The following is a 113669-nucleotide window of genomic DNA, read 5'->3' as shown; positions in this document are numbered from 1 at the left end:
AGCGCGGCAAGGTCCGCCTGTCGATGAAGGTCGTCGACCAGGCCACCGGCAAGGAAATCGCTCGCGACAAAAAGAGCGAAGGCGAAGAAAACGCCGCCTAAGCTGATCTAACTATGCAATCGAAGCGGGCGCGCCGGAAGGTCGCGCCCGTTTGCATTCAACAACAGCCTTGCAGTTCAAGAGTGGTGAATGTCCGCCGAGCCGCTGAAGACGCTTTTCCATCCATTCGAGGCGGGGGCTGTGTCCCTGCCACGAAAGGATGAATGCATTCTCTTTCTCGGTGCCGAGCCCGGCTTTCGCTTACCCGAAGGCTTTGATGCCAAGCTTCATCTCGTCCAAGGCTTCAGGCCGCATTTTCGTGCCTTGCAGGCATCCGGCTTCACTGTCACGCCGCAGGTCGAAGGCGAGGCTTTCGACGCGGCATTTGTGCTCGCCGGCCGCCATCGCGGCCAAAACGAGTTGCGCGTCGCCGAAGCGGTCGAACGCGTGGCACCAGGGGGGTTGATCGTCGTCGCCGGCGGCAAGGACGATGGCGTCGCCAGCCTGCGCAAGCATGTCGGCGCCCTTGTGCCGCTCGAAGGCCACCTGCCGAAGCATCACGGCATTGCCTTCTGGTTTCGCCGGCCGGCCGATACCGTTGCCGCGGCAACGCTTCGAGCCGCCAATCCGGATTTGGTGGTCGAGGACCGCTTCCGCACGGCCCCAGGCATGTTTTCCTTCGACAAGATCGATGCGGGATCGAAGCTGCTGGTCGAAAATCTGCCCAACGATCTGCGTGGCAGTGTTGCGGATTTCTGTGCCGGTTGGGGCTATGTCGCTGCCGAGGTCGCCGCCCGCTCACCCGGCATATCGGCGCTTGACCTTTACGAAGCGGATTTCGAGGCGCTGGAGGCGGCCAAAACCAATGTCGGCAGCACAGGCGTGGAACCACGTTTCTTCTGGACAGATCTTTTGAGCGAACCGGTCGAGCGCCGCTACGATGTGGTCGTCATGAACCCGCCCTTTCACCGCAGCCGGGCGACTGAGCCGGAAATCGGTGCCGGTATGATCCGCGCGGCAGGCAAAGCGCTGAAGCCGGGCGGCCGGTTGTTCATGGTGGCAAACCGTCAGCTTCCCTACGAACCGGTGCTGGCGGCCGCCTTCTCCAGCCATGGGGAGCTCGCCCGCGACGGCATGTTCACGGTCTTCTCGGCGCGACGCTGAAACGCTGCGGGGCAAGCCGGCGACGTGTCGCTCGCGCTATTCCCGTCCGGCGTCGGTCTGCTTCAACTCGTCAAGCGTCGGCATGGACACGATGTGATAGCCGGAATCGACATAGTGGATTTCGCCGGTGACGCCGGACGACAGGTCGGACAGCAAATAGAGCGCGGAGCGGCCGACTTCGTCGATCGTCACCGTACGGCGTAGCGGCGAGTTGCGCTGCTGGTAGGAGAACATGTGGCGTGCGTCGGAAATCCCGGCGCCCGCAAGCGTCCGTACCGGTCCCGCCGATATGCCGTTCACCCTGATGCCTCGCGGGCCGTAGTCGTTGGCTAGATAGCGGACGCTGGCCTCCAGCCCGGCCTTGGCAACACCCATGACGTTGTAGTTCGGCATGACGCGAACCGAACCCGCATAAGTCAGCGTGATCATCGAGCCGCCGTCCTTCATCAACGTGGCGGCGTGGCGGGCAACCTCGGTGAAGGAATAGCAGGAGATCACCATGGTGCGGATGAAATTGTCGCGGCTGGTATCGGCGTAGAGGCCTTTCAGCTCGTTCTTGTCGGAAAAACCGATGGCGTGGACAATGAAGTCCAGCCCACCCCATGCCTTGCCCAAGGTCTCGAAAGTTGCGGCGACCGATGCGCTGTCCTCGACGTCGCAAGGCACCACCAGCGATGCGCCCAGCTTCTCGGCGAGCGGCTTGACCCGGCGTCCGAAGGCCTCGCCCTGATAGGTGAAGGCGAGTTCCGCGCCATGTTCGGACAGTTTGCGGGCGATACCCCAGGCAATGGAATGATCGTTGGCGACACCCATGACAAGCCCGCGCTTGCCCTTCATCAATCCGTCCATGGTCGGCAAATCCTTATGCGGAATAGCGCTGGAAAATCAGCGTAGCGTTGGTGCCACCGAAACCGAACGAATTGGACAAAACAGTGTCGATCCTTGCGTCGTCGATGCGCTTGCGCACGATCGGCATGCCTTCGAATTCCGGATCGAGGTTCTCGATGTGGGCGCTCTCGCCGATGAAGCCGCCTTGCATCATCAGGATCGAGTAGATCGATTCCTGCACGCCGGCCGCACCTAGCGAATGGCCGGTCAGCGATTTCGTCGATGTGATGAAAGGCATGTTGTCGCCGAACACCTCGCGGATGGCGCCCATTTCCTTGGAGTCGCCGACCGGCGTCGAGGTGCCGTGCGTATTGATGTAGTCGACTGGTGAAGTGACGGTCGCCATTGCCTGTCGCATGCAGCGTGCCGCGCCTTCGCCCGATGGCGCCACCATGTCGTAGCCGTCCGAGGTGGCGCCATAGCCGACGATCTCGGCATAGATCTTGGCGCCGCGCGCTTTTGCGTGCTCGAGCTCTTCAAGAATCAGCACGCCGGCGCCGCCGGCAATGACGAATCCGTCGCGATCGACGTCGTAGGCGCGGGAGGCGACCGATGCCCTGTCGTTGAACTTGGACGACATGGCGCCCATGGCATCGAAGAGATCCGACATCGTCCAGTCGAGATCCTCATGGCCGCCGGCGAAGACGATGTCCTGCTTGCCCCACTGGATCAGCTCGTAGCCATTGCCGATGCAATGCGCAGACGTCGAGCAGGCCGATGAGATGGAATAGTTGACGCCGTGGATCTTGAACCAGGTGGCAAGCGTCGCCGACGCGGTCGACGACATCGCTTTTGGCACCGCGAACGGGCCGATCCGCTTGGGGCTGCCGTTTTTGATCGTGGTCTCGGCCGCCTCGACGATTGCACGGGTCGACGGTCCGCCGGAGCCCATCACGATGCCGGTGCGCTCGTTGGTGATGTCGGTCTCGTCGAGGCCGGCATCTGCGATCGCCTGGTCCATTGCGACGTGGTTCCAGGCAGCACCCTGCGACAGGAAGCGCATGGCGCGACGGTCGATCATGCCCGACGGATCCAGTGTCGGCGCACCCCACACCCGGCAACGGAAGCCATGCTCGGCGAAAGAGTCGGAGAAGCTGATGCCGGATCTGGCATCGTGCAGCGAGGTCTGCACCTCGTTGGCATTATTGCCTATCGACGACACGATGCCGAGACCTGTGACTACGACCCGTCTCATTCGCAACTCCTTCCAGCGCGGACCTCCGAAACCTGAAATCGATTTGCGGAACGGAACCATGCGCAAAATTAAAGTGCTACAGCGTCCTTTGGACGTCCAAGACGTGGCACTGTAGGGTCTTCGTTCAGACGGCGGCCGATTGCTTGGAAAGACCGACCTTCAGATCCGTTGCCGCATATATGGGCTCGCCATCTGCCTTCAGCCAGCCATCGGCGATACCAAGCACAAGCCGACCGCGCATCACCCGCTTGAAGTCGACGCCATACTCCACCTTCTTGACCGTTGGCGTGACCATGCCTTTGAACCTCACCTCCCCGGTCGACAGCGCCATTCCCTTGCCGGGTTCACCGAGCCATCCGAGATAGAACCCCGTCAACTGCCACATGGCGTCCAAGCCCAGGCATCCCGGCATGATCGGATTGCCAATGAAATGGCAGGCGAAAAACCACAAATCCGGCTTGATATCGAATTCCGCGCGGATGAAACCCTTGTCGAACGCACCGCCAGTTTCGCTGATCTCGGTGATGCGGTCGAACATCAGCATCGGCGGATAGGGCAGCTGCGCATTTCCCGGTCCGAACAGCTCGCCGCGGGCGCAGGCAAGCAATTCCTCGTAACCGTAGCTGGATTTCGAACCCGCCATCAATCTCGTCCCCGTGATCGTCCCGGGCGATAGGCGCCCTTGTCGGTGGTTTCCTAACACAATCTGTTTCAGGCCGGAAACCGGCGTTTGCGCTTAACCTGCCCGTCTGCCCGGGTCAATGCGCGCTATTGATCGCATTCGGTCGACAGAATATATGTCACGACACGTTCAGTTTCGGCAGATGCTCTATTTCTGCCATTTTGGGCGTGTCTGAGGCGGAACTGTGAGCGCGACGGGTAGATGGATCTGGGTTGCCGGAAGGATAATGTCGCTGTGGACAAGCGGGTTCGCGAGGCCGGTCTGAGGCCGACACGCCAGCGCATCGCGCTGGCCGATCTGCTTTTCGCCAAGGGCGACCGCCATCTTTCGGCCGAGGAACTGCACGAGGAGGCGCTTGCCGCCGGCGTGCCGGTGTCCCTGGCCACCGTCTACAATGCTCTGCACCAGTTTACCCAGGCAGGTCTTCTGCGCATCCTTGCCGTCGAGGGATCGAAGACTTATTTCGACACCAACACATCCGATCACCATCATTTCTATATCGAGGGCGAAAACAGGATCTTCGATATCGACAGCGGCCCGGTGACGGTTTCCAACCTGCCGGAACCGCCGGAAGGCATGGAGATCGCCAATGTCGATATCGTGGTGAGACTGCGTCCGAAACGCTGCGACTGACCGGCGCCTTATGAATTCCTGGATTTGACGCTCCGGCTTTGAATGGGTCGCCGTCGCGGTGGCGGCTTTTGTCTTCTATGCGATCGCTGGTGTTCCTGGTGGTTGTTTGGGATATGGCTTGAAGCTGTCGAGCAGTTTCCAGGATACCCATCTCGGCCGCATCGGCCGCTAAACCATCCCCGAACCGAAGATCAGCGAAACAAGTGCCGGATCCGGTGCTTGCCGTGCTGGCCCGACCTGCGGTCCAGAAACGTCAGTTCTTGACCTTTTCGCCGGGATAGGCACCCCAGACGAGCGACTGCGCGAGCCAGCCGGTATGACCGTCGAAGGTCATTTCGCACCACTGGCCATCGCAGGACTTGATCGTGCCCATCACCCCCGGTTCGAGGATCGCGATGACGCCAGCATCTTTTGCCGGGTCGTCTAGGAGGTTGACGCGAGCGTCCTTGCCGCGCTGCCAGGGGGCGACGATCGCCGTGCGGCGGCCCGAAAGCAGCGACTGATTGATCCAGCCTTCCGAGCCGTCGGCATCGCGCACACGGCGCCACGTATCGAACTCCTGGATGATCTCCATCGGCAGGCCTGGCTTCATATACATCCAGTCGACGGAATAATTGACGCCCGGCCCAACGCGCGAGTTGACGCGGCCGGATTTCAGGCTGACGAAGCGCGGCAGCGGCAAGCCGCTTGGTCCGAGCGTGACGCTCTGGGCGGGTGCCGCGGCACTTTGCGCCATCACCAGTGGGCTATGGATGAGAGCGCCGAGGAATGCTGCACTGAGGGTCAGGCGGAGCGACGCGAAACCAGACACTTTCGTTCCTTTCGGCGCCGGCCCATCGGCCTTCGCCCCTTTTTCTTTGTCTTCGGCGGAACCGCTTGTTACATGAATGACCGGTACCGCGATCGGCTCTCAGTTTCGCCGTTCTTGGTTAAAGAGGTCTCAACGAGATCGGGTTCGAGGAAACAATGGCAGGCAAAAAGAAGCCCCTCGTCATCATCACGCGCAAATTGCCCGACCCGGTCGAGACCCGCATGCGCGAGTTGTTCGACGCCCGCTTGAATGTCGAGGACAGGCCGATGACGCAGCCGGAATTGGTGGCGGCGGTCAAGGAGGCCGACGTGCTGGTGCCGACCGTCACCGACAATATCGATGCGGCGCTGATTGCCCAGGCTGGCGACAACCTCAAGCTGATCGCCAATTTTGGCAATGGCGTTGACAAGATCGATGTTGCGGCAGCGGCCAAGAAAGGCATCACCGTCACCAACACGCCGAACGTGTTGACCGAAGATACGGCCGACATGACCATGGCGCTAATGCTGGCCGTGCCGCGGCGGCTGGCCGAAGGCGCCAACGTGCTGACCGGCGACAAGAAATGGGCGGGCTGGTCGCCGACTTGGATGCTCGGCCGGCGCATCTGGGGCAAACGGCTCGGCATTGTCGGCATGGGTCGCATCGGCACCGCCGTCGCCAGGCGCGCCAAGGCCTTTGGCCTCTCGATCCACTACCACAACCGCCACCGCGTGCTTCCGGCAATCGAGGACGAGTTGGAAGCGACATATTGGGAAAGCCTCGACCAGATGCTCGCCCGAATGGACATTATCTCGGTCAATTGCCCATCGACACCGGCAACCTTCCACCTGCTTTCGGCGCGGCGGCTGGCGCTTCTGCAACCGTCAGCTTACATAGTCAACACCGCGCGCGGCGATATCATCGATGAGGAATCGCTGGTCAAGCTCATCCATGACGGCAAGATCGCCGGCGCCGGCCTCGACGTCTACGAGCACGAGCCGGCGCTGAACAGCAAGCTGCTGAAACTTGCCCACAAAGGCAAGGTCGTGCTGTTGCCGCATATGGGCTCGGCGACCCTCGAAGGCCGTATCGACATGGGCGAGAAGGTAATCATCAACATCCGCGCCTTCTTCGACGGTCATCGTCCGCCCGACCGTGTGCTGCCGCTGAGGGCGTGACCTGCCATCGCGCCGGCATGGTCTTGCCGCGGCAACCGCGCGTTCGTCTTTGGATAGCGTTTGCCTACGGGAAGCATCTTGCGCATGGTGATCGAGGTCGGCCGGTCGTAGCCCTTGTGCGCTGTCCGTTCGGTTTCACGAAAACCGAGGCGGGCAAAGGCTGCGTGATTTCCGGTCAGCTCGATCCGGGTCTGGAGCTCGATGGCGGTCCTGTTGTGGCTGCGGGCAAGATCTTCGACGGCCTGCATCAGCTGTTTTCCGACGCCTTGTCCCTGAAGCGTCGGCTCGACCGCGAGCTTTCCAATATAGAGGTCGTTTGCGCGCTTAAGGACGAAGACGCAACCGACGATCTCGTTTTCCTTCAGGGCCAGGAATGCTGTCTCCTCCAGCGCTCTAGCCCTGAGATTTTCAACGGTAAGGCGATGCGCCGAGGACGGCGGGTCAATGACGCCGTCCATGAAGGCGAAGGCGCGCATGATCAGAGCCAGGACCTCGTCCCACCGGTCGAAATCGGCCGCAAGCTGCACAATGGAGACCTCGGCAGACTGGCTCACGGGCTGGTTCGCTTGTAGCGGATCGTGTCGAAGCGTGCCGCCAGCGCATCGTAGAGCAACAGTCGCCCGACCAGCGGCTCGCCAATCCCGGTGATCAGCTTGATCGCTTCCATTGCTTGCAGCGTGCCGATGACCCCGGTCAGCGCGCCGACAATGCCGGCCACCGCGCAGGACGGCACCAGTCCCGGCGGCGGTGCTTCGGGAAAAAGATCGCGGTAGCTTGGGTTCAACTTGCCGTCCGGGCCGGTCTCGAAAGGCTTCAGTACGGTGACCGAGCCGTCGAAGCGGCCAACGGCGGCGTGCACGAGCGGCCGGCTTTCGGCGGCGCAGGCGTCGGCCACTGCGTAGCGTGCCTCGAAATTGTCGGAGCCGTCAACGACGATGTCATAACGGGCGATGAGGGCAGGGGCGGTGTCTGCGGTCAGCCTGAAATTGTGCTCTTCCACGACTACGTTTGGATTGATGCGGGTGATCGCAGCCTTGGCACTGTCGGTTTTTGCCATGCCGACCATGTCCGTGCCGTGAATCACTTGTCGTTGCAGGTTGGAAAGGGAGACGCTGTCGTCGTCGACGATACCGAGCGTGCCAACGCCCGCAGCGGCGAGATATTCGAGCACCGGCGCACCCAATCCGCCGGCGCCAATGACCAGCACCCGCGCCCGCTTTAGCCGCTGCTGGCCGGCGCCGCCGATTTCGGGCAGCACTATGTGGCGGGCGTAGCGTTCGAGCTCTTCGTCGGTAAGGGCGGCTGTGATCATCCCCGGGACCATATAACGGAGGAAAAAACTTGTCAGGCATCAATGCGTGCCGCTCAGAAGTGCGCGCCATGGCCGAAGGTCAAATGGTCGGCCTGACCTTACCGTGATCTACGGTCAGGAACTGCGCTCGTCCCTTGAGGCTGTCAAACAACGCGGCATCGGTCCCGGTCATGAAGGCCTGGCAGTTCAGTTCCTCCAGGATCGAGAACAAGGCCGCCCGTCGACCGCCGTCGAGATGGGCGGCAATCTCGTCGAGCAGCAGGATCGGCGTCATGCCCGATATTTCGCCGGTTAGCCGCGCATGCGATAAGACGATGCCGACCAGCAGCGCCTTCTGCTCGCCGGTCGAACAGAGCTCGGCTGGCATCGCTTTGGGCCGGTGGCGCACCACGAGGTCGGTACGGTGCGGGCCGTCGAGCGTGCGCCCGGCGGTGCGGTCGCGGTCGCGCCCCTGGGCAAGGGCGCGACGGAACCGTTCCTCTACGTCGACGGCCGGTAAAACACCGATTTCGCCTTCCAGTTCGCCCGAGATGCCGATGTCGGCTTGCGGAAACGGTCCGTCGCCGGGCAGCCGGTCGATCATGGCGGCGAGCAGGCGCACCAGTTCGGCACGCGCCGCGGCAATTGCCACGCCGGTCTCAGCCATTTGCATCTCGATCGCATCGAACCACGCACTGTCGCGCGAACCGTCGGCGAGCAGCCTGTTGCGGCCGCGCATTGCCTTTTCGTAGTCAAGCGCGCGCTGGCCGTGGCCGGGATCGATCGCAAGCACCAGCCGGTCGAGGAAGCGCCGACGATCGGCCGCCGGCCCGGGGAACAGGCCGTCCATAGCCGGTGTCAACCAGACCACGCGCAGCCATTCCAGCATGTCTTCGGCTGAGCGTGCCGCCGCGCCGTTGATCCGCACTCGCCGGCCGCCTTCGCCGTCGCTGCCCGCTATTCCGGTACCGATCTCGACCTGGCCTTCCGGCCCGTCAAGCCGGGCATGCAGCGCAAAGCCACCATCACCGCCTTCGCGCGCCACCTCGGCATAGGGTGCGCGGCGCAAGCCGCGGCCAGGCGTGAGCAGCGAGATCGCCTCAAGCAGATTGGTTTTTCCGGCGCCATTGTCGCCGGAAAAAACCACGGCGCCGGGATCAAGGTCGATTGCTAACGCCGCATAGTTGCGGAAATTCGTAAGTGTGAGCTTACTTATGTAGGTCTGCTGCGGTTTTGCAGATTTGGTCACGGCAGCAAGATGGCCCCGTTCGGGCCCTACACCCGCATCGGCATCAGCACGTAGAGCGCGGTCTCGTCGGCCATATCGTGGATCAGCGTCGGGGAACCGGCATCCGCCAGCATGAACTTCGCCTCCGTGCCGGTCAGTTGCGCGGCAACGTCGAGCAGGTATTTGGCGTTGAAGCCGATCTCGATCGGATCAGACGAATAGTCGGCCGCCAGTTCCTCGGTGGCACTGCCCGAATCCGGGTTGTTGACCGCAAGCGTGACCTGTCCTTCGGCGATCGAAAGCTTCACCGCCCGGCCGCGTTCGGACGAAATGGTCGAAACGCGATCGACGGCAGCGGCGAAACTCTGGCGATCGATAATCAGCTTCTTGTCGTTGCCGGTCGGAATGACGCGCTGGTAGTCCGGGAAAGTGCCGTCGATCAGCTTGGAGGTCAAGATAACGCTGCCGATGGTGAAACGAATCTTGGTGTCGGACAACTCGGTGGTGACTGCAACATCGGGATCGTCGACCAGCTTTTGCAACTCGCTGACCGTCTTTCGCGGGATGATGACGCCAGGCATGCCCTCAGAGCCTGCCGGCGCATCGATCTCGGCCCGCGCCAGCCGGTGGCCGTCGGTCGCGACAGAGCGCAGTTTCAGCTTGCCGCCGGCCTCGTGCGTGTGCAGATAAATGCCGTTCAGATAATAGCGCGTCTCCTCGGTCGAGATGGCGAACTGGGTCTTTTCGATGAGGCCCTTTAGTCCGACGGAATCGAGCCGGAAAATATGCGAGAACGACCCGGCTGAAAGTTCGGGAAAGTCGGACTGCGGCAGGCACTGCAGGCGGAAGCTCGAGCGCCCCGACGTCACCGTCATGGCGTTGCCGTCTTCGTCGGTCTTCAGCGCCACCTCCGCGCCGTCGGCAAGCTTGCGCACGATGTCGTAGAGCAGATGCGCCGGGACCGTTGTCGCCCCGCCGCGCTCGACCTTTGCCGGCGTCGCTTCGGTCACCTCCAGGTCGAGGTCGGTCGCCTTCATTTCAAGGCTGGCCCCCTCGGCGCTGAGCAGCACGTTCGACAGGATCGGAATGGTGTTGCGCCGCTCGACCACGCGGTGAACATGGTTGAGAGACTTCAGGAGATTTGACCGTTCCAGGATAACACGCATGACGAAACAGGCTCGCTTGAATGAATGAACGGGTCTCCGGCAAGCGGTGCCCCGCGAAAGGTCTGAACAGGCTCAGAATCTGCGTAAACTGACAGGAAAAACCCGGCAAACGCAAGCCCGCGCCACCGGTTCGGACCGGCTGCGCGGGCTTTCTAGGCATAAAAAGGCCGAAGTTCGCGAGCCGGCGTTTCTCGGGCCATCAGGCCTGGTCGTTGATCAGCCTTCTCAGCAATTCGAGCTCCTGCGCCAGTGTGTTGTCGGCACCGGAAAGATCCTCGATCTTGCGCACCGCATGCAGCACGGTCGTATGGTCGCGGCCGCCGAACCGCCGCCCGATCTCCGGCAGCGAGCGCGGCGTCAAAACCTTCGACAGATACATAGCGACCTGCCGCGGCTTGACGATGGTGCGTGTGCGCCGGTTGGACAGCAGTTCGGTCTTCGACACGTTGTAGTGGCGCGCGACGATGCGCTGGATGTCCTCGATACGCACCCGCTTCGGTTCACCCGAACGATAGATGTGGCCGAGGATCTCATCGATGCGGTCGATGGTGATCTGCGGTTCGAAGGATTGGCGAAACAAAAGCTGGTTGAAGGCACCTTCGAGCTCGCGCCCGCTGCCGGTCACCGTGCGGGCGACGTGGTTGAGGATCTCTTCGGAAATATCCAGCGACGCATCGTCGAGCTTGGCGGTGGCAAGCCTGAGCTTGAGCATACCGATACGCATGGCGAAATCCGGGGCCGACATTTCCAGCGCGACGCCGCCGTTGAGGCGCGAGCGGACGCGTGGCTCCAGCGACTCCAATTCGGACGGCGGCCGGTCGGCAGCGACCACCACCTGCTTGGCGCTGTCGAGCAGCATGTTGATCAAATGGCAGAATTCGTGCTGGATCGACTTGCCCTGCAGGAACTGCATGTCGTCGATGATGAGGAGGTCGATATCGCGCAGCTGTTCTTTCAACGTCAGTGCGTTGTTGTCGCGGATCGCGGTGGCGAACCGCCACATGAAATACTCAGCCGTCAGATAGACGACCCGCGATTTCGGATTCTGCTTCAGCGATTCTGCGGCGATCGCCTGCAACAGATGCGTCTTGCCCAGTCCGACCGTTGCGTGAAGAAAGAGCGGATTGAAACGCACCGCGCTCGACTGCGATTCCGCGACCGCCTTGGCGGCGGCAAAAGCCACTCGGTTCGATGGTCCTTCGATGAAGGAGGTGAAAGTGTAGCGTGGATCGAGTGGCGAACCGAGAACATTGTGCCGGAACTCGGTTTCTGCCGGCATCCCCGGGCGGGGTGCCGGGACCCGTTCGACCCTGCTGGGGCTCGCCGTGCCCGCAGAGAGCGCGGTTTGCGTCTGCCTGGTCATCTTGCGCGCCGGCGCCACTTCTGGCTCGACGCTGTTGCGGCCCTGCCGTGTGGCGGTGCGAACCACGATCTCGATCTTGAGGATCTCCGGATCTTCGTGCTTCCACAACTCGGTGATGAGATCGAGATAATGGCCGTTGATCCATGAACGCAGGAATGCGGTTGGCACTGAGATGCGAACAATGCCCTTAGAGCATTCAGCGACCTTCATGCGCCCGAACCAGCTCGAATAGACCTCGGTTCCCAGACGCGCCTTCAACTGGGCCTTGACCCGATCGAACTTCTGTTCAGCTTCATTGGAAGCCGCCATGTCGTTCCTTCCGACTAACGTTCCAGGAAATGGGAGGTCGCCTGTAAGCTCCCTTTCGATGCCGCCGCTCTGCATGATCGAGTTCCTTGTCTCTTGTACCTGTTTTCCGCCGGGGATGCGCCTCCTGCATCCATGTTTCCGGCGACCGTGTCTTCGCTGCGACACCATCGCCGTCGCCGGCTGATGAATCGCCTCGTTGTCGGTCCGGCGCCGAAGAGCCGATCCGCTTTGGTCATGTCAGGGCAACAAAATGCCGTCCGGCGAAAAACCGCCGGCGCACCATCGACCTGCCATGTACAATTACGCCAGTCCCCTACCGTATCGAAAAGACAAACCAACCCCGTCCGCGGAGTTGAAGCCGCGCTGTAAACTCTGCCAATTTGAGCTGGCCGGTTTCAGGCTGGTCAAGGGCCAAGGGCCCATCCCTTCGATGGACAGACATTACCGAAATCGCTGTGGATAGGGCAAGGCCACCCCTAACGGATTTTTAAGGAATCTGACTAGCAAGGGACGTTTCGAACGCCATGCTGCAATAGTTGATTTTGACAAAGCCATTGTGATTCAAACCCTTTTCCGGCGAATATGAAAAAGGCCACACAACGCGAAATTTTCTGAAATAATTCACTTGACAGCCAATTGTCGCCTATCAGCCGCAGCTGATGTGAACAAGCTGTGGATCACCATCGGTAAGCTTCTGAAAGGAAACGGTAATCCGTGACGCTCGGAAATTTTCGTATTGGCGGTTTCGGAGGCTCCGAATATGAGCGGGCATGTATATGCCGGCAAAGCATTTCGAACTTTGAAATGCTCGCGGAGCGCCATTTTGCGGGCTTTCTTTTAAGTACTTGCCGGCAAACGAAAAAACCCGGCGCGATTGGCCGGGTTTGAAGTAGCGCAGTTCAAGAATGGATATATCAGGCTGACAGCACCTTGACCCGTTGGGCCAACCGCGACACCTTGCGCGATGCCGTGTTCTTGTGCACCACGCCCTTGGTCGCGGCGCGCATCAGTTCCGGCTCGGCCACCTTGAAGGCAGCCTGTGCGGCCGCCTTGTCGCCAGCCGCGAGCGCCTCTTCGACCTGGCGGATGTAGGTTCGGACGCGGGAGCGGCGGTTCTTGTTGATCGCTGCGCGACGGGCGATCTTGCGCGTTGCCTTTTTGGCCGAGGAGGTATTGGCCATGGTGCCTCTCTTCTGATCTGGTGGGCGCTTGCGGGATACCGCGGGGCGCAAAAAACAAACGGGCAGCCACAGGGCCGCCTCGGTTGTTGCGGCTTATAGTTCAGCTTTTCCGGCACGTCAACGCTGCAGTGTTTTCTTTTTGACCGGTGCCTCGTCATCTCATCGGTTCGTGAAATTCGGCTTCCGCTTGCCGGTGAAGGCCGCCATGCCTTCCTTCTGGTCATCCAGCGCAAACAGCGAATGAAACAGCCGGCGCTCGAACCGTAGACCCTCGGTGAGCGTCGTCTCATAGGCGCGGTTGACGGCCTCCTTCGCCATCATCACCGACGGCAAGGAAAAATCGGCGATCTTCGCTGCTGCCTTAAGCGCTTCCTCGATCAACTCGCCGGCTGGCACGACGCGCGAGACAAGGCCGGAACGCTCGGCCTCGGCTGCGTCCATCATTCGTCCCGTCAGGCACATATCCATTGCCTTCGACTTGCCGACAAAGCGGGTCAGGCGCTGCGATCCGCCCATGCCGGGCATGACGCCCAGCGTGATCTCGGGTTGGCCAAACTTGGCGGTGTCGGCGGCGATGATGAAGTCGCACATCATCGCCAGTTCGCAGCCGCCCCCCAGCGCATAGCCCGCCACCGCCGCGATGATCGGCTTTCGTGCCCGCGTAAATTCTTCCCAGCCGACGAAGAAATCCTGCACATAGGCATCCACATAGGAGATCGACTGCATTTCCTTGATATCGGCACCTGCCGCGAAAGCCTTCTCCGAACCAGTGATGACCATGGCGCCAATGTCGGCATTGGCGCCCATGCTTTTCACCGACGCGACCAGTTCCGCCAGCACTTGTGAATTCAGTGCGTTGAGCGCCTGCGGCCGGTTCAGCGTAATCAGCCCGACCTTGCCGCGGGTTTCGACGATGATGGTTTCATAGCCCATGCTTTGCTCCTCCTCGCTTCTGGTTTAAGCCTGACAGGCCCGGCAGTGGAAAGTCGAACGACCGCTTTGCACGATACGCTCGATGTGGCCGCCACAACCAGGCTTGGAGCAGGCTTCGCCCTCGCGATCGTAAACCGCGAAGGAATGCTGGAAGTAGCCCAGCGATCCATCGGTCTGCATATAGTCGCGCAACGACGAGCCGCCGGCGGCGATCGCATCGGTGACGACCGAGCGGATAGCTTCGGCCAGGCGTTCGCTCTGCTCTTTGGCTTTCTTGCCGGCTCTCGCGAGGGTGCCCGCTTCGCGCAGCGGCGACAGGCCGGCCCGCCAAAGCGCTTCCGAGACGTAGATATTGCCTAGCCCGGCAATTAGCCTCTGGTCCAGAAGTGCCGCTTTCAGCGGTGACTTGCGACCTTTCAGCAACGAAGCGAGCAGCGTGCCGTCCAGTGCGTTGCCTGTAGGCTCGACGCCTAATCCGGCCAGCATCGGATGCATGTCGGGCTCGCCTTCCGAAAACAGCATGAACCCGAAGCGGCGCGGGTCGTTGAAGATCACGCGAGAGCGGACGCCGGCAGGGGATGCGATGTCGAAGACGACGTGATCGTGAGCAGTGTTTTTCGAACGTTCGTGGTGGAACGCGCCGGGCGTTGCGCTCTCGTCGGCCGTTTCGATGCGAAACGAACCCGACATGCCGAGATGGCAGATCAGAACCGGGCCGTTGTCCATGTGCATTGTCAGATATTTGGCACGGCGGCCGAGCGCCGCAATCGTCTTGCCGGTCAGCCGCTCCGAAAATTTCGCGGGGAACGGAAACCGCAAATCCGGCCGGCGTGCCTCGACACCGACAATGCGGGCACCTTCAAGGGCCGGCTGCAGACCGCGCCTGACCGTCTCCACCTCCGGCAGCTCAGGCATGGCCGCCTATCATCGCATGGAAGGAGGTGCCGTAAGGGCCGCGCGCCAGCCCGAGATGTTCGGCCACGGTTTCGCCGATGTCGGCAAATGTCATCCTCAGTCCGATGTCTGCGCCTTTGAAACCCGGCTGTGTCCCGATAACCGGAATCCGCTCGCGCGTGTGGTCGGTGCCGCGCCACGTCGGATCGTTGCCGTGATCGGCGGTCAAAATGAGCAGATCGCCTGACCTCAGCCGTGCGAATGCCTCGGGCAGGCGCCGGTCGAAAGCTTCGAGTGCGGCGGCATACCCCGCAACGTCGCGCCGATGCCCGAACTCGGTGTCGAAATCGACAAAGTTCGCGAAGACGAGGTCGCCGTCGCGGGCGTCTTCCATGGCGCCAAGCGCTTTGTCGAACATCGCCATGTTGCCGGCAGCCTTGCGGACTTCCGAGATGCCCCGGTGGGCGAAAATGTCGCCGATCTTGCCGACCGCGATAACCCGGCTGCCGCGCGCCGTCAGACGGTCGAGCAGCGTCGGTTCCGCGGGCGGTACGGCATAGTCGCGACGATTATGCGTTCGCTCGAACGTGGCGGCGGTTTCACCGATGAACGGCCGTGCTATGACGCGGCCGATATTCAGCGGATCGACGAGCCTGCGCACCACCTTGCAGAACTCGTAAAGCCGTTCCAGGCCGAAATGAACCTCATGCGCGGCGATCTGCAGGACGGAGTCGATCGAGGTGTAGCAGATCGGCTTGCCGGTGCGGATATGGTCATCGCCGAACCGTTCGATAATCTCGGTGCCCGGAGCATGGCAATTGCCGAGGATGCCGGGCACCTTCCCTTCACGCACCATTGCTTCGGTCAACTCGGCCGGAAAGGCGGGAATCGCGTCCGGGAAGTAACCCCAGTCGAAACGGACCGGCAGGCCGGCTATTTCCCAATGGCCCGATGGCGTGTCCTTGCCGCTCGAAACCTCTTGGGCCGCGCCGTGAAAGGCGGCGGCAAGCGGCGCACTGCCGGCATTCTCGAACCTGAAACCCGTCGCCGTTGCCGCCGCATGGCCGAGGCCGAGCGCAAACATGTTTGGTACAAGAAGGGGCCCGTCACGCAGGCCTTCGCGATCGGCGCGGCCTTCTGCGCAGGCCCGCGCGATGTGTGCGAACGTGTTGGAGCCGGTGTCGCCATAGCGTTCGGCATCGGCCGCGCCGCCGATGCCGAAGGAGTCGAGGACAAAAAGGAAGGCGCGTGCCATCGAAAGGTTCATCATTGCCTGTGTTGGCTCAGACATAGGGTTCCGCGTCGCCATTGGCAATTCGGAAACCCAAACAGCACGGTTGGCATGCTGGTCCCGGAGAGACGAATCGCGGCATGGTCGATCTGCGGATGGAAATGCGCGGCGCGGAGCTCGCATGAGGCTTGCCCTGACAGCATTCGCCGCCGTACTGGCTTTGCTGCTAGATGCGTCTTGCGCAAACCTGGCGCGCGCCGATTGGCGCTATGTTATCGGAACGTTCCGTATCGGTATCGTCGCCGAACCGTTGCCGGTCCGAGGGACTATGTGCTGGCTGCAGCCATCGTGCGTCTAGTCTCGGCCCGCGGTTGCAACCAATAGCAAAAGACCGGTTAGCGGGCTTCAGGCGTCAGCAATCACTGCACGGAATGGTCGGGCTCCTGCGCGGCCGCAGATAATAAGTTTCCGCCATCGATATCGAATTGAAGACCGAGCTCAACCCGAACCGGCTTTGGCCGTCCGCCGACCAGGTGATGATTGGCTTGTAGGCGAGATCGCTCTCGACCCGAATGAGGAAAGTGCCTTTGATCTTGAGCGCGCTCGGGACCGTTGTGGTGGAATCCTTGACCGCGTCGAGGCTAGAGACGCCATCCACCAGTTTGCGCGACCACACGACCAGGACTTTCGGCGTCGTCTCGTTCGTCACCTGTATCGCCGTGATAATGATCTTCGGTTTCGAGCGGTTGTAGGGCTGGAGCGTGGAACTGCCGATCGCCATGATGGCATCGACATCGGCCGCCTTGATGGTCTGCTGCTGTGTGACGAGGTCCGCTACCATGCTGCCGATGCGGCTGACCTTCTTGCTGGTCTCGATGGCTTGCGAGGCCTCCATTGTCATAAAGTACATGATCAACAGGACAGGCACGATGAGGGCAAACTCGACGGCCGCAATACCGCGGCGGTCCGAGCAAAGCCGGACTGCTCTTGTACAAATCCCTGCGATGCCCAACTGTGCCCCCGCACGAATCATGGCTTTGCCCTTTTCAAGCGACTAGGTGGCTCAGTTGTCGAACGGCTCGTTCTGCCAAGTGATCGAGGCAAAATGCAGCGTTTTGCCGTCCTTCAGGTTGGCCATCGATTTGGCCATAAAGTCGGTCATCACCGGCCATTTGTAAAAAACCCGCAGCATGTTTCTCGACTCCGCCAGGCCAGGTGCGACGGTGAAGGTCTGTGTGCTCGTGCCCTTGGTCAGCACGACGTCGCCATCCTGGATCTTGAAACCGGCCAGCGCCGCATCGGCGAAGGTCGGATACTCGCGCAAATCCACCAGCAGTCCGGGACAGGTCTTGGCGACCATGATCTCCAGCTTGGCGCAGATCTTGTCCCGCAGCTTGGTCCCGGACACATCGGCCGGTCTTAGCTGGCCGGTACGCAACTGACGCGCGATGTCGTCTGTGGCGTTTGCCATCACTTCCTGTGCGGCAAAAGAAATGCAGCTCTCCAGTATGGCGAATACAAGAAGTGCGAAAGGAATTGCAAGCATGGCGAATTCGATCGCCGTGCTTCCGCGGCGGTCGCCTAAAAACCGTCTTGGAGAACCTGCTCGTCCAGCCTTGCTCATGTCCTCTGCCCGCCGATGCCGCTTCTGTATCGGTCCCACCCTTAGTCGGAACCGATTGAAGTCCGGTTGGAATGACCGTTAAATTCAACGGGAAGGCCTTAACCCGGCCATAACCGAAGCACGTTCTCGCCAAAGACGGAGACGTCGGCTAGCTAATGCCCGGCGCTCATCTCGGCTTCAGAGGCCTTTTCGGCATCGCTCTTATACGAGCTTTCGCAATATGGCGCGCAGGACATCGTCTGCACTTCGGCGCGTCGATAGATGCGGACCGACGCCGCCGCCTGCCGCACGACGGTTATTTGCTCATCGACGATCGGGTTGCCCTCCTGATCGAGGACGACAAGATTGGTGACGCCAAATCCCTTGCCGGTCAGTACGATCGTCGATGCGTCCTGCACGGAGGCGTCGGCGATCGCCGGATTGCCGACGACAATCGTATCGGCGGCGCGCGACAATTTGATGATCTTTGCCTGGTTCATCGTCACCTCGATGCCGACGCCGGCCTTGGCTGGAAAGGCGAAAGCCGCTGCGGCACAAAGCACGGCAACTGGAAATGATGATCTCGGCCCGGCCATTGAGGCGCCCCCTGGCAAACTGTTCAACGGAACATGAACGAGATTGGTGAACCAACCGTTAAGCGGCTGGAGTTCACAGGAACCGGCATTGGGCCTAGCCGGCACGGCTGGAACGTCTTTGCCGAATTGCGCCTTTTGCGCCTTTTGTCGGCCCGGGGTCCTAGCGGCGGGGATTTTAGTTCTGGGTTAACCACGCAATGCCATCGAAGCGGGAAAGGAATCGGTAAGCCTGTTTATTAAGCCGATTGAAACAGCTTCTCCTTAGATTCGCAGTATCCGATCAGCCACCAAGAGAAGTTGACGGAAGTGCTGTAACAATTGGAGTAGGAGCTCAAATGTCTAACCTCATCGCACGTTTTGTGAAGGACGAATCCGGCGCGACCGCTATCGAATACGGTCTGATCGCCGCTCTCATCGCGCTCGCCATCATGGTCGGCGCCACCTCGCTCGGCACCGCGCTGAACGCCAAGTTTGACAAGATTGCCACCAAGGTCAACGCTTCGTAAGCAACAACATTCCGTTGCTTCCCAATAAGGGCCGCCGCACTGGCGGCCCTTATTTAGTCCTACGCATGATTTTGAACTTTAGACCTCATCAATCGTTAATCGAACATACCTAGGCTGGGACCGGGTACAGTTTGACCACAGGCGCCACGCCCATGCTTGAAGCCGTGATCTTCGTCGTCTTTCCATTCTGCATGCTTTTTGCCGCGATCTCCGACATGCTGTCGATGACGATCGCCAATCGCGTGCCTGTGCTGCTCGTCGTTGTCTTTGCCTTGGTTGCGCCCTTGACCGGCATGGACTGGGCCACTTATGGCGGGCACTTCGCCGCCGGCGGCCTGGTTCTTGTAGTGACATTCGGCCTGTTCGCGCTTGGCGGCATGGGCGGCGGTGACGCCAAGCTCTTGGCCGCCACTGCCGTATGGATGGGACTGAACATCCATCTCGTCGAGTATCTCGTCACCTCGACGTTCATCGGCGGTCTGCTGACCCTTGCCATCATCGCCTATCGAAAATCGCTGCTTGCCGCCGTCACAAGCCACAATCGGTTCCTGCGCCATTTCGCCGATGAGGCGACCGGCGTTCCGTACGGCATTGCGCTTGGCATTGGCGGTCTGCTCACCTATTCCGACTCACCGTTGATGGCCTGGGCGCTTACCAGGCTGGCGGGCTGAATTTCGCTTTCCGCCGTTGGCGCCGAGCAGGCGAATTGGCCCCGTTTTCCTTCGGGCCAGAGTTGTCGCTCTAATTTATGTAAACCTTAAATTAATCACGATCGTAAGTATAACATTAACCTTGTTTTGACGATTGCCGCTGCAAAGTCCGGCTTGGCTAGTGGTTTGCCAAGGCGAGGTTCGGACAGATGCCAGCATCCCGATTAATTATTCTAGGCGTGGCGATAGCCGCGGCCGGTGGTGCAGGCTATGTCGCGAAGAACATGGTTGTGGCTCCGCCGCCTCCGGTTGTCGATTCCGGTCCTCAGGCGCCGGCGATCGCGCTGCAGGATGTGCTTGTTCTTTCCGGCGACGTTCCGATGGGCAGTCCGCTTGAAAACAACATTTCCTGGGAGTCATGGCCGTCCGCCGGCATCAACGCAAATTTCATCACCCGCGCTGCCGAGCCTGAAGCGCTGGACAAGCTGAAGGGCGCCGTCGCCCGCGTGGCGCTCTATGCCGGCGAGCCGCTGCGCCGCTCGAAGCTGATCGGTGAAGGGCAAAGCTTCATGTCGTCGATCCTGCCCTCCGGCATGCGGGCTGTCGCCACAAGCATTTCGGCCGACACCTCGGCCGGTGGCTTCATTCTTCCAAACGATTTCGTCGACGTCATCATGACCCGTAGAACCGATGCCGCCAATGGCGGTGGTCCGGGCTTCACGACCGAAACTATCCTCAAAAACATTCGTGTCCTGGCGATCGACCAGACCATCCAGGAGGATGAGGAAGGCAAGAAGACCAGAGTCGGCCAGACCGCCACCCTGGAGCTGACGCCGCAGCAGTCCGAGATCATCACCGTCGCACAGCAGATGGCGGATCGCCTGACACTGGCGCTGCGCTCGATCAAGGACAGCCAGGACAAGAATGTGGGCGAGGCCGACTACCTGGTTTCCGGCAATGGCCGGCGCGGCACCGTGCGGTTGATCAAGTCGGGCGAAGTTTCCGAGGTGGGGGCAAGGAAATGAGGCTAAAAACCAAACTGCCGCTCACCCTGGCTGCGGCGATCGGCCTGTTTCTCGTTGGAACGAATGCATATGGCATCCTCGATGCCAGTGCGGCGGGCAATGCTAGGGTCACGGCTTCGACCGCCACCCAGCGGGTCAAACTCGGACTCAATAAATCGGTGGTCATCGACCTGCCGAGCGATGCCTATGATATTCTCGTCGCCAACCCCGCTGTAGCCGACGCAGTGACCCGCACTGCCCGCCGCATCTATCTGTTCGGAAAGGCGGTCGGCGAGACCAACATCTTCGTCTTTGGCCCGAATGGCGAGCAGATCGTCAGCCTTGACCTAGCGGTCGAACGCGATGTTGCCGGGCTGGAGGACTATATCAAGCGCTTCATCCCGTCATCGGAGGTCAAGGTCGAGTTGCTGAACGACAACGTCGTTCTGACCGGAACCGTCGACACTCCTCTTGACGCCAAGCGCGCGGCTGATCTGGCAAACATCTTCGTGTCCGGCGGCGAGGCTACCACGGGTCAATATTCGCAGACCGCTGCCGGCGGTTCGGCCGAAGCCGGCGTCGCCATCGACAACCCGGATGCCGAGCGCCGCGTCAGCCAGATCATCAACCTGCTGCAGATTATCGGCGACGACCAGGTGACGCTGAAGGTGACGGTTGCCGAGGTCAGCCGCACGGTGATGAAGCAGCTCGGCGTCAACATGGTCGGCAACGGCAGCAGCAACGGCATCAGTTGGAGCGCTCTCACCACGCCTGCATACGGATTGGGAAAGCCACTGTCGCAATATTCGGGGGCGGCGATCGGCAGCTCAACTCTTCAAGCGTACATAAACGCCATGGAGCAAAGCGGTGTCATGAAGACGCTGGCCGAGCCGACTCTCACCGCCGTTTCCGGCGAGAAGGCGACCTTCAAGGTCGGCGGCGAATTCAATATCATCACCGGCCGAACAAGCAACGTTTCAAACGACAATCAAACTGGCCAGATTACCTACGAGCACGAACGCCTTGAATATGGAATTGGGCTCGAATTCCAGCCGGTCGTGCTCTCGGCGGGCCGCATCAGCCTTAAAGTGAGGACGTCGGTTTCGGAACCTACGACCGAAGGCGCCGCAGTCCTGGAAGGAGCCGGCGACTTACCCGGCACCACTTTGCTGTCGATCCGCAAACGCCTGGCCGACACCACGGTGGAATTGCCCTCCGGCGGTTCCATGATGATCGCGGGCCTTGTCCGCGACGACATCAGGCAGGCGGTTGCCGGGCTGCCCGGCCTGACCAAAATACCGGTGCTAGGCACGCTGTTCCGCAGCAGGGATTTCGTCCGCAACGAGACCGAACTCGTCATCATCATCACGCCCTATCTGGTGAAGCCGGTGGCGCGCAACGATCTTGCCAAGCCGGATGACAATTTCAACGCAGCCAGCGATGGCGCCGGCATGTTCCTTGGCCGCGTCAACCGCGTCTACGGCACCATGCAGACCGACAAGCCCAACGGCCGCTATCACGGCGTTGTCGGCTTTATCTACAAGTAAGCGGGGAAGTCGACATGTCTCAGGCAGTATCGAAGGCAAGGGCGGTCACCGCGATACAGTCCGTTCATTCGCGGATCTGGCGGCCGGCCGTTCCGATCATAGCGATCGCGGTAGCGGCATCACTGGCCGGCTGCGCCAATCGCGACAGCGTCACGGTCGGTGCCATACCGGACGACTATCGCACCACCCATCCTATCGTCATCGCCGAGAAGGTCCAGAAGATCGACCTTCCGGTCGGCGCCGGCGACCGTGGCATGACCAGATCCCAGCGTGACACGCTCCTGGGCTTTCTCAACGGATACGACAGGAGCGCGGCTCCGGTGCTGACGATCGAGATTCCGAGCGGCTCAGCTAACGAAATCGCAGCGGCCGCGGCCGGCCGCGATTTCGCCAGGCTCGCCATAGCCAGCGGCATCAGCCGGAAGCGGATCGCCATGCGGTCCTATCAGTCTGTTTCAGCCGAAGCGTCCGCACCGGTCCGCGTTGCCTATGTCTCGGTGAAGGCTCAGACGGATAAATGCGGGCGCTGGCCCGAAGACCTGCTGCAGACTTCGGAAAACAAGCACTATGCCGATTTCGGCTGTTCGTATCAGAACAACCTGGCTGCCCAGATGGCCAATCCGTCCGATCTGATCGGGCCACGCAAACCGTCGCCGATCGACGCGGAAAATCGCGGCGCGGTGATCGACGTCTATCGTGACAGGGGTATTTCGGACGAATTCCTCGGCAATTCGGAAGTCGATTATTAACGAGTGTTGAGGCTCAACAAACTCTAAGCCGCGCAAGTCACGGAAAGTGATGACAATGAGCAATCTTGCCTATGACACAGAGGTACCGGGCGGCGAAACCTCGGAGCAGGATATTGCCGCGATGCAGGCGTTGCGGCCGATCCCGCGCATTTCGATCCAGGCATTTTGCGAGACCGAAGGCGTAGCCAATCCGGTCGAGCGCGCCGGCGAGGATCGCCGCATGGCCAAGGCCCATCTGAAGGTGCATATGGGGGGCATCCCCACCGCTATCGAATTCTATCAGTCGGCGCCGACACCGAACCTGATCCTGCTTGAATCCCGCAGCGAGCCGAAGCTGTTGCTTGAACAACTCGCCCAGCTCTCCGAGCATTGTGACCCGACCTCCAAGGTGGTGGTTGTCGGCCACTACAACGATGTCGGCCTGTATCGCGAACTCATTCGTTCGGGCATCTCCGAATATGTCATCGCGCCCGTATCGATGGCCGACATCGTCAGCGTGGTGTCTTCGATCTTCGTTGATCCGGAAGCTGAGCCGATCGGCCGCTCGATTGCGTTCATCGGCGCCAAGGGCGGCGTCGGCTCCTCGACCATAGCCCATAATGTGGCCTGGGCCATGTCGTCCCTTTTCAAATCCGAAGTGGTTGTCGCCGATCTCGACCTCGCCTTCGGAACGGCCAATATCAACTTCGACCAGGACCCGGCCCAAGGCATTGCCGAGGCGGTCTTCTCGCCGGAACGCGTCGACGAGGTCTATCTCGACCGACTGCTCGCCCAATGCGCCGAGCACCTGTCGCTGCTTGCGGCCCCTTCGACCCTGGAGCGGGTCTACGATTTCGATCCCGACGCTTTCACCCAGCTTATCGACATAGCCCAGCGTAGCGCGCCGCTCCTCGTGCTCGATGTTCCCCACTTGTGGGCGGGCTGGACCAAGAACACGCTGGTCAAGGCCGATGAGATCGTCATCACGGCGACGCCCGAACTGGCCAATCTGCGCAACACGAAGAACCTGGTCGACATGCTGAAGCGGCTTCGTCCGAACGATCCTGCGCCAAAGCTTGTGATCAACCAGGCCGGTGTGCCGAAGCGTCCCGAGATTACGCCGTCCGACTTCTCCGAATCCCTCGGCCTTTCGACGATGTCAGTCATCCCGTTCGAGCCGCTTTTGTTCGGAAATGCTGCCAATAACGGACGTATGCTTGGTGAAATGGATGCCAAGAGTCCGGTCGTCGCCACGATCAACGAGATCGCCCATGTGCTGACAGGGCGCAGCGAAATCAAGGTGAAGAAAAAGGCTGGCCTCGGCAACCTGATAGGCAAGCTTTCGCGCAACAAGAAGTGATGCCTCAGCGGTGGAATTGGTAAGCGATCATGTTTGGTAAAAGAGGCAGCGATGACGGCAACCGGACCATCCCGGAATTCCGTCAGCCCGCACCCGCAGCTGCTGCGCCGGCTGCCGCGAACCCCATGGAAGCGGCTATAGCTGCCAGACCCGCGACGCTGCCGCCGTCCGGCGCGCCTGCAGCGCAGGTTCGCCGTGCAGTCGAGCCGCCGCCATTGGCGCCGGAGCCGAAAACTATCCAGCGCCAAAAGAGCGAAACCTACTACGACACCAAAAGCCAGGTCTTCGCCGCACTGATCGACACGATCGACCTGTCGCAGCTGGCCAAGCTCGATCCCGAAAGCGCGCGCGAGGAAATCCGCGACATCGTCAACGACATCATCGCGATCAAGAATTTCGCGATGTCCATCGCCGAGCAGGAAGAGCTTCTCGAGGACATCTGCAACGACGTTTTGGGCTACGGGCCGCTGGAGCCACTGCTTGCGCGCGACGATATTGCCGACATCATGGTCAACGGCTCCAAGAACGTCTACATCGAAGTCAACGGCAAGGTCGAGCAGACCGGCATCCGGTTCCGTGATAACCAGCAGCTCCTCAACATCTGCCAGCGTATCGTCAGCCAGGTCGGCCGCCGCGTCGATGAATCAAGCCCGATCTGCGATGCGCGTCTTCCTGATGGCTCGCGTGTCAACGTCATCGCACCGCCCTTGGCTATTGACGGCACCGCACTTACCATCCGCAAGTTCAAGAAGGACAAGCTGACGCTCGATCAGTTGGTCAAGTTCGGCTCGATTTCGCCGCAAGGGGCCGAGATTCTCAAGATCATCGGCCGTGTCCGTTGCAACATCGTCATCTCGGGCGGTACCGGCTCGGGCAAGACGACGCTGCTCAATTGCCTGACCAACTATATCGACCGCGAGGAACGCGTCATCACCTGCGAGGACTCGGCTGAGCTGCAATTGCAGCAGCCGCATGTGGTGCGTCTCGAAACCCGCCCGCCCAACCTCGAAGGCGAGGGCGAAGTGACCATGCGCGACCTGGTCAAGAACTGTCTGCGCATGCGGCCCGAACGCATTATCGTCGGCGAAGTGCGCGGACCCGAAGTGTTCGACCTGCTGCAGGCGATGAACACTGGCCATGACGGCTCGATGGGCACGATCCATTCGAACAGCCCGCGCGAATGCCTCAACCGTATAGAGTCGATGATCGCCATGGGCGGCTACACGCTGCCGCAAAAAACCGTGCGCGAAATCATCGTCGGCTCCGTCGACGTGATCATACAGGCTGCACGCCTGCGCGACGGATCGCGGCGCATCACCCACATCACCGAGGTGATCGGCATGGAGGGCGACGTCATCATCACCCAGGACATCGTTCTCTATAACATCAAGGGCGAGGACGCGAACGGCAGGTTGCTGGGCGAGCACGTGTCGACCGGCATCGGCCGTCCGCATTTCTGGGAGCGTGCCCGCTATTACGGCGAGGAGCAGCGCCTCGCCGTTGCGCTCGAGGCAATGGAGAAGCGCGCTGACTGATCCGTCCGGAACCGTGGGGGCCAGGATCGATGTTCGGAATTGACGGCACCGTATTGGCATTCGTCGTGCTCGCCGGCTTCAGCGCCGGCGCTGTGGCCTATGCTTTCCTGTTCAACCGGATCAGCACCGAGAAGCAGGTCGGTAAGCGGCTTGAATCGATCAAGACCGCCGAGACGGATCGTTCCGTCGTCAAGGCTTCGCGCGATCGCGTCGCGGAAGCGGCCAAGCGTCGCAAGTCCGTCCAGGATTCGCTGAAGGATCTCGATCAAAAGCAAAAGTCCAATCAGAGCCTGGTCAAAAAACCACCGCTGAAGATCCAAATCCGTCAGGCCGGCATGAAGATCTCGCTTGAGCGCTTTTATGTCTACTCGGCGGCCTGCGGCGTCGTCTTGACGGCTCTTATATATTTCATCGGCGCACCGCTGCTGGTCTTGCCGGCTGCGCTGCTGGTCGGCGTCTTGGGTCTGCCACGCTGGTTCGTCTCGTTTCGCCGCGGGCGGCGCGTCAAGGCGTTCCTCAACGAATTTCCGAACGCGCTCGATATCATTGTGCGTGCGGTAAAATCCGGCCTGCCGCTGAACGATGCCGTGCGCCTGATCGCCAACGAATCCCCGGAGCCGGTCAAGACCGAGTTCCGCCGCATCGTCGATTCGCAGCAAATGGGTTTGTCGATCCCCGACGCGGCCATGCGCATGCCAGAAACGATGCCGTGCACCGAGGCGAGCTTCTTCGGCATCGTCATCCAGATCCAGTCTCAGGCCGGGGGCAATCTTTCCGAAGCGCTGGGCAATCTTTCGCGCGTGCTTCGCGATCGCAAGAAAATGAAAGCCAAGGTCCAGGCGTTGTCCATGGAAGCCAAGGCATCCGCCGTGATTATCGGCGCGTTGCCTTTCGTCGTCGCCTGTCTCGTCTATTTGACGAGCCCGAACTACATCATGCCCCTATTCACCACCAGCACCGGCAATCTGATCCTCGGTTGTTCCGGCGTGTGGATGTCGATAGGCGTCCTGGTAATGCGCAAGATGATGAATTTCGAAGTCTAGGACTCGCGTATGACCGATCACGTCGTCAGAACTCTCACCGATCCGTCCCTGCTGATCGCACTGCTGGTCGGAATAGCGGTGTTTGCGACCGTCTTCACGCTGCTGCCCGCCTTTGGCGGGAACCAGCTCAAGGCGCGCATGAAATCCGTGGCGCTGGAGCGCGATGAGCTGCGCGCCAAGCAGCGGGCGCGGCTGGCAATCGAAGCCGACCGCCGCCGCAAGGGCCTGCGCGAAGAACAGTCGGTCGGCATGCGCAATATTGTCGATCGCCTGGATCTCAGGCGTGCGCTGGCGGATGAAGGTACCTTGCAGAAATTGAAAGTGGCGGGTTTTCGCGGGCAAAATCCGCTGACGCGCTTCCTTTTCTTCCGTCTCGTCCTGCCCTTCATCGGCTTTGCATTGGCGGCGATGTATCTGTTCGTGCTCGGCGGATTGCCCGAGCAGCCGTTTTTCGTGAAGCTGTTCGTGTGCATCGTGGTTGCCTATGCGGGGTTCTACGCGCCGGTGCTCTACGTCAACAACCGCGCTACCAAGCGCAAGCAGTCGATTCAGATGGCGTGGCCGGACGCGCTCGACCTGATGCTGATATGCGTCGAGTCCGGCATGTCGGTGGAAGCGGCGCTTCGCAAGGTCGCCGATGAGATCGGCGCGCAATCTGTGGCATTGGCGGAAGAATTCATCCTGACCAACGCCGAGCTTTCCTATCTGCAGGAGCGCAAGCAAGCCTACGAGAACCTTGCAAGCCGAACTGGCCTGGAATCCGTCAGGTCGGTGTCCCAGGCGCTGGTTCAGGCCGAGCGCTACGGCACGCCCGTGGCGCATGCGTTGCGGGTGCTTGCCAGTGAGAGCCGCGACATGCGCATGAATGCCGCCGAGAAGAAGGCGGCCGCGCTGCCGCCGAAGCTCACCGTGCCGATGATCCTGTTCTTCCTGCCGGTACTGTTCGCCATCATTCTTGGTCCCGCCGGCATCCAGGTGAGCCAGCGCGGCATCTTCGGCGACCAGCCGAAATCCAGCAGCGAGTAGCACCAGCGGCGTTGCCAGAAACGCTGATACGATTCAGCCACGCTGCCGGTGCAGCGCGGCTCTTTGCGTTAGACATGTTGCGGAATTCGCGCGCCGGTTCGGCGGTCGAAGCGGTCAGTTGGTGGCAGGCTTTGCCTTGTCCTGGTCCTTGAGCTGGCTCCAGGCATTCTGCTGCGCCAGCATCTGGCGAAGGTAAGCGACGTTAGCCTGCGCCTGATCCGGCGACAGCTCTTGCGAGGCGATCTTCTCGGCCTCGTCGAAACGGCCTTGCAGACCGACGACCAGCGCCAGGTTCTGGCGAACGCGGCTATCTGCATTCGGCTGCTGGGCGGCCGAGCGCATATAGGTTTCGGCCGTGCGCAAATCGCCTTCCAGCACGTACGACATGCCGAGATTGGAAAGGATCGACGGTTCGTTCGGCCTGAGGTCAAGCGCCTTGCGATAGCCTTGGCGCGCCTCATCCTTCTGGCCCAGCTGGTCGAGAATAGCAGCTTCCGCCGACACCAGTTTCCAATCAGGATATTCAGGGGTCTGCGCGCGGCGCACGGCATCGAGAGCCGGTTCGAACTGTCCGTTGGCGGCAAGTGCCTTGCCATAGGCGGCGAGCACGTCGCGGTCCTTCGGCAAGGCGATCGCCAGCTTGCGCATCACCGCAAGCGATTGGTCTGCGTCGCCGTCCATCTGCAGCGCCGCGGCATAATTTGTGGCGATGCGCTTGTCGCTGGGGTTTTTCGCATAGGACTGGCCGAGCGCCATCGTAGCGTTGTGCAGTTCGCCCGCCGACATTGTTTCCAGCGGCCTGCCGCTTGGACGAGAAATCGAACCAGTCGTCAATTTGCTGGTTCCGCAGCCAGCGACGCCTGCGGCAAGCGCCATCATCAACGCCGTGCTGATCAGCCTGTTTGCGCTGGCGTTCATCCTGCGGTTGGTCAGCATCGGCACCAAGGCTCCGTTCATCGCGTGACCATTTGCGTGGTCATCTTCCCTCCCGCAGAAATATTCTGTTAACCCTAACGGAGAGTTAAGAAACGCCGACTCGGAAAACCCGGAGACCAGCGAATGCCTGTCGAACTCGTCGAGAAAGAATTGAGCAATGCGCTGCCGGTCCATCTGGTGGCGAAGGATGCTCTGGCGGCAGCGGGCCTTGCGCCATCCTCGGTCGCCTGGGCCAAGGCCAACGGCTTCTCCGGCGAAGCTGGCAGGACGCTGATCGTGCCTGGCGACAACGGCGCGATTGCCGGAGCCCTGTTCGGCACCGGTGATGACGAGGGCGCACTGGCCGTCGGCGCACTGGCGAGAGCCTTGCCCGCGGGCGACTGGCGTTTTGCGTCGGCACCCGCCAAGCCGGAGCTTACGGCACTCGCCGTGGCGCTCGGCGGCTATGTCTTCACCCGCTACGGCAAGAAGCCAGGCAAGAGCCTTCGCTTCGCGCTGCCGGCAGGCACCGACGCTGCCCGCATCCGCCGCATCGCCAATGGCATTTTCCTGGCGCGCGATCTGGTCAACACGCCGACCAGCGATATGGGCCCCGGCCAGCTGGAAAAAGCCGCCCGGACCTTGGCCGCGACGCACAAGGCCGAAATATCGGTGACCAAAGGCGACGATCTTCTTACCGCCAACTTTCCGATGATCCACGCCGTCGGTCGGGCATCTGCCGACGCGCCGCGCCTGATCGACATGATTTGGGGGCCGAACAATGCCCCCAGGATAACGCTGGTCGGCAAGGGCGTCTGCTTCGATACAGGCGGTCTCGACATCAAGCCGTCCTCGGGCATGCTTTTGATGAAGAAGGACATGGGCGGCGCTGCCAACGTGCTGGGCCTCGCTTCCATGATTATGGCCACCGGGCTGAAGGTCCGGCTACGCGTGCTCATCCCGGCTGTCGAGAATTCGATAGCCGGCAACGCCTTCCGGCCAGGCGACGTGCTGGTGAGCCGCAAGGGCATCACCGTCGAAATCGGCAACACCGACGCCGAAGGACGGCTGGTACTCGCCGATGCCTTGGCCTTGGCCGATGACGAAGAGCCGCAGATGCTGGTCGATATGGCGACGCTGACAGGCGCTGCCCGTGTTGCGCTCGGTCCCGACCTGCCGCCGTTCTACACCGGTGACGAGGCGCTTGCATCCGAGCTGGCGGACGCCTCCGTTGCGGTCGAGGATCCGTTATGGCGCATGCCGTTGTGGAAGCCCTATGACGCCAAGCTGGCGTCGAAGGTGGCCGACATCAACAATGTCACGTCAGACGGTTTCGCCGGCTCGATCACCGCGGCGCTTTTCCTGAAGCGCTTCGTGGAAAAGACCGCCGGCTGGGCGCATGTCGACATCTACGCCTGGAACCCGTCCGACCGCCCGCACGGTCTTGCCGGTGGCGAAGCGCAAGGCATCCGGGCGCTGGAGCAGGCCATTTCGAACCGCTACGGTTGATTCTCGGGCATAGCCGACGAAGGTATTGACTGAAACGGAACCGAAACAATTTTCAGTCATGCTGGACGGATGTCGATTATCATGCGTCCAAGCCAGGCCTTGCGACTATGGCAACAGGTGGTGTTATCCGAGGTGCGTGACGACGCGCCCGATCTCACCATGCGCCAGACGGCGATCCTGTTCACCATCTATCTCGATCCACCGCCACACACGGTGCGGGGGTTAGCCGCCCGCCTCAACGTCACCAAGCCGGTGATCACCCGTGCGCTCGATACGATGGGGGCGCTGAAACTGGTGTCGCGCCACCGCGACGAGCTCGACAAGCGCAACGTGCTGGTCAGGCGCACAGTAGAAGGCGCGCTCTTTGTCGAGCGCTTTGGCGATGTTATCATTGCCAGAGCCCAAGAGTTGCCCATTTGAACGAGTTGCCGATTTGACCGCCAGGGATGCCCGCCTCCATGCCTTCCGCTCCGATCTCGCCGACGCCAGGCTGAAAGGCGAGGTTTCCGCCGACCGTTTCGTCGCCGGCCGGCCGGCTCGCATATCAGCCTCCGTCGCTGACATCCGCAGGGCGCCGCGGCCGGACGCCGGCGTCGATACCCAGCTTCTGTTCGGCGAAGACGTCCTCGTCTTCGAGGACGTTGGGGGCTGGGCCTGGATACAGGCCGAGCGCGACGGCTACGTCGGCTATGTCGCCGACACTGTGCTGGGCGGTCGGGATCATGCGGCCACGCATGTTGTCTCGGTGCCGCGCACTTTCCTGTATCCGGGACCGGATTTGCGGTTCCCGGTGAGCGGGGAGCTCTCGATGGGGTCATTGGTGGCGGTGACGGGCTCAGCGGAAACGCGCGGCACGCATTATGCTCTGCTGCCGTCCGGCCAGGCGGTCATCTCGGGTCATCTCAGGCCTGTCGCCGAGTTTGCCCCCGACTACGTCGCGGTCGCCGAGTCGTTTCTCGGCACGCCCTACCTGTGGGGTGGCGTCTCCGGATTCGGCATCGATTGTTCCGGTCTCGTGCAACTTGCAATGCACATGGCTGGCAGGCAAGTGCTGCGCGACACCGACATGCAGGCGGCGACCGTCGGCGAACCGCTCGATCCCGGGCCGGATTTTGCCGGGTTGCGGCGCGGCGACCTGGTCTTCTGGAAAGGCCACGTCGCGATCATGACGGATCCGGAGACCATGATCCACGCCAACGGCCACACCATGCTGGTGTCGCGCGAAGGAATGAGGGAGGCGGTCGCCCGTATCGGTTATCTCTATGGCGGCCCGACCGGGTTTCGCCGGCCATAACGCGAATCGATCACCTTTTGTTCTGATTCTGCTTGGCGATTGCGCGTCGCCGCGCTACCTCTGGCACGTGACAGAGCAGCCGCGCCTTGCCCAACAGAATGCCGCCGTCGTCCTGCCCGAGCCATTCGTCAAATGGTTTGCGGAAAAGGGCTGGTCGCCGCGCGCTCACCAGATCGATTTGCTGGCCAAAGCCCAGGACGGGCAGTCGGTATTGCTGATCGCCCCGACCGGCGCCGGCAAGACGCTGGCCGGGTTCTTGCCATCGCTGACCGAACTGGCCGGCCGACCGAGGATAAGGCCGGGGCAGGCGCATCGAGGCATCCATACACTCTACATCTCGCCGCTGAAGGCGCTGGCCGTCGACATCGAGCGCAATCTCGGCAAACCCGTCGCAGAAATCGGGCTGCCGGTCACCGTCGAGACGCGCACCGGTGACACGCCCGCACACAAGCGCCAGCGGCAGAAGCTGGCGCCGCCCGACATTCTCCTGACCACGCCCGAGCAATTGGCCCTGCTGATTGCCGCGCCCGATGCCAGGCGCTTCTTCGAGGACCTGCGCTATGTCGTGCTCGACGAATTGCATTCGCTGGTGACCTCGAAGCGCGGGCATCTCCTGTCGCTCGGGCTGGCCCGGCTGCGCTCGTTTGTGCCGGCCCTCCAGACGATAGGCCTGTCGGCGACGGTCGCCGAGCCCGACGAATTGCGGCGGTGGCTGGTCAGCCAGAATCCACCAGGGCCGATGGCCGACCTGATCGTCGTCACCGGCGGCGCCAAGCCCGACATCTCCATTCTCGATTCGGAGGAGCGCGTGCCGTGGGCGGGACATTCGGCCCGCTATGCAACGCCGGAGATCTACAACGAGATCAAGCGCCACAAGACAACCCTGCTGTTCGTCAACACACGCAGCCAGGCGGAGCTGCTGTTCCAGGAGTTGTGGCGGGTCAACGAGGACACCTTGCCGATCGCGCTGCATCACGGTTCGCTCGATGTCGCCCAGCGCCGGCGCGTCGAAAAGGCGATGGGCGAGAATGCCTTGCGTGCGATCGTCGCCACCTCGACGCTCGACCTCGGCATCGACTGGGGCGATGTCGACCTGGTCGTCCATGTCGGCGCGCCGAAAGGTGCCAGCCGGCTGGCGCAGCGCATCGGCCGCGCCAACCACCGTATGGACGAGCCGTCCAAGGCGATCCTGATTCCGGCCAACCGCTTCGAGGTGCTGGAATGCAGGGCGGCGCTCGATGCCAATTATCTCGGTGCCCAGGATACGCCGCCGCTGGTCAATGGCGGGCTCGACGTGCTGGCGCAGCACGTGCTGGGCTGTGCCTGCGGTGCGCCGTTCCATGCCGATGCGCTGTTTGGGGAAGTGCGGACGGCAGCACCCTACGCCAATCTCGATCGGCCGACATTCGATCGCGTCATCGATTTCGTCGCCACTGGCGGCTATGCGCTGAAGAACTACGAGCGCTATGCCCGCATCCGGTTGAACAAGGACGGGCTGTGGCGGGTCTCAAATCCTCGCGTCGCCCAGCAATACCGGCTCAATGTCGGCACCATCATCGAAGTGCCGGCGCTCAACGTCCGCTACGTCCAGGCCGGCAGCAGAGGCGCGGCTTCGCGTGGCGGCCGGGTTCTGGGCAAGATCGAGGAGGCGTTCCTCGAAACGCTGACGCATGGCGACACCTTCATGTTCGCCGGCAAGGTGCTGCGCTTCGAAGGTATCCGCGAGAATGAGTGCTTTGTCTCGAATGCACCCGGCAGCGACGCCAAGGTCCCGTATTACGGCGGTGGCAAATTCCCGCTTTCGACGTACCTGGCCGAACAGGTCCGCGCCATGCTGGACGATCCGCAGCGCTGGAAGAAGCTGCCGGAGCAGGTCGCCGACTGGCTTCGTTTCCAGGCCGACAAGTCGGTGCTGCCGAAACGCGACGATCTGCTGATCGAGACTTTTCCGCGCGGCAACCGCTACTATCTGGTGGCCTATCCGTTCGAGGGCAGGCTGGCGCACCAGACGCTCGGCATGCTGCTCACCCGCCGCCTCGACAGGGCGGGAGCCAAGCCGCTCGGCTTCGTCGCCACAGACTATGCGCTTGCCATATGGTCGCTTGCCGATATGGGCCGGATGTTCAGGGCGAAGAAACCGTCGCTGGCAGCGCTCTTCGATGAGGACATGCTGGGCGACGACCTCGAAGCTTGGCTCGCCGGCAGTTGGTTGTTGAAGCGCACCTTTCGCAATTGCGCGCTGATCTCGGGATTAATCGAGAAACGCCACCCGGGCCAAGAGAAGAGCGGCCGCCAGGTGACCGTGTCGACGGATCTCATCTACGACGTGCTGCGCAGCCATGAGCCTGACCATATCCTGCTGCAGGCGACGCGTGCCGACGCCGCGACCGGTCTGCTGGATGTCAGCAGACTTGCCGAGATGCTCTCGCGCGTCCAGGGCCGAATCATGCATAAGAACCTCGAGCAGATATCGCCGCTCGCCGTGCCGATCATGCTCGAGATCGGCAAAATGCCTGTGCACGGCGAGGCCGATGACACGCTGCTGATGGATGCAGCCACGCTGGTCGAGGAGGCCATGGGGACGAAATGACTGTCGCGCTGGCCATGGCTGCACCTCTGGCGGAGGTGGGCTCTGTCGATATCGCCGGCGAACGCGCGGTCTGCGACCGCCGCGGCGTGCTCTACTTTCCCGAATTTCGGCTTCTGGCCGTGTCCGACCTGCATCTGGAAAAAGGCTCCTCGCTGGCCAGGCGCGGCATGCTGGTTCCCCCTTACGACACCGGAGCCACGTTACTCCGCTTGCAAGCGGTAATCGCCGACTACCAGCCTTCGATCGTCATCAGCCTGGGGGACAGTTTTCACGATGGCGGCGGCGCTGCGCGCATGCACGCAAGCTTTCGCGAAAGGCTGGAAGGCCTGATGGTTGGGCGCGACTGGTTCTGGGCCACCGGCAATCATGATCCTGAAGCACCGGCCGACTTGCCCGGCGAGACCGTGCGCGAATTGGCCATCGGCTCTCTGCTCTTCCGGCACGAGCCTTCGGCGGTAAGGGTGGAGGGCGAGATATCAGGCCATCTGCATCCTTGCGCCCGCATCGTGCAGCAAGGTCGCTCGGTGCGGCGGCGCTGCTTTGCCGGCGATGGCGGCCGCATGATCATGCCGGCCTTCGGCGCCTATACCGGCTCGCTCAATCTGCTTGATCGCGCCTATGCCGGGCTGTTCCGCCGCGAAACGCTGATGGCCTACATGCTTGGCACCGAACGCATCTTCGCGATTTCCCACGCGATGCTCAGGCCGGGCTGAACCTACCTGCCGTAGTACAAAGTGACGGTGTGCTTGGCCTCGGCGAAGAACAGCCAGCGCTCGACCAGCATGCCGGCGAGTTGGGCGATTGCGGCGAGCATCGACGAAACCGCCGCATAGGGCCACGGCAGGGCGAACGCCGCCACCAACAGCAACGCAGGCAAAGCAAAGGCCAGCACCTGCGTGATCTGGCGTAGCCGCACGCTGTGCTTGCGCGCGATGCGGAAACCCATCTCCTTGAGCAAGTAGTTTTCTTCGGTATGCGGCCATTCCATCGACCGCACCGCGCCGCCGGCCAGACCCGTCGCCGTGTTGGCGGTGGTCGGGATTTCCAGCCGGTCGTTGTACCGCAAGGTCGCCAGCTTCCAGCCCCAGCCGAGCACGGTCAGCAATAGGGCAGCCGCGAGAAGCGTATTCGAGCCGACGGCAAAACCCTGCAGCAGCGCATTGAGCAGCACGCAGCCGGTCATTGCCGAAAAGATCAGATAGCCGGGCAGGGTGAAGCGGCTGTGCCATTGGGCGATAGGCTTCAACGACGCGTAGATCATGCCGGTGGTGCAGACGGTTGCGACCGCGCCGATGGCAGCGAGCAGCCCGGCGACAGCCACCCAGCCGCTCGTACGGCCGAGGACCACCCAGCCAATACCGAACAGTCCCGCCGGGATGAAGGTCGCAACCGACGCAACGCCTTCGCGTGACAGCCAGGAGCTTCGCCATTGCGAGAAGGCACGCCAGGCGCGTTCGGGCCGGCCGAGATGGCCGGCCGACGACAGCAGGCCTGCCGAGATCAGGCCAAGCGCCAGCCCCATGCCGGTGAGGCCAAGCCAGAAATCGGGCGGGATAAAGCCCTGTCCGGCGAGCACGCCAAGTAGTGAGAGCAGGCCGTAACCGGCGCCCGTGGCGGTGGTAAAAAAGACGACGGAAAATGCTGGATGCATGAGACGCGGGTTAGTTCGAAAGCATGCGGTCGACCCAGCCGAGGAAGCCGCCTTCGGCCCGCACCGCTTCAAGCGCCGGCGCCGGCACCGATGCGGCGCGGGTGGTGTGGGCACGTGGCGGCAGATATTTGTTGGTCGGCTTATAGCCCATTTCCGGCATCAGATCGACACCGCCGCGCTCGGCCACCAGTTGCGAGATAGCCGATGCCGGATCGCCCAGATCGCCGAAATGCCGCGCGCTGGTCGGGCAAGCAGCGACGCAGGCCGGCACGCGATCTTCTTCCGCCAGATTGTCGTTGTAGATACGGTCGACGCACAGCGTGCATTTCTTCATCACGCCGACATCGGTGTCGAACTCGCGCGCGCCATAGGGGCAGGCCCAGCTGCACAATTTGCAGCCGATGCACTTGTCCTCGTCGACCAGCACAATGCCGTCCGAGGCCCGTTTGTAGGAGGCGCCGGTCGGACATACGGTGACACAGGCCGGTGTCTCGCAATGCAGACAGGAGCGCGGGAAATTGACCGTGCGCCCACCCATCTCAGTCATGTGCTCATAGCTGTGCACGCGGTTGAACCAGACCCCGTCGGCGTCGCCGCCATAAGGATCGATGTCGGTCAGCGGCGCCATGTGGCCGCCGGTGTTCCATTCCTTGCAGGCGGTGACGCAAGCCTGACAGCCGACACAGGTGTCGAGATCGATGACCAGGCCGAGCTTCTTGTCGGTTTGGGCGGGAAGGCAGGTCATGGTCTGGCAGCTTCTCTTTCCCGGCGGAACTCTGCGCCGAAAGTGAGCTTATCGGGCGAGGGTTCGAAATGCGGTGGCTGCCGGAACCGCTCGAACTGCGGCTCGGTGAAGCCGGCTTCCTCGACCGCGCATTTGACGATGCGCACGCGCAGGTCGAACCACGCCGCCTGGCCGGTCACCGGATCGGAATTCGAATAGCGTTTGCCGCTGGCATCGGCGGAGGTCTGGTCGCCGATGATGTGGTTGAGCAGGAAGCCGCGATTGGATTCGGCCGCGTCATCCTTGAGCCCCCAGCTGCCGCGACGCTTGCCGATCGCATTCCACGTCCACACCGTATCGGCGTTGACGCCGTCGACCAGCTTGACCTGTCCTTTGACCTTGCCGTTGATGCTCTCGATCCACACCCAGTCGTTATCGACAAGCCCGAGGCTGGCGGCGGTCCGGTGATGCACGAACAGCCGGTTCTGGCTGGTGATCTGCCTTAGCCAGGCATTCTGCGAGCCCCAGGAATGATACATGTGCATTGGCCGCTGCGTCAGCGCGTGCAGCGGATAGGCTTGGCTGTCGACCGCAGTCTCTTCGAAGGGCGCATACCAGAACGGCAGCGGATCCATATAGGTCTCGATGCGGCTACGCTCGGCTTCCGGCGGCAGCACCCGGCCATGGCCGCGTGCCGCCAGGCGGAAGCGCTGCATCGGCTCGGAATAGAGTTGGAACACGATCGGCTCGGCTTTCGGGATGAAGCCCATGCTCTCCGCGAAGTCGAGATAGGAGCGGTTGGCCATCTTGTAGTAGCGCTGATCGGCCGCGAAATCCTGGTGCCAGAAGCCGCCGTTGTCGATGTAGCGCTGCAACTGGTCGGGATTGACGTCGCCCTTACCGACCAAGGTCCCGTCCTTGCCGCGCCAGCCGGCGAGTGGACCGACACCTGGCGTACGCTCGTGATTGACGATGTAGTCGGCATAGTCGCGGTATTTGGCGGAGCCGTCGTCATCGACGAAACCGGGCAGACCGAGCCGCGCGCCGAGTTCGATCAGCACCGTCTGGAACGGCCTGACGTCGCGGTCCGGCTCGACGACGGGATGGCGGATGGCGTCGCCCGGACCGTCGGCGTGGCTGATCGGCCGGTCGAGCAGACTGATACAGTCATGACGCTCGAGATAGGTCGTGTCCGGCAGCACCAGATCGGCAAAGGGCACGGTCTCGGAATAATAAGCGTCGGAATAGATGATGAACGGGATCTTGTACTCGCCCGCCGCATCGATATCGGTCAGCATCGCCATCGTCTCGACCGTATTCATCGACGAGTTCCAGGCCATGTTGGACATGTACATGAACAGAGTGTCGATCTTGTAGGGATCGCCTGCCCAGGCGTTACGGATGACCGTGTGCATGAGCCCATGGGCGGCCAGCGGCGCGTCCCAGGAGTATGCCTTGTCGATACGAACAGGCCTGCTGCCTTCATCGATCAGCAGGTCCTCAGGTCCGCAGACGAAGCCGAGCGGCATGCCTTCGAGCGGTGTCATCGGCTTCACATTCTTGCCGGCGGGCTTTGGACCCGGCGGCGCGGACCGCGGATAAGGCGGTTTGAAGCGGAAGCCGCCCGGCACGTCCACCGTGCCGAGAAGCACCTGAAGCAGATGAATGGCGCGGCAAGTGTGAAACCCGTTCGAATGGGCCGAGATGCCGCGCATCGCATGCATCGACACCGGCCGACCCTTGATGGTCTTATGCCGGCGGCCGGCCCAGTCCGTCCAGGCCACCGGCAGTTCGATTTGCTGTTCGAAGGCGACATGAGCGAGTTCTGCAGCAGTGCGTCGGATCGTGTCGGCGGAGATGCCGCACCGGTCAGCGACGGCGTCGGGTGAATAGCACTCGTCCAGATAGCGGTCGGCGACGAGTTGGAAGACCGGCACGCAGCGGCGGCCGTCGACGAGAACGCTGCCGGTCAGTGCGGGCTTTGCGTCGGTATCGCCGGCGTCGACAGGCGTCTTCGCCACCCTGTCCCAAGCCAGCGGATTGCCGTCGCCGTCGCGCATGAACAGCCCGTCATCGGCGGCTCCAGGCTCCTGAATGACCAGGATGTGGGCGTTGGTGTAGCGCAGGAGGTAGTCGAGATCGACGCGCCCTGCCTTCAGCAATTCGTGGATGAGGGCGAACACAAACAGGCCGTCGGTGCCGGGCCGGATGCCGATCCAGTCGTCGGCAATCGCGTTGTAGCCGGTGCGGCAGGGATTGATTGAAACCACCTTGGCGCCGCGCGCCTTGAGCTTGCCGAGGCCGATCTTGATCGGATTGGAATCATGGTCTTCGGCAACCCCGAACAGCATGAAATATTTGGTGTTGTCCCAGTCGGGCTCGCCGAATTCCCAGAACGAGCCGCCAATCGTGTAGAGGCCGCCGGCTGCCATGTTCACCGAGCAGAAACCGCCATGGGCCGCGAAGTTCGGCGTGCCGAACTGGCTCGCCCACCAACCGGTCAGCGATTGCGACTGGTCGCGGCCGGTGAAGAAGGCGAGTTTCTTCGGATCGGTCTGGCGGATGCTCGAAAGCCGTTCTGTCGCGAGCGACAAAGCTTCCTCCCACTCGATCTCGCGGAACTCGCCCGAGCCGCGCAGTCCGGTGCGCAGCAATGGTTTCGTCAGCCGGGCCGGGCTGTAATGCTGCATGATGCCGGCGCTGCCTTTGCCGCACAGCACGCCGCGATTGACTGGATGATCCTTGTTGCCGTTGATGTAGCGGACCTTGCCATCTTTGATATGGACGTCGATGCCGCAGCGGCAGGCGCACATATAGCAGGTGGTCTTGGCGATGCTGTCGGAGACATCAGGCGAAGTATCGACGCCGTCGCGTTCAGCGGGCGCTCGCGTATCGGCAAGCGGCCGTTGTGATGGTGCCGAATTGGCTCCGCGCAGCAGGTTGTTGGTCATGGTTCGGTGATGCTCTTGCGCTCGGCGAACTTGGCTCTCGTCTTCGGGCCTGGGCCGCGCATGTAATGCTCTTCCGGCCGATAGCGTTCACCCAAGAGCCGCCGCCGCAGGCTGCGGGTCCAGTGCGCAAACGCGGATTTGAACCGCCCCACCAATTCTACCCTCGACTGCTCTGGCGCGACTTTTTTCCAATTTCGGGCCAAAATTTAGAACAAAGCGACCGATCCGTCTAACAACTTGCTCTTGTAATTCCAATCGGATTTGCTTCTTAGTGTCGGAATGACCCTGGACCAGTTGCGGATCTTCGTCGCCGTCGCCGAACGGGCGCACATGACCAAAGCGGCCGAGTTGCTGGGCATCTCACAGTCGGCCGCATCCGCCGCGATTCGCTCGCTCGAACAGCAGCATGGCGTCCAGTTGTTCAACCGCGTCGGCCGCAACATCGAGCTCGCCGAAACCGGACGCCGATTCTTGCCCGAGGCCAAGGCGGTCCTCGAGCGGGCTGCGGCCGCCCACAACGTGCTGGAGCATGTCTCGCAAACGATCACCGGCAGTCTCTCGATCGCTGCCAGCCAGACCATTGCCAGCTATTGGCTGCCGCGCCGGCTCGCCTCTTTCCACGAAGCCTATCCTGCCGTCAGGCTGAGCGTGAGCATTGGCAACACCAGGCAGGTCGAGACCAATGTACTTGATGGCGCAGCCGATTTTGGCCTGGTCGAGGGACGCACCGAATCCGACATTTTGCGGCGTGCCAAGGTCGATATCGATCGCATGATGCTGGTCGTGGCGCGCTCGCACCCTGAGATCGCGGAAGTTTCGCCTGGACATCCCGATCTTGGCGGGCTTCGCTGGATCATTCGCGAAGGCGGTTCGGGCACGCGCGAGGCGCTGGAGGACCTTGCCCGACGCGACGGGATTTCGTTCGCGGACCTGCAGATATTCCTGGTATTGCCGAGCAATGAGGCTATTCGCCAGGCGGTCGAGGCCGGCGCCGGCGCCAGCATCATCTCGGAACTCGTCGTCGCCCGCGCGGTCGCCGAAGGTAGCCTACGTTCTGTGCCGGTCGATCTGCCGAAGCGCGAATTTGCCATGATCACGCATCGCGACCGGCAGCCAAGCCTGGCCCAGATGGCGCTCAAGGCGCATCTTGGCGGCAAAGCTGAGATACCCGCGCCGCTTTAAGCCGATCAGCCGAACTTCCGCTGCGCGTCGAGCGCCAGCCCAAGCCCGACCGAGCCGAACACATCGCCTTCGATTACCGACGCCTGCGGCACCAGCGCCAGGATCCGCTGCCTGGCCAGCGGGATCGCGGTCGATCCGCCGGTCAAGAACACCGCGGTGATGTCCGAGGCCTTCACCTGTGCGTCGCGGATGGTCTGCTCGACCGTAGCCGCAACACGCTCAATGTCCCTGGCTATGGTGGCTTCGAGACCCTTGCGCGTGATTTCTGCCGTGAACCTCACCTCCGGCAGCGCGACCTCGACATCGGCCGACGAACGGTCCGTCAGCTCGATCTTGGCCTTTTCGACCAGCGCCGCCAGCGCGTGGCCATAACGATGCTCGACGATGTGGATGAAGCGGTCGACCAGGTCTGCGCGCTCCGCCTCATAGCGGATCTGGCGCAGATGCGTCATCGCCCTCGCGGTATAGACCAGATTGATGCGCTGCCACGTCGCCAGGTCGATGAAGTAGCTCGCCGGCAGATTACGTTTGCCATCCTTGGTCAGTGAGAGATAGCCGAGCTGCGGCATCACATGGGCGATGCTCAACAGGCGGTCGAAGTCGGTGCCGCCGATGTGGATGCCGCGGCTGGCCAGGATGTCGTCCTTGCGGTCAAGCGAGCGGGCGCGCTCGGGCGAGACGCGCACGATGGAGAAGTCGGACGTGCCGCCGCCCATGTCGACGATCAGCGCCAGTTCCTCGCGCGTCACCTTTTGTTCGTAGTCGAGTGCCGCGGCAATCGGTTCGAACTGGAAGGCGATGTGCTTGAAGCCGTGGGCACGAGCGGCATTTTCGAGTTCGTGCTCCGCCTTCGCGTCAGCCTGGGCATCGTCGTCGACGAACTGCACGGGCCGTCCCAGCACGACGCTGTCGACCGCGTCATGGGCTTCTTCTTCCAGCTTCTTTTTCAGATGGCCGACGAACAGGCCGACAATCTCCATGAAGCCGATCGAGCGCGCCTTGATGCGTGTCTTTTCGTGGGCGAGCGAGCTGCCGAGCACACTCTTCAACGAGCGCATCAGGCGGCCTTCGATACTGTCCGTATAGTTGGCAAGGGCGCGTCGCCCGAAATAGGTGCGGTTGTCCTCGAAATTGAAAAACACCGCACTGGGCAGCGTGACCTGGCCGTCTTCCAACGCCACCAGCCGCGGCTGCCCGTTCCTGACCACGCTTACGGTGGAATTCGAAGTGCCGAAGTCGATCCCGGCGAATGCTGGTCGCATCGTGCGTTCCTGTATTTCTGATTTGGGGAGCAGCAGCTCGTGTCCGGTCGGGCCCGGGGGTCGCGGTCTAACCCATACCCTCGGAAAGGGAAACCACTTTTACGAGAGTTCAGTCTTTCCTGAACACCAGTCGTCCGAGCCAGCCGGTCAGCATGGCCAGCGATACGGCAAAGACACCGTAGAGGAAGGAATAGTCGTGCGCGACGCGGAAGATCGACTGTTCGAAACCGGACTTGCGGATTTCGAGCTGGGCGGAGCTTTCCTTGATGAACAAGCCGCTCTTGAACAGGAAGGCGCGGGCCTTATGGGTGCCGACCGGAACGTTTGGGGCGAGCCTGACGGTGGCGCGGAACAGGTTCTGCGACAGGAACTGCACACCGCCGACATTCTCGCTGTAGAGGCCGGTCGCCGCCTTGCGTTCGCGCAGCGCGGCGGTGAACTCCTCGATTGTCGCCGGGCTGTCCTCCGCGTCGGCCGGCTGCAAATAGAGGTTGGAGGCGCCAAGCGACAGCTGCTTGTAGCTGTTCGGATCGGTGACGTCCTGCAGCGGCCGCGTCGTCGCCACCGAATAGGAGACAGGTACGTTTTTGAAGGTCTCCGACTCCAGATTGACCCAGACGCCGAGCACCCGGTCCTTGCGGCGCACGACGACCGGCCGAGCCGGGCCTTCCAGCACGACGATCACGTCGTAGCGCCCTTGCCGCGCGACAAGCGGATCGGCATTTTCCAGTGAGCCGAAAATGGTCAGGTCGGCGCCGGAAAAGCCGGCGGTAATCGAGACATTGTCGGTGGAAAGGCCGATCTGGATGTTTTCGGTTAGTGGCGCCTGCGCCTTCGCCGGTGGCGCAGCAGCCAGCAGCGACAGCAAGACGGCGGCCGCGAGCGTCCTTAGGCCGGCCATCAGCTCAGGCCCACGCCGGACAGAGAATAGAGATTGGGCGGCGTGACGAAAAGATCGATGGCAAGCCGGATGGCTACCGCCAGCACGAGCAGCGCCAGCAGTGCCCTGAGTTGCTCGCCCCGCAGCCTCTGACCAGCCTTGGCGCCATATTGCGCGCCGGCGACGCCGCCTGCCATCAACAGGAAGGCGAGCATGACGTCGACCGTCTGATTGGTGGTGGCGTGGACCAGCGTGGTGTAAGCCGAGGTGAAGATGATCTGGAACAGCGAGGTGCCGATGACGACGTTGGTCGGCACTTTCAAAAGGTAGATCAGGGCCGGCACCATGATGAAGCCGCCGCCGACGCCCATGATCGAGGACAGGAAGCCAATCGCCGCGCCCAGCCCAAGCACCGGAATGACGCTGACGAAGAGCTTCGAGGCCCTGAACCGCATCTTCAGCGGCAGGCGGTGGATCCAATTATGCTGGCCGGATTTCTTCAACACCGGTGCGGCGCCGCTGCGAGTAGCGCGCAGCGCATTGACGCTCTCGACCAGCATCAGTCCGCCGACGGTGCCGAGCAGCACGACGTAGAGCAGCGAGATGAACAGGTCGAGCTGGCCGAGCCGGCGCAGGAGCGCAAAGACATAGATACCACCAGTCGAGCCGACGATGCCGCCGGCTAAAAGCACGCCCCCAAGCTTGAAGTCGAGCGTGCCGCGCTTCATGTGCGACAGGGCGCCGGAGAAGGAGGAAGCGATGACCTGGTTGGCGCCGGTGGCGACCGCGATTGCCGGCGGTATGTTGTAGAAGATCAGCAGTGGCGTAATGAGAAAGCCGCCGCCCACGCCGAACATGCCCGACAGGAAACCCACCGCCGCACCCATGGCCAGCAGCACGAAGATGTTGACGGAAATTTCCGCGATCGGGAGATAGATGCCCACCCGTCAGTCTCGATCAGTTTGCCTCCTGGCGAATGCAACCGTTGCGGGCATTTTGCGTCAGAAGGCTATCTCGTTCTTGCGCCGGCCGGGCCGTGAAGTCAAACTTCGCCGCACCGCCGAAACAAAAACAACTCAATCAGTTAACAGGCAAATCTGTGGCAAGGGCGTCGCGGAAACGACGCATCCGCCGTTATTTACTCGCAAGCAGCGCCTTGACCAGCTTTTCGTCGATCGCGCCGGTTGCCTTCATATCGTTGTCGGCCTGGAAGGCCATGATCGCGTTCTTGGTTTTCTGGCCCATCATCCCGTCGGGATTGCCGGCCTCGTAGCCGTTCTTGTTGAGAATGCGCTGGATGTTCTGGACCGCTTTCTTCATGTCGATGCCGGCGGTCGTCTGCGGTGTGCCGTCCTGCCACGATTCAGGAACGTCGGCCGAATTGGCGGCTGGATCGAGCGGCTTGGCCTTCCACAGTTCAGCCGCGGCCCGCGCACGCTCCAGCTGCTCGGGCCTCAGCGCCTTGGCGATCTCGTCGCGCTTGGCCGCCGCATCCTTGTCGCCGGTCTTGGCGACGAGTGCGAACCATTTGTAGCTCTCCTCGAGGTTCTGCTTCATGCCGACGCCCTTCGCCGCGAGGATGCCGAGATTGAACTGGCTATCCTTGACGCCGAGATCCGCCGCCGCCTGGAACCAGCGTGCTGCCGATTCGTTGTCGGTCACGCCGTCCGCCGCCATCGCAAACAGCACGGCAAGATTGTGCATTGCGCTGGCATTGCCCTGCTCTGCGGCAAGCTGGTACCAGGTCTTCGCTTTCTTGATGTCGCGTGCGACGCCGATGCCCTTCTCGTAGAAGTTGCCGATGCGGTATTCTGCCGGTGCGAAACCGAGTTCGGCAGCTTTCTCATACCATTTGGCCGCCGCCGTCATGTCTTCCTTAACGCCGCGCGACTCGGCGTAACGCGAGCCGATCTCGAACAGCGCCTTGGCGTCGCCGCCGGCCGCTGCATCGCGCAGGGCGGCCGGCCCGGCATCGGCCGGAACGTCGATCTTGGCAACGCCTGCCGGGGCAGCATCCGCCGGCGGCACAGTGCCGGTCGTGTCCTGCGTGGCAGCGGGGGCAATAGCAGGCGCGGCAGCCTTTGGCTCGGCGGTCGCCGCTGCCGGCGCGGGCACTGCGGCCGTGGTGTCTGGCGCCGCCAGGTCAGCGGACGCTCCGGAAGGCGAGGGCGCCGTCGATGCCTCGGCTGCCGGTGTGGCGGGGCCGGTTTGCGCCGCCGTGTCGTCCTTGGTCATCGATGCGGATGGCTCGGCCTGCCTGACGGTGGGCGACGGCTCGCTCTCCTGTGTTGTTGTCTGCGCGTCCGCCTTCGGCTCGCTGGCAACGCTGGCCAATGCGGTTTCCACCGGCTGTACGGGCACGGCCGGCGCCGCCTCATTGTCGGCGACTTCGACCGGGTCGGAGAAGAAGGCTTTGCCCAGTTGCAGGCCGGCAAGCGCCAGCATGATGGCGATTGCCCCCATCAGGATCGGCTTGCGCCGCGCCTTGAGCAGGTCGCCGATCCTGAGTGCCTTGACCGGGCCTTTCATCGTCGACTGGCGCTTGAGGGCGTCCGCCTCGGCGGCCGCCGCTTGCGCGGCCCTTCTGGCTGCCGCGATGAAGTCCGATTTCGCCGCCTCGGCGCTGCCTTCTCTGGCCGGCTGCCCGCGCTCGTCGCGCACGCGCTTCATGATGGCGCTGAGGTCGGGTGCGCCGGAGCCGGGTTCCAGTGGCCGGTTGGCGAGCTTGGGGTCGAGGGGCTCGTCGAGATCGACGCTCGGTATCTCGGCGCTCGGCGCCGAGCCTGCAAGCGGCGGCGTCTCGGCCTCCTTCTTGCCCTTCAGGGCGCGCGCCAGCCCGCCTAACATCGATTTCCTGCCGCCGCCTTGTTCGTTCTTTTCACGTGTCGTGTCTGAACCGAGAGCCGCCAGTGCGGCTGCGGCGGCGGCCTCGGCCGGCGTTCGCGGACCTGGCTCTCCGCGCACGAGCGCCGCGGCGCGGCCGTCGAGATCGGCCATGTTACCCGTTAACGGCAGCGACTGGTCGATGTCCATCGACGGTGCGTCCTGCACCGAGATCTTGGATGCCCGGCCGGAGCGCTTACTCAACTCGGCGCTTGCCGGTTCGCTGGTCTCCAGTGAACCAAGCCTGTCAACGATCTTGAGCAGCGTATCGTGGATAGCCTCGAACGTCCTCGAATTGCGCTCGTCCGAACGGCGCGTCAGCGCCTCGAGCGTCTTCAGGTCCTGGGCGAGGCCGGTAACGGCCGCCGTGTTGGCGCTTGATCCGGCCAGCGAGCGGACGGCACTCTCGGCCGCCTCGCGCGCCGCGCCGAGGATGGAATCGCGGGTTCCGGCCAGCGATTTCTCGATTTCGTTGAGACGCGGGCTGATGTCGTCGAATTCCGGCAGCGGCGTGCCGGGCTTGGAAAGGTGCGCCGTCAGGCCGGCGACCTGCGCTTCGAGGCTGCGGATCAAAGCCGGGTCGATGCTGGCGACTTGTGCGGCGGACGAATCCAGCCGGCTTGAGATGTCTTCGAGCCGACTCTCCAGGCCGCGGATCGCCGCCTCGTTGGCGGGATCTGGAACGCGTGTCTCCATCCGCTTGGCCAGCGCGGTGAAGCGGGCGTCGATGGCATCCATAATGTCGGCGTTGTCGACCTGCGGCATGCGCTGGTCCAGCCTGTCGGCGACCTCGTCCAACCGGCGCTCGAGGTCGCGAAACAGCATGTTGCCTTGTTCGATGGCGTCGCCCTGGCGGCGTTCCATCATGCTGGATAGCACGTCGAAGCGCTGCTCGAGCCCCTGGAAGATGTAATCGGCGTCGGGCATGGCCGGTGCGTGGTCGATCTTGTCGGAGATAAGCGCGATTTGCCTGGCAAGGCGCTCCATCGCCTGTTCCGGCAGATTGGCTCGGCCGGCCAGTTCGTCCACGCGGCTCGACAATGTGTTGAGCCGGTCGATGACCTCCCGGCCCGGACGATCCTGCGACACTTCTTCGATTTGCTGGGCCAGTGAATCGATCCGCTTCTCGATGCGTTCGAAGGGCTCGGGGTCGAACGAATTGGCTTGCGCGGCAACCGTCGAGGCGACGATCGCGCGGGAAATCTCGTCGAGCCGCTCGTCGATCTGGCTGAATGTGTCGCTGCCGCGATTGTCCTGCTGGCGGGCGAAATGATCGACCGCTCCGGCAAGCGTGCGGACCTTTTCTTCGAGCGAGCGCAGCGACAGCGATTCCGGCAGATTGCTGACGGCATTGCTGATCTGTTCGAGCCGCTCCGTCAGCGCCGACAGGCCGGGTGCGTCGGAGCGCTTGCGCTGATCGGCGTCGACGCGGTCCTCGAAGGCAGTCCAGCGGCGGTCGAATTCGTCCCAGCGGCGGCCGACCGCCTGCACGCTCTCCTCGCGCGCTAGCGTATCGAGCGCGGCCTTGACCTGCTCAAGCTCGAGCCGCAGCATATTGACGCTTCTGTCGTCGCTTTTTTCGGCCAGTGTCTGGATGGCGCCGGAAAGCCGCTCGAACTCGACGCCGAGTTCGGCGCTGCCTTTGCCGCCGCCATTTGACTGGAAGGCTCGCTCAATATTCTTGCGCAGTACGTCGAACTCGCGTTGCAGGCCGGAGGTCATCTGCTGGCGCAGCTCTTCGCGCAGGCCGCGCAATTCCCCGGCGATCTTGCCGGCTAAGGCGACGCTGTCCTCCTGACCGCGCACCCGGTCGATATCGCGGGCGATCGCCTGGTAGTTCTGGTCGAAGGCCGCTGCGGGACCTTTCGGCTGCTGCGCCTCGCGTGGGTCTTCATACCGGCGCTGCTGGCCATAGGGTTGAGCGCTGGGATAGCGCGGTTCTGCCGCGGGTCGGCGCGGATCGGGGTGGTTTGTCGTCTCCTCGCGCGTCCGCTCCAGCCGCTGCTCCAGAGTTTCCAGGGAGCGGTTGAGCTCTTCAAGCGTCGTGTGCGGCCGGCGTTGCCTGCCGGCGTTGAGTGTATCGAGGTAGGACCGCTTGCTGTTCATCAATGCGCCCGTTTCAGAATTGCTGGCTTTCACCAGGTTCCCAAAGTCCTGCCGGGACGAAGGCGACTGCGTGGCTTGTTGCAGTGGAAGACGAGCTTCCCGGGTCTCATCCGCGCTCCGAAAACCGTGAAAAATTCAATACAGGATAGACACGGGTAACCGACATGCGCACATTTCGCCCCAACGTGGTAAACAACGCGTTAACCAAGCTTAAGAAGTTGCAACTTTGTCGGCTGGCTGCGGACGACGCCGGGTGTCTTCTATTGGACGCACAACAGACGCCGTGGAAGTTTGATCAGCCGCATGATCGTCCCCGAAATCGGCAACGACTTTTTAGGTCATCCGCCGGCGCTGCGGCATAAAGTTCCAAACCTAGAACGCTCTTGCGTGGTAAGGCGGCTATCGATATAGAATTGACGTAAACGTAAATGAGCGGATTACGCCGTTTGCGATTTGTTAGCTGAAACCACGAGTGGAAGCACGCCCCCGCTTTCACTCAGGCGACGCAAGGTCCGCGACCGCGACGCCACCAGACGGGGAAAGCCAGTGACCATGAAACTTATTTCGCCCGGTCAAGCCGCGGCCAATACCAACGATATGTCGAGCGAAACCGGTGAAGAGCTTGTCCGCATCGGCGAAATGGCCAAGAAATACGGAGTGACGCTGCGTACGCTGCGTTTCTATGAGGACAAGGGTTTACTCAACCCGCAGCGCGACGGCTCGACCCGCCTCTATACGCGCCGCGACAGGGCCCGGCTGAAGCTGATCCTGCTTGGCCGCAAGGTCGGATTCTCGCTGCGTGACGTCAAGCAGATGATGGACCTCTACGATCCGAACGGCTCCAACACAAAGCAATTGCGGCTGGCGCTCGACAAGTCGGAGAAGCAGCTTGCCCGTCTGCAGAAGCAGCGGGCGCTGATCGACGATGCCATCAGCGAACTGAGTGCTTCGATGTTGACTGTCCGGCAAATGCTGATCGAGCGCTCGACGCCGCAGGCCAGCGTGGCGAGCTAAACTAAGCTTTCGATTTCCGACGGATAAGAGCCGCGCGGCTTTCGCTGCGGGGTTCTTCGTCGTTTGCCGTCCTTCGCCGTTTGCGGTCTTGGCGCGCGGGAGAAAATTCGTCGCACCGCAGAATTGACGTTTACGCAAACGTCAACATTTGGTATCTCCGACCCGTCATACTGGCCCGCCTGCTATCCTCATACACTGGTACACTGGGGCTGATTTCGGGGCCAAGACCGCATGGTGGAGGAAAACGCATGCCGATCTACAAGGCGCCGATCCGGGACACGCTGTTCGTGCTGAACGAAGTGCTGGGGTATCAGCGCTATTCCAATCTTCCCGGATTTTCCGACGCCACGCCGGATGTGCTCGAGGCCATCCTTGCCGAAGGGGCGAAACTCGCTGAAAACGTGATGCAGCCGCTGAACCGTGTCGGCGACACGGAAGGTTGCGTGCGCCATGACGACGGTTCGGTAACGACGCCGAAAGGCTTCAAGGAGGCCTTCGACCAGTATCGCGAAGGCGGCTGGATGGGGCTCGCCGCACCTGTCGAGTTTGGCGGGCAAGGCTTGCCCTACGCGGTGCACACCGCGGTTGCCGAATACATGGTGTCGGCCAATATGTCGCTCATGATGTATGCCGGCCTGACGCAAGGCGCGATCGCTGCGATCATCACCCATGGCACCAAAGAGCAGAAGGCAACATGGTTGCCGAAGCTGGTCGAGGGCGCCTGGACCGGCACCATGAATCTGACCGAGCCGCACTGCGGAACCGATCTTGGCCTGCTGCGCACCAAGGCCGTCCCAAATGGCGACGGCACCTACAGGATCTCCGGCCAGAAGATCTTCATCTCGGCCGGCGAGCATGACATGTCGGACAATATCGTCCACCTGGTGCTGGCCCGTATCGAGGGCGCGCCGGATGGCGTGAAGGGCATCTCCCTGTTCATCGTACCGAAGTTCAAGCTCGATGTCTCAGGCAATCCCGGCGAGAAGAACACCGTCTCCTGTGGCTCGATCGAGGAGAAGATGGGTATCCATGGCAACTCGACCTGCGTCATGAATTACGACGACGCTGAAGGCACGCTGCTCGGCGAGGCCAATGGCGGGCTGAAAGCAATGTTCACCATGATGAATGAGGCGCGGCTTGGCGTCGGCCTGCAGGGGCTCTCACTATCGGAGGTCGCCTATCAGAATGCGGTTTCCTACGCCAAGGACCGTCTGCAGGGCCGCTCGCTGTCAGGACCGAAGGCGCCGGACAGGAAGGCCGATCCGATCATCGTCCATCCGGACATCCGCCGCAGCCTGATGACCATGAAGGCGTTCAACGAGGCCGGCCGCGCGCTGGCGCTGTGGACGGCGATCAAGTCCGACATCGCTCACCGCTCCGGTGACGACAAAGATCGCCAGGTCGCAGACGACTATACCGGCCTGATGACGCCGGTGGTCAAGGGCGTGCTCACCGACAAGGGTTTCGATCATGCGGTAATGGCGCAGCAGGTGTTCGGCGGCCACGGCTATATAGAAGAACACGGCATGAGCCAGTTCGTCCGCGATGCCCGCATCGCCATGATTTATGAGGGTGCCAACGGCATCCAGGCGCTCGACCTCGTCGGCCGCAAGCTGGCCTTGAATGGCGGCCGCGCGGTCCAGGTCTTCTTTAGGGAAGTCGGAGAGTTCTGCGAGGAGAACCGCACCGATGAGAAGATGGCGCCCTTCACCAAGGCGCTTAAAGAGGGCCTCGACGATCTGCAGGCGGCGACGATGTGGCTGGTGCAGAACGGCATAGCCAAGCCCGACAATGCGGGTGCCGCCTCGACCGACTACATGCATCTCTTCGGCCTGGTGGCGCTGGGCTATATGTGGGCCCGGATGGCCAAGGTGGCCGCAGCGAAATTGGCTGATGGTCCCGACGGCGCTTCGTCTTTCTACGACAACAAGCTGGTGACGGCGCGCTTCTTCATAGAGCGGATCATGCCGGAGACGTCGGCGCATCTTGCCCGCATCTCCAGCGGTGCCGACACATTGATGGCACTGGCGGCGGAAGCGTTCTAGCTTCGGCGTTCCCCTGCCCCTCGAGGGGAGGGTGGCCCGAAGGGCCGGGAGGGGTCCTGCCTGCAGTGCGCCGACCTCCATTCTGGTGCATGCCTTGGAGGAAAATGATCGCAATGCCGTGGCACATGGCGCAGGTTGTAAAAGATAAGGTCGAGCAAGTCATCGGCGACTCCACCCGGCCGCTTCGCGGCCACCCTCGTCTCGAGGGGGAGGGGGACGTCGGCGCGAGGGAGAAACCATGACCAACCCCGCCGAAATCCTGGGCCTTCCCAAGCCCGTCTGGGCGGCGGACGAGGTCGGCATGCTTTACGACATGGCGCACCGCTTCATGTCGGAAGAGATCGCGCCGCGTTACGACGAGTTCGAGAAGAACGAGATGGTCGACCGCGAAAGCTGGCAGAAGGCGGGTGCTGCCGGACTGCTGTGCGCCTCGATGCCGGAGGAATATGGCGGATCGGGCGGCACCTTCGCACATGAGAGCGCCATCATCGAGGCGATCGGCCATGTCGGCGTCGACGGGTTCGGCATTGGCCTGCACAATTCGATCGTTGCCCCCTATGTCCTCCACTACGGCTCGGAGGAGCAGAAGAAGAGGTGGCTGCCGAGGCTGGCGACCGGCGAACTGATCGGCGCCATCGCCATGACTGAGCCGGGTGCGGGCTCAGACCTGCAGGGCATCAAGATGCACGCCGAACAGGACGGCAACCGGTACAAGCTCAACGGCTCGAAGACCTTTATCACCAACGGCCAGCTCGCCAATTTCATCATCGTCGTTGCCAAGACCGATCCTGAGAAGGGCGCCAAGGGCATCTCGCTGATCGTCGTCGAGACTGACGAGGTGGAGGGTTTCGCGCGTGGCCGTAACCTCGACAAGATCGGCCTCAAGGCCAACGACACGTCGGAACTGTTCTTCAACGACGTGCGTGTGCCGACCTCGAACCTGCTCGGCAATGACGAAGGCCAGGGCTTCGTCCAGTTGATGCAACAATTGCCGCAGGAGCGGCTGCAGATCGGCACCACTGCTATTGCCATGGTCGAGCGGGCTCTGGCGCTTACCATCGACTACGTCAAGGAGCGCAAGGCCTTCGGCAAGGCCATCATCGAATTCCAGAACACCCAGTTCAAGCTTGCCGAATTGAAGACCGAGGCGACCATCGGCCGCGTCTTCTATAATGACTGCGTTGCCCGCCATATTAACGGTGGCCTCGACCCGGTGACGGCTTCGATGGCCAAATACTGGCTGTCAGACCTGCAAGGAAAAGTCGTCGACGAATGCCTTCAATTGCATGGCGGCTATGGCTACATGAATGAATATCCGATCGCCCGCATGTTCCGCGATGCCCGCGTCCAGCGCATCTACGGCGGCACCAACGAGATCATGAAATTGCTGATCGGGCGGAGCCTTTAGGAGGTCGCATGTCGAAGCATTTTGCTGGGCTTCGCTGGAAGTCGGGGGCACGGGAGGATTTCCTTTCCGGCCGCTATTCCCGGGTCCATGAACTTCATTTTGATGGTGGCGCGGTCATCTCCGCTTCCGCATCGCCGTCGATTGTGCCGGCACCTTTTAGCGATGCAACGATCGTCGATCCGGAAGAACTGTTCGTCGCTTCGCTTTCTTCTTGCCACATGCTCTGGTTCTTGGATCTGGCAAAACGCGCTAAGCTCAATGTCCGATCTTATCACGACGAAGCCGAAGGCCTGATGGCCAAGAATGCTGAGGGGCGCACAGCCATCACACATGTCACCCTTCGGCCGCTCGTCGAATGCGACGCAGATGCGGCTATGATCGAGAGTATTCATCACAAGGCGCACGACGCCTGTTTCATCGCCAATTCGGTGCGGACCGAAGTGGTGGTCGAGCCCCGATTTTAGATCACAGGAGATCACCAATGGCCGAAGCTTATGTCTATGATGCGGTGCGCACGCCGCGCGGCAGGGGCAAGAAAGATGGCTCGCTGCACGAAGTGCCGGCGGTGCGGCTCGGCGCCAAGGTGCTCGAGGCCATCCGCGACCGCAACGGGCTGGACACTAGCACCGTCGACGACATCATCTTCGGCTGCGTCGATCCGGTTGGCGAGGCGGGTGCGGTCATTCCACGTGCCGCCGCTTTCGAGGCCGGCTACGACACCAAGGCGCCCGGCATGCAGATATCGCGCTTCTGCGCCTCGGGCCTCGACGCCATCAATTTCGGCGCCGCCAAGATCGCGCAAGGCGCCGACGAGATCGTCATTGCCGGTGGCGTCGAATCAATGTCGCGCGTCGGCATGGGCGCCTCCGGCGGCGCCTGGTTCATGGATCCCTCGGTCGGCCTGCCCGGCTGGTTCGTGCCGCAAGGCATATCGGCCGACCTGATCGCCACCAAATACGGATTTTCGCGCGACGATGTCGATGCCTACGCGGTCGAAAGCCAGAAGCGTGCCGCCAAGGCGTGGGGCGAGGGCCGCTTCAAGAATTCGGTGATCTCGGTCAAGGACCAGAACGGCCTGACCATCCTCGACCATGACGAGCACATGCGGCCCTCGACCGACATGCAGTCGCTGGCCGCACTCAATCCGTCCTTCGTCATGCCGGGCGAAATGGGCGGCTTCGACGCCGTCGCCGTGCAGAAGCATCCCGAGGTGGAAGAGGTCAACCACGTCCACCATGCCGGCAATTCGTCCGGCATTGTCGACGGCGCGGCGGCCGTGCTGCTCGGCTCGAAAAAGGCGGGAAAGACGCTCGGCCTCAAGCCGCGCGCGCGCATCCGTGCGTTCGCCAATATCGGCTCCGAACCGGTGCTGATGCTGACCGGCCCGGTCGACGTCACCGAGAAGCTGTTGAAGCGGGCGAAGATGAAGCTGCAGGACATCGACTTGTTCGAGCTCAACGAGGCCTTCGCTTCGGTGGTGCTGCGCTACATGCAGGCTTTCGACATTCCGCATGACCGGATCAACGTCAATGGGGGGGCCATCGCCATGGGCCATCCGCTCGGCGCCACCGGTGCGATGATCTTCGGTACGGTGCTGGACGAATTGGAACGCCGTGATCTCAACACCGCGCTGGTGACGCTTTGCATCGGCGCCGGCATGGGCACTGCAACGATTATCGAACGCGTCTGACGGAGAGAGATGATGAGCTACACCAATTTCACCCTCGACATCGACGCCGACGGCATTGCGCTGGTCACCTGGAACATGCCGGACCGTTCGATGAACGTCTTCACCGAGGAGGTGATGCGCGAACTGAACGCCATCGTCGACAAAGTGGCAAGCGATGCAGTGATAAAGGGCGCGGTGATCACCTCCGGCAAGGATACGTTCTCGGGCGGCGCCGACATCACCATGCTGCAGAAGATGCTGGCGACCTTCGCCGCCGACAAAGCGAAGGACCCGGAGAAGGCGACCAAGGCGCTGTTCGACAAGGCGGGCGCTATGAATGGCCTGTTCCGTAAACTGGAAACCTCGGGCAAGCCGTGGGTTTCGGCGATCAACGGCACCTGCATGGGCGGCGCGTTCGAATTGTCGCTCGCCTGCCATGGCCGTGTCGCGGCCGATTCCGACCAGGTGAGGATGGCGCTTCCGGAAGTGAAGATCGGCATTTTTCCAGGTGCCGGCGGCACCCAGCGCGTGCCACGGCTGACCGACCAGCAGCAGGCGCTGCAAATGCTGACGTCCGGCCAGACGCTGTCGCCGCAGAAGGCCAAGTCAATGGGCTTGATCCATGAGATTGCCGAGGCGGACAAGCTGGTCGAAACTGCCAAGGCGATGATCAAGAACGGCTTGAAACCGGTGGCGCCATGGGATGAAAAGGGCTTCAAGCTGCCCGGCGCTCCGATCTATTCGGTGGCAGGTGCCAATCTGTGGCCGCCGGCCATCGCCATTCTGCGCCGCGAGACCTTTGGCAATTATCCCGCTGCCGCCGCCATCCTGAAATGCGTCTACGAGGGCCTGCTGGTGCCGTTCGATACCGCCTTGCGGATCGAGCAACGCTACTTCACCGAGATCATGCAGACCAGGGAAGCGGCGGCGATGATCCGCTCATTGTTCGTCTCGCTGCAGGAACTGAACAAGGGCGCTCGCCGCCCAGCTGGTGTGCCGGAAACGACGTTCAAGAAGATCGGCGTGCTCGGCGCCGGCTTCATGGGCGCCGGGATCGCCTATGTAACGGCCAAGGCCGGCATTCCGGTGGTGCTGCTCGACCGCGACATGGAGTCCGCCGCCAAGGGCAAGGCGCATTCCGAGACCCTGATCTCGGATCAGGTGAAGAAGGGCCGTGCCAAGTCGGAGGACAAGGATCGATTGCTGTCGCTGATTACGCCAACGGCCGATTACGCGGATCTTGCCGGCTGCGATCTTGTGGTCGAGGCGGTGTTCGAGGACTCGGCCGTCAAGAAGGATGCCACCGAACAGGCCGAGGCTGTACTCAAGCCGTCGGCGATCTTCGCCTCGAATACGTCGACCATACCGATTACATCGCTGGCCAGGAATTCGGCGCGGCCGAAGAATTTCATCGGCATCCACTTCTTCTCGCCGGTCGACAAGATGATGTTGGTCGAGATCATCCTCGGCAAGAAAACCGGCGACAAGGCGCTGGCCACCGCGATCGACTTTGTCCGCGCCATCAAGAAGACGCCGATCGTCGTCAACGATACGCGCGGTTTTTACGTCAATCGCTGCGTACTGCGCTACATGTCGGAAGCCTACAAGATGCTGATCGAAGGTGTTCCGGCGCCGATGATCGAGAATGCGGCGAAAGCCGCTGGCATGCCGGTCGGTCCTCTAGCGTTGACCGACGAGACGGCGATCGACCTTGCCCAGAAGATCATGAAGCAGACCACGCGCGACCTCGGCGACAAGGCGGTCGATCCGAAGCAGATGGCGCTGATCAACACGATGGTCGACACGCATGGTCGCTTGGGCCGTAAGAACAGCAAGGGCTTCTATGACTATCCGGCAAAACCGGCAAAGAAGAAGCTTTGGCCAGGCCTCAGGAACCTCTACCCGCAGCTGTCGCCGGAGCAGGTCGACTATGAGGAACTGAAGCAGCGGCTGCTGGTCACCATCGCGCTTGAGGCGGTACGGGTCATGGAAGAGGGCATCGTTACCGACCCACGCGAGGCCGATGTCGGCTCGATCCTGGCCTTCGGCTTCGCACCCTATACAGGCGGTGCACTGTCCTACATCGACGGCATCGGCGCGAAGAAATTCGTCAAACTCGCCAAGCGCCTGCAGAAGAAATACGGCGCCGAGTTCAAGGCGCCGAAGCTGCTGCTCGAGATGGCCGAGAAGGGCGAGACCTTCTACGAGCGCTTCGATCCCTATACCAGGAACGAGGCCAAGGAGGCGGCCTGACGCCGTCTCCGGCGGTGGACAAGATGGCGGCCAAGGGGTAGAACAGCGAAGGTATTTTTTCCTGTTTCGAAGGAGAGCAAGGTGCTCTCGCACGACCGCGTTTGGGCCGCCATCGACGCTCTTGCCGAGCGTTATTCGCTTTCGGCCTCCGGACTGGCCAGGCGCGCTGGGCTCGACTCGACCGCCTTCAACAAATCGAAGCGGCTGTCCTCAGATGGGCGGCCGCGCTGGCCGTCTACCGAATCGCTGGCTAAGATCATCGAGGCGACCGGCGCCTCGCTGGATGAATTTGCAGGACTGGTCGAAGGCCGGGGTAATTCCGGCGCACTGCCCGTGCAGAAATCGTCGGTGCCGCTGCTTGGCTTCGCCCAGGCGGGCGCCGGTGGCTTCTTCGACGATGCCGGGTTTCCGGCGGGGCAGGGATGGGACCTGATCGAATTGCCGGCACGGGCAACCGAAAGCTCCTATGCGTTGAAGGTCCAGGGCGATTCCATGCTGCCGCTCTACCGCAATGGCGATGTCCTCATCGTCGAGCCGGGAGCTACCATACGAAAGGGCGATCGCGTCGTCGTCAAGACCAATGCCGGCGAGGTGATGGCCAAGGTGCTCGACCGCCAGACACCGAAGTCGATCGCGCTGGTCTCCCTCAATCCCGATCACCCGGACCGCGACATCCCCATGCGCGATGTCGAATGGGTGGCGCGGATTGTCTGGGCAAGCCAGTAGGCGCGGGGCCGGTGCGTCTGCCTCACCTTGCCTTGGCTGTTCTGGCGATCCCGGCGATGGCCACGGCAATTGTCGCCGGCGGCCGCGCCGTCCAGAGCGAAAGCGGCGGCCCCTGGGAACAAATCCAGGTCGGCGCTGAACCGCAGCCCGCCGCGCCGGCTACGTCGGCCATCCCGAAACCAGTGCCGGCCAAGCAGGCGGCGCATTCGAGGGCAATCGATCCAGAAATCGTGGTGCCGCCGCAGCTCGGTTCCAACGAGCTTGAACGGATAGAGCCGCGCGCCCCGTTGAGCGATCTGGCATTGGCCGGACCGCCCAAGCCGCCAAAAACGAAAATGCCCGACGACTGGAAAGGCACGAAACTATTCCAGCCCGTCGCCTCGGCCGCCGGGGTCATCGAAGCAAAGGGCTATTCGATTGCGGTTTCCGGTATCGACATCGTCAAGCAGGAGGAGACTTGCACCGACGGCGGCGAGTCCTGGAATTGCGGCATTCGGGCGCGAACGGCCTTCCGCGCCTTTCTCCGCAGTCGTGCTGTGATCTGTGCCGTGCCGCCCGAAGGCGGTCGTGATCTGATCGCCGCCGAGTGCCGGATCGGCAATCAGGATATCGGCCAATGGCTGGTCGAAAATGGCTGGGCGCGCGCCGCCAAGGGCGGCCCTTATGTAGAAGCCGGCGAGAAGGCGCGTGCAGCAAAAAAAGGCGTCTTCGGGCCGGCGCCGAGCGTTTCAGGCCTGCCGCCGCTCCCGGCTGCTGCGTCGCGATCCGCGCCTGTAGCGCCTAGCTCGATCCTGGAGGAGCAGGACGGCGCCCTCATGCCGCCAGCTGACCAGCCAGCGCCCGCTGAATGAGCTCACGCGTTTCGGCGATGCCGTAGAGCGCGGCGAAGGAGCCGAAGCGCGGCCCGCGTTCCTGACCTATCAGCACCTGATAGATCATCTGGAAGAAGGCGACGGAGACACCGGGTCCGCCCTCCGGGCTCTGCTTGGAATGATCCTGGTAGCGCTCGATCTTGCGCGCAACATTGAGGGCAGCGTTCTGGATCGCCTCGCTGTCGGCATTAGCCGGCAGCGCGGCGAGCGCTTCCGAAAGCTTGGTCAGCGCCTCGCGCTCGACCGCGTCGGCAGCACGGTACACTTTCGCCGGCTTCACGAAATCGTCGAAATAGCGGATGGCATATTCGGCCAGCCGGTCGAGCTCGGGATGGGTCGTCGGCGTCACACCCGGCGCGTGGCGCGAAATGAAACCCCACAGCACGTCCCTGTTCTGCGCATTCGAGGCGCTGACCAGGTTGAGCAGCAGCGAGAACGGAACCGGCAGGTCGACTGCCGGGGGATTGCCGTCATGCATGTGCCAGACCGGATTGCCCAGCCGCTCCTTCCAGTCCTGCCTCTGATAGGCAGAGAGGAACGTATAATACTCGTCCACTGCCTTCGGGATAACGTCGAAATAAAGCTTCTTCGCGGTTCGCGGGCGCTGGAACATATAAAGGCTAAGACTCTCGGTCGGCGCGTAAGTTAGCCACTCGTCGATGGTTAGCCCATTGCCCTTCGACTTCGAGATCTTCTGGCCGTGCTCATCGAGGAACAGCTCATAATTGAAGCCCTCCGGCGCCGGAGCATCGAGCGCGCGGCAAATCTGCCCGGCGAGCTTGACGGAATCGATCAGATCCTTGCCGGACATCTCGTAATCGACGCCGAGTGCTGCCCAGCGCATCGCCCAATCGGGCTTCCATTGCAGCTTGGCATGACCGCCGGTCACCGGCGTCTCGAAGCGCTCGCCGGTGTCCGGATCGCGCCACACTATGGTGCCGGCGTCGAGCTTGCGCTCGTCGATCGCGACTTGCATGACGATCCCGGTTTTGGGATGGATCGGCAGGAAGGGCGAATAACTCAGCGCCCGTTCCTCGCGCAGCGACGGCAGCATAATTGCCATCACCTTATCAAAGCGCTCGAGCATCTTGAGCAGCGTCGCGTCGAAGCGGCCGGAAGTATAATAGTCGGTCGAGGAAGCGAATTCGTAATCGAAGCCGAAACGGTCGAGGAAAGCGCGCAGCCGTGCGTTATTGGCGACGCCGAACGACGGATACTCATTGGAGAAAGGGTCCGGTATCCTGGTCAGCGGCTTGCCGAGATAGGCGCGCAGCATGTCCTTGTTAGGCACATTGTCCGGCACCTTGCGCAATCCGTCCATGTCGTCGGAGAAGCACAGCAGTCGCGTCTTGACCTTGTCTTCAGTCAGCACGCGGAAGGCGTGGCGCACCATAGATGTGCGCGCCACCTCGCCGAAGGTGCCGATATGCGGCAGGCCGGACGGGCCGTAGCCGGTCTCAAACAGCACCGTTTCCGGGTAGCCACCGATCGCGTAGCGAGCGACGATCTTTTTCGCTTCCTCGAATGGCCACGCCTTGCTTTCGGCGGCGGCGGTAAGGACTTCCGGGCTGAGATCGATCGGCTGTTGTTCGACCATGATGCTATTCCTGCAACTTGCCGGCATCCATGCCGGCAGCCGCATGCTCTAGACCATGATCCCGAAAAGTGGAACCCGGTTTCAGGGCAGGACCGCGATCAGGCAAGAAGATTAAGAGCTCCCGTCCCAATTTAGTCGGGATGGATCAAGTTCCAAGGCGTGACCGGAGCGCCAACGATGGCGGCTGTTTTTCCTTGCGGCGCTGGTCTCTCGTTCCTAACTTCGGGACCCATCTCAAGGAGTTGTAAATGCCATTGTCGCCACACGAAGCCATGATCTACCTGATGGTCATCACTTCGGCGTCGGACCGCGACATGACCGACATCGAACTGGCGCGGATCGGCGACGTCGTTCGATCCTGGCCGGTGTTTGAGGATTTCAATCAGGAGCGGCTGGTCGATGTCGCTCAGGCCTGCCAGGAAATGCTGCAGGAGAAGGACGGGCTGGAGGGCGTCCTGGCGCGTGTCGCCGAGGCGCTTCCGGAACGCTTGCGTGACACTGCCTATGCCGCCGCCTTCGAGGTTGCGGCCGTCGATCTCGAAATGCGCCTGGAGGAGGTGCGCGTGCTGCAGCTCGTCCGCCGGGAACTCGATCTCGATGCGCTGACGGTCGCCGCCATCGCGCGAGCCGCCAAGGCGCGCCTTCGCACGCTGACCTGAGCCGGCAGTCAGAAAAAGCTGACCGGAAAATAGCGAAGATAGAACTCGGCGAACGTACCTTTCACCGAAATTTCCTGCAGCGCGTAGTCGAATGCGGCCGCCAGTGCCGGATCGTCGGCCCTGGTGGCGATCGCCATGCCCGAGCCAAGGTATTCGGGCGCCAGATAGGGGCCGCCGGCAAAGCGGCAACAGCCAGCCGCATCGGAGCCGCCGAGCCAGAAGGCGAAACGCATGCCGTCGCCGAAGGCGGCGTCGATCTTGCCGGCTTTCAGCCTGCCATAAAGCTCCTCCGGCTTTGCGAAGGGGACGATTTGGACGTCGCCGAAATAAGTGCGCAGCATCCGCTCATGCGCGGAATCGGCTATCACGCCGACACGTTTGCTGCGCAGCCTGTCGAACATTGGTTCGGTCAGCGCCTGTGTCTTCAGCATGATGAAGCGTGCCGGAAATTGCAGGTAGGGGCGTGAGAATGCGTATTTCGACCGCGACTCCGGCCTCGCGGCGATGCCGGCAATGATCGCTTCGCCTTCGCCTTTCCCGAGCGCACCTTCGAGCTCGGCCCAGGGCAGCGCCTGGATCTGGCATTTTTCGGCAATGCCGAGCTCGGCGCAGATGGCGCGCGCCAGGTCGACATGGAAGCCCGACAGCCGGCCTGCCCCATCGAGGAAATTGAACGGCGGGAAATCCGTGGTGGTCAGGAATCGCAGCCGCGGCAGCATCGAAAGGTCCGGCTTTGGCAGCCGCTCCTTGGCGTCCCAAAACACCGGCACCTGCGGCTCCGCGGCGAGCGCATCAGCCGCAAGCGATTGCGCTCCGATCAATATCGAAATCAATGAAATGGATATGCGCCGAAACGCCACGCGACGACTCCGTCCGATCTTGCCCGACTTTAGTACGAAGTAACACAGTTTTTTGTACGAAAATAACGCATGCACAACGGTTTTTGGTTTCATCGTGACGATTTAGGGATATTGTTTAGTGAGTTTGCAAATGACTGTGTGATGCCGGCTGAAGAGGAGCGGTAGGGCGCACAAAGGGAGCAGCTTTGCAGTCCGGGGTTGATGGCGTGGTGCGGGTTGATCACTGCCATTGGCCTCAAGAGCGGAAGGCAACATGGGGTAGATGTTGCGATGGGTCATTTCGATCGTACCCTGGAGTTGATAGATCAGTTGCAGCACGCCGGTACAGCGGCCGCCGTCTGCGCAAAGCTGCTGGGGGTAACAAGCGGGTTCGGGCTGACGGCGCTGATGGCCGGGACGGTTCCGCAACCCGGCACGCCGAGAAATCGGCAAAAGGACCATGTGTTGCTTTGCGACTGGCCGGCCGAATGGCTTGAGCGCTACGTTGCGCGCAACTATGTCGATCACGACCCAGTCGTCAGTCACATGAAGCAGCTTCAAGCGCCATTCCAGTGGCGGGAAGCGTCTCAGGGCATCCGTATCGGCAAGAGCGGCGGCGATGTCATGGGTGACGCCGGTGAATTCAAGCTGCGCGACGGATTGGCCTTCCCGCTGATCACGCTCGATGGCCAGATCGTCATGGTGTCGCTAGGCGGCGAGGCTGTCGAATTGTCGGGCGCCGAATTCGGGCTTGTGTCGCTGGTCTCGACTTATGCGATTGGCCGCGCCATGCAGCTCCACACTATGGCGGGCAAAACCATCGACCATGTCGAATTGACGCCGCGTGAGCGCGAATGCTTGCAATGGGCCGCCGTTGGGAAGTCCGAATGGGAGATTTCACAAATTCTCGGCATTTCTGAACACACGTCAGAGAAACACCTTCTTAACGCCAAAAGCAAACTCGGTGCCGTCAACCGGGTCCAGGCCGTCGCGGAAGCGATAAGGCGCGGCTATATTAACTAGGTCGGCCGCGCCGGCCTAGAAATTCTTGCCTACGCGATCGCGTAATTTTTTCGGGGAAGCACGGCCGTATCTTCCTATTGAAACTAGGAGACGGCAAATGCTTTTTTCCCTCACGACCCAGGAATTGATGGAACGGCCCGACCTCTGGGAGGCAGTTCATCGTTTGCGTTACAGAGTTTTCGTCGAAGAGATGGGATGGACCGATCTGCAGCGCCCCGACGGCCTCGAGATCGATCAATTCGACCACGACGAGGCAGTGCACCAGATCGTCATCCGCAATGGCGAGCTCGCCGGTTACCAGCGGATGTTGCCGACGACTCGGGCACATCTTCTAACCGATGTGCTGGCGGACCTTTATGAGGGAACCCCACCGTCGGGCCCGAATGTCTATGAACTGACCCGCTATGCGGTTGCACCGGGGTTCCGCGACGGCCGGCGCGGCGTGTCGACGGTCGGCACGGAGCTGATCGCCGGCTTCGTCGAGTGGGGTCTGAAGCGCAACGTCAACCAGGTTATCATCGAATTCGAGCCGATGTGGGTGCTTCGCGCGCTGCAGCTGCATTTCCTGGCAACGCCGCTCGGTTACCAGCGTACCTATGGCAACCAGCAGGTGGTTGCCACACTGCTCACCTTCAACGAGCACACGCTCGACGTGGTGCGTTCGCGCCGCAACCACTTTGCGCCGGTGCTGGCCAGAGGGTACCCGGACATGCTCGGACAGAGACGCGCCTCGTGAGATTGGAGAGAGGCCATGAATGTTCATTCAAAAGCAGAATTCCGCAATCACACGCTGATCGTCACGGTATCGTCGGGTGACGGCCGCCCGGTGCTGGACAGGCTGGCCTATGAAAGCCTGGCCAGGACATTCCATGAAGCCGCTGCCGACGACGACGTCCGCGTCGTGGTCCTGCGCGGTCTGGCCGGGTGCTTCTGCCTCGGCGCCGATTTCTCCGAATTTCTCGACGCCACCAAACATCGGCGACTGATCGACGCCGTTACCGATATGTTTCGCACGCTGGCGACATTCCCGAAACCGGTCCTTGCCTGTGTCGACGGCGACGCCGTCGGCGTCGGCTGCACCATCCTGTTCCACTGCGACATGGTGATCGCCTCGAGCAAGAGCACGTTTCGGGTGCCGTTCGTCGATTTCGGCCTGGTGCCGGACGCGGCGACCAGCATCCTGGCGCCGCAGAAGCTCGGCTATGCCGGGGCGTTCCGCTTCTTCTGCCTGGGCGACACGCTCGCCGCCGAAGATGCCAGGGCACTGGGCCTTGTCGGCGAGATCGTGACGGACGCCAGCGTCGAGGAAGCCACGTTGGCAAGAGCCAGGCAACTCGCCAAGAAGCCTGTCGCGGCGCTGCAGCAGACGCGCGACCTGCTTAGGGGCGACACCGGCGCGCTCTGCGACCGCATCGACCAGGAGATCTCCCTTTTCCAGCAGGCGCTGCAGGACGACACTACGCTGAAGCGACTGCAGCGGATTGCCCGGCTGGCGGCATGACAGCCGCGTATCGATGAGGTGAGCTTATTTTTCGAGGAAAGTCGGCCCTTCGCCGATGATCTTCTTGTCCACCTTACCGATGACGTCGAGATCGCGGCCGTCATAGGGAAGCGACAGGAGAATGCGCTGCATGACGGCCAGCCGCGCGCGCCGCTTGTCGTTCGCCCGCACAATGATCCAGGGCGCGAACTCCTTGTGCGTGCGTTCCACCATCAGGTCGCGCGCCTTGGTGTAGTCGTCCCATTTGGTGATGCCGGCGATGTCGATCGGCGAAAACTTCCAGCTCTTCAGCGGGCTCCAGCGACGGTCGTGGAACCGCTCGAGCTGTGTTTCCCGGCCGATGTTCAGCCAGAATTTGAAGAAATGGATGCCTTCGTTGCGGATCATCCGCTCGAAATGCGGAACCTCGTCCAGAAATTGCTCGTGCTGCTCGGGCGTGCAGAATCCCATCACCGGTTCAACACCGGCGCGGTTGTACCAGGAGCGGTCGAAGGTGACGAATTCGCCCGACGTCGGGAAGTGGTCGACGTAACGCTGGAAGTACCATTGTCCAAGCTCGGTGGGTGTTGGCTTGGTCAGCGCCACGTTGCGCGCCGTGCGAGGGTTCAGATACTGGCGCAAAACGAAGATCGTGCCGCCCTTGCCGGCAGCGTCGCGCCCCTCAAACAGCGACATTACCCGCTTGCCTGTCGACTGCAGCCACGCCTGCGCCTTGACCAGCTCGATCTGCAGCTTCTCTAACCTCTCGTCATACTCCTCGCCCTTCATTTTCTTGTCGTAAGGGTAGCCGCCGGCGGTGAGCTTGCGGTCCTCGATCCAGTCGGGAAGCGTCGGAGCCTCGATGTCGAACTCCCGCTCCTTGCCGTAGATCATGATCTTCAGCGGCCCCGATGAAGCTGCAGTGGGGCTTTCTTTGGCGTTTTTCATCGAGACGAACCTTTCCAGCCTCCGGACTCATGCTATTGGAAGCCTTACGGCATCGGCCCGAAAATCGGAATCGATTTTCGGAAAGAACGATGCAGCAGATAATGCGGTAGAGCGTCCTTTGTGCGCCCAATTGGACGCACGGCGCTCTAGCGTCGGTCCAGCAGGAAGTTATTGAGCGTTGGCCGCACACGGAGCGCAGGCGACGGAGCGCAAATGGCCGATATCGGCACAGAGCGGAAAGGCAGGGCGCAAGCCGTCGCCATGCGGCTGTGGAACAGCCGCTGGCTGCTAGCGGCCGGCTTCGTTGCGGTTCTGATCGTTTATGGTTTTGCCGGCATGTCTGGCTATGTGGTGCTGCTGGCAGGCGCCGTGCTGGTTGCCGCGGCAATACTGCCGGCCGGCGTCGCCCGTCAATCGACCGAAAATGCCGCGGCCGTCGAGGCGAGCGGCTTGCAACAACTTTCCGGCGAATATCTCGCGGCAGCGGTTGCCGATCCGCTGATCATTTTCGATCGTTCCGCCGCCATCGTCCATGCCAACGCCGCCGCCTTTGCAGCCTTTGGCGGGATTGCCCCCGGCATGTCGCTGTCGCTGAAATTCCGCGCGCCGGAAATGCAGTCCTTGCTGGATAATATCTTGGCAGGCAACGTCGCCTCGGACAGCGTCGACTATGTTGAAAGGCTGCCGGTCGAACGAGCCTATCGGGTGAGCGCGTCTTCTGTGGGTCACGCCACGGATCTCTACGTGCTGGTGTTCAAGGACCAGAGCGAAGCGCGCCGGATCGACAGAATGCGCGCCGACTTCATTGCCAATGCCAGCCACGAGCTACGCACGCCTCTCGCCTCGATTGCCGGCTTCATCGAGACGCTGCGCGGGCCGGCCCGCAACGACCCTGCGGCACGCGAGCAGTTCCTGCAGATCATGCAGAACCAGACCAGCCGCATGGCGCGCCTCATCGACGACCTTCTGTCGCTGTCACGGCTGGAGATGAAGCCCTATCTCAAGCTGGGAACCGAGGTCGATCTGCGCCAGGCCATCGACAGCGTCATCGATTCGCTTGGGCCGCTCGCCAAGGAAAACGGCGTCGTCATCGAGCGTGATTTCGCGGAAGGGCCGCTCGCCGTGCCCGGCGATCGGGACGAGCTTTTCCAGGTCTTCGAAAACCTGCTGGAAAACGCCTGCAAATATGGTCAGTCGGGCGGACGCGTCGTGGTGTCGATCACGCGCAGCGACAGCGATACCGAACCGGGGATCGACGTCACTATCAGGGATTTCGGCCCCGGCATTCCCGAAGAACACATCCCGCGCATCACCGAGCGCTTCTACCGCGTCGACGTCGAGAACAGCCGGACCCAGAAGGGCACCGGCCTTGGCCTGTCCATCGTCAAGCATATCCTGACCCGGCACAACGCCAGGCTCTCCATCTGGTCGGAAGTCGGCAAGGGTGCGGCGTTCACCGTCCATTTGCCGGCTCGCTGACGCAGTACTATCTCTAGCCCATGATGGGCCGTTTCTTTTTTCTGTCATCCGGCTAGCGTATTAGCGGGGATTCGAGGAGCGACTCAACCACAAGATCCCGGGAAGGCATTTGGTCCATGCAGTCCGTGCACATCGTCAGCGCCTATGACGAGGAGCTGAAATATCTGTCGAAGCGCATCGCGGCGATGGGCGGGCATGCCGAGCGCATGGTCGAGCAGGCCGTCGCGGCACTGGTCAATGCGGATCCGGGACTTGCCCAGAAAGTCATTCGAGACGACCTGGTTCTGGATGAGGGGCAGCGCGAGATCGACGATAAGGCGATCATCATCATCGCCAAGCGCCAGCCGATGGCGACGGATCTGCGCGAGATCGTCGGTGCGATCCGCATCTCGGCGGACCTCGAACGGGTAGGCGACCTCGGCAAGAACGTCGCCAAGCGAGTGGTTGCTGTCGCTGATGGGCGCCAGCCGAGCAGCCTGTTCCGCGGCCTCGAGGCTTTGGCTAATCTGGCGCTGACACAGCTCAAGGAAGTACTCGACGTCTACGCATCGCGGTCAGTGGAAAAAATCGGTTTCGTGCGCGACCGCGACGACCAGATCGATGCCATGTACACCTCGCTGTTTCGCGAGTTGCTGACTTACATGATGGAAGACCCACGCAACATCACGCCCTGCACGCATCTCCTGTTTTGCGCCAAGAACATCGAGCGCATCGGCGACCACGCCACCAACATCGCCGAGACGATCTACTATATCGTCACCGGCGACCAGATGCCGGCCGATCGTCCGAAGGGCGACAAGACGGACAAGATTATTCTTCCCGCAACGCAACCAGCGAAATGAGTGTCTCTCGATACTAATGCGAATTTCGGATTCGCCACCTGACAGAAAATTGCGCTAAGCTTTCGACGCGCTGACTTCTCAGTTCCGCGATGAAGGCCCCGCCTCCAGGAGGCTGCGATGGAATATGTCCGCGAGTTTGCTCCTGCGCCGCCGATGTCGGGTATAATCGCTTGCGGCGTCTATACGGCTGGGCGGCGCATCGCCGACATTCCGATCGAGGAAGCCGGCGAATGGGCCGGGAAGCCGGGCCACGTGGTCTGGATCGGACTGCTGGAGCCCGACCGCAATTTGTTACTGCGCGTCCAGGCGCAATTTCATCTGCATGAGCTGGCGACGAGGACGCCGAGCATCCGCACCAACGGCCGAAGATCGAGCAATATGGCGATGCCCTGTTCATCGTTGCCCGCACGGCGCAGTTGATCGACAGCCGTGTCACCTTCGGCGAGACGCATCTGTTCGTCGGCGCCGGCTATATCGTCAGCGTCAGGCATGGCCCGTCGACCTCCTACGCCGCCGTTCGCCAGCACTGGGAAAGCTGTCCGCATTCCCTCGCCAAGGGCGAGGATTTCGTCCTCTACGCCATTCTCGATTTCATCGTCGACAACTACATGCCCGTGCTCGAGCAGATCGAAAACGAGGTCGAGGCGATCGAGGACAAGGTTCTGCTGAAACCGATGACCGGCTCCGATATCGAGCGGCTTTACATGCTGCGCCGCGATCTCTTGCGCCTGCGCAACGCTGCTCTGCCGCTGGTGGAGGTCTGCCGGCGGCTGACCAGCGCCGATCTGCCGCAAATCCACACAGCCATGCATCCGCTGTTTCGCGACGTCACCGACCATATCCGCACTGTCCAGGAAAAGATCGACAGCCTGCGTGAGGTTCTCGCTTTCGCCTTCGAGGCGAGCCTTCTGGTCGGTCAAAGCCAGGAGACGGCGATTTCCAAGAAGCTTGCCTCATGGGCGGCCATCTTGGCCGTGCCCACGGCATTCGCCGGCATTTACGGCATGAATTTCAGCGACATGCCGGAACTGAGGATGGAATATGGCTACCCGGCCGTCCTGGCGGCAATTGCCCTGATCTGCACGTTTCTTTACTGGCGGTTTCGCAAGAATGGGTGGCTGTAAGGGTAAGGGAATAGGCAGTAGCCAGTAGGGAATAGGCAATACGGAAGTGGGTTGTTGGCGAAACGATCCTTGTGAAGCGCTATCTTCCCCTACTGCCTACTGCCTACTCCCCACTGCCTATCGCCTATCTATGCCGCCGCCGCTCCGATGCTGGCTGAAACGCCACGCGGGCGTGGTACTTGCAGTAAGGGCCGGTTTCGGCGGCGTCGTTGCCGCAGAAATGGAAATCTTCCGAGAGCGGATCGCCATTCGGCCATTTGCAGGTGCGCTCGTTCAGCTCGACGAGTTGCAGATGCCGCGAGATTGGCACGACGACGTTCTCGACCGGGCGGATATAGTGGCGCGCTACCGGTTCGGCATCGAACTGCGCCTTGAGCGCGGTCGCACCGATCGACATCGACGTGGTGGCATGGCGCGTGGCGCTTGCTGCCCGGGACACCGATTTCTGGATCGTCGATCCCTGTACCGTCTTCTTCTGGCGTGCCGGTGAGGCGGTCGTGCGTCCGCGACCGGACAGTTTCAGCCGGTGCACTTTGCCGATGACGGCATTGCGGCTGACCCCGCCAAGCTGTGCGGCGATCTGGCTGGCGCTGAGGCCCTCCGACCACAATTTTCTGAGAAGTTCGACTCGCTCGTCAGTCCAGTTCATGAGACCGCGCTCCTGCTGAAACGTGCGGCAATCGGAATCCATTCCCGACCCGGCTTCTGCCGGGCAGACACCACATATATCGGGTGATTAGGTCCGCCGCACGAAATCTAGTTATTTCTCTACTACAATTACCTTATGCGCTGACTCGGTGACAAGAGTCCCAAGGCCAACACGAATCGGTTTTTTCGGTTTTCCCCAACTTGCCCGGTCGCTTATGAGCCGGCGTTATGCTGGAGGGCTTGCCGCACGTCCTTGCGCGACCTTTTCGTTGACTTCACGGCCGAAAAACACGATAAGCCACAAGGGCCGCCGCTTTGGCGGCTTTTTGATTTTTCCGGTTCCGGAGACGCATATAATGAGCGGTTCGGCGCTTTTCGAGACCTTTGTTCGCGCACCCCTGGCTTTCGACCACGGTGAAGGCACCTGGCTGGTCACCGATAAGGGCGAGCGATATCTCGATTTCGCCGGCGGGATCGCCGTCAATTCATTGGGCTACAGCCATCCGCATCTGGTCGCGGCCCTCACCGAGCAGGCCGCCAAGCTCTGGCACGTCTCCAATCTGTACGAGATTCCGGGACAGAGCCGGCTCGGCGAGCGGCTGGCCGACGCCAGCTTCGCCGACAAGGTGTTCTTCACCAATTCCGGCGCAGAGGCGCTCGAATGCGCCATCAAGACGGCACGGCGCTACCACTTCGTCAAGGGCCATCCCGAGCGATACCGCACAATCACCTTCGAAGGCGCCTTCCACGGCCGTACCCTGGCGACCATCGCCGCCGGGGGCCAGTACAAATACCTGGAAGGTTTCGGCCCCAAGGTCGACGGCTTCGACCAGGTCGGCTTCGACGATGTGGATGCCGCCGAAAAGGCGATCACACCTGAAACCGCGGCGATCCTGATCGAGCCGGTGCAAGGCGAGGGCGGCATCAGGCAAGTGCCGACGCAATCGCTGAAGCGGCTCAGGCAGCTCTGCGATCAGCACGGACTGCTTCTGATTTTCGACGAGGTCCAATGCGGCGTCGGCCGCACCGGAAAGCTGTTCGCGCATGAATGGGCGGGCGTCACCCCCGACCTGATGGCGGTGGCCAAGGGCATCGGCGGCGGCTTCCCGATGGGTGCCTGCCTCGCCACCGACGAGGCGGCGGTCGGCATGACCGCCGGCGTGCACGGCACCACCTTCGGCGGCAATCCGCTGGCGATGGCGGTCGGCAACGCCGTGCTCGACGTGGTGCTGGAAGACGGCTTTCTCGAGGACGTCCGGCGCAAGGCGCTGCTGTTGAAGCAGGGGCTTGCCGGTGTCGCCGACGAATTTCCGGATGTTATCGAAAGCATCAGGGGCACCGGCCTGATGCTTGGGCTTAAATGCGCGATGCCCAACACCAAGGTCACGGTGGCACTGCGTGACCAGCATCTCTTGACGGTTCCGGCCGGCGACAACGTTATCCGCCTGCTGCCGCCTCTCACCGTCACCGACGCCGAGATCCACGAGGCGCTCGAGCGCATTCGTGCCGGCGCCAAGAGCCTGGCGGATGCCATCGTCGCTGCCGCTGCGAAGTAATCCTGGAATTCCTGATGTCCCTTCGCCATTTTACCGATCTTTCTGCCGTTTCCGAAGGCGATCTGCGCTTCATGCTCGACGACGCAGCTGTGCGAAAGGCAAGGCTCAAGGCCGGAGAACGCAGCAAGCCGCTCGAAGGCAAGGTGCTGGCGATGATCTTCGACAAGCCGTCGACGCGCACGCGCGTATCGTTCGACGTCGGCATGCGGCAGTTGGGTGGCGAGACGATCATGCTGACCGGCACCGAGATGCAGCTTGGCCGCTCGGAGACCATTGCCGACACGGCCAAGGTGCTGTCGCGCTATGTCGATGCCATCATGATCCGCACCACCTCGCATGACCGGCTGCTGGAACTGACGGAAAACGCTACGGTCCCCGTCATCAACGGGCTGACCGACGAGACCCATCCCTGCCAGCTGATGGCCGACATCATGACCTTCGAAGAGCACCGCGGTCCGGTGGCCGGCAAGACGATCGCCTGGACCGGCGACGGCAACAACGTGCTGCATTCGCTCCTGGAGGCATCTGCGCGGTTCCATTTCAAGCTGAACGTCGCCGTGCCCGAGGGCAGCGAACCGGCTCAGAAGCATGTCGACTGGTCGAAAGCCAATGGCGGCAAGCTGAAATTCACCCGCTCGCCCGAGGAGGCCGTTCACGAGGCCGACTGCATCGTCACCGACTGCTGGGTGTCAATGGGCCAGGAGCACCGTGCCCGCGGCCACAATGTCTTCCTGCCCTATCAGGTCAATGCGGCACTGATGGCGAAAGCCAAGCCGGACGCGCTGTTCATGCACTGTCTGCCGGCACATCGCGGTGAGGAGGTTACCGACGAGGTCATCGACGGACCGCATTCTGTGGTGTTCGATGAGGCCGAGAACCGGCTCCATGCCCAGAAGGCGGTCCTGGCCTGGTGCCTGGGCGCTTGATACGGGCCGCGATGATCCGGGCCGGCCTGATCTGCGCCGCCTTGATCCGGGAGTGGGTGGTGCCTATCTCAGGCGCATCACGCAAATCGAGCGCGTCTCGTCGCATGCGCCCCGGAGGGCGGCATCGCCGCGCCCCGGAGCTTTGTCATGTTGGAAACTCATCAATTGGCTGAACATAAACCCAAGCTCGGCGAATTCGGCTACGCCGGCGATGATCATGTCGTGCCGTTCGAGGTCGGCCCGCTCGACGTGCGCGGGCGCACCGTCCAGCTCGGGCCGATGCTCGACGCCATTCTCAGCCGCCACGACTATCCCGAGCCGGTCGCCCGGCTCCTGGCCGAAGCCTGTGTGCTGACGGTACTGCTCGGAACTTCGCTGAAATTCGAGGGCAAGTTCATTCTGCAGACCCGCACCGATGGGCCGGTCGACATGCTGGTCGCCGATTTCTCCACGCCGCACGCGCTGCGCGCTTATGCCCGCTTCGATGCCGACCGGCTGCAGGCTTTGACTTCGGCCGGCGAGACGTCACCGCAGACGCTGATCGGCAGCGGTGTCCTGGCGCTGACCATCGACCAGGGCGCTCACACGCAGCGCTACCAGGGCATCGTCCAGCTCGACGGCGTCACACTTGAAGATGCCGCACGCACCTATTTCCGCCAGTCGGAGCAGATTCCGACCGACCTCCGCCTTTCGGTTGCCAAGCTTCTGACGCCCGGCGTCGGCGGTGCCCGCGAGCAATGGCGGGCCGGTGGCCTGCTGGCACAATTCCTGCCGCAGTCGGCGGAGCGTATGCGCGTACCCGACCTTCCCGGGGGCGACGGCGATCCGCGTGAGGAAATCCACGACCCGACCGACAATTCCTGGCAGGAGCTGCTGGCGCTGCTTGGTACTATTGAACCGACCGAGCTGATCGATCCGACGATCGGCGCCGAACGGCTGCTTTACCGGCTTTTCCACGAGCATGGCGTCCGCGTGTTCGGCGGCGTGCCGGTCGCCGACCAGTGCTCATGCTCGAGGGAGAAGATCCGCGGCATTCTCGAAGGCTTTTCCGCCGAGGAGATCAGAGACAGCACCGAGGATGGCAGCATTCACGTCGCCTGCGAATTCTGCTCGAAGCGATATGACTTCGACCCGGCGGAGTTTGCAGCGGCTGGATGACGGCGGTCAATTGACGGTGCGCCGCGTGCCCGGCAAATCGAGCGAGAAGGCGGGGATGGCGACGTCGAACGTCTCGCCCCGCTTGTTGCGCATTGTGTAGTGCCCGACCATGATGCCGGACGGGGTCGAGAGCGGGCATCCAGACGTATACTGATAGCTGTCGCCGGGGTTGAGTCCGGGTTGCTCGCCGACGACCCCGGGGCCGCGCACTTCCTCGACTTTGCCGGTACCGTCGGTAATGTGCCAGTAGCGTGACAGAAGCTGCACGAACTCATCCGACTGATTGTCGATGGTCACCTGGTAGCCCCAGACATAGCGGTTTTGCGGCGGATCGGAGTGATCCTCCAGATAGAACGGCCTGACCTGCACTTCGATGTTGCGGGTGACGGCGCTGTACATAAACTGCTCCAAAGCAATGTAGATGGAACTTTCGATGCTCAGCGCAGTTTGGTCAACGATGCGCAGCATCTTCTTGCCCGATCTCAAGCGCAGGTGCCGAAAAACAATGTCATTTGAGTGACACATGACAATGATGGTGTGCAGGCTTGTGCCGGACGACTCAGCGTTCTGTCGAATTGTTGAAAACGGCTGTCATGCGGCCGGCATTTCTGGAGTGACCAGATCTCGATGGAACCGACATTCGCAGCCGCCCTCCTTTCCATAGCCCTCCTTCTTTCAAATCTCGCCAGCATCCTGTTAGCTTCGCAGAAGCTGAAGCGACCAGCCAGTATTGCGCCGCCCGCGGCCAACGCGCCGCCGGTATCGATCGTCATCCCGGCGCGCGGCGTCGAGCCGTTTGCCGAAGAGACGCTGGAGCGCGCCTTCTCACTCGACTGGCCGCGCTACGAACTCATCTTCTGTGTCGCCCATGCCGACGACCCGGTGGTCAAGCCGATCACTGCCGCAATGGCGCGCTTTCCAGCTATTCGCGCCCGCCTTCTGGTCGGTGACGACCGCATCAGCGGCAATCCAAAACTCAACAATTGCGTGAAGGGTTGGGAGGCGGCGCGTTATCGCTGGGTCATCCTTGCCGATTCCAATGTGCTTATGTCGAGCGACTACGTCCAGCACCTGATGGCGGCGTGGCGGCATGACACCGGCCTCGTCTGCTCGACGCCAATCGGCTCGCGGCCGGACGGGTTCTGGGGGGAGGTCGAATGCGCCTTTCTCAACACGCTGCAGGCACGCTGGCAGTACGCTGGAGAGGCGCTCGGCCTCGGCTTCGCCCAGGGCAAGAGCATGTTGTGGAACAAGCCGATGCTCGATGCCAATGGCGGCATCCGCGCGCTTGCCGCCGAGATCGCCGAGGACGCCGCCGCGACCAAGCTGGTCAACGGGCTCGGACTGCGAGTCAATCTTGTCGCCTCTCCCTTCGAACAGCCGCTCGGCCGGCGCACGCTTGGCGAGATCTGGTCGCGGCAGGCGCGCTGGGCGCGGCTGCGCCGCGTCACCTTTGCACTGTTCTTTGCCCCCGAAATCCTGATCGGCGCGGCACCGCCGCTAGTGCTTGCACTGATCGCCGCGGCTGACGCCGGCGTCAGCCTGCCGGCAACCGCCATCGCCGTGCTGGTCGCGGCCTACCTGCCGGAATGCGCCTTGGCCTCGACCAAGGGATGGCACCTGTCGCCGCGCACGATCCCGGCGATGATGGCACGAGACCTGATGCTTCCCGTCGTTTGGGCGCGCGGATGGCTGAGCGGCGCCATCGACTGGCGCGGCAACGTGATGACTATCCAGACGAAGACTGTCGCGGAGCTGGAAGAGACCCCGTCCGGCGCCTGATCGGCACGTCCCCGCTGCCTCTGTTCGGCCAGCCCTTATCCGGCAACTCTCAGTGCCTGCTCGATGTCTTCGAGCAGGTCGTCGGCGTCCTCAAGGCCGACCGACAGCCTGAGCGTTCCCGGTCCGATGCCGAGCTCGGCGCGGGCTTCATCAGTCAAGTTCTTGTGTGTGGTCGTCGCCGGATGGGTGATCAGGCTCTTGGCGTCGCCGAGATTGTTGGAAATCAGCACGACGTCGAGTGTGTTCTGGAAGGCAAAGGCCGCCTGCTTGCCGCCCTTCACATCGAAGCAAATCAGCGTCGAGCCGCCCGACATCTGCTTCTTGACCACGGCCGCTTGCGGGTGGTCGGCGCGGCCGGGATAGATGACGCGGGCGATTTGCGGGCGCTCGGCCAGGAAATCCGCGATGCGGCCGGCACTTTCCGTCTGCTGGCGTACGCGTAGCGGCAGCGTCTCCAGGCCTTTCAGCAGCGTCCAGGCATTGAAGGGCGAGAGGCTGGGGCCGGTGTGGCGGAAATAGTCATGCAGGTTCTCGTCGATCCATTTCTTGTCCGACAGAACGATGCCGCCAAGACAACGCCCCTGGCCGTCAATATGCTTCGTGGCCGAATAGACGACGATGTGGGCGCCGAGCTGCAGGGGTTTCTGCTGCAAGGGCGTAGCGAAGACATTATCGACGATCAGCCTGGCGCCGATCGAATTGGCAAGTGCCGCCACGGCGGCAATGTCGACTACCTCTAGCGTTGGATTGGTAGGGCTTTCCAGGAAAAACAGTTTGGTGTTTGGCTTGACCGCCTTTTCCCAATTGGCGATGTCGGTGCCGTCGACCAGCGTTGCCTCAATGCCGTATTTCGGCGCCAGCGTCTCGATCACCCAGCGGCAGGAGCCGAACAGCGCGCGCGCCGCCACGATATGGTCGCCCGCCTTGGCGCTACACAGCAGTGCTGCCGTCACCGCCGCCATGCCGGATGCCGTGGCGCGCGCGTCCTCGGCTCCTTCCAGCGCGCACATGCGTTTCTCAAACATGTCGACCGTCGGATTGGCATAGCGCGAATAGATGAAGCCCGGCTCCTCGCCCTTGAAGCGGGCCTCCGCCGCTTGCGCCGTCTCGTAGACATAGCCTTGGGTGAGATACATCGCCTCGGAGGTCTCGCCGAAGCCGGAACGCAGCGTCCCGGCATGCACGAGTGCGGTCTGAGGCTTCCAATCGCGCTTCTTGGTCATCATTCCATCCAAACACCAAAATTGGTCCAAACAACAAAAAACCGGCCGCGAAAGTCGCAACCGGTCCATATGGCCTTGCGGCCCGACGGTCCTTTAGCGACTTGTTTAACGTGGCTGCAAGCCGACCGGCCAAATCACCACGGGATAACGAGCTTTAGACCCGCGCCACGCTTGCGTCAATTGCCGGCATGATTAAGAGGGTTGTACCAAGCAGGTGCCAAAGGCGTCCACGGTCGGACCTGCGACAGAACAAGACCTCGCCCGGCCTTCGAACGGAGCCAGACCCTTGCGGCAGACAGGCATTCTTCCCGATCAGCATATTTCCGAGCTGTTCCAGACGGGCGCGCTGAAATCGCCGCGCATGCTCGATGCCGATCAGATCCAGCCGGCCAGCCTTGACCTCAGGCTCGGCGACAAGGCATGGCGAGTGCGTGCTTCCTTCTTGCCCGGCCCGGACCACAGGGTTGTCGACAAGCTCAACCGGCTGAAGCTGCACGAGATCAACCTCGCCGAAGGTGCGGTGCTGGAAACCGGCTGCGTCTACATCGTGCCGCTGCTCGAAAGCCTGGCGCTGCCCGCCCATATTTCCGCCTCCGCCAACCCGAAAAGCTCGACTGGACGGCTCGATATCTTCACCCGGGTAATGACCGACCGTGGCCACGAGTTCGACAAGATCGCCGCCGGCTATGAAGGCCCGCTCTATCTGGAGGTCAGCCCGCGCACTTTCCCGATCATCGTGCGGACCGGCTCGCGGCTGTCGCAGATCAGGTTCCGCACCGGCAATGCGCTCTTGTCGGAAAGCGAGCTGCACGAGTTGCACCGCGCCGAAATGTTGGTCGCCACCGAACCACCCAACATCTCAGGCGGGGGAATCGCGCTGTCGATCGATCTCGACGGCGACAAGGACGGGCTGGTCGGCTATCGCGGCAAGCACCACACCGGCCTGGTCGACGTCGACAAGCGCGCCGCGCAGGATGTCGTCGATTTCTGGGAGCCGCTCTACAAGAGCGGTGCCGGCGAGCTGGTGCTCGATCCGGACGAATTCTATATTCTGGTGTCGCGCGAGGCGGTGCATGTGCCGCCACTCTACGCCGCCGAAATGACGCCTTTCGACCCGCTGGTCGGCGAGTTCCGCGTCCATTATGCCGGTTTCTTCGACCCGGGTTTCGGCCATTCGGCGTCGGGCGGCACCGGCAGCCGGGCGGTGCTCGAGGTGCGTAGCCACGAAGTGCCGTTCATCCTCGACCACGGCCAGATCGTCGGACGGTTGGTCTACGAGCATATGCTGAAACGGCCGCAGGCACTCTACGGCACAGATCTCGGCTCGAACTATCAGGCGCAGGGCCTGAAACTGTCCAAGCATTTCCGCGCCGCGCGATGAGTTTGGAACTGCCAATCTCCCCCACGAGGGGGGAGATCACGCTGTCATCGACGCCTCAAAGCGCCTTCACCGCCACCTTCACCGGCTGCTCGATTTCAAGCGGGTTGCGCAGCGGCAGGCCGAAATCCTGCGCCTCGATTTCGAATACGTCACCGGCCTCGGTCCTGATGCCGTCGGCGAAGGACAGCGTCGCCGTGCCGAACATGTGCACATGCACGTCGCCCGGCTGGCGGAAGGCCGAGTATTTGAAGTGGTGATGCTCGAGATTGCCAATGGTGTGCGACATGTTCGCCTCGCCCGACAGGAACGGCTTTTCCCAAAGCAGCTTGCCGTGGCGCAGGATGCGTGAAGCGCCGCGAATGTCGGACGGCAGGTCGCCGATCAGGATCTCCGGCCCGAACGAGGCGTTGCGCAGTTTCGAATGGGCGAGGAAGAGATAATTCACGCGCTCGGTGACGTGGTCGGAAAACTCGTTCGACAGCGTGAAGCCGACGCGGAACGGGGCGCCGTCGTCGCCGATCACATAGATTCCGGCGATTTCCGGCTCCTCGCCGGCATCCTGGGCGAAGGCGGGCGACATGAGCGCCGCGCCGGGCGCCACTGCCATGGTACCGTTGCCCTTGTAGAACCATTCGGGCTGCACGCCGATCTGGCCCTTCGCCGGCTTGCCGCCCTCCAGCCCCATGCGGAACATCTTCATGGAATCGGTCAGCTGTTCCTCGCCGCCATCGCTGAGCTTCTTGTGCATGGAATCGCGGGTCGCGGCGGAGCCGAGATGCGTCAGCCCGGTGCCGGTGAGATGGAGATGCGCCGGATCGGGATGGTTGATCGGCGACAGCAGCCGACCCTTCTTGTAGGCTGCATCGAGATCGACGGTTTCGCCGAAGCCCTTGCGCTCGATCAGGGCGACAAGCCCGGTGCCGGTGCGCGCGGCTTCCATCGCCAGCGAATAGACGCTGCGGGCCCCGTTGATGACGCGGGTCTTGCCGCCGTTGCGGGCAACGACGCGGATCGTCTCGGCGTCGTCGAGGATCTGGGAGATCAGCATGGTAACCCTCTCTGAATTGCGGCCTGCCTTCTTGGCAAACCCTGCCCGGCGCGGCTCAGACCCTGTCCACGCCGCGGTTGAAATTCTTCGTCCGGATTGCGCTCGCGGGTCAGGTCCCTCGGGGGACTTCTTCGCGCCGCCCGGCAGCGCCGCGATGTGACCCGTATGCCTCCTGGTTGCCTCTCAAGCCTTGTTCTTGTTGTAGACGTCGAAGACGACGGCGCCGAGCAGCACCAGGCCTTTGACCACCTGCTGCCAGTCGACATTGACGCCCATGATCGACATGCCGTTGTTCATGACGCCCATAATGAAACCGCCGACCACCGCGCCGATGACCTGGCCGACGCCGCCCATCGCCGAAGCGCCACCAATGAACACCGCGGCGATGACGTCGAGTTCGCTGCCGAGGCCCGCCGCCGGCACCGCCTGCCCCAGGCGCGCCGCGATAATCAGGCCGCCGAGTGCCGACAGCACGCCCATGTTGATGAACACCATCAACGTCAGCCGTTCGGTCTTGATGCCCGATAGCTGGGCTGCCTTGGCATTGCCGCCCATCGCATAGATGCGGCGTCCGATCGTCATGCGTTTGGTAACGAAGACGAACAACGCGATCAGCACGCCCATCACCATGAGAACGATGGGCAGGCCCCTATAGGTGGCGAATTGGTAGACCAGAAACAGTGCCAGCGCGCTGATCACCAGGGTCTTGACGACGAACAGCGAGAAAGGCTCGGCTTCGTAGCCATGCCGCTCGCGGGTGCGCCGCGCCCTGAGCCCGAAATAGCCATAGGCGAGCACGGCGGCGAGGCCGATCACGATAGTCGTCAGGTGCAGCGTCAGGCCGCTGCCGACAATGGTTTTGCCGGCGGCGTTCACGGTCGGTGGTATCAGCGTCAATGGGCCGATCAGGTCCGGAATGAAGCCGGAACTCAGCGCCTTGAAGCCGACTGGAAGCGGCCCCACGGAAGACCCGCCACCCAGCAGCGCCTGACAGATGCCGCGGAAGATCAGCATGCCCGCCAACGTGACGATAAAGCTCGGTATTCGGTGATAGGCAATCCAGTAGCCTTGTGCCGCGCCGATCGCGCCACCCACGATCAGGCAGATGATCGACACCACCAGCGGATTGCTCAATGGGCCAAGCGGCCAGATAACCATCATCATCGCCGCCAGTGCGCCGATGAAGCCGGCGACTGAGCCGACGCTGAGATCGATATGGCCCGAAACGATCACCAGAAGCATGCCCAGCGCCATCACGATGATGAAGCTGTTCTGCTGCACGAGATTGCTGAGGTTCACCGGCTTGAACAGCGTTCCGGACGTGGTGAACTGGAAGAACACCATGATTGCGATCAACGCCAGCACCAACCCGTATTCGCGCAGATTGGTGACCAGCGCCGAGACGGCAATGCGAGGTGCCTGTTGTATATCCTGGGCGACGCCGGTTTGCGGCCCGGGAGCGCTTTCGGTGCTCATGATGCTTTCCCTTCTCCACGGACGATGGCGCGCATGATCTTTTCCTGGCTGGCGTCGCTCGCCGCCATTTCGCCGACGATGCGTCCTTCGTTCATGACGTAGATGCGGTCGGTGATGCCGAGCAGTTCGGGCATTTCCGACGAGATGACGATGATTGCCTTACCCTCGGAGGCGAGACGCGCGATGATCGTATAGATTTCATATTTGGCGCCGACATCGATACCGCGTGTCGGCTCGTCGAGGATCAGCACTTCCGGATTGGCGAACAGCCATTTCGACAGCACCACCTTCTGCTGATTGCCGCCAGAAAGGTTGCCGGTCATCTGGTAGACGCTTGAGGCGCGGATATTGGTCCTGCCGCGATAATCGTTGGCGACGGAAAGCTCGCGCAAATCCTCGATCACGCCATGGCGCGAGACGCCGGGCAGGTTGGCCAGCGTGATGTTATGCTTGATATGGTCGATCAAGTTGAGACCGTAGGTCTTGCGGTCCTCCGTAACATAGGCGATGCCGTGTTCCACCGCCTTGCTCACCGAAGAGACATCGATTGGCTTGCCGTTAAGGAACACCTCGCCCGTGATGCGACGGCCATAGGACCGGCCGAACAGGCTCATGGCAAACTCGGTCCGGCCGGCGCCCATCAGCCCGGCAATGCCGACCACCTCGCCCTTGCGGGCGTTGAGGTTGATGCCCTTGATGACCTGCCGCTCGGCATGGATGGGATGGTAGACCGACCAGTTTTCCACTTCGAGAACGGTCTCACCGATCTTCGGCTCTCGCGGCGGGTAGCGGTCGTCGAGCGAACGGCCGACCATCGACGTGATGATGCGGTCCTCCGAGATGTCCTTCTTGGCCAACGTCTCGATGGTCCGGCCGTCACGGATGATCGTGACCTTGTCGGCGACCCGGTTCACCTCGTTGAGCTTGTGGGAGATCAGGATCGAAGTGATGCCCTGCCGCTTGAATTCGAGCAGCAGATCGAGCAGCGCCTGGCTGTCCTTTTCGGACAGGCTCGCCGTCGGCTCGTCCAGAATGAGCAGCTTCACTTCCTTGCTGAGCGCCTTGGCGATCTCGACCAGCTGCTGCTTGCCGACGCCGATATTGGTGATCAGCGTGTTGGGGTCTTCCTTGAGGCCGACCTTCTTGAGCAGGGCGCTGGTGCGCGTCTCGTTGGCATTCCAGTCGATGACGCCGTATTTGGCCTGCTCGTTGCCGAGAAATATGTTTTCGGCGATAGACAGCATCGGCACCAGCGCAAGCTCCTGGTGGATGATGACGATGCCCTTGCGCTCGCTGTCATGGATGCCTTTAAAATGGCACTCATCGCCGCGATAGATGATCTGGCCGTCATAGGTGCCGGACGGATACACACCCGACAGCACCTTCATCAGCGTCGACTTGCCGGCGCCGTTCTCGCCGACCACGGCATGGATCTCGCCTTCCTCGACCATGAGCTTGACGTTCGACAGCGCCTTGACGCCTGGAAACGTCTTGGTGATGTCGCGCATCTCCAAAATCGTCGATGCCATTGAGAATACCACTCCTGCGAGGTCCGCAAACAATACCGGGCTGGCTCGCCAACGAAAAGGGGCCCTGCCTGCGCAGGACCCCAGGCTTTGTAACCGCGATTACTTCAGTTCTTCGGCCTTGATGTAGCCGGAGTCGACCACCAGCGCCTGGTAGTTCGACTTGTCGACGTCATGCGGCGTCAACAGGATCGAGGGAACGACCTTGACGTCGTTGTTGTAGGTCGTGGTGTCGAGGCCTTCCGGCTTGCCGCCCGAGAGCACCTTGTCGACGAGTTCGACCGTCGCCTTGGCGAGTTCGCGGGTGTCCTTGAACACGGTCGAATACTGTTCGCCGGCAATGATCGCCTTGACCGAAGCGGTCTCGGCGTCCTGTCCGGTGACGATCGGCCATGGCTGATCGGCAGTGCCGTAGCCTACGGCACGCAGCGAAGCGATGATGCCGCGCGACAGGCCGTCATAGGGCGAGAGCACGCCATCGACGCGGCTGCCGTCCGAGTAGTTGGCGGAGAGCAGATTGTCCATGCGGGCCTGGGCGGTTGCCGCCAGCCAGCGCAGCGTGCCGACCTTGTCCATGCCCATCTGGCCGGACTTCACGACGAGGGTCTTGTCGTCGATCAGCGGCTGAAGAACCGACATGGCGCCGTTATAGAAGAAGAACGCATTGTTGTCGTCCGGCGAACCGCCGAACAGCTCGATGTTGAACGGACCCTTCTTCTCGGGATAGCCGAGGCCCTTGAGCAGCGATTTTGCCTGGATGACGCCGACGCCGAAATTGTCGAAGGTGGTGTAGTAATCGACATTTGGCGTCTTCTTGATCAGGCGGTCGTAAGCGACGACGACGACGCCTGCGTCATTCGCCTTCTGCAGCGCATCGCCCATCGTGGTGCCGTCGATCGAAGCGATGATCAGCGCCTTCGGGCCCTTGGTGATTTCGTTTTCCAGCTGGCTGAGCTGGTTCGGAATGTCGTCCTGCGCGTATTGCAGGTCGACAGTGTAGCCCAGAGCCTCGAGCTGGGACTTGACGGCGTCGCCATCGTTGATCCAGCGCTGCGAGGTCTTGGTGGGCATCAGCACGCCGACCAGGCCTTCGCCCGCCTGCGCCGGCAGCGTCATAGCCGCGATGCCTAGGGCCGCGACGGCGGCCAGTGTCTTGATAATCTTCACATTAACTCTCCCTGGTTGATGGACGCGTACCCTTGGGTTTCGTGGGCCGCGCAATCGTGCAGGAGCGCCAAACGCGCCGCTGCCGTCAATCGATCTCCGGTATCCTCCCAATCGGCCCCGAAACTCTGGTTCAATCGATACGAGTTTTCCCTCGTCACCGACCGTCAAGTCTCAGGACGCGCGAAGGGTGTGTCGCTTTGCCATAACTGTCAAATGCGATCTTTGATGGTTGCTATATCGCGACTGATATGGCTTAGGCTAGTGACGACGCTGCCGGATCCAGCTGGGGCGCCGGGCGTAGGAGTAGGGAAAAATCATGGCGGCGCTGCGAAATCCTGGTGGAATATCAGCCGGTTACGATGAGATTCCGCGCGATGGCGGAACCCTGCTGCGCAGCGGCTTGAGCCTGCGTCACATGCGTATGATCGCAGCCCTCGACGAGCACGGCCGGGTGAGTGCCGCGGCCCAGGTCATGAACATCTCGCAGCCGGCGGCTTCGCGCATGATCGCCGAGATGGAGGCGGTGCTCGACGTCAAGCTCTGCGAAAGGCTGCCGCGTGGCATCACGCTGACGCCCTATGGCAAGGCGTTGGCACGGCGCGCGCGGTCGATCCTGCTCGAGATGCGCGAGGTCGACCGCGAGATCTTCGAGCTCAAGGCGGGCAAGGGCGGCTCGGTGTTCCTGGGCGCGGTCACGGCACCGGCGATCGAGCTGGCGGTGCCGGCGATCCGCGAGATCCGGCGCCTCTATCCGCGCATCGAAATCACCATGCAGGTCGAGACCTCGAACGTGCTGGCGCGCGAGCTGATCGCCTCTCGGCACGATTTCATCATCGCCCGCATCCCCGACGACCTCAATCCGCGGCTGTTCGAGGCCCGCGTCATCGGCGTCGAGAAGGCCTGCCTGATCGTGCGCCGCGGCCACCCGCTGACCAAGGGCAAGGCAGTGCGGTTGGAAGACACCGCCGCCTATGACTGGGTTTTCCAGTCGGGCGGCTCGCCGCTGCGCCAAGCCATGGAAAGCAACTTTTTGAACCGCAACATAGCGCTGCCGGATCGCATCCTCAACACCAGCTCGCTGTTACTGACTCTGGTCATGGTCGCGCAATCCGACGCGATCGCGCCGGTGTCGATCCAGGTCGCGAAGTTCATTCAGAACCCCGAAGGGCTCGACGGCGCCATCGACGTCGTCCAGACCGAGTTCGACATCGAGGTCAGGCCCTACAGCCTGATCACGGTAAAGAACCGCGCGCTGTCGCCGGCGGCCAAGATGCTGCACGATTTTATTTTGCGGGAGGTGGGCTGAGGATTGGAGCGGGTAGCTGGGCGCATCCCGTGGCCGGCCAGACGACCAGACAGGCCCACCAGCAGCGGCGCCGATGCAAGTCGGCTACAACTGCTGCGTGATGCTCAAAAAAAGCCCGCCAGCAGAAGCCAGCGGGCCAAGGGTAGACATTCCGGTTGGGGTCATTCGAGGCCCCGCCGACCCTCAATGTGAGATATTCGACGAACTGGCACATCGGCCAAACAGATGAAGGATGGCCAGCCGAGCTGTAAAACTGCCTGTAAAGCCGCAAGTTTTCAACATCGCCAACTCAGGCGCAACCCGTGTGGCAAAAGCTGGAGCGGGTAGCGGGAATCGAACCCGCGCGTTCAGCTTGGGAAGCTGACAAGCTACCATTACATCATACCCGCGCTGGTTCCTCCGATATCATGGCCCGGCGCCGATGCGCAATCCGGTTTGAGGGCTCGGCTTGATGCCGGGCGGTCAACTGCGTATTTCTGGGCATGTGCCCGAATCGCGGCACCCGACTGTGGAGACAGGCCTTGTCCGCACTGAACCGCTTTCTCGGCGATACGCCGCTCCGGGTGATCTTGAAGCTGCTTGTGGTGTCGTTCCTCGTCGGCCTGGTCATGAACGCCTTCGGCTGGTCGCCGATGGACGTGCTCTACGGCATCCGCAAATTCTTCATCGACCTGTGGAATTTGGGCTTCCACGCCATCGACCGCTTCCTCGGCTACATCCTGCTCGGTGCCGCGATCGTCGTGCCGGCCTTCATCCTGCTCAGGATCGCCAATTTCAGGAAGTAGAGCATGATCCCAAAAAGTGGGAACCGGCTTTCGGAAAAGATCATGCTCAAACAAACAGCCTTTCACGCGTAGCCCGCAGCCACCTCGAACAGGATGGCGTGGCGTGCGGCAAGTGCTGCGACATCCGTCGAATAGCCGCCGCCGATAACGCCGCACACCGGGACGCCTAGCGTGCGGAAATGGCGGATCACCATATCGTCGCGGGCGCGCAGCCCGTCATTCGACAGCGCCAGCCTGCCGAGCCGGTCCTCGGCATGGACATCGACGCCGGCATTGTAGAAGACGAGATCCCAGCGCTTTCGCGCCGACAGCTCCGGCAGGATGGCGCCCAGCCGCTCCAGATAGGCTGCATCGCCGGTGCCGTCGGGCAGGGCGACGTCGAGGTTGGAGGCGATCTTGCGCGCGGGGTAGTTGCGGTCGCCATGCATGGAGAAGGTAAACACGCGCGGCTCGTCGTTCAGGATATCCGCCGTGCCGTCGCCCTGATGCACGTCGAGGTCGACGACCAGGATGTTTTGGGCGGCACCTTCGGCGAGCAGCACCAGCGCGGCAACCGCCACGTCGTTGAAGGTGCAGAAGCCGGCGCCTTGCGCGCGCCGCGCGTGATGACTGCCGCCGGCCGTGTTGCAAGCGATTCCGTTCAGCAAAGCCAGCCGCGCCGCCATCACCGTGCCGGCCGTTGCGAGCTGCGCCCTCAGCGAAACCCGCGGTCCCACGGGAAAGCCGATCTCGCGCTCGATCCTCACCGGCACGTCGCAGGCAAGCACCTGGTCGACATAGTCTGCCGCGTGGGCAAGCTTCAGCCATGATGGCCGCGCCACCGCTGGTATGTTGAGCGCTTCGGGCCGCGCCAGGCCGCGTGCCCGCAAGGCGTCCATCAGCAGCGGATATTTGCTCATCGGGAAGCGGTGGTTGACGGCGAAACCGGCGTCGTAATCGGGATGATGAACGATCTGCAAGGACATGGGACGGCCGGTGCGCCAGAGGCGGGTTTCGGTTGACCATGCCGGGATGGATGGTTGCGCGAGGTCCGCAAACTGGGGCACATCGGCTAGCCGATCAAGCCGCAACAGGAAGCGACACGCGTTTGGAGCAGGCTTTACCCACCGAAGCCCACGTCACCGAAGCCAGGGCTTTCGTCGTCACCAACCGTTCGGTGCTCGCCATCGCCGTGCCGATGACGCTTGCCTATCTGACGACGCCGTTGCTCGGAATTGTCGACACGGCGGTGGTCGGACAGTTCGGCGACGCCGCCCTTCTCGGCGGCCTGGCGGCCGGCGCCCTGATCTTCGACGTCGTTTTCACCACCTTCAACTTCCTGCGCTCCGGCACCACCGGCCTCGTCGCCCAGGCCTTCGGGCGCGGCGATGCACTGGAGGAGCAGGCGGTGTTCTGGCGCGCCGTGCTGATCGCGGTCGTCGCCGGCATCGTGTTTACCGCACTTGCGCCCCTGGTTTCGGCTGCCGGGCAATGGTTCATCGGCGCCGAGCCGCGCGTCGGCGCGGCGATGGACGTCTATATCCGCATCAGGATGCTCGCAGCACCGTTCTCGCTTATCAATTACGCCATCCTTGGTTATGTGCTGGGGCGCGGCGAGGGCGGGCTCGGGCTGATGCTGCAGCTGGTGCTGAACGGCATCAATATCGCGCTCTGCTTCCTGCTCGCCCTGGAGCTTGGCTGGGGCGTTGCCGGCGTCGCCTGGGCGACGCTCACCGGCGAGTTCGTCGCCATGCTGCTTGGTCTCGCCATCGTCGGCCGGCGCTTCTGGGCCGCACCCAGGCTGCCGCGCCATAGCGTCCTCGATTTGCCGGCATTCCTGCGCATGATGTCGCTCAATCGCGATATCATGATCCGCTCCTTCTCACTGCTCGCCGCCTTCGCGCTGTTCACGCGCCAAGGCGCGCAATTCGGCACGCTGACGCTGGCCGCCAACGCCGTGCTGATGAACCTCTTCCTGGTTGCCGGCTATTTCCTCGACGGTTTCGCCACCGCCGCCGAACAACTGGCCGGGCGCGCCATCGGCGCCCGTGCCGCCACGGCGTTTGACCAGGCGGTGCGGCTGACGCTGCTTTGGGGGCTCGGCCTGGCAGGCGTGGCGACGCTCGTGCTCCTGCTGGAAGGCACCGGTCTGGTCGCCCTGATCACGACCTCGACAGACGTCCGCGCCGTCGCCGACATCTACTTGCCATGGGCGGCATTCACCGCACTCAGCGGCGTGCTGGCTTTCGAGATGGACGGTGTTTTCATCGGCGCGACATGGTCGCGCGACATGCGCAACATGATGCTGGTGTCGTTCCTGGCTTTCAGCGCCGCGTTGCTGATCCTGGCGCCGGCGTTCGGCAATCACGGCCTGTGGGCGGCGCTGCACGTGTTCCTGCTGGTACGCGGCTTCAGCCTGCTCACTATATTGCGGCTGCGGGTGCGCACGGCCTTTAACTGATCGCTAAAGCGGTTTCGTCGCCCAGTGATCGAGGCGGCTGTCGCGAAGCTCGCGCAGCGACTTCAGCCCTTGACTGTCCATGAAACGGACCATGCCGGAAAGAATACGCCCCGGCAGCGCAGGCCCGGCATAGATCATGCCGGTATAGAGCTGGACGAGATCGGCGCCGGCACGGATCTTTTCCAGCGCCGTCTCGGCGGAATCGACGCCGCCGACGCCGATGATGGCGGGATCCGGGCCAAGTAGTTTTCGCATCCTTGCCAGCACGATGGTCGAGCGCTCGAACAAGGGTTTTCCCGAAAGCCCGCCAGTCTCGCCGGCAAGGCCGGCGCTGCGCAGGCCGGCTCGCGCGATCGTGGTGTTGGAGACGATGACGCCGTCCATTTGCTTGTCGGTGATCTCGGCGGCGATGTCCTCCAGTTCGGCCTCGACCAGGTCCGGCGCGATCTTGAGAAAGACGGGCGGCTTTGCCGGTGCCGCCGCAGGCGCGGCCATGACCCGCGACAGGAGTTCACCAAGCTGTTCGCGCGCCTGCATGTTGCGCAGGCCCGGCGTGTTTGGCGAGGAGATGTTGATCGTCAGATAGCCGGCGTATCGCGCAAACCTGATCACGCCGCGCTCATAGTCGCCGACGCGGTCGGCGCTGTCCTTGTTGGCGCCGATGTTGACGCCGACGACGCCGGCGCGGCCCTTGCGGGCAGCAAGACGCTTTTCCGCGGCGGCGTGGCCTTCATTGTTGAAGCCCAGCCGGTTGATCACTGCCCCGTCCGAAGGCAGCCGGAAGATGCGCGGCTTCGGATTGCCCGTCTGCGGCAGCGGCGTGATCGTGCCGACCTCGGCGAAGCCGAAGCCGAGGCCGAGCAGCGCGTCCGGCACTTCGGCATTCTTGTCGTAACCCGCGGCCATGCCGAGCGGGTTCGGAAAATCGAGCCCGCAGATGCGTGTCTTCAACCTGTCGTCTCGCAAAGGGCGCCCGGCGACCGGCAGGCCGCATCTCAGCGCGGCAATCGACAGCCCATGCGCGGTTTCCGGATCGAGCGTGAACAGCAGTTTTTGGCCGATCCGGTCGAACGCGCTCATTCGGCCTCCAGCGCCGGGAATTCATGCCGGCCGTGGGCGCCGAGCGGCAATGCCTGCACCGAAACGACCGCATCGAGGCTGAGCGCGTCGTAAAGATGCGGGAACAAGGCGCCGCCGCGCGAGACTTCATATTTCAGCGCATCGCCAAGGTGCGCGCCGTCGACGGCGACCAGCAGCAACCCGCCCTGGCCGGCGAAATGTTTGGCCGCCGTTTCCCGAACCTGCCCGGCGGTGGAAAAATGGATGAAACCGTCGGCGACGTCGATCGGCGCGCCGGTGAAGCGGCCTTCCCTTTCGGCCTCGCGCCAAAGCGCCTCGGGAACTATCTTGTAGATGATCTCGGACATGGTTGCGCTATAGTCCGAACCGACCACGCGGGGAAGGGCAGGCCCGTGTTCTTCCCCATTTCAGGTTCGTCCCCATTTCAGGCGCAAACTGTGATAGATTGCGCTGACTGGCTCATGGAGGAAAACATGCGTCTGAAACACGTTTTGATCCCCGCAGCACTGGTCTCGCTTACAGCGGCGTCGGCCTTTTCCGAGGAAGCCGATCGCTACCGGTTGGAAAAATCGGCCAATGGCTATGTCCGCATGGATACGCAAACCGGCGCCATGTCGCTCTGCGAGGAGCGCTCCGGTCAGCTTGTCTGCAAGACGGCGGCCGACGAACGTGCCGCCTTCCAGGATGAGGTCGACCGGCTGCAAAATTCGGTGAAGGCGCTCGACGAACGCGTCGCCAAGCTCGAAAATTCGCTTGCCGCACGTCTCGAATCGACTTTGCCCAGCGAGGAGGATTTCAACAAGACGATGGGCTACATGGAGCGCTTCCTGCGTAGCTTTATGGACATCGTCAAGGACATGGACAAGGACGAAGACGGCGCCAAGCCCAATTCGCAAAAGACCTAGGCAATTCGCAACAAGACCTGGGGCGGGAATAGCAAGCCGGCCACGCCGAACAGCAGGCATGGCGTTATGATCGTTCAGATCCTGCCAGGCGGAAAATCGCCAACGGGATTCGGGGAGGGAATCACCGTTGGGCTACACATTCGTCATTGCCGACGATCATCCGCTTTTTCGCGGTGCATTGAGGGAGGCACTCGCGGGCATCGGAGACGTTGCCGCCATTCACGAGGCCGGCGATTTCGAAAGCGCCAAGGCGCTGGTCCTGGCCAATGAGGATGTCGATCTGGTGCTGCTCGATCTCTCGATGCCGGGGGCAAGCGGTCTTTCCGGCCTGATTTCGTTGCGCGGCATCCATCCGGCGGTGCCAATGATGGTGGTCTCGGCGCATGACGATCCGGTGACGATCCGGCGCGCGCTCGATCTCGGCGCCTCCGGCTTCATCTCCAAATCGGCCAGCATGGAGGAGATCCGCAATGCGGTGCAGTCGGTGCTCGCAGGTGATATCGCGGCGCCCGCCGGGGTCGATCTCGGCGTCGAGCGCGATCCCGAGATTTCCGACCTGATCAAGCGGCTGCAGGCGCTGACGCCCCAGCAGACGCGCGTGCTCGGCATGGTGGCAGAAGGACTGCTCAACAAGCAGATCGCCTATGAGCTCGGGGTCTCCGAAGCGACGATCAAAGCGCATGTCTCGGCTATCCTGCAGAAGCTCGGCGTCGACAGCCGCACCCAGGCGGTCATCCTTTTGTCAAAAATAGGCAGCGACCCGCTGCAGACGGCCGGCTGATCCCTATTCGGCCGCCGGCGCCAGCGGCCTGACCCTGGCCATCATCGAGCGCAGCACCGCCGGTTTTAGCGGTTTGCTGATCACCGGCACGTCGAGCCTGCCGGCGGCGGCGCGAACTTCGCTGGAGCGGTCGGCGGTGACCAGCACGGCCGGCAGGTCCTCGCCATGGATCGCACGCAACTGGGCGATCAATTCGAGGCCGGTCCTGTTGTCGAGATGATAGTCGGCAAGCACGATGTCCGGCCGATGCATGCCGGACCTGTCGAGATCCTCCGCGCCGGAAAGCGTGTCGACGCTGCAGCCCCAGCCCTCGAGCAGGAGCCGCATGCCGTCGAGGATGCGGGCGTCGTTGTCGATGCAGAGCACATTGAGCCCGGCAAGCGAGGCCGCGGCACGGGCAGGCGGCTTCGCCTCCGCCTCGCGTCGCGGCGCCTGCACGGCCGCCACAGGCAGCAGCACGGAAAAGCGTGTGCCCTTGCCGGGGTTGGAAAAGATCCGGATTTCGAGGCGCAGGACGCGGGCGATGCGGTCGACAATGGAGAGCCCAAGGCCAAGGCCTTCCGCCTCGCGTGCGCCTTCGTCCAGCCGGGTGAATTCGCGAAACACGGTGTTCAGCTTGTCGCCGGCAATGCCGATGCCGGTGTCGATCACCTGGATCTCGGCCAGTTCGCCGCGCCGCCGCACGCCGACCAGGATACGGCCACGGCGCGTATACTTGATGGCGTTGGAGACCAGGTTCTGGATCAGGCGGCGCAGCAGATTGCGGTCCGTCATCACGCTGAGCGACGACGGCATGATCGAGAGCTCGAGCTTCTTTTCGGCGGCAAGCGGCCGGAAGTCGTTGCCGATCTGGCGCAGCAGCCCGTCGAGGCCGAAGGTCGTATCGTCCGGCTTCATCGCGCCGGCATCGAGGCGCGAAATGTCGAGCACCGCGCCGAGGATGGTCTCGACCGATTCCAGCGACGATTCGATGTTCATCGCCGCCTTGCCGGCGGGCCCCTTGCCGGTCTTCTCGATCAGCGACGAGCAATAGAGGCGGGCGGCGTTCAGCGGCTGCAAGATGTCATGGCCGGCGGCAGCGAGGAAGCGGGTCTTGCCGAGATTGGCCTCCTCGGCCAGCATCTGCGCCTGCGCCAGCTCCTCGTTGACGCGGGTGAGCTCGGCGGTGCGGCTCTTCACCCGCTGTTCCAGGGATTCGTTGGCGCGCTTGAGCGCCAGATCCTGCTCGACGCGTCCGGAAATGTCAGCGTAGGTGGCGACGATGCCGCCGTCCGGCATCGGGTTGGAGCGCAATTCGAGAATGCGCCCGCTGGTCTTCAGCTCCATCTGCCAGGGGCTGACGAAGCTGGTCAGGCGGTTCAGCATGGTAACGCGTTGATCTGCCGGTATATCGCCGCGCTCGGCAAGGTGGCGCAGGATACGATCGAGTGAGACGCCGACCTGGCCCATCTCGTCGGGCAGGTCGAACAGCGCCCGGTACTGGCGGTTCCAGCAGATCAACCGAAAATCCCGGTCGAAGACAGTGATGCCCTGTTCCATCTGGTCGAGCGCGATCTGCAGCAGGTCCCGATTGTGCTGCAGCGCCTCTGTGGCGTCGTCGAGCAGGCGGAAGGCGTCCTTGGATTCGCGGTCGTTGCGGCGCAGCAGCAGCGACAGGATCAGCCGCGCCGAAGAGGAGCCGACGGCACTGGCCAGAAGCTGCTCGGAGAAGCGGATGACATCCATGCTGGCCTGCTCGTTGCCGTGCAGTGAAGTGCCGCTGCTCTTTTCGAATGACTGGAAGGACCGCTCGGTCCGTTCGACACCAAGATAGCGCGCGATCGTGTCCTTGAGGTCGTTGACGGTGATGGTGGTGCGGAAGCGGCGCAGGCTCGGCAGCGGCCCCGCCTCGCGCGGCACGAAGATCGACGCCTGGATGCGCTCCAGTGGCACCGACGCCCGCGACAGCGAGCCGAACACAAAAAACAGCGTGTTGATCGACAGGCTCCACAGCACGCCATGGTTCAGCGGCTCGGCGACGGTGCCGAACAGAGCTTGCGGCCGCAACACCTCTAAGCCGAACAGGCCGTGGACGAGGATGCCGGTATCGGGCGCGACGAGCGAGGGAAGCAGCAGCGTGTAGCTCCAGACGACGATGCCGGCGACCATGCCCAGTGCGGCACCCCGGCCGTTGGCGCCGCGCCAGACCAGGCCGCCGATCATTGCCGGCGCGAACTGCGCGATCGCGGCGAACGACATCAGGCCGATCGAGGACAGTCGCGCGTTGTTGGTGCTCTCGCGGTAGTAGAGGAAGGCGATAAACAGCATGATGAAGATCGCCGCCCGCCGCACATTCAAGATGAGCGTCGACCAGTCCTCGTTCTCGGAGGTCGTTGTCCGCAGCAATCGCCTCACGAACAGAGGAATGACCAGATCGTTGGAGATCATGATCGACAGCGCGACGCTTTCGACGATCACCATTGCGGTCGCCGCCGACAGGCCGCCGATGAAGGCGGCCATGGCCAGCACGTCGTGGCCGCTGAACAGCGGCAGCGACAGCACATAGAGATCGCTGCTGGTTCTCGTGCCGACCAGTTCCAGGCCGGCCAGCGCGATCGGCAGCACGAACAGGTTGATCGCCACCAGATAGAGCGGAAACACCCATGTCGCGGTGCGCAGCTCGGCCTCGCTGCGGTTTTCGACGATGGTGACGTAGAACTGGCGCGGCAACATGAGGATGGCAAAGCCGCTCAGGCATGTCAGCACCAGCCAGGTAGCGAGCGAGGTGTTGTAGCCCATCGCCTGGCGCACCTGCGTGTTTTCGGCGAGCCGGTCGAACGTGTCGCCTGGCCCGCCGAAGATCAGGAACGTGACCATCAGGCCGATCGCCAGGAAGGCGGCGAGCTTGACCACCGTTTCGACTGCCACAGCCAGCACCAGCCCGTCCTGGTGTTCGGTGGCGTCGGCATGGCGCGTGCCGAACAGCACCGCGAACAGCGCCAGCAGCATGGCCACGACCAGCGAGATGTCGCTGACGAACGGATCGAAGGAGGGCGGCGCGCCGGTATAGTGCTCGACCATCAGGCTGACCGAGCCGGAGATTGCCTTCAATTGCAGCGCCATATAGGGCACCGCGCCGATGGTCGCAATCAGTGTGGCGATCGCCGCGACGGCAAAACTCTTGCCGTAGCGGGCGCCGAGAAAGTCGGCGATCGAGGTGATCTTCTCGGTCTTGGCCAGCCTGACAATGCGCTGCAGCAGCGGAAAGCCGAACACAAACACCAGCACCGGTCCGATATAGATGCCGAGGAACTCGAGGCCGCGCTCGGAGGACAGCCCGACCGAGCCGAAGAAGGTCCAGGAGGTGCAGTAGATGGCAAGGCTGAGCGCATAGATGAAGGGCCGGGCGCGGCCGGGGCCGGATGAAGTCGAGCGCCGGTCGCCCAGGCTGGCGATGGCAAACAGCAACGTCACATAGGCGATCGCGATGATGACGATGAACCAGCCCTGCACGCCTCGAACTTCCTCCCTGCGCCGGCTTTTCATCCGGCCTTGCTGACGCAATCACAGCTTGGCGATCGAGTCCATCGCGGCTTTCGGCGTATTATAGCGGCTGCGTCAGGCAATCGTGACCGGCTGAAACCAGCTTTTGCTCCTGTTGCAACCGCAGGTTTTTGCTATTCTGCTGGCCGGTCAATGCCGAGGAGCGGACGGCAGAACGGCCGGTCAGGACAAGGAGGAGTCGAATGCTGAAAGAGTTTCAGGAATTCATTTCCAGGGGCAATGTGATGGACCTGGCCGTCGCCGTCATCATTGGCGCTGCCTTCGGCAAGATCGTCACCTCGCTGGTCGACGACATCATCATGCCTATTGTTGGCGCGATCTTCGGAGGACTGGACTTCAACAACTACTTCATACCCCTGTCTTCCGCGGTGAATGCAACCTCACTGGCCGATGCGAAGAAACAGGGCGCTGTCTTCGCCTATGGCAGCTTCATCACCGTGGCGCTGAACTTCCTTATCCTCGCTTTCATCATCTTCCTGATGATCAAAGCGGTGAACAATCTGCGCCAGCGGCTGGAGCGCGAAAAACCGGCTGCCCCGGCCGCTCCGCCGCCAGCCGACGTCGCGCTGCTCACCGAAATTCGCGATCTCCTCGCCAGAAAATAGCACTTGCGAGAACCTCTCTGGACCAAAACCCTGGTCGCTTGCGGCCGGGGTTTTCTGTTTTCGCCCGCCCTGAAACACGCTAGCAGTCGAGCAAACGAAAACGGACCTATCCATGACCTTGATCGATACCTTGCGCGCCGAGGCTCGGGCGGCGCCTGAAAGCGGCATTGTCGCCGTCATGAACCGTGGCCGCGGCCGCGACGGCATGATCCCGCTCTGGGCCGGCGAGGGTGACCTGCCGACGCCCGCCTTCATCACCGATGCCGCCGCCAAGGCACTCGCCGGCGGCGAAACCTTCTATACCTGGCAGAGAGGCATTCCCGAACTCAGGCAGGCGCTCGCCCGCTACTACACCAGGCATTTCGGCAAGACTTTCGCCAACGAAGAATTCATCGTCACCGGCTCCGGCATGCATGCCATCCAGCTGGCCATCGACGCGGTGGCCGGCAAGGGCGACGAACTCGTCTACCTGTCGCCGGCATGGCCGAACTTCGCCGCCGCCGCCGGGGTAGCCGGCGCCGTGCCAGTCGCGGTGACGCTCGATCAGTCGGGCAATGGCTGGTCCTGCGATGTCGACAAGATCGCAGCGGCGATCACGCCACGGACCAAGGCGCTGTTCGTCAACACGCCGTCCAACCCGACCGGCTGGACTGCCGACAAGGAAACGTTGCAGGCGATCCTCGATCTTGCCCGCCAAAGGGGTCTGTGGATTATCGCCGACGAGATCTACTCGCTGTTTCATTACGGCCACGGCCGCGCGCCGTCGTTCATCGACATCATGGCCGATGAGGACCGCATTCTGTTCGTCAATTCTTTTTCCAAGAACTGGGCGATGACCGGCTGGCGCATCGGCTGGATCAAGATCCATCCCACCTTGCAGCAGGTGTTCGAAAACCTGGTCCAGTATTCGACTTCCGGCGTTGCCCAGTTCATGCAGCGCGGGGCCGTCGTTGCGCTGGATGAGGGCGATGCCTTCATCGTCGAGCAGGTGGAGCGGGCGAGGGCGGCGCGCGACCTGGTCTGCGGTATTCTTGCCGAAACCGGCCGGGCGCGCTTCACCGTGCCGCAGGGCGCATTCTATCTGTTCTTCGCGGTCGACGGCGTCACCGATTCCCGCGCCGCCGCCTTCGACATGGTCGACCGCGCCAATGTCGGCCTGGCCCCCGGCACCGCCTTCGGCCCCGGCGGCGAAGCCTTCCTCAGGCTGTGCTTCCACCGCCGCCTCGACCAGCTCGAAGAAGCCGCGCACCGGCTGGCGAAATGGATGACGAGTGTGTGAGCTGCCTCAAAGCCTGAGTAGAGTTTCAAACGGGCTTCACCCGCCCGACTTCGGCACCAGCAACGGAATGACGCGGTCGCTCTTGGCTACTGAAGGCCGGCCGGCCGAACCGTAGGGAATCCCCAACGCGTCCCATGTCTCGACCAGCGCGTCCTGCAGGGAGGCAATCAGCGCGTCCGAATGGAACGGTGTAGGCGTGATGCGCAGCCGCTCGGTGCCGCGCGGCACTGTCGGGTAGTTGATCGGCTGGATATAGATGCCGTGCACACCGAGCAGGCGGTCGCTGGCCATCTTGCAGAGCTCGGGATCGCCGACCAGAAGCGGCACGATGTGGGTAGGCGATTCCATCACCGGCAGGCCGGCTGCGGCCAGCACTTGCTTGGTCCGTGTCGCCTGACGTAGCTGCGCGTCGCGCTCGGCCTGCGAACGCTTGAGATGGCGGATCGAGGTGGTTGCCGCTGCAGCGATCGCTGGCGGCAACGCCGTGGTGAAGATGAAGCCCGGCGCATAGGAGCGCACCGCGTCGATCACCGCAGTGTTGCCGGCGATGTAGCCGCCAAGCGTGCCGAACGCCTTGGCCAGCGTGCCCTCGATGATGTCGATGCGGTCGGCCAGCCCTTCGCGCTCGGTGATGCCGCCGCCGCGCGGCCCGTACATGCCGACGGCGTGGACCTCGTCGATGTAGGTCATGGCGTTGTAACGCTCGGCGAGTTCGACGATCTGCTTGATCGGCGCGATGTCGCCGTCCATCGAATAGACGCTCTCGAAGACGATCAGCTTGGCGCGCTCGCGGCCAGCCGTCTGCAGCAGGCTTTCGAGATGTGCCACGTCATTATGGCGGAAGATCTTCTTCTCGGCGCCCGAGCGCCGCACGCCCTCGATCATCGAAGCGTGGTTGAGCTCGTCCGAGATGATCAGGCAATTGGGAAGCAGCTTTGCAATGGTCGAGATCGACGCCTCGTTTGAAACGAAGCCGGAGGTGAAAACCAGTGCCGCTTCCTTGTCGTGCAGGTCGGCAAGCTCCAGTTCGAGCTCGACCAGCGGGTTGCTGGTGCCGGAGATGTTGCGGGTGCCGCCGGCGCCCGACCCCATCTTGCCTGCCGCCTTCTGGAACGCGGCAATGACGTCGGGATGCTGGCCCATGCCGAGATAGTCGTTGGAGCACCAGACGGTGATTTCCTCGGCGCGGCCATTGGCGCGCCAGATGGCGCGCGGGAATTTCCCGACGATACGCTCAAGGTCGGCGAAGACGCGGTAGCGACGCTCTGCATGGAGCTGGTCGATCGCTTCCTCGAAAAACCGCTGGTAGTTCATGTCGCCTTCCCAATTTTGCGCGCGATCATAGTCATTGGCCCATTCGTCGTCCACTTGGCCTTTTTGGTCAAAATGCCACGCCCCGAGCCTGTTCCTAACGACCACGGAACGTGGCCTATTCCCTTGATGTGGATCAATCTTGTTTCAGGACAATGCCACGCGCCGATGAGACCGGTTACCGCAGGTTCTAATGGCTCGGCGGCAGGTTTTCCAGTAAGGCGACGATTGAGACAGTTCCGACAAATCATGAATAGCGAGGATGCGGATGACGGTTTTGGTGACAGGCGGGGCCGGCTATATCGGTAGCCATATGGTCTGGGAATTGCTGGACACGGGTGACAGCGTCGTCGTCCTCGACCGGCTTTCCACCGGCTTTGAATGGGCAGTGGCTCCGGAAGCAAAGCTCGTCGTCGGCGACGTCGCCGACAGGGAACTGGTTGCCTCGATCATCCGCGACAATAAGGTTGACGCGATCATCCATTTCGCCGGCTCGATCGTGGTCCCCGAATCGGTTGCCGACCCGCTTGCCTATTACGAGAACAACACCTGCAAGACGCGCACCTTGATCGAGACCGCGGTGCGCGAAGGCGTGCCCAATTTCATCTTTTCCTCGACCGCCGCCGTCTACGGCGGCGCTGGACTGGAGCCGGTGCGCGAGGATGCCCGGCTTGCGCCGGAATCGCCCTATGGCCTGTCCAAGCTGATGAGCGAATGGATGCTGCGCGACGCGGGCATTGCCCATGGGCTGCGCTATACGGCGCTGCGCTATTTCAACGTCGCCGGCGCCGATCCGAAGGGCCGCACCGGCCAGTCGACGCCCGGCGCCACGCATCTGATCAAGGTCGCCTGCGAGACGGCGCTCGGCAAGCGCCCCTTCATGCAGGTGTTCGGCACCGACTATCCGACGCCGGACGGCACCTGCATGCGCGACTATATCCACGTCAGCGACCTGGCGGCGGCGCATCGGCTGGCGCTGCAGCGGCTGCGTGCCGGCGGATCGAGCCTGGTCGCCAATTGCGGCTACAGCCACGGCTATTCGGTGCTCGAGGTCATCGACAGCGTCCGCCGCGTCTTCGGCCATGATTTCGAGGTACGGATGGGCGATCGCCGCGCCGGCGACGCCGCCGCGGTCGTCGCCAATTCGGAGCTGGCGCGCGGTGAGCTCGGCTGGACCCCGCAGCGCGACAACCTCGACCAGATCGTTGCCGATGCGCTTGCCTGGGAGCGCATCCTGACCAGCAAGAATTCGGCTCTGGGGTGAAGCGGGCTCTCCGCAAAGGTTGGTTCGGCGCGCTGGGGGCGGAATGAAAATCCTGGTACTTGGGGCCGGCGTCGTCGGTACGGCGGCGGCCTATTATCTGGCCAGCGACGGCCATGAGGTGACGGTGATCGAGCGCCATCCGGCGGCAGCACGCGGCACCAGCCGGTCGAATGCCGGCCTGGTGTCGCCCGGAGACGCCACCGCCTGGGCCTCGCCAGCCGCGCTGAAGACGTTCCTGCGCGGCCTCTACAACCACGATCTCGGCATCAAGGTGCGGCTGCGCTTCGATCCGTATTTTTTCGCCTGGAGCCTGCGCTTCCTGCGCCAGTGCACGCATAAGCGCATGCGCGCCAACACCGACGTCAAGCTGCGTCTGGCGCTCTATTCGCGCGACTGCATCAACGCCGTCTCCGCCGAAACCGGCATCCACTATGACGAGCGCAAGAAAGGCATTCTCTATTTCTTCCGCTCGCAGCAAAGCTTTGATACCGGCACCGACAATTATCGCTATCTCGGCGAACACGGCCTGCCGATCGAGATCGTCGGCCGCGACCGGCTGGTCGAGCTCGAGCCCGGCCTTGCCGCCGCCAAGGACAAGATAGCCGGCGGCGTCTATTCGCCGATCGACCAGACCGGCGACTCCAGCCAATTCACGCAGCGCCTCGCTGCCTATGCCGCCGAGAAACTCGGCGTCCAATTCCTCTACGGCACCACGGTCGAAGGCCTCGACATCGACGGCGGCCGCGTGCGCGCCGTGATGACTTCGGCCGGCCCCGTGGCCGGTGACGCGGTGGTTATTTCCATGGGGCCGGAGAGCGGTCTGCTCGGCCGCCGCTACGGAATCGATCTGCCCGTCTATCCGGTGAAGGGCTATACCGTGACTGTTCCGCTGGAAGATGAAAGCAAGGGGCCGATCATGGGCGGCGCCGACGAGGACCGGCTGATCGGCTATTCCAGGCTGGGAAACCGGCTGCGGATGTCCTCGACGGCGGAGTTCACCGGTTTCGACCGCACGTTCAAGCCACGCGATTTCAACTCGATCCTGAACACCGGCAAGGACCTGTTCCCCGGGGCTTTCGACGAGAGCAAGGCCGAGCTCTGGGCTGGACTTCGCCCGATGATGCCGAGCTCCGTGCCGGTCATCGGCCGGGCGCGGTACGACAATCTCTACCTCGACACCGGCCACGGCCACCTCGGCTGGACCATGGCCTGCGGCTCGGGAAAGTTCCTTGCCGACCTCGTTGCCGGCCGCAAGCCGGAGATCGATCCGCAAGGATTGCTCTACGTGGGCTAGGCATCTCCGAACATCAGGACGCCATGAGCTCGGCGGTCAGGCTCGTTCGTCGATCGCCGAACGCCAGGAGCGCACGAAACTTGTCCAGACCGGATCGGCCGACGGTTCGGTCCTTTCGCCTCTGCCTTGCGGTGTCCCCTGGTCCGACGCCAGCAAGGCGGCGCCGATGCTGGTACCAGTCGCAGCCTCGGAGGCAATGGCGGCGCGCGCAGTCGCCGCAGCCAGCATGCGGGTGAACAGCCGGTTGCGGGCGAAGGGTCCTTCGACGACGGTGGGACCGTCCGCGCCGATCAGATCGAGGCAGGTCGCGGTCATCAGCGCCAGGTAGAACGAGATGGCGACAGAGCGCTGGCCGGCGCTCATACCGTCCGCGTTAAACCATGATGCGGTACGATGCGGAAACGGCCCCGAACCCTGTTGCGTGGAAGGCAATAGGGACGTCTTGCGCGCCAGCACCGTAGCAACATCGTCTTCCGTCCAGTTCTCCGATTGGCCCTCGGTCAGCAGGGAGAACTCACGGCCGCCCATGAAGCGCGCCGACGGCACGGGATCGCCGAGTGCGTTGACATTGACCAGCGTGTCGCGTGCCGGATCGAGCGTGACCTTGCTGCCGCCGACCCCCATCGACACCACCCAGGTGCCGGTCGAGACGACGGAGAAAGGCGGCTTGCTGGATAGGAGATGCGGCAGCAGCGAGGCGTTGGAATCGTGCAGGCCGCAAAATACCGGCGTTTGCGGGTCGAGGCCGGTTTGCCGCGCGAGGGCGGGCAGGATCGGGCCCAGGCGGTCCGTGGCCGGCCGCACCGGCGCCATTAGCCGGCGCCATTGCAGCCGGTCGACCAGCGAGGAAAAATCCGCTTTCCACGGGTTCCATAGATCGGTGTGGCAGCCGAGCGAAGTCACCTCGCTGGCGGCGACGCCGGTCAGGCGCAAGGCCCAGTATTGCGGATACATCAGCATAGCGGCGGTTCTGGCGAAATCCGCCGGAAAGCGCTTCTGCTGCCAGAACAGCTGCGCGCCGAGATTGAGGCCGGCCGGCAGGCGCGGCGTGCCGGTTTCGGAGAACGCCGGACGGATCGTGTCGTAGTCCCCGGCAAGGGCATCCGGCCCGTCGAATTCGTAATCGAGCACCGGCAGCGCCAGTTCGCCTGATGCATCGACCAGCACTCCCGTCGCGCCATGGGTGGTGATCGATATCGCATCGATGCGCTGCTCGCGATCGATCTCGGCCAGGCTGCCGAGGATGAACGACCACAGAAGCTCGACGTCATGATGCGGGTACGTCCCTTGCCGAACCGGCTCGTTCGCCACCGTGCGCAGGGCCACTTCGCTCGATGTGGCGAGATCGACCAGCGCCACCTTGGCGTTGGTCTTGCCGATATCGATGACGGCGACGTTGCGGGTCATTCCATATGGAACATTGTTTCCAGCGGCACCGCCACCGGCTCGTTGTTCGGCCTGGTCTCCATGATGTCCGCCATCTCGGCCCACCAACGCTGCATCACCGGATGCTTCGGCAATTCGTCCATCCCGTGGTCATCGCGTCGCCACAGCACGCCGAACAGGATGTTGGTCTCCTCGTCGAGATGGATCGAATAATCGGAGATACCGGCCTGTTTCAGCAACGCTACGAGTGACGGCCAGATGTCGTCGTGGCGCCTCTTGTATTCGGCCTTCATGCCCGGATTGAGCTTCATCTTGAACGCATATTTTTCGGGCATCAGGCAAAGCGCTCCCGCCGTACGCGCCGCCACAGGATCGGCAGTGCGATGACGATGATCAGCAGCAGGCCGATGAAGATCGACATGACGATCCCCGGCACGTTGAGCAGGCCGAGGCCGAAGGTCACCAGCCCCATGATGAAGGCCGCGAGCACGACGCCCACTATGCTGCCGGCCCCGCCCAGGATGCTGACGCCACCGAGCACCACCATGGTGATGACTTCCAATTCATAGCCTTGCGCGATCGACGGCCGGGTCGAGCCGAGCCGCGAGGTGATCAGCACCGAGGCGATGCCCGCCATCAGGCCGGTCAAGCAAAACAGGATGAATTTGATGCGGCCGACGCGCACCCCGGAAAACTGTGCCGCGACCGGGTTGTTGCCGATGGCAAAGATCCGGCGGCCGAAGCTCGTGCGGTGCAGAAGGAACCAGTAGACAACTGCCGCGATCAGGAACAGCGTCAGTTCGAACGACACCACCCACCAGACATAGCCCTGGCCGAAGAAGGCGAAGCTCGCGGGATAGCCCTTGTAGGCCTGGTCGCCCAGGATGATGAAGGCAATGCCGCGAAACAGGCTCATCGTGCCGATGGTGACGACGATCGACGGCAAGCCGAGCCTGGTGACGAGCACGCCGTTGAAGGCGCCGCAGCCGAGCCCGACGACGAGGCCGATTGCCACAAGCGCCGGAGTGCCGGCGCCGGCCTGCACTGCCATGCCCATCATCGTTGACGCCAGCGCAATGATGGCGGCGACCGACAGGTCGATTTCGCCGGAGATGATCAGCAGCGCCATGGCCAGCGCGATCAGCGCCTTTTCCGTGAAGTTGAAGGTCAGGTCTGAGAGCGACCAAGCGTCGAGGAAATAGGGCGAGGCAAAACTGTTGACGGCGAAGATGGCCACCGCGACGGCGACCAGCAGCGCTTCCCATGAAAAAATCGCCGCAGTGAAAGGCTTGTCGAGCCGGTCGGGAATATGGCGTGGAGCAGGGGTGTCCATCATGCCGCTTCCGCCTTTTTGAGAATGATGCGGCCTTGCCGGCGTTCGCCGCGCGCGTTGAGCACCACGGCCAGGATGATGGCGCTGCCTGAAATCGCCATCTGCCAGAAGGGTGAGATGTTGATCACCGGCAGCGCGTTGGAGATGATGCCGAGGAACAGCGCGCCGAGCACCGCGCCGCCGACCGAACCGATGCCGCCGGCAATCGAAATGCCGCCGATGACGCAGGCCGCGATGATATTGAGCTCATAACCATTCGCGACCTCGACCGAGGCGATGACGTAGCGCGAGATCCACAGATAGCCACAGAGGCCGCCGATCATCCCCGAGATGCAGAAGACGATGAATTTCGTCCGGCCGACATCGATGCCGGCATAGACCGATGCGGTCGGGTTGACGCCGATGGCATAGATCGAGCGGCCGAGCGCGGTGCGCGTCATCACCAGGAAAAACAATGCAATGACCAGTATGGCGATCCAGGACAGAACCGGAATGCCGAGGAAAGCCGCGCGCTGCAGGCCGATGAACTCAGCGCTCATCTGGTCGGCGTTGACCCAGGCGCCGCCTGATATGACGAAGGTAGCGCCGCGGTAGATGGTGAGGGTGCCGAGCGTTACCACGATCGAGGGAATGTTCAGCCGCCATACCAGCAGGCCGTTGATGGCGCCGAGCACCAGGCCGACCAGCAATGCGATGACGATCAGCAGCGGGATCGGGATCGCCGGATGCGCGGCGTTCAGCATTGCCACCACCATGCCGGTGAAGCAGAGATTTGAAGCCATCGACAGGTCGATCGAGCGGGTCAGGATGACGACCATCTGGCCGAGCGCCAGGATCATCAGGATCGACGTGTCGTTGAACACCTGGCGCAGGTTGGCCGGATCGGCAAAACCTGGAAACCGCGTGGAGATCAGCCCGATCAGCACGACGATTGCCGCCAGCAGCCAGACCTCGCGATGTTTGAGAAGAGCCTTCATGCCGCGATCCCCGCTGCCGTCCTGACCAAGGTTTCGGCGTCGAGCCCTTTATTGTCGTAGACCGCGGCAATGCGGCCCTCGCGCATAACGACGACGCGGTCCGACATGCCGAGGATTTCCGGCAATTCGGACGACACCATGATCACCGACAGGCCTTGCGCGACGAGCTCGGCCATGAAGCCGTGCACGGCCGCCTTCGAGCCGATGTCGATGCCCTTGGTCGGCTCGTCCAGGATGATCACCTTAGGCGCGGTCGCCAGCCATTTGGCGATGACGATCTTCTGCTGGTTGCCGCCCGACAGCGTGCCGACGTCCTGGCTGAGCGAGGAGGCGCGCAGATCGAGCCGCTCGGTGTAGGAGCGGGCCAGCGCGAACTCTTCGGCCAGCCGCAATATGCCGGACTTGGATGTCCGTTTGAGCGAGGGCAGCGAGACATTCTGGAAGATCGGCAGGCCGATCACCACGCCTTGCTTGCCGCGCTCCTCCGGCACATAGACGATGCCGGCGTCGATCGAATCCGCCGCCGATTTCGGCGCGATTGCCTTACCCTCCAGCGTGATCGTGCCGCCGCTGGTGCGGGTGATGCCTGATATCGCCTGCATCACCTCGCTGCGCCCGGCGCCGACAAGGCCGTAGAAGCCGAGGATTTCGCCCCTGTGCAGCTCGAAGCCTATGTCGTCGAACTCGGTCGGGTGCGACAGGCCGGAGACGGCCAGCACCGGCGCGCCGATCTCGGCCCTGCGCTGCGGAAAGATGTGATCGACCGAGCGACCGACCATCATGCGCACGATCTGGCTCTGGCCGGCGTCCTTGATCAGGCCTTCGCCGACCATCTCGCCGTCCCGGAACACGGTATAGCGGTCGGCGATGTGGTAGATCTCATCGAATTTGTGGCTGATGAACAGGATCGCCTTGCCGTCGCTTTTGAGGAATTCGATCAGCAGGAAAAGCTCTTCGATCTCCTTCATCGAAAGCGCTGCCGTCGGCTCGTCCATGATGACGATCCGCGCGTCGATGGACATAGCGCGGGCAACCGCGACTAGGTGCTTGTTGGCAATGCCGAGATCCTTCAGTCTGGCGTCGGCGTCGATATGGCCGGCGCCCATCGTGTCGAGCACCTCGCGGGCATTCTTGCGCATGGTGCGCCAGTCGATGGTTTTGAAACGCGTGCGCGGCGCATGGCCGAGGAAGATGTTTTCGGCCACCGTCAGGTCGTCGAACAGCACGGTTTCCTGGTGGATGGCGGTGATGCCATGCCCGAACGCGGCGTGGGCGCTGGGCAGTGTGACCGGCTGGCCGTCGATGCTGATGGTGCCAGCATCCGGTTGGTAGATGCCGGTCATTATTTTGACCAGCGTCGACTTGCCGGCGCCGTTTTCGCCGATCAGCGCGGTCACCTGGCCGGGATAGAGCGACAGGCGGACGTCGTGCAGCGCGCGCACGCCGGGAAAGCTTTTCGAGATGCCGGACAGCGTCAGGCGCGGTCCGGAAGACAAAGGCGCTTCCTTTGCCATTTCGTGTTGGGCTGTCGTGTCCATAATCGTATCAAGCCCTGAAACAAGGTTCGTTTGAAAGCGCGGCGGGACCTGAGCCCCGCCGCACCGTTTCGAAGGCTCCAGGATCAATAGATCTTGGAGAACTTTTCGATGTTCGACTTGTCGAACTGGAAGGGCGGAGCCATGGCAGCCGAATTGGTGTCGTCGAGCGTGACCTTGCCGACGCGGCCGATCGACAGCGTAGCACCGGGCTTGGCTTCTTCCTTCTTCACCGCCAGGTCGTGGGCGAGGTAGACGGCGGAGTAGCCGAGATCGATCGGGTTCCACAGCGCAACCGCCTGGCTGGCGCCATTGTCGATGAACTTCTTGAACTCCGACGGCAGCGCCAGGCCGGTGACGTTGACCTTGCCGATCAGGCCTTCATCGGTCACCACCTGCGCGGCGGCAACGACGCCGACCGTGGTCGGTGCGATGATCGCCTTGAGGTTCGGATAGGACTTCAAAAGACCCTTGGCTTCATCCGTGCTCTTGGCCGAGTCGTCGTCGCCATAGACGGTGGCGACGAGCTTGATCTTGGGGAACTTCTCCGGCAGCACCTTCTTGGCCGCGTCGATCCAGGCATTCTGGTTGGTCGCGGTCGACGAAGCCGACAGGATGGCGACGTCGCCGCCTTCAGGCAGGTAGTCGGCGGCAAGCTTGATGATGGTCTCGCCGATCAGGTTGGTGTCGGAGGGGTTGAGGTGAAGCTGGCGTCCTTCCGGCGCGACGCCCGAATCCCACGAGATGACGGTGATGCCGCGCTCCATCGCCTTCTTGAGCACCGGCACCAGCGCGTCGGCGTCGTTCGCCGAAATGGCGATGGCGTTGACCTTCTGTGCGATAAGCGAATTGACCACTTCGATCTGCGCTTCGGCGGTCGCCTTGGTCGGGCCGGTGTAGATGATGTCGACATCGCCTAGTTCCTTGGCCGCCTCTTCGGCGCCTTTGTTGGCGGCGTCGAAGAAGCCGTTGCCGAGCGACTTCACCACCAGCGCGATTTTGACGTTCTCAGCATAGGCGGCATTCACGAACATGGCGGCGGAGAACGCCGCCGTAACCATCAATTTCCTAAAGAAGCTCATCGAATATCCTCCCTTGAGCGTTGCATTCCATCGCCGCTGCGGGCGTGAGTTTTCTCAGGCCTGCAGCGAAGATTCTTCTTTATTGCTTGCCGTTGTGCGGGCGATGATCAGCGTCACGCCGGCGGTCTCCAGCATCTTGGCTTCGCGATCCTCGATGCCGTCGTCGGTGATCACCGTGGCGATGCGCGACAGGCCGCACAGGATCAGGCTCGAGCGTCTGCGGAACTTCGAGGAATCGACCAGCACCACCAACTCGTCTGCCTGGTCGATCAGCTTCTGCTCGGCCTGGATCAGCAGCGGGTCGCCTTCCATCAGACCGAGCGGTCCCAGTCCCTGCGCGCCCATGAACATGCGGCGCGCGTAAAAATTGCGCGTCACGTCATTGTCGAAGGGCGACAGGATGATGTTCTGCTCGCGGTAGATGGTGCCGCCCGACAGCATTACCGTGTTCTTGGAATGTCTGAGCAGGTGCTCGGCGATCGGAAAGGAATTGGTGAAGATCGGCATGCGCCGGCCGGTCAGGAAATGCACCATCTGGAAGGTGGTGGTGCCGCCATTGATGATGATCGGCTCGCCATCCTTGCAGAGTTCCACGGCTTCCCGCGCGATTGCCCGTTTCTGCGCAGCGTTGATGGTCTCGTTGACGGAAAAGGGCCGGCCGGCAAGGCCGATGAACTGCGGCGGCGAAAGCGCCTCTGCACCGCCGCGCACCCGGCGCAGGCGTTTTTGCACGTGCAATGCCGCGATGTCGCGCCGAATCGTCGCCTCGGACGACTCCGTCAGGTCGACCATCTCCTGCACCGTCACCACAGGTTTTTCCTGGACGGCGGACAAAATGATCCTGTGGCGCTCTTTCTCGTGCATGGTTCCTCCCTGCTTGAGCATCTAGGCACCCAAAGCGCGCAGTGTCAATCATTTCCGATCAGATAATTTCATTGTGCAATGCAATATGACTGATATTGATCGTTTGTGATTGACAAGACAGCCGCTTGCGTAGAAATTCGTACAAAAGGGACCGGCGCCGTTTGCGTGTCCCAAAGGGAGGATACCTATGCTCGACAAGCGCTCCGGCACGCGCCTCGCCAATCTTTGGGATAACGCAAAAGCGCAAGCAATGAGCGAACCGGAACGTCTGGTCTATCGCTCGAACGTCCTTGGCTCCGACAAGCGCGTCACCAATTATGGCGGCGGCAACACCTCCTCCAAGATCTGGCAAAACGATCCGCTCACCGGCGAAAGCGTGGAAGTGCTGTGGGTCAAGGGCTCGGGCGGCGACAGCGCCTCGATCAAGCTCGACGGCTTCGCCACACTGTACATGGATAAACTGCGGGCGCTGAAGGGTCTCTATCGCGGCCTCGAACATGAAGACGAGATGGTCGGCTATCTGCCTCACTGCACCTTCAATCTCAACCCGCGCGCGGCCTCGATCGACACGCCGCTGCATGCCTTCGTGCCGAAGCCTTATGTCGATCATATGCATCCCGACGCCATCATCGCCATTGCCGCCGCCAAGGATTCGCAGGCGCTGACCAAGGAGATCTTCGGCGACACGATCGGCTGGCTGCCATGGAAACGTCCGGGCTTCGAACTCGGCCTGTGGCTGGAGAAATTCTGCCTCGAGAACCCCGACGCCAAGGGCGTCGTGCTGGCCAGCCATGGTCTGTTCAGCTGGGGCGACACGCCGAAGGAATGCTACGAGACCACGATCTCGGTTATCAATCAGGCAATCGACTGGTTCGAGCGCAAGAGCCAGGGCAAGCCGATCTTCGGCGGCGAAGTCGTCAAATCCCTCGATGCGCCGGCGCGTCGCGCCGTGGCCGCAAAACTGATGCCGAGGATCCGCGGCCTGATCTCCGAGAACAGCCACAAGCTCGGCCATTTCGATGATTCGCCTGCCGTGCTCGAATTCGTCAATTCCAGGGATTTGCGGCCGCTGGCGGCACTCGGCACGTCCTGCCCGGACCATTTCCTGCGCACCAAGATCCGGCCGCTGGTCATCGAGTTCGACCCTCAAAATCCCGACGTCGATGCCGTCATTGCCCGTCTTGCCGATGACGTGGCGGAGTATCGCGTCGGCTATCAGGCTTATTATGACCGCTGCAAGCACCCGGATTCGCCGCCGGCGCGCGATCCCAACGCCGTGGTCTATCTGGTGCCCGGCGTCGGCATGTTCACCTTCGCCGGCGACAAGGCGACGGCGCGCATTTCAGGCGAATTCTACGTCAACGCCATCAACGTCATTCGCGGCGCCTCGACGGTGTCGGCCTATGTCGGCCTGCCCGACCAGGAAGCCTTCGACATCGAATACTGGCTGCTCGAAGAGGCAAAGCTGCAGCGCCTGCCGAAACCAAAGGCCCTTGCCGGCCAGATCGCGCTGGTCACCGGCGGCGCCGGCGGCATCGGCCGGGCCACCGCCAACCGGCTGCTGCGCGAAGGCGCGTGCGTCGTGCTGGCCGACATCGACGAAGCAGCCCTTGCCAGCGCCAATGAGGAGCTTGCCAAGGCTTATGGCAAGGATTTCGTGCGGCCCGTCGTCATCAACGTCACGTCCGAGGACCAGGTGATCTCCGGTTTTGCCGAGACGGCGGTCGAATTCGGCGGCATCGATATCCTCGTGTCGAATGCCGGCCTGGCAACCTCGGCGCCGATCGAGGACACCACGCTGGCGCTGTGGAACAAGAACATGGACATCCTGTCGACCGGCTATTTCCTGGTTTCGCGCGAAGCGTTCCGGCTGTTCCGGGCGCAAAACATCGGCGGCAACATCGTCTTCGTCGCTTCCAAGAACGGGCTTGCCGCATCGCCCAACGCCGCCGCCTATTGCACGGCCAAGGCCGCCGAGATCCATCTGGCACGCTGCCTGGCGCTGGAAGGGGCGGAAGCACAGATCAGGGTCAATGTCGTCAATCCCGACGCCGTGCTGCGCGGCTCGAAGATCTGGAGCGGCGAGTGGAAGGAACAGCGCGCCGCCGCCTACAAGATGTCGACCGACGATCTCGAGGAGCATTACCGCTCGCGTTCGATGCTGAAGCGCTCGGTATTCCCAGAGGACATCGCCGAAGCGATCTATTTCTTCGCCTCCGATATGTCGGCAAAATCGACCGGCAACATCATCAACGTCGACGCCGGCAACGCACAGAGTTTTACGCGATAAGCGACCGTCTTTGAGGGGTTGGCGCCGAGGCCGGAACTTTACCCTTCTCCCCGGGGGAGAAGGTGCCGGCAGGCGGGTAAGGGGCAGCGCCAACCGAACGCATTTGGGAGGAACCATGTCCGAAACCATCATCTCCGTCGACCTCGTCGACAAGCATAATGCCGCGCGCAACGCCGACCTCAAGCGCGATTACGACTCTCTCGGCGAGCGCCTCGACCGCCGCGGCATCGCCATCGACGCTGTCAGAGACAAGGTCGAGAAATTCGCGGTCGCCATTCCGTCCTGGGGCGTCGGCACCGGCGGCACCCGCTTTGCCCGTTTTCCAGGCGCTGGCGAGCCGCGCGACATTTTCGACAAGATCGAGGACTGTGCCGTCATCCGGCAACTGACGCAGGCGACGCCGACCGTCTCGCTGCATATTCCCTGGGACAAGGCCGATCCGAACCGGCTGAAGCAGGCGGCATCCCGCTTCGGTCTCGGCTTCGACGCCATCAACTCGAACACCTTCTCCGACGCCAGCGACCAGAAGCTTTCCTATAAATTCGGCTCGCTGTCGCATGCCGATGCAGCAACACGCCGGCAGGCGGTCGAGCACAACCTCGAATGCATCGAGATCGGCAGGACGCTGGGCTCGAAAGCGCTGACGGTGTGGATCGGCGACGGCTCGAACTTCCCCGGCCAGGTCAACTTCGCCAAGGCATTCGAGCGCTATCTCGACGCGATGAAGGAGATCTACGCCGGGCTGCCGGACGACTGGAAGCTGTTCACCGAGCACAAGATGTACGAGCCGGCCTTCTATTCGACCGTCGTGCAGGATTGGGGCACCAACTACATCATCGCCAAAGAGCTTGGCGACAAGGCGTTCTGCCTGGTCGACCTCGGCCATCACGCCCCCAACGTCAATATCGAGATGATCGTGTCGCGGCTGATCCAGTTCAAAAAACTCGGAGGCTTCCACTTCAACGATTCGAAATATGGCGACGACGACCTCGACGCCGGCTCGATCGATCCCTACCGCCTCTTTCTGGTCTTCAACGAACTGGTCGATGCCGAGCTTTCAGGCGCCGAAGGCTTCGATCCGGCCCACATGCTCGACCAGAGCCACAACATCACCGATCCGATCGAAAGCCTGATGCTGTCGGCGATAGAAGTGCAGCGCGCCTATGCGCAGGCGCTGCTGGTCGACCGCAGGGCGCTCGAAGGCTTCCAGGATACCAACGACGCGCTGATGGCGACGCAGACGTTGAAGATAGCCTATCGCACCGATGTCGAGCCGATACTTGCCACGGCACGGCTGAAGACAGGCGGCGCCATCGATCCAGTCGCCGCCTACCGCGCCGCCGGCTACCGGGCGAAGGTTGCAGCGGAACGGCCGGCGGTGGCGAGCGTCGGCGGCGGGATTGTTTGATGCTGGTGAAAATGAAAAACCCGCCTGAGGCGGGTCGTTGGAGCCAAATAGCACCATACCCAAATTAGTAGCATAGCTGCCGGCACAAAGCAAGAACAAAATTGCTTGTCAGCGTTGGATCGTGGCTTCATTTCAGCTTGGGTTCCTCTCCGCCATGAATGGGTGCCATGAATGGTGTCGATAGAAGGCGCAAGCCTCGCCATATCTTCCCATTAATGTCAGTAGACTCAACCTCTCCAAGCGCGTTTCCTAGGCCTACCCACGCCTCGGAGAACGGCCATGCACAACACCCGCCGAACCCTAATCGCCGTCACCCTTTCCCTCACCCTGACCTTCGTGCCGTTCCTCGCCTTTGCCGCCTCGCCGCAGCCGGCGAAGGGCGAGCACGGCATGGTGGTGACCGCCCAGCATCTGGCGTCGGAAGTCGGCGTCGAGGTGCTGAAGAAGGGCGGCAACGCGGTCGATGCAGCGGTCGCTGTCGGCTACGCTCTGGCTGTCGTCTACCCGACCGCCGGCAACATCGGCGGCGGCGGCTTCATGACCATCCGCTTCAAGGACGGCCGTTCGACCTTCGTCGATTTCCGCGAGCGCGCGCCGCTCGCCGCGACCAAAACCATGTATCTCGACAAGGACGGCAAGCCGGTAAAGGGCGCCAGTCTCGACGGCTATCTGGCGGTCGGCGTGCCCGGTTCGGTGGCCGGCTTCGAGATGGCGCGGGAGAAATACGGCACGCTGACGCGGCAGGATTTGCTGGCGCCGGCTATCCGCTATGCCAAGGACGGTTTCGTGCTGGAGCAGGGCGATGTGGCCTCGCTCCTGGGCGGCGCCGAGCGGCTGGCCAGGGACCCAGCGGCGGCCGTCATTTTCCTCAAGCCGGACGGCAAGCCCTATGCCGTCGGCGAGCGCCTTATCCAGGCCGATCTCGCGGCCTCGCTTGCCGCGATTTCGGAACGCGGCGTGGATCCCTTCTACAAAGGTGCGATCGCCGACGCCATCGTCAAGGCGAGCGGCGAGAAGGGCGGCATTCTGGCCAAGGCGGATTTCGAAAATTATGCCGTGCGCGAGCTCAAGCCGGTGACCTGCAATTATCGCGGCTACGAGATCATTTCCTCGCCGCCGCCAAGCTCCGGCGGCGTCATCATCTGCGAGATCCTCAACGTGCTTGAGTTCTACCCGCTGTCCTATCTCGGCGCCGGTTCGGCCGAGACGGTTCACGTCATGGTCGAGGCGATGCGCCACGCCTATGTCGACCGCAATTCGGCGCTCGGCGATCCCGGCTTCGTCGACAATCCGGTCGCAAAACTGCTCGACAAGAATTACGCCAGGGAAATTCGCGAAAAGATCGATCCGTTCCGGGCCGGCGTCTCGCAGGAATTGATGCCGAAGGGCTTTGGCGAGAGCAGCGAGACGACGCATTTTTCGATCATCGACAATGATGGCAATGCCGTCGCGGTAACCTACACGCTGAACGGCTCGTTCGGCGCCGGCGTCGTCGCCGCCGGCACCGGCATCCTGCTCAACAACGAGATGGACGATTTCACCCAGAAACCCGGCGTGCCCAATCTCTATGGCCTGGTCCAGGGCGAGGCGAATGCGATCGCGCCGAAAAAGACGCCGCTGTCGTCGATGAGCCCCACCATCCTCGCCAAAGACGGCAAGCCGTTCATGGTCATCGGCAGCCCCGGCGGTTCCCGCATCATCACCATCACGCTGGAGGCGATCGTCAACGTCGTCGACCACGGCATGAACATCCAGGAGGCCATCGACGCACCGCGCATCCATCACCAATGGTTGCCCGACACGGTCTATATCGAACCTTTCGGCCTGTCGCCCGATACCGAAAAGCTGCTTACCGGCATGGGCTACCGTCTCGATCTTGCCGACACGACCTGGGGCCAGGCGGCCGGCATCCTGGTCGGCGGCAAGAGCCTGGCGGAAATCGAGAAGGGTGGCGGCGCCCGCTACAATGGCGCCATCGACAGCCGCGCCGCAGCCGGCAAGGCTATCGGGTATTAAACCCCAAAAAGTGGGAACCGGTTTTCGGATAAGATCATGGTCAACAAGAAGATTGCGCCTTGCTTCAGGTGACCAGCGCGATTGTCGACGCAATCAGCATCAGCGCCGCGATGCCGACGAACAGCGCGTAGATGCGCGGCCGGTCGAGCAGAAGCGCATTGCCGGATATCCATGCTGCAGTGGCGCCGCCAAGCGCGAAAAAGAAGGTGCTGCGGCGCCCGAAGCTCAAGCCGGCAGCCATCAGGCCGCCGATGATCAGGGCGCCGAACACGATGATCACGGCGACTGCGTATTTTTCGAAATCGTTGCCGCCGGCGCTCGGGCCGATTGCGTTCAACCTCGACAGATCGTCCGGATCGAACGGGCTGGTCGACCCATATTCGTCTTGACCGACAGGCTCATGCATCATTCGTTCTCCGCAAACCGACAGCAAATCATCAAGCCTCGCCGAGCGCAACCGCTCGCCGAATGTGATTGGCACGGTGTTCAACACTTTCTGGCGGCGGCTTGCCAGAGATTTTTGGGTGCGTGCCTTGATCGCCCCGCTGTGCGGTCTGGTCAAGCGCTTTGCAGGAGTTGAATCTTCAGGCCGCTCTGGCCAAAGACTGCGTTGCCTGAACGGAAGCTCCAAGCACCGCCTGTGCGGTGTCGGCCTGCCTTTCATCGACGTGCGCCAGCACCAGGATCACACCCTGTTCGGCATCCCGCCGGCCTGGCTGCTTGCCGCTATCGGACAATGTGTCGAAAAGCCTGCCGGCAATGCAGCCCAAGGCTGCACTGACGAGGGTAGATGCCAGCCATCCCGCGCCGACGGGATCGACGCCTGGGATATCAAAGGCGCCGAGGCCGGCCAACAAACCCGCCGCCGCGCCAAGGGCGGCACCGCTGCCTGGACCGCGCAAGACGGCGCCGATTTCATCATCGTAGGGTCCGATGACGCTGATCTGGTGGCGCGCAATTCCTGCTGCCTGAAGCGTTTCGACGGCACGCGCCGCCTGGTCATGGGAATCGAAAAGTCTGCTGATTGTTCGCATTGAAACTGCCTGTGAGGCCCCCCGGCCGTCCATGTACGGCGGGTTCCTGCCGAGCGACGACGCCGCGGAGCCGCCTAACGCAAACGTCACCCGCCGCTCATTCTGAGCGGCGGGTGACGGCTGCCTGAATTTTCACGTCACTCGATGATCTTGACGATCTTGCGCGTGCCGGGATCGACGACGACGGTGCGGTTGTCGACGACGACATAGCGGTATTTGACGTTGGGGACTTCATGAAGCTCGACTGTATCGGGAAGCGTTGAGCCGATATTGAGCTCCACCCCAGGGATTTTCACCGAGGCCAGCGGCTGCTTCTTCACATACTCCTTGATGACCGTTTCCTGCTCCGGCTCGATGACGACGTCTTGCGCCGCAACGGCTCCGACGCCTGCCAGCAGCAGAAATCCCGCCACTGCGGTGGAAAAATGCATTCTCATGGATCGTCTCCTTTGCGAACTCGGTCCGCTCTTCACGCCAAGGCTCACTCGAACGGAAGGCAGCTGAAAACGTTCCGTCGACGGGGCTTCGGTCCTGCCCGGCAGGGACCAACCGACGTGTTACCGCAGGACCTAAGTCTGATCCGTGCGCGCAAAGGGTGGGTTTGCCGCGTGACCCGGAACCGTGGCGGCGCGTGGCCGTTTCGGGCTGCACGTGCCGGGAGGATTCCATGGAAAAGTCGACGGTTGCTCGCACCGATCTTGGCTGTTCCACTCCGATCGAACCCGACAGCTGCGCAGCCTGTCCCTTCCTGCGCCGATAGGTTCGCCCGTCAGTTTGTGGCGAGCGAAACCTCAAATTGCTGCGTGCGTCAAAGCTGACCCCCGGAAGCGAAGAGAAGGGGCGAGGAGAACAGAAATGGCCGACGACAAGAGCAAGCGAGACTTCAGCGACCGCAAGCGTGTTTCGGTGGATGAGTATTACGAGGTCGAATATTTCGCGCGGGAAAATGGTGTTTCGCCCAGCCAGGTGAGCAAGCTGATCAAAAGGACCGGCGGCGACCGGATGATCCTCTCGCAGGCGGTGAAGGCATTGCGCGAGCGCAAGTGAGATGGCGGCGAAGCCAACGGTGGAGAGGCACTGATCGCGATTGGCCGAGATCGCGGCCATCTGCCGACAACGTGCCCGGATGCCGAGCTTCGGCCAAGCGCAATGCCCCACTACTTCTTTGATTCCGATGAAGACGGAATCGTCTATTCCGACGATCAGGGAACCTTATATGACGATTTCCCGCTGGTCAGGAAAGAAGCCCTTCGCACATTGGCCGAGATGGCCAGGGATGGCCTTCCTCACCGCAGGATTGCAGTCAAGGTCCGGGACGACCGTGGCGGTATGGTCCTCGAAGTGGCTTTGACCTTTGCCGTCGAAACGCAGCATTTCGACGAGCGTATTTTCCAGATCGACTTGCGCACGAACTGACGCCTCGATCGTCATCGCGCCGACCATGAGTTTCTGGTGCAGCCGCATCTTCCCTAGAGCGGCGGACTTTCATGTGAGTCCATAGCCTGCGGCAGTGAAGTAGTTTCTGCATTCTGTTGGAGAGAAGAGATTGCAGATATCGCCAATGGCCTGCCA

General features: G+C 62.3%; 100 protein-coding genes, 1 tRNA gene, 3 pseudogenes and 1 riboswitch (1 of these 105 running past the window's edge). Of the genes and pseudogenes, 55 read left to right on the top strand and 49 right to left on the bottom strand.

The window, feature by feature from the left end:
* Positions 1-101, top strand: the end of a protein-coding gene (pnp, locus tag NKJ13_RS16535) for a polyribonucleotide nucleotidyltransferase (RefSeq protein WP_352702325.1). The gene continues 2047 nt to the left of window position 1, outside the view; the window shows 101 of its 2148 coding nt (coding positions 2048-2148); its start codon lies off the left edge, out of view; it ends in the stop codon at positions 99-101.
* A gap of 88 nt (positions 102-189) precedes the next feature.
* The gene (locus tag NKJ13_RS16530; RefSeq protein ID WP_352506145.1) at positions 190-1203 is read left to right on the top strand and encodes a class I SAM-dependent methyltransferase; all 1014 of its coding nucleotides are present in this window, start codon (positions 190-192) and stop codon (positions 1201-1203) included.
* 36 nt (positions 1204-1239) lie between these two features.
* On the opposite strand, the gene fabI is transcribed toward NKJ13_RS16530, so the two are convergent.
* The 3 genes from fabI to fabA form a co-directional block, all read right to left on the bottom strand.
* Positions 1240-2052: an enoyl-ACP reductase FabI gene (fabI, locus tag NKJ13_RS16525; RefSeq protein WP_352777894.1), complete on the bottom strand. Its 813-nt coding sequence runs from the start codon at positions 2050-2052 to the stop codon at positions 1240-1242.
* 13 nt (positions 2053-2065) lie between these two features.
* Complete coding sequence (gene fabB, locus NKJ13_RS16520; RefSeq protein WP_352740344.1) at positions 2066-3286, bottom strand: beta-ketoacyl-ACP synthase I; 1221 nt, start codon at positions 3284-3286, stop codon at positions 2066-2068.
* Between the two features lie 124 nt (positions 3287-3410).
* Positions 3411-3929 carry a 3-hydroxyacyl-[acyl-carrier-protein] dehydratase FabA gene (gene fabA, locus NKJ13_RS16515; protein ID WP_352506149.1) on the bottom strand — a complete coding sequence of 173 codons (519 nt, stop codon included), beginning with the start codon at positions 3927-3929 and terminating at the stop codon, positions 3411-3413.
* Between the two features lie 240 nt (positions 3930-4169).
* On the opposite strand from fabA, the gene irrA reads away from it, so the two are divergent.
* On the top strand, positions 4170-4601 hold the full coding sequence (irrA, locus tag NKJ13_RS16510; RefSeq protein ID WP_023676913.1) for an iron response transcriptional regulator IrrA: 432 nt from the start codon (positions 4170-4172) through the stop codon (positions 4599-4601).
* Between the two features lie 253 nt (positions 4602-4854).
* Here the strand turns inward: irrA and NKJ13_RS16505 are convergent, their stop codons facing one another.
* The gene (locus tag NKJ13_RS16505) at positions 4855-5412 is read right to left on the bottom strand and encodes an SH3 domain-containing protein (protein WP_023676915.1); all 558 of its coding nucleotides are present in this window, start codon (positions 5410-5412) and stop codon (positions 4855-4857) included.
* Between the two features lie 155 nt (positions 5413-5567).
* Here NKJ13_RS16505 and NKJ13_RS16500 point away from each other — a divergent pair, with 155 nt between their 5' ends.
* Positions 5568-6569, top strand: coding sequence for a 2-hydroxyacid dehydrogenase (locus NKJ13_RS16500; RefSeq protein ID WP_254816279.1), 1002 nt, complete (start codon positions 5568-5570; stop codon positions 6567-6569).
* 71 nt (positions 6570-6640) lie between these two features.
* On the opposite strand, the pseudogene NKJ13_RS16495 reads toward NKJ13_RS16500, so the two are convergent.
* The 9 genes and pseudogenes from NKJ13_RS16495 to NKJ13_RS16455 all read right to left on the bottom strand — a co-directional run.
* Positions 6641-7123 (bottom strand): annotated as a pseudogene (locus NKJ13_RS16495) (GNAT family N-acetyltransferase); the annotation flags it as partial.
* A complete protein-coding gene (locus tag NKJ13_RS16490; RefSeq protein ID WP_352506150.1) occupies positions 7120-7881 on the bottom strand; it encodes a molybdopterin-synthase adenylyltransferase MoeB in 762 nt (253 codons plus the stop codon). The gene NKJ13_RS16490 and the pseudogene NKJ13_RS16495, both read right to left, overlap by 4 nt.
* Before the next feature lie 79 nt (positions 7882-7960).
* Positions 7961-9109: a DNA replication/repair protein RecF gene (gene recF, locus NKJ13_RS16485; protein WP_352506151.1), complete on the bottom strand. Its 1149-nt coding sequence runs from the start codon at positions 9107-9109 to the stop codon at positions 7961-7963.
* A 26-nt stretch (positions 9110-9135) separates the two neighbouring features.
* Positions 9136-10254 carry a DNA polymerase III subunit beta gene (gene dnaN / locus NKJ13_RS16480; RefSeq protein ID WP_023676920.1) on the bottom strand — a complete coding sequence of 373 codons (1119 nt, stop codon included), beginning with the start codon at positions 10252-10254 and terminating at the stop codon, positions 9136-9138.
* A gap of 199 nt (positions 10255-10453) precedes the next feature.
* Positions 10454-12001 carry a chromosomal replication initiator protein DnaA gene (dnaA, locus tag NKJ13_RS16475; protein ID WP_502899814.1) on the bottom strand — a complete coding sequence of 516 codons (1548 nt, stop codon included), beginning with the start codon at positions 11999-12001 and terminating at the stop codon, positions 10454-10456.
* A gap of 839 nt (positions 12002-12840) precedes the next feature.
* Positions 12841-13107, bottom strand: a complete 267-nt coding sequence (gene rpsT / locus NKJ13_RS16470) for a 30S ribosomal protein S20 (RefSeq protein ID WP_023676922.1) — start codon at positions 13105-13107, stop codon at positions 12841-12843.
* Positions 13108-13266: 159 nt separating this feature from the next.
* A complete protein-coding gene (locus tag NKJ13_RS16465; RefSeq protein WP_352506153.1) occupies positions 13267-14040 on the bottom strand; it encodes an enoyl-CoA hydratase in 774 nt (257 codons plus the stop codon).
* Between the two features lie 24 nt (positions 14041-14064).
* Positions 14065-14955: a bifunctional DNA-formamidopyrimidine glycosylase/DNA-(apurinic or apyrimidinic site) lyase gene (mutM, locus tag NKJ13_RS16460; protein ID WP_352506154.1), complete on the bottom strand. Its 891-nt coding sequence runs from the start codon at positions 14953-14955 to the stop codon at positions 14065-14067.
* Positions 14948-16189: a phosphopentomutase gene (locus NKJ13_RS16455; RefSeq protein WP_352738409.1), complete on the bottom strand. Its 1242-nt coding sequence runs from the start codon at positions 16187-16189 to the stop codon at positions 14948-14950. Before NKJ13_RS16455 ends, mutM begins: the two co-directional genes overlap by 8 nt.
* A gap of 157 nt (positions 16190-16346) precedes the next feature.
* Between NKJ13_RS16455 and NKJ13_RS31600 the strand changes: the two are divergent.
* Positions 16347-16475: pseudogene (locus tag NKJ13_RS31600) on the top strand (phosphate/phosphite/phosphonate ABC transporter substrate-binding protein); the annotation flags it as partial.
* Between the two features lie 102 nt (positions 16476-16577).
* Here the strand turns inward: NKJ13_RS31600 and NKJ13_RS16450 are convergent.
* From NKJ13_RS16450 to NKJ13_RS16440, 3 genes are all read right to left on the bottom strand, one after another.
* On the bottom strand, positions 16578-17198 hold the full coding sequence (locus NKJ13_RS16450) for a TadE/TadG family type IV pilus assembly protein (protein WP_254816287.1): 621 nt from the start codon (positions 17196-17198) through the stop codon (positions 16578-16580).
* A gap of 30 nt (positions 17199-17228) precedes the next feature.
* On the bottom strand, positions 17229-17789 hold the full coding sequence (locus NKJ13_RS16445; protein ID WP_352506155.1) for a TadE/TadG family type IV pilus assembly protein: 561 nt from the start codon (positions 17787-17789) through the stop codon (positions 17229-17231).
* A gap of 152 nt (positions 17790-17941) precedes the next feature.
* Positions 17942-18364 carry a pilus assembly protein N-terminal domain-containing protein gene (locus tag NKJ13_RS16440; RefSeq protein ID WP_352506156.1) on the bottom strand — a complete coding sequence of 141 codons (423 nt, stop codon included), beginning with the start codon at positions 18362-18364 and terminating at the stop codon, positions 17942-17944.
* 335 nt (positions 18365-18699) lie between these two features.
* On the opposite strand from NKJ13_RS16440, the gene NKJ13_RS16435 reads away from it, so the two are divergent.
* From NKJ13_RS16435 to NKJ13_RS16395, 9 genes are all read left to right on the top strand, one after another.
* Positions 18700-18870, top strand: a complete 171-nt coding sequence (locus NKJ13_RS16435; RefSeq protein ID WP_254816290.1) for a Flp family type IVb pilin — start codon at positions 18700-18702, stop codon at positions 18868-18870.
* Between the two features lie 152 nt (positions 18871-19022).
* The gene (locus NKJ13_RS16430; RefSeq protein WP_254816291.1) at positions 19023-19541 is read left to right on the top strand and encodes an A24 family peptidase; all 519 of its coding nucleotides are present in this window, start codon (positions 19023-19025) and stop codon (positions 19539-19541) included.
* Positions 19542-19729: 188 nt separating this feature from the next.
* Positions 19730-20545, top strand: coding sequence for a Flp pilus assembly protein CpaB (gene cpaB, locus NKJ13_RS16425; RefSeq protein WP_254816292.1), 816 nt, complete (start codon positions 19730-19732; stop codon positions 20543-20545).
* The gene (locus tag NKJ13_RS16420; RefSeq protein WP_352506157.1) at positions 20542-22071 is read left to right on the top strand and encodes a type II and III secretion system protein family protein; all 1530 of its coding nucleotides are present in this window, start codon (positions 20542-20544) and stop codon (positions 22069-22071) included. The genes cpaB and NKJ13_RS16420 overlap by 4 nt, the downstream gene beginning before the upstream one ends.
* Before the next feature lie 14 nt (positions 22072-22085).
* Positions 22086-22820, top strand: a complete 735-nt coding sequence (locus NKJ13_RS16415) for a CpaD family pilus assembly protein (RefSeq protein WP_352506158.1) — start codon at positions 22086-22088, stop codon at positions 22818-22820.
* 55 nt (positions 22821-22875) lie between these two features.
* Entirely contained in the window at positions 22876-24159 is a 1284-nt protein-coding gene (locus NKJ13_RS16410; RefSeq protein ID WP_352738411.1) for a CpaE/TadZ family protein, read from the top strand.
* Positions 24160-24188: 29 nt separating this feature from the next.
* Positions 24189-25694 (top strand): TadA family conjugal transfer-associated ATPase, encoded by a 1506-nt coding sequence (locus tag NKJ13_RS16405; protein WP_352475953.1) that lies wholly within the window; start codon positions 24189-24191, stop codon positions 25692-25694.
* Positions 25695-25723: 29 nt separating this feature from the next.
* Positions 25724-26737 (top strand): type II secretion system F family protein, encoded by a 1014-nt coding sequence (locus NKJ13_RS16400; RefSeq protein ID WP_352506159.1) that lies wholly within the window; start codon positions 25724-25726, stop codon positions 26735-26737.
* A gap of 9 nt (positions 26738-26746) precedes the next feature.
* Positions 26747-27763 carry a type II secretion system F family protein gene (locus tag NKJ13_RS16395; protein ID WP_254816298.1) on the top strand — a complete coding sequence of 339 codons (1017 nt, stop codon included), beginning with the start codon at positions 26747-26749 and terminating at the stop codon, positions 27761-27763.
* Between the two features lie 114 nt (positions 27764-27877).
* Here the strand turns inward: NKJ13_RS16395 and NKJ13_RS16390 are convergent, their stop codons facing one another.
* Entirely contained in the window at positions 27878-28699 is an 822-nt protein-coding gene (locus NKJ13_RS16390; RefSeq protein ID WP_254816398.1) for a tetratricopeptide repeat protein, read from the bottom strand.
* 123 nt (positions 28700-28822) lie between these two features.
* On the opposite strand from NKJ13_RS16390, the gene NKJ13_RS16385 reads away from it, so the two are divergent.
* From NKJ13_RS16385 to pdeM, 5 genes are all read left to right on the top strand, one after another.
* Entirely contained in the window at positions 28823-30187 is a 1365-nt protein-coding gene (locus NKJ13_RS16385) for a leucyl aminopeptidase family protein (RefSeq protein WP_352506160.1), read from the top strand.
* A gap of 69 nt (positions 30188-30256) precedes the next feature.
* On the top strand, positions 30257-30607 hold the full coding sequence (locus NKJ13_RS16380; RefSeq protein WP_023676939.1) for a MarR family winged helix-turn-helix transcriptional regulator: 351 nt from the start codon (positions 30257-30259) through the stop codon (positions 30605-30607).
* On the top strand, positions 30570-31481 hold the full coding sequence (locus NKJ13_RS16375) for a C40 family peptidase (protein ID WP_502896125.1): 912 nt from the start codon (positions 30570-30572) through the stop codon (positions 31479-31481). The genes NKJ13_RS16380 and NKJ13_RS16375 overlap by 38 nt, the downstream gene beginning before the upstream one ends.
* 67 nt (positions 31482-31548) lie before the next feature.
* On the top strand, positions 31549-34071 hold the full coding sequence (locus NKJ13_RS16370; protein ID WP_352702300.1) for a ligase-associated DNA damage response DEXH box helicase: 2523 nt from the start codon (positions 31549-31551) through the stop codon (positions 34069-34071).
* Entirely contained in the window at positions 34068-34784 is a 717-nt protein-coding gene (gene pdeM, locus NKJ13_RS16365; RefSeq protein ID WP_352738413.1) for a ligase-associated DNA damage response endonuclease PdeM, read from the top strand. Before NKJ13_RS16370 ends, pdeM begins: the two co-directional genes overlap by 4 nt.
* A gap of 2 nt (positions 34785-34786) precedes the next feature.
* Here pdeM and NKJ13_RS16360 read toward each other — a convergent pair whose 3' ends face one another.
* From NKJ13_RS16360 to NKJ13_RS16350, 3 genes are read right to left on the bottom strand one after another with little or no spacing between them, the layout of a single operon-like run.
* Positions 34787-35722, bottom strand: a complete 936-nt coding sequence (locus NKJ13_RS16360; RefSeq protein ID WP_352738415.1) for a dimethyl sulfoxide reductase anchor subunit family protein — start codon at positions 35720-35722, stop codon at positions 34787-34789.
* Positions 35723-35732: 10 nt separating this feature from the next.
* Entirely contained in the window at positions 35733-36467 is a 735-nt protein-coding gene (locus tag NKJ13_RS16355) for a 4Fe-4S dicluster domain-containing protein (protein WP_254816304.1), read from the bottom strand.
* A complete protein-coding gene (locus NKJ13_RS16350) occupies positions 36464-39397 on the bottom strand; it encodes a molybdopterin oxidoreductase family protein (RefSeq protein ID WP_352738417.1) in 2934 nt (977 codons plus the stop codon). Before NKJ13_RS16350 ends, NKJ13_RS16355 begins: the two co-directional genes overlap by 4 nt.
* A 279-nt stretch (positions 39398-39676) precedes the next feature.
* Here NKJ13_RS16350 and NKJ13_RS16345 point away from each other — a divergent pair, with 279 nt between their 5' ends.
* Complete coding sequence (locus NKJ13_RS16345; RefSeq protein ID WP_352738420.1) at positions 39677-40579, top strand: LysR substrate-binding domain-containing protein; 903 nt, start codon at positions 39677-39679, stop codon at positions 40577-40579.
* 5 nt (positions 40580-40584) lie between these two features.
* Here the strand turns inward: NKJ13_RS16345 and NKJ13_RS16340 are convergent, their stop codons facing one another.
* From NKJ13_RS16340 to NKJ13_RS16325, 4 genes are all read right to left on the bottom strand, one after another.
* Entirely contained in the window at positions 40585-41841 is a 1257-nt protein-coding gene (locus NKJ13_RS16340) for an Hsp70 family protein (RefSeq protein WP_352777893.1), read from the bottom strand.
* Between the two features lie 109 nt (positions 41842-41950).
* Positions 41951-42742: a TIGR02186 family protein gene (locus tag NKJ13_RS16335; protein WP_352448631.1), complete on the bottom strand. Its 792-nt coding sequence runs from the start codon at positions 42740-42742 to the stop codon at positions 41951-41953.
* Positions 42742-43665, bottom strand: coding sequence for a sulfite exporter TauE/SafE family protein (locus NKJ13_RS16330; protein ID WP_023676949.1), 924 nt, complete (start codon positions 43663-43665; stop codon positions 42742-42744). Before NKJ13_RS16330 ends, NKJ13_RS16335 begins: the two co-directional genes overlap by 1 nt.
* A gap of 190 nt (positions 43666-43855) precedes the next feature.
* Entirely contained in the window at positions 43856-47710 is a 3855-nt protein-coding gene (locus NKJ13_RS16325) for a peptidoglycan-binding protein (RefSeq protein WP_352738425.1), read from the bottom strand.
* 552 nt (positions 47711-48262) lie between these two features.
* On the opposite strand from NKJ13_RS16325, the gene NKJ13_RS16320 reads away from it, so the two are divergent.
* The 8 genes from NKJ13_RS16320 (at position 48263) to NKJ13_RS16285 (ending at position 57676) form a co-directional block, all read left to right on the top strand.
* Positions 48263-48724 (top strand): MerR family transcriptional regulator, encoded by a 462-nt coding sequence (locus NKJ13_RS16320; RefSeq protein ID WP_352506231.1) that lies wholly within the window; start codon positions 48263-48265, stop codon positions 48722-48724.
* 248 nt (positions 48725-48972) lie between these two features.
* Complete coding sequence (locus NKJ13_RS16315; protein ID WP_352506172.1) at positions 48973-50769, top strand: acyl-CoA dehydrogenase; 1797 nt, start codon at positions 48973-48975, stop codon at positions 50767-50769.
* Positions 50770-51007: 238 nt separating this feature from the next.
* Complete coding sequence (locus tag NKJ13_RS16310; protein WP_352506173.1) at positions 51008-52177, top strand: acyl-CoA dehydrogenase family protein; 1170 nt, start codon at positions 51008-51010, stop codon at positions 52175-52177.
* 8 nt (positions 52178-52185) lie between these two features.
* Positions 52186-52641 carry an OsmC family protein gene (locus tag NKJ13_RS16305; protein WP_254816313.1) on the top strand — a complete coding sequence of 152 codons (456 nt, stop codon included), beginning with the start codon at positions 52186-52188 and terminating at the stop codon, positions 52639-52641.
* 17 nt (positions 52642-52658) lie between these two features.
* Positions 52659-53867 carry an acetyl-CoA C-acetyltransferase gene (locus NKJ13_RS16300; protein ID WP_352506174.1) on the top strand — a complete coding sequence of 403 codons (1209 nt, stop codon included), beginning with the start codon at positions 52659-52661 and terminating at the stop codon, positions 53865-53867.
* 12 nt (positions 53868-53879) lie between these two features.
* Positions 53880-56099, top strand: coding sequence for a 3-hydroxyacyl-CoA dehydrogenase NAD-binding domain-containing protein (locus tag NKJ13_RS16295; RefSeq protein ID WP_352506175.1), 2220 nt, complete (start codon positions 53880-53882; stop codon positions 56097-56099).
* An 81-nt stretch (positions 56100-56180) separates the two neighbouring features.
* Positions 56181-56825, top strand: coding sequence for a S24 family peptidase (locus NKJ13_RS16290; protein ID WP_352506176.1), 645 nt, complete (start codon positions 56181-56183; stop codon positions 56823-56825).
* Positions 56826-56836: 11 nt separating this feature from the next.
* A complete protein-coding gene (locus tag NKJ13_RS16285; protein ID WP_352738427.1) occupies positions 56837-57676 on the top strand; it encodes a thermonuclease family protein in 840 nt (279 codons plus the stop codon).
* Here NKJ13_RS16285 and NKJ13_RS16280 read toward each other — a convergent pair.
* The gene (locus NKJ13_RS16280) at positions 57639-59294 is read right to left on the bottom strand and encodes a lysine--tRNA ligase (RefSeq protein WP_352777892.1); all 1656 of its coding nucleotides are present in this window, start codon (positions 59292-59294) and stop codon (positions 57639-57641) included. The two genes, NKJ13_RS16285 and NKJ13_RS16280, sit on opposite strands and share 38 nt — an antisense overlap.
* A gap of 248 nt (positions 59295-59542) precedes the next feature.
* On the opposite strand from NKJ13_RS16280, the gene NKJ13_RS16275 reads away from it, so the two are divergent.
* Positions 59543-59953 (top strand): tellurite resistance TerB family protein, encoded by a 411-nt coding sequence (locus tag NKJ13_RS16275; RefSeq protein ID WP_352506179.1) that lies wholly within the window; start codon positions 59543-59545, stop codon positions 59951-59953.
* An 8-nt stretch (positions 59954-59961) separates the two neighbouring features.
* On the opposite strand, the gene NKJ13_RS16270 is transcribed toward NKJ13_RS16275, so the two are convergent.
* Positions 59962-60813 (bottom strand): ABC transporter substrate-binding protein, encoded by an 852-nt coding sequence (locus tag NKJ13_RS16270; RefSeq protein WP_352686756.1) that lies wholly within the window; start codon positions 60811-60813, stop codon positions 59962-59964.
* A 270-nt stretch (positions 60814-61083) separates the two neighbouring features.
* Here NKJ13_RS16270 and NKJ13_RS16265 point away from each other — a divergent pair, with 270 nt between their 5' ends.
* From NKJ13_RS16265 to NKJ13_RS16255, 3 genes are all read left to right on the top strand, one after another.
* A complete protein-coding gene (locus NKJ13_RS16265) occupies positions 61084-61815 on the top strand; it encodes a helix-turn-helix transcriptional regulator (protein WP_352702290.1) in 732 nt (243 codons plus the stop codon).
* Between the two features lie 97 nt (positions 61816-61912).
* Positions 61913-62551 carry an acyl-homoserine-lactone synthase gene (locus NKJ13_RS16260; RefSeq protein WP_023677342.1) on the top strand — a complete coding sequence of 213 codons (639 nt, stop codon included), beginning with the start codon at positions 61913-61915 and terminating at the stop codon, positions 62549-62551.
* 15 nt (positions 62552-62566) lie between these two features.
* Positions 62567-63316, top strand: coding sequence for an enoyl-CoA hydratase-related protein (locus NKJ13_RS16255; RefSeq protein WP_352702289.1), 750 nt, complete (start codon positions 62567-62569; stop codon positions 63314-63316).
* A gap of 24 nt (positions 63317-63340) precedes the next feature.
* Here NKJ13_RS16255 and ppk2 read toward each other — a convergent pair whose 3' ends face one another.
* Complete coding sequence (gene ppk2 / locus NKJ13_RS16250; protein ID WP_352506183.1) at positions 63341-64243, bottom strand: polyphosphate kinase 2; 903 nt, start codon at positions 64241-64243, stop codon at positions 63341-63343.
* Positions 64244-64456: 213 nt separating this feature from the next.
* Between ppk2 and NKJ13_RS16245 the strand changes: the two genes are divergently transcribed.
* The 3 genes and pseudogenes from NKJ13_RS16245 (at position 64457) to NKJ13_RS16235 (ending at position 67688) form a co-directional block, all read left to right on the top strand.
* Entirely contained in the window at positions 64457-65722 is a 1266-nt protein-coding gene (locus tag NKJ13_RS16245; RefSeq protein ID WP_352644327.1) for a sensor histidine kinase, read from the top strand.
* Between the two features lie 116 nt (positions 65723-65838).
* Positions 65839-66564, top strand: a complete 726-nt coding sequence (gene phoU, locus NKJ13_RS16240) for a phosphate signaling complex protein PhoU (RefSeq protein WP_254816325.1) — start codon at positions 65839-65841, stop codon at positions 66562-66564.
* Between the two features lie 117 nt (positions 66565-66681).
* Positions 66682-67688: pseudogene (locus tag NKJ13_RS16235) on the top strand (magnesium and cobalt transport protein CorA).
* 124 nt (positions 67689-67812) lie between these two features.
* Here NKJ13_RS16235 and NKJ13_RS16230 read toward each other — a convergent pair.
* Positions 67813-68337, bottom strand: a complete 525-nt coding sequence (locus NKJ13_RS16230) for a GcrA family cell cycle regulator (protein ID WP_352475925.1) — start codon at positions 68335-68337, stop codon at positions 67813-67815.
* A 355-nt stretch (positions 68338-68692) separates the two neighbouring features.
* On the opposite strand from NKJ13_RS16230, the gene NKJ13_RS16225 reads away from it, so the two are divergent.
* From NKJ13_RS16225 to NKJ13_RS16215, 3 genes are all read left to right on the top strand, one after another.
* The gene (locus NKJ13_RS16225) at positions 68693-69892 is read left to right on the top strand and encodes an aspartate aminotransferase family protein (RefSeq protein WP_023677349.1); all 1200 of its coding nucleotides are present in this window, start codon (positions 68693-68695) and stop codon (positions 69890-69892) included.
* A 14-nt stretch (positions 69893-69906) separates the two neighbouring features.
* Positions 69907-70818 (top strand): ornithine carbamoyltransferase, encoded by a 912-nt coding sequence (gene argF, locus NKJ13_RS16220; protein WP_254816329.1) that lies wholly within the window; start codon positions 69907-69909, stop codon positions 70816-70818.
* A 147-nt stretch (positions 70819-70965) separates the two neighbouring features.
* Positions 70966-71976: an Hsp33 family molecular chaperone gene (locus tag NKJ13_RS16215; protein ID WP_352738432.1), complete on the top strand. Its 1011-nt coding sequence runs from the start codon at positions 70966-70968 to the stop codon at positions 71974-71976.
* Positions 71977-71982: 6 nt separating this feature from the next.
* Here NKJ13_RS16215 and apaG read toward each other — a convergent pair whose 3' ends face one another.
* Positions 71983-72375, bottom strand: coding sequence for a Co2+/Mg2+ efflux facilitator ApaG/CorD (gene apaG, locus NKJ13_RS16210; RefSeq protein ID WP_254816331.1), 393 nt, complete (start codon positions 72373-72375; stop codon positions 71983-71985).
* 228 nt (positions 72376-72603) lie between these two features.
* Between apaG and NKJ13_RS16205 the strand changes: the two genes are divergently transcribed.
* The gene (locus NKJ13_RS16205; RefSeq protein WP_352777891.1) at positions 72604-73758 is read left to right on the top strand and encodes a ceramide glucosyltransferase; all 1155 of its coding nucleotides are present in this window, start codon (positions 72604-72606) and stop codon (positions 73756-73758) included.
* 35 nt (positions 73759-73793) lie between these two features.
* On the opposite strand, the gene NKJ13_RS16200 is transcribed toward NKJ13_RS16205, so the two are convergent.
* A complete protein-coding gene (locus tag NKJ13_RS16200) occupies positions 73794-74984 on the bottom strand; it encodes an O-succinylhomoserine sulfhydrylase (protein ID WP_254816333.1) in 1191 nt (396 codons plus the stop codon).
* A 70-nt stretch (positions 74985-75054) separates the two neighbouring features.
* Positions 75055-75132, bottom strand: a riboswitch (SAM riboswitch).
* Positions 75133-75267: 135 nt separating this feature from the next.
* Between NKJ13_RS16200 and NKJ13_RS16195 the strand changes: the two genes are divergently transcribed.
* Positions 75268-76362 carry a 2'-deoxycytidine 5'-triphosphate deaminase gene (locus NKJ13_RS16195; RefSeq protein ID WP_352738435.1) on the top strand — a complete coding sequence of 365 codons (1095 nt, stop codon included), beginning with the start codon at positions 75268-75270 and terminating at the stop codon, positions 76360-76362.
* A 55-nt stretch (positions 76363-76417) separates the two neighbouring features.
* Here NKJ13_RS16195 and araD1 read toward each other — a convergent pair whose 3' ends face one another.
* From araD1 to chvE, 4 genes are all read right to left on the bottom strand, one after another.
* Positions 76418-77410 (bottom strand): AraD1 family protein, encoded by a 993-nt coding sequence (araD1, locus tag NKJ13_RS16190; RefSeq protein ID WP_023719489.1) that lies wholly within the window; start codon positions 77408-77410, stop codon positions 76418-76420.
* 183 nt (positions 77411-77593) lie between these two features.
* The gene (gene mmsB / locus NKJ13_RS16185; protein ID WP_352738436.1) at positions 77594-78886 is read right to left on the bottom strand and encodes a multiple monosaccharide ABC transporter permease; all 1293 of its coding nucleotides are present in this window, start codon (positions 78884-78886) and stop codon (positions 77594-77596) included.
* On the bottom strand, positions 78883-80415 hold the full coding sequence (mmsA, locus tag NKJ13_RS16180) for a multiple monosaccharide ABC transporter ATP-binding protein (protein ID WP_352738438.1): 1533 nt from the start codon (positions 80413-80415) through the stop codon (positions 78883-78885). Before mmsA ends, mmsB begins: the two co-directional genes overlap by 4 nt.
* A gap of 99 nt (positions 80416-80514) precedes the next feature.
* Entirely contained in the window at positions 80515-81579 is a 1065-nt protein-coding gene (chvE, locus tag NKJ13_RS16175; RefSeq protein ID WP_023719486.1) for a multiple monosaccharide ABC transporter substrate-binding protein, read from the bottom strand.
* 316 nt (positions 81580-81895) lie between these two features.
* Here chvE and NKJ13_RS16170 point away from each other — a divergent pair, with 316 nt between their 5' ends.
* Positions 81896-82885: a LysR family transcriptional regulator gene (locus tag NKJ13_RS16170; RefSeq protein ID WP_352482475.1), complete on the top strand. Its 990-nt coding sequence runs from the start codon at positions 81896-81898 to the stop codon at positions 82883-82885.
* A gap of 315 nt (positions 82886-83200) precedes the next feature.
* On the opposite strand, the gene NKJ13_RS16165 is transcribed toward NKJ13_RS16170, so the two are convergent.
* Positions 83201-83274 (bottom strand) — tRNA-Gly (locus NKJ13_RS16165).
* Positions 83275-83406: 132 nt separating this feature from the next.
* Here NKJ13_RS16165 and NKJ13_RS16160 point away from each other — a divergent pair.
* Positions 83407-83670, top strand: a complete 264-nt coding sequence (locus NKJ13_RS16160) for a DUF6460 domain-containing protein (protein WP_352475918.1) — start codon at positions 83407-83409, stop codon at positions 83668-83670.
* A gap of 62 nt (positions 83671-83732) precedes the next feature.
* Here the strand turns inward: NKJ13_RS16160 and NKJ13_RS16155 are convergent, their stop codons facing one another.
* A complete protein-coding gene (locus tag NKJ13_RS16155; protein WP_352738441.1) occupies positions 83733-84635 on the bottom strand; it encodes a histone deacetylase family protein in 903 nt (300 codons plus the stop codon).
* A 50-nt stretch (positions 84636-84685) separates the two neighbouring features.
* On the opposite strand from NKJ13_RS16155, the gene NKJ13_RS16150 reads away from it, so the two are divergent.
* Positions 84686-86110 (top strand): MATE family efflux transporter, encoded by a 1425-nt coding sequence (locus tag NKJ13_RS16150; protein ID WP_352702541.1) that lies wholly within the window; start codon positions 84686-84688, stop codon positions 86108-86110.
* Between the two features lie 3 nt (positions 86111-86113).
* Here NKJ13_RS16150 and NKJ13_RS16145 read toward each other — a convergent pair whose 3' ends face one another.
* A complete protein-coding gene (locus NKJ13_RS16145) occupies positions 86114-87190 on the bottom strand; it encodes a quinone-dependent dihydroorotate dehydrogenase (RefSeq protein WP_352702269.1) in 1077 nt (358 codons plus the stop codon).
* Positions 87187-87537: a DUF952 domain-containing protein gene (locus NKJ13_RS16140; protein ID WP_352738442.1), complete on the bottom strand. Its 351-nt coding sequence runs from the start codon at positions 87535-87537 to the stop codon at positions 87187-87189. Before NKJ13_RS16140 ends, NKJ13_RS16145 begins: the two co-directional genes overlap by 4 nt.
* Positions 87538-87663: 126 nt before the next feature.
* Between NKJ13_RS16140 and NKJ13_RS16135 the strand changes: the two genes are divergently transcribed.
* Both NKJ13_RS16135 and NKJ13_RS16130 read left to right on the top strand, forming a co-directional pair.
* On the top strand, positions 87664-88095 hold the full coding sequence (locus tag NKJ13_RS16135) for a hypothetical protein (protein ID WP_352738444.1): 432 nt from the start codon (positions 87664-87666) through the stop codon (positions 88093-88095).
* A gap of 127 nt (positions 88096-88222) precedes the next feature.
* Complete coding sequence (locus NKJ13_RS16130; protein WP_352738446.1) at positions 88223-88876, top strand: response regulator transcription factor; 654 nt, start codon at positions 88223-88225, stop codon at positions 88874-88876.
* 3 nt (positions 88877-88879) lie between these two features.
* On the opposite strand, the gene NKJ13_RS16125 is transcribed toward NKJ13_RS16130, so the two are convergent.
* Entirely contained in the window at positions 88880-92368 is a 3489-nt protein-coding gene (locus NKJ13_RS16125; RefSeq protein WP_352738477.1) for a PAS domain-containing hybrid sensor histidine kinase/response regulator, read from the bottom strand.
* A 233-nt stretch (positions 92369-92601) separates the two neighbouring features.
* On the opposite strand from NKJ13_RS16125, the gene mscL reads away from it, so the two are divergent.
* A complete protein-coding gene (gene mscL, locus NKJ13_RS16120; protein ID WP_352506200.1) occupies positions 92602-93024 on the top strand; it encodes a large conductance mechanosensitive channel protein MscL in 423 nt (140 codons plus the stop codon).
* A 112-nt stretch (positions 93025-93136) separates the two neighbouring features.
* Complete coding sequence (locus tag NKJ13_RS16115; RefSeq protein WP_352506201.1) at positions 93137-94303, top strand: pyridoxal phosphate-dependent aminotransferase; 1167 nt, start codon at positions 93137-93139, stop codon at positions 94301-94303.
* A gap of 36 nt (positions 94304-94339) precedes the next feature.
* Here the strand turns inward: NKJ13_RS16115 and hemA are convergent, their stop codons facing one another.
* Positions 94340-95617, bottom strand: a complete 1278-nt coding sequence (gene hemA / locus NKJ13_RS16110) for a 5-aminolevulinate synthase (protein ID WP_254816350.1) — start codon at positions 95615-95617, stop codon at positions 94340-94342.
* A 265-nt stretch (positions 95618-95882) separates the two neighbouring features.
* Between hemA and galE the strand changes: the two genes are divergently transcribed.
* Together galE and NKJ13_RS16100 are read left to right on the top strand one after the other, a co-directional pair.
* Positions 95883-96878 carry a UDP-glucose 4-epimerase GalE gene (galE, locus tag NKJ13_RS16105; RefSeq protein ID WP_352777890.1) on the top strand — a complete coding sequence of 332 codons (996 nt, stop codon included), beginning with the start codon at positions 95883-95885 and terminating at the stop codon, positions 96876-96878.
* Between the two features lie 43 nt (positions 96879-96921).
* The gene (locus tag NKJ13_RS16100; RefSeq protein ID WP_352738452.1) at positions 96922-98172 is read left to right on the top strand and encodes a D-amino acid dehydrogenase; all 1251 of its coding nucleotides are present in this window, start codon (positions 96922-96924) and stop codon (positions 98170-98172) included.
* Between the two features lie 36 nt (positions 98173-98208).
* Here NKJ13_RS16100 and NKJ13_RS16095 read toward each other — a convergent pair whose 3' ends face one another.
* The 7 genes from NKJ13_RS16095 to NKJ13_RS16065 form a co-directional block, all read right to left on the bottom strand.
* Entirely contained in the window at positions 98209-99579 is a 1371-nt protein-coding gene (locus tag NKJ13_RS16095; RefSeq protein WP_352777888.1) for an FGGY-family carbohydrate kinase, read from the bottom strand.
* A complete protein-coding gene (gene rhaM / locus NKJ13_RS16090; RefSeq protein WP_352506206.1) occupies positions 99576-99893 on the bottom strand; it encodes an L-rhamnose mutarotase in 318 nt (105 codons plus the stop codon). Before rhaM ends, NKJ13_RS16095 begins: the two co-directional genes overlap by 4 nt.
* Positions 99893-100894: an ABC transporter permease gene (locus NKJ13_RS16085; protein ID WP_352506207.1), complete on the bottom strand. Its 1002-nt coding sequence runs from the start codon at positions 100892-100894 to the stop codon at positions 99893-99895. The genes rhaM and NKJ13_RS16085 overlap by 1 nt, the downstream gene beginning before the upstream one ends.
* Positions 100891-101868 carry an ABC transporter permease gene (locus NKJ13_RS16080; RefSeq protein WP_352506208.1) on the bottom strand — a complete coding sequence of 326 codons (978 nt, stop codon included), beginning with the start codon at positions 101866-101868 and terminating at the stop codon, positions 100891-100893. Before NKJ13_RS16080 ends, NKJ13_RS16085 begins: the two co-directional genes overlap by 4 nt.
* Complete coding sequence (locus NKJ13_RS16075) at positions 101865-103406, bottom strand: sugar ABC transporter ATP-binding protein (protein ID WP_352777887.1); 1542 nt, start codon at positions 103404-103406, stop codon at positions 101865-101867. Before NKJ13_RS16075 ends, NKJ13_RS16080 begins: the two co-directional genes overlap by 4 nt.
* Before the next feature lie 83 nt (positions 103407-103489).
* A complete protein-coding gene (gene rhaS / locus NKJ13_RS16070) occupies positions 103490-104485 on the bottom strand; it encodes a rhamnose ABC transporter substrate-binding protein (protein WP_254820009.1) in 996 nt (331 codons plus the stop codon).
* Positions 104486-104539: 54 nt separating this feature from the next.
* A complete protein-coding gene (locus NKJ13_RS16065; RefSeq protein WP_352702247.1) occupies positions 104540-105349 on the bottom strand; it encodes a DeoR/GlpR family DNA-binding transcription regulator in 810 nt (269 codons plus the stop codon).
* 187 nt (positions 105350-105536) lie between these two features.
* Between NKJ13_RS16065 and NKJ13_RS16060 the strand changes: the two genes are divergently transcribed.
* From NKJ13_RS16060 to ggt, 3 genes are all read left to right on the top strand, one after another.
* Positions 105537-107639: a bifunctional rhamnulose-1-phosphate aldolase/short-chain dehydrogenase gene (locus tag NKJ13_RS16060; protein ID WP_352738466.1), complete on the top strand. Its 2103-nt coding sequence runs from the start codon at positions 105537-105539 to the stop codon at positions 107637-107639.
* A gap of 115 nt (positions 107640-107754) precedes the next feature.
* The gene (gene rhaI, locus NKJ13_RS16055; protein ID WP_352506211.1) at positions 107755-109047 is read left to right on the top strand and encodes an L-rhamnose catabolism isomerase; all 1293 of its coding nucleotides are present in this window, start codon (positions 107755-107757) and stop codon (positions 109045-109047) included.
* Positions 109048-109326: 279 nt separating this feature from the next.
* Positions 109327-111063 carry a gamma-glutamyltransferase gene (gene ggt / locus NKJ13_RS16050; protein WP_352702242.1) on the top strand — a complete coding sequence of 579 codons (1737 nt, stop codon included), beginning with the start codon at positions 109327-109329 and terminating at the stop codon, positions 111061-111063.
* A 64-nt stretch (positions 111064-111127) separates the two neighbouring features.
* Here ggt and NKJ13_RS16045 read toward each other — a convergent pair whose 3' ends face one another.
* On the bottom strand, positions 111128-111472 hold the full coding sequence (locus tag NKJ13_RS16045; protein ID WP_352702240.1) for a hypothetical protein: 345 nt from the start codon (positions 111470-111472) through the stop codon (positions 111128-111130).
* Positions 111473-111596: 124 nt separating this feature from the next.
* Between NKJ13_RS16045 and NKJ13_RS16040 the strand changes: the two genes are divergently transcribed.
* Positions 111597-112100, top strand: coding sequence for a hypothetical protein (locus tag NKJ13_RS16040; RefSeq protein WP_352702238.1), 504 nt, complete (start codon positions 111597-111599; stop codon positions 112098-112100).
* Between the two features lie 134 nt (positions 112101-112234).
* Here the strand turns inward: NKJ13_RS16040 and NKJ13_RS16035 are convergent, their stop codons facing one another.
* Positions 112235-112534: a DUF1236 domain-containing protein gene (locus NKJ13_RS16035; protein ID WP_352506214.1), complete on the bottom strand. Its 300-nt coding sequence runs from the start codon at positions 112532-112534 to the stop codon at positions 112235-112237.
* Between the two features lie 418 nt (positions 112535-112952).
* Here NKJ13_RS16035 and NKJ13_RS16030 point away from each other — a divergent pair, with 418 nt between their 5' ends.
* Both NKJ13_RS16030 and NKJ13_RS16025 read left to right on the top strand, forming a co-directional pair.
* Positions 112953-113144 carry a DUF3606 domain-containing protein gene (locus NKJ13_RS16030; RefSeq protein WP_254820019.1) on the top strand — a complete coding sequence of 64 codons (192 nt, stop codon included), beginning with the start codon at positions 112953-112955 and terminating at the stop codon, positions 113142-113144.
* Positions 113145-113246: 102 nt separating this feature from the next.
* Positions 113247-113513, top strand: coding sequence for a DUF6894 family protein (locus tag NKJ13_RS16025; protein ID WP_352777886.1), 267 nt, complete (start codon positions 113247-113249; stop codon positions 113511-113513).
* The last annotated feature ends 156 nt before the right edge of the window (positions 113514-113669 follow it).

The organism is Mesorhizobium sp. M0174, from assembly GCF_040322275.1.
Classification (GTDB): domain Bacteria; phylum Pseudomonadota; class Alphaproteobacteria; order Rhizobiales; family Rhizobiaceae; genus Mesorhizobium.
The sequence above is the reverse complement of the archived record's forward strand: the minus strand, read 5'-3'. Positions and strand labels throughout refer to the sequence as shown.

What these genes read in the sequence shown, in the direction of transcription:
- NKJ13_RS16530 (WP_352506145.1), top strand. Translation starts at nt 190, where the DNA reads ATGTCCGCCGAGCCGCTGAAGACGCTTTTCCATCCATTCGAGGCGGGG.
- fabI (WP_352777894.1), bottom strand. Translation starts at nt 2,052, where the DNA reads ATGGACGGATTGATGAAGGGCAAGCGCGGGCTTGTCATGGGTGTCGCC.
- fabB (WP_352740344.1), bottom strand. Translation starts at nt 3,286, where the DNA reads ATGAGACGGGTCGTAGTCACAGGTCTCGGCATCGTGTCGTCGATAGGC.
- fabA (WP_352506149.1), bottom strand. Translation starts at nt 3,929, where the DNA reads ATGGCGGGTTCGAAATCCAGCTACGGTTACGAGGAATTGCTTGCCTGC.
- irrA (WP_023676913.1), top strand. Translation starts at nt 4,170, where the DNA reads ATGGATCTGGGTTGCCGGAAGGATAATGTCGCTGTGGACAAGCGGGTT.
- NKJ13_RS16500 (WP_254816279.1), top strand. Translation starts at nt 5,568, where the DNA reads ATGGCAGGCAAAAAGAAGCCCCTCGTCATCATCACGCGCAAATTGCCC.
- NKJ13_RS16490 (WP_352506150.1), bottom strand. Translation starts at nt 7,881, where the DNA reads ATGATCACAGCCGCCCTTACCGACGAAGAGCTCGAACGCTACGCCCGC.
- dnaN (WP_023676920.1), bottom strand. Translation starts at nt 10,254, where the DNA reads ATGCGTGTTATCCTGGAACGGTCAAATCTCCTGAAGTCTCTCAACCAT.
- dnaA (WP_502899814.1), bottom strand. Translation starts at nt 12,001, where the DNA reads ATGCAGAGCGGCGGCATCGAAAGGGAGCTTACAGGCGACCTCCCATTT.
- rpsT (WP_023676922.1), bottom strand. Translation starts at nt 13,107, where the DNA reads ATGGCCAATACCTCCTCGGCCAAAAAGGCAACGCGCAAGATCGCCCGT.
- NKJ13_RS16465 (WP_352506153.1), bottom strand. Translation starts at nt 14,040, where the DNA reads ATGGGCTATGAAACCATCATCGTCGAAACCCGCGGCAAGGTCGGGCTG.
- mutM (WP_352506154.1), bottom strand. Translation starts at nt 14,955, where the DNA reads ATGCCTGAGCTGCCGGAGGTGGAGACGGTCAGGCGCGGTCTGCAGCCG.
- NKJ13_RS16455 (WP_352738409.1), bottom strand. Translation starts at nt 16,189, where the DNA reads ATGGCACGCGCCTTCCTTTTTGTCCTCGACTCCTTCGGCATCGGCGGC.
- NKJ13_RS16450 (WP_254816287.1), bottom strand. Translation starts at nt 17,198, where the DNA reads ATGATTCGTGCGGGGGCACAGTTGGGCATCGCAGGGATTTGTACAAGA.
- NKJ13_RS16445 (WP_352506155.1), bottom strand. Translation starts at nt 17,789, where the DNA reads ATGAGCAAGGCTGGACGAGCAGGTTCTCCAAGACGGTTTTTAGGCGAC.
- NKJ13_RS16440 (WP_352506156.1), bottom strand. Translation starts at nt 18,364, where the DNA reads ATGGCCGGGCCGAGATCATCATTTCCAGTTGCCGTGCTTTGTGCCGCA.
- NKJ13_RS16435 (WP_254816290.1), top strand. Translation starts at nt 18,700, where the DNA reads ATGTCTAACCTCATCGCACGTTTTGTGAAGGACGAATCCGGCGCGACC.
- NKJ13_RS16430 (WP_254816291.1), top strand. Translation starts at nt 19,023, where the DNA reads ATGCTTGAAGCCGTGATCTTCGTCGTCTTTCCATTCTGCATGCTTTTT.
- cpaB (WP_254816292.1), top strand. Translation starts at nt 19,730, where the DNA reads ATGCCAGCATCCCGATTAATTATTCTAGGCGTGGCGATAGCCGCGGCC.
- NKJ13_RS16420 (WP_352506157.1), top strand. Translation starts at nt 20,542, where the DNA reads ATGAGGCTAAAAACCAAACTGCCGCTCACCCTGGCTGCGGCGATCGGC.
- NKJ13_RS16415 (WP_352506158.1), top strand. Translation starts at nt 22,086, where the DNA reads ATGTCTCAGGCAGTATCGAAGGCAAGGGCGGTCACCGCGATACAGTCC.
- NKJ13_RS16410 (WP_352738411.1), top strand. Translation starts at nt 22,876, where the DNA reads ATGAGCAATCTTGCCTATGACACAGAGGTACCGGGCGGCGAAACCTCG.
- NKJ13_RS16405 (WP_352475953.1), top strand. Translation starts at nt 24,189, where the DNA reads ATGTTTGGTAAAAGAGGCAGCGATGACGGCAACCGGACCATCCCGGAA.
- NKJ13_RS16400 (WP_352506159.1), top strand. Translation starts at nt 25,724, where the DNA reads ATGTTCGGAATTGACGGCACCGTATTGGCATTCGTCGTGCTCGCCGGC.
- NKJ13_RS16395 (WP_254816298.1), top strand. Translation starts at nt 26,747, where the DNA reads ATGACCGATCACGTCGTCAGAACTCTCACCGATCCGTCCCTGCTGATC.
- NKJ13_RS16390 (WP_254816398.1), bottom strand. Translation starts at nt 28,699, where the DNA reads ATGCTGACCAACCGCAGGATGAACGCCAGCGCAAACAGGCTGATCAGC.
- NKJ13_RS16385 (WP_352506160.1), top strand. Translation starts at nt 28,823, where the DNA reads ATGCCTGTCGAACTCGTCGAGAAAGAATTGAGCAATGCGCTGCCGGTC.
- NKJ13_RS16380 (WP_023676939.1), top strand. Translation starts at nt 30,257, where the DNA reads ATGTCGATTATCATGCGTCCAAGCCAGGCCTTGCGACTATGGCAACAG.
- NKJ13_RS16375 (WP_502896125.1), top strand. Translation starts at nt 30,570, where the DNA reads ATGTTATCATTGCCAGAGCCCAAGAGTTGCCCATTTGAACGAGTTGCC.
- pdeM (WP_352738413.1), top strand. Translation starts at nt 34,068, where the DNA reads ATGACTGTCGCGCTGGCCATGGCTGCACCTCTGGCGGAGGTGGGCTCT.
- NKJ13_RS16360 (WP_352738415.1), bottom strand. Translation starts at nt 35,722, where the DNA reads ATGCATCCAGCATTTTCCGTCGTCTTTTTTACCACCGCCACGGGCGCC.
- NKJ13_RS16355 (WP_254816304.1), bottom strand. Translation starts at nt 36,467, where the DNA reads ATGACCTGCCTTCCCGCCCAAACCGACAAGAAGCTCGGCCTGGTCATC.
- NKJ13_RS16350 (WP_352738417.1), bottom strand. Translation starts at nt 39,397, where the DNA reads ATGACCAACAACCTGCTGCGCGGAGCCAATTCGGCACCATCACAACGG.
- NKJ13_RS16345 (WP_352738420.1), top strand. Translation starts at nt 39,677, where the DNA reads ATGACCCTGGACCAGTTGCGGATCTTCGTCGCCGTCGCCGAACGGGCG.
- NKJ13_RS16340 (WP_352777893.1), bottom strand. Translation starts at nt 41,841, where the DNA reads ATGCGACCAGCATTCGCCGGGATCGACTTCGGCACTTCGAATTCCACC.
- NKJ13_RS16335 (WP_352448631.1), bottom strand. Translation starts at nt 42,742, where the DNA reads ATGGCCGGCCTAAGGACGCTCGCGGCCGCCGTCTTGCTGTCGCTGCTG.
- NKJ13_RS16325 (WP_352738425.1), bottom strand. Translation starts at nt 47,710, where the DNA reads ATGAACAGCAAGCGGTCCTACCTCGATACACTCAACGCCGGCAGGCAA.
- NKJ13_RS16320 (WP_352506231.1), top strand. Translation starts at nt 48,263, where the DNA reads ATGAAACTTATTTCGCCCGGTCAAGCCGCGGCCAATACCAACGATATG.
- NKJ13_RS16315 (WP_352506172.1), top strand. Translation starts at nt 48,973, where the DNA reads ATGCCGATCTACAAGGCGCCGATCCGGGACACGCTGTTCGTGCTGAAC.
- NKJ13_RS16310 (WP_352506173.1), top strand. Translation starts at nt 51,008, where the DNA reads ATGACCAACCCCGCCGAAATCCTGGGCCTTCCCAAGCCCGTCTGGGCG.
- NKJ13_RS16305 (WP_254816313.1), top strand. Translation starts at nt 52,186, where the DNA reads ATGTCGAAGCATTTTGCTGGGCTTCGCTGGAAGTCGGGGGCACGGGAG.
- NKJ13_RS16300 (WP_352506174.1), top strand. Translation starts at nt 52,659, where the DNA reads ATGGCCGAAGCTTATGTCTATGATGCGGTGCGCACGCCGCGCGGCAGG.
- NKJ13_RS16295 (WP_352506175.1), top strand. Translation starts at nt 53,880, where the DNA reads ATGAGCTACACCAATTTCACCCTCGACATCGACGCCGACGGCATTGCG.
- NKJ13_RS16280 (WP_352777892.1), bottom strand. Translation starts at nt 59,294, where the DNA reads ATGGTCGAACAACAGCCGATCGATCTCAGCCCGGAAGTCCTTACCGCC.
- NKJ13_RS16275 (WP_352506179.1), top strand. Translation starts at nt 59,543, where the DNA reads ATGCCATTGTCGCCACACGAAGCCATGATCTACCTGATGGTCATCACT.
- NKJ13_RS16265 (WP_352702290.1), top strand. Translation starts at nt 61,084, where the DNA reads ATGGGTCATTTCGATCGTACCCTGGAGTTGATAGATCAGTTGCAGCAC.
- NKJ13_RS16260 (WP_023677342.1), top strand. Translation starts at nt 61,913, where the DNA reads ATGCTTTTTTCCCTCACGACCCAGGAATTGATGGAACGGCCCGACCTC.
- NKJ13_RS16255 (WP_352702289.1), top strand. Translation starts at nt 62,567, where the DNA reads ATGAATGTTCATTCAAAAGCAGAATTCCGCAATCACACGCTGATCGTC.
- ppk2 (WP_352506183.1), bottom strand. Translation starts at nt 64,243, where the DNA reads ATGAAAAACGCCAAAGAAAGCCCCACTGCAGCTTCATCGGGGCCGCTG.
- NKJ13_RS16245 (WP_352644327.1), top strand. Translation starts at nt 64,457, where the DNA reads ATGGCCGATATCGGCACAGAGCGGAAAGGCAGGGCGCAAGCCGTCGCC.
- phoU (WP_254816325.1), top strand. Translation starts at nt 65,839, where the DNA reads ATGCAGTCCGTGCACATCGTCAGCGCCTATGACGAGGAGCTGAAATAT.
- NKJ13_RS16230 (WP_352475925.1), bottom strand. Translation starts at nt 68,337, where the DNA reads ATGAACTGGACTGACGAGCGAGTCGAACTTCTCAGAAAATTGTGGTCG.
- NKJ13_RS16225 (WP_023677349.1), top strand. Translation starts at nt 68,693, where the DNA reads ATGAGCGGTTCGGCGCTTTTCGAGACCTTTGTTCGCGCACCCCTGGCT.
- argF (WP_254816329.1), top strand. Translation starts at nt 69,907, where the DNA reads ATGTCCCTTCGCCATTTTACCGATCTTTCTGCCGTTTCCGAAGGCGAT.
- NKJ13_RS16215 (WP_352738432.1), top strand. Translation starts at nt 70,966, where the DNA reads ATGTTGGAAACTCATCAATTGGCTGAACATAAACCCAAGCTCGGCGAA.
- apaG (WP_254816331.1), bottom strand. Translation starts at nt 72,375, where the DNA reads ATGTACAGCGCCGTCACCCGCAACATCGAAGTGCAGGTCAGGCCGTTC.
- NKJ13_RS16205 (WP_352777891.1), top strand. Translation starts at nt 72,604, where the DNA reads ATGGAACCGACATTCGCAGCCGCCCTCCTTTCCATAGCCCTCCTTCTT.
- NKJ13_RS16200 (WP_254816333.1), bottom strand. Translation starts at nt 74,984, where the DNA reads ATGATGACCAAGAAGCGCGATTGGAAGCCTCAGACCGCACTCGTGCAT.
- araD1 (WP_023719489.1), bottom strand. Translation starts at nt 77,410, where the DNA reads ATGCTGATCTCCCAGATCCTCGACGACGCCGAGACGATCCGCGTCGTT.
- mmsB (WP_352738436.1), bottom strand. Translation starts at nt 78,886, where the DNA reads ATGAGCACCGAAAGCGCTCCCGGGCCGCAAACCGGCGTCGCCCAGGAT.
- mmsA (WP_352738438.1), bottom strand. Translation starts at nt 80,415, where the DNA reads ATGGCATCGACGATTTTGGAGATGCGCGACATCACCAAGACGTTTCCA.
- NKJ13_RS16170 (WP_352482475.1), top strand. Translation starts at nt 81,896, where the DNA reads ATGGCGGCGCTGCGAAATCCTGGTGGAATATCAGCCGGTTACGATGAG.
- NKJ13_RS16155 (WP_352738441.1), bottom strand. Translation starts at nt 84,635, where the DNA reads ATGTCCTTGCAGATCGTTCATCATCCCGATTACGACGCCGGTTTCGCC.
- NKJ13_RS16150 (WP_352702541.1), top strand. Translation starts at nt 84,686, where the DNA reads ATGGTTGCGCGAGGTCCGCAAACTGGGGCACATCGGCTAGCCGATCAA.
- NKJ13_RS16145 (WP_352702269.1), bottom strand. Translation starts at nt 87,190, where the DNA reads ATGAGCGCGTTCGACCGGATCGGCCAAAAACTGCTGTTCACGCTCGAT.
- NKJ13_RS16140 (WP_352738442.1), bottom strand. Translation starts at nt 87,537, where the DNA reads ATGTCCGAGATCATCTACAAGATAGTTCCCGAGGCGCTTTGGCGCGAG.
- NKJ13_RS16135 (WP_352738444.1), top strand. Translation starts at nt 87,664, where the DNA reads ATGCGTCTGAAACACGTTTTGATCCCCGCAGCACTGGTCTCGCTTACA.
- mscL (WP_352506200.1), top strand. Translation starts at nt 92,602, where the DNA reads ATGCTGAAAGAGTTTCAGGAATTCATTTCCAGGGGCAATGTGATGGAC.
- NKJ13_RS16115 (WP_352506201.1), top strand. Translation starts at nt 93,137, where the DNA reads ATGACCTTGATCGATACCTTGCGCGCCGAGGCTCGGGCGGCGCCTGAA.
- hemA (WP_254816350.1), bottom strand. Translation starts at nt 95,617, where the DNA reads ATGAACTACCAGCGGTTTTTCGAGGAAGCGATCGACCAGCTCCATGCA.
- galE (WP_352777890.1), top strand. Translation starts at nt 95,883, where the DNA reads ATGACGGTTTTGGTGACAGGCGGGGCCGGCTATATCGGTAGCCATATG.
- NKJ13_RS16100 (WP_352738452.1), top strand. Translation starts at nt 96,922, where the DNA reads ATGAAAATCCTGGTACTTGGGGCCGGCGTCGTCGGTACGGCGGCGGCC.
- NKJ13_RS16095 (WP_352777888.1), bottom strand. Translation starts at nt 99,579, where the DNA reads ATGACCCGCAACGTCGCCGTCATCGATATCGGCAAGACCAACGCCAAG.
- rhaM (WP_352506206.1), bottom strand. Translation starts at nt 99,893, where the DNA reads ATGCCCGAAAAATATGCGTTCAAGATGAAGCTCAATCCGGGCATGAAG.
- NKJ13_RS16085 (WP_352506207.1), bottom strand. Translation starts at nt 100,894, where the DNA reads ATGATGGACACCCCTGCTCCACGCCATATTCCCGACCGGCTCGACAAG.
- NKJ13_RS16080 (WP_352506208.1), bottom strand. Translation starts at nt 101,868, where the DNA reads ATGAAGGCTCTTCTCAAACATCGCGAGGTCTGGCTGCTGGCGGCAATC.
- NKJ13_RS16075 (WP_352777887.1), bottom strand. Translation starts at nt 103,406, where the DNA reads ATGGACACGACAGCCCAACACGAAATGGCAAAGGAAGCGCCTTTGTCT.
- rhaS (WP_254820009.1), bottom strand. Translation starts at nt 104,485, where the DNA reads ATGAGCTTCTTTAGGAAATTGATGGTTACGGCGGCGTTCTCCGCCGCC.
- NKJ13_RS16065 (WP_352702247.1), bottom strand. Translation starts at nt 105,349, where the DNA reads ATGCACGAGAAAGAGCGCCACAGGATCATTTTGTCCGCCGTCCAGGAA.
- NKJ13_RS16060 (WP_352738466.1), top strand. Translation starts at nt 105,537, where the DNA reads ATGCTCGACAAGCGCTCCGGCACGCGCCTCGCCAATCTTTGGGATAAC.
- rhaI (WP_352506211.1), top strand. Translation starts at nt 107,755, where the DNA reads ATGTCCGAAACCATCATCTCCGTCGACCTCGTCGACAAGCATAATGCC.
- ggt (WP_352702242.1), top strand. Translation starts at nt 109,327, where the DNA reads ATGCACAACACCCGCCGAACCCTAATCGCCGTCACCCTTTCCCTCACC.
- NKJ13_RS16045 (WP_352702240.1), bottom strand. Translation starts at nt 111,472, where the DNA reads ATGATGCATGAGCCTGTCGGTCAAGACGAATATGGGTCGACCAGCCCG.
- NKJ13_RS16035 (WP_352506214.1), bottom strand. Translation starts at nt 112,534, where the DNA reads ATGAGAATGCATTTTTCCACCGCAGTGGCGGGATTTCTGCTGCTGGCA.
- NKJ13_RS16030 (WP_254820019.1), top strand. Translation starts at nt 112,953, where the DNA reads ATGGCCGACGACAAGAGCAAGCGAGACTTCAGCGACCGCAAGCGTGTT.
- NKJ13_RS16025 (WP_352777886.1), top strand. Translation starts at nt 113,247, where the DNA reads ATGCCCCACTACTTCTTTGATTCCGATGAAGACGGAATCGTCTATTCC.